Genomic DNA, 115,343 nt, shown 5'->3' on the forward strand with positions numbered 1-115,343 from the left:
TTTCGGATTACCGGGTGTATGTCGACATATCAGAGTTGTGACCGCCCCCTGTGTCAGTCAGCTTCGTTCCTGCCTGAAGCAGGCCACCCGGATTCGGGTTCGGCACCATTCAATTGCCGAACCCGAATCCAAGCCTGCTTCTGCAATCAGCCCATGGCCCACGGGCCATGGTAGCCGCTGCCATCCTTGTCGGTACGCTCGAAACCGTGAGCGCCGAAGAAGTCACGCTGCCCCTGCAACATGTTGGCAGTGGACCGGCCGGTGCGCATGATGTCGAAATAGGACAGCGCCGCGGACAATGCTGGAACGGGCAGTCCGTGCAACGCCGCCTGGGCCACGACCTGCCGCAGCATGGCTTCCGTTTCCTTCAGCTTTCCGGAGAAGAAGGGGGCCAGCATCAGATTGCGCTCGGCATCATCGGCAAGCGCCGACGACATGTCGTTCAGCATCGCGGAACGGATGATGCAGCCATTTCGCCAGATCCTGGCGATTTCCGGCAATGGCATCGCCCAGCCATACTGCTTGGCAGCTTCCAGGATCAGCCCGAAGCCTTGCGCGTAGCAGATGATCTTGCCGGCAACGAGCGCAGCTTCCAGAGCATCGATCGTGACCGCTTCCCGGTCCATCTCGCTCGGAGCCGCACCGAATTCTGCTTCACCCTTTTTCCGCTCGTCCAGCCGGGCTGACATGTTACGTACGGCAACCGCAGCTTCGATGGCGCTGGCCGGCGTTCCAAGCATCAGTGCCTCGATGGCCGTCCAGCGACCGGTACCCTTCTGACCTGCCCGGTCCAGAATGATGTCCAGCATCGGATTGCCGGTTTCAGGATCTTTTGCTTTGGCCACCTTGCCGGAAATCTCAATGAGATAGGACTGCAGGATGCCGCCGTTCCATTTTTCGAAAACGTCACCGATCTCTTCCGCCGACATGCCGAACCCGTCACGCATCACGCCATAGACTTCGGCAATCATCTGCATGTCGGCATATTCGATGCCGTTGTGAACGGTTTTGACCAGATGCCCGGCGCCAGCTTCCCCGAGATAGGCCGCGCAGGGCTCGCCTTCGTATTTGGCGGAAATGGCTTCCAGGATATGTCCGACCTGATCCCAGGCGTCCTTGGCGCCACCGCCCATGATGGAGGGACCGAACCGGGCGCCCTCTTCGCCACCGGACACGCCAATGCCCATGAAACGTGGCCCTTTATCGGCTGCCTCTCCGGCGCGCCTGTTGGTGTCGTGGTAATTGGCGTTGCCTGCGTCGATGATCAGATCATCCTTGTCCAGCAATGGACGGAGCGCCTCAATCTGCGCATCGACGGCATCGCCTGCGGGCACCATCAGGATAACGGCACGCGGGGATTTTATCGATGCAACGAAGTCTTCAAGTGTCTTCGTAGGCACGAGCTTTCCGGCGAGCTCTCCCGCCTTGTTCATGAACTGATCGGTCTTTTCAGTAGTCCTGTTATAGACCGCAATCTGAAAGCCGTGCTCGGCAATGTTGAGCGCAAGATTGCCGCCCATCGTGCCAAGGCCGATCAGGCCGACTTCCGCGATAGCGCCTTGAGAGTTCATGAACGGTGCCTTCCTCAAATCGATTTAGTACTAGGTGGCGCGGTGATACCCGACCCTTCCTCTTCCTTCAATCCTTGCATACCTGCGAATGCAATTTTTAACGCGCATGACCGGCATCAGCTCATCTGTTGCGCGCTTCAAGAGCGAGGTAGAAAGCCATCGAAGCGACTACTTCAGCATTTTCACAAACGTCTCGACCAGCAAACGCACACGCCTCGGCACAAATCGCGAAGAAGGCAGCACAAGAAAGAGAGGCAGGTCGGGCAGTCGAAGCTGCGTACTCATCTCGCAAAGAACGTTGTCTTCAATTTCGGTCTCGCAGATTGATCGTGGCAACACGGCAGCGAGATCACGTTTCAGAACCATCGCTTTTGCCAACTGCTTGTTGGTTGTTCTGAAATCCGCCGGTTTAACGTCCAGTCCGAAGGTTTCGGCAAGGATGTGCGAAGCATCCAGAATGCGGCCGCGTCGTGCCAGATCCTCAACACTTGCACGTGCCGCAACTTCCGGCCGTGCAACGATGGTTTGCGGGTTCGATCCAATTTTCCGGACAATGACATTCTCCTCCGAAACACGATTTCCGCGAAGAGCCAGATCAAAACGCTCAGCAATCAGGTCCACAGGGCGATCACTGATATGAACGTCAAACTCGACGTCCGGAAATCGCTCCTGGTAGGACGCCAACGCATTTGCGAACCGGTCGGTCGGCAGGTCCACCGGCACCGTTAATCGAATGAGGCCTGAAGGGGCTTGCGCAGCCTTCAGCTCTTCTCCGGCTTCTTCAAGCACGGACAAGGCCGGCTGCACCTTTGCAAGATAAGCCTCGCCTTCCGAAGTCAAACTCACCTGACGGGTCGTTCGCTGAAACAAGGCAACACCAAGATCACTTTCCAGCGCTTTCACTCTGGCGGTCACAGTCGATCTCGGCAGATCAAGCTGTCTTGCTGCCGCTGCAAAACTGCTCCGCAAAGCGACCTCCACGAACGTTTCGAGATGCTGAAGTCCGGCCATTGACTGAAATTCTCGCTCAAACTGAATGATTTTATCCAGCTAGCACAAACAAAGCTCGACATCTACTTGCAGTTCGGTAGCCACCTATCGCGAGGAAAAATCATGAAACGCCGCAATTTTCTGAAGTCCGCCGCAGTTTCAACTCTGGCAGCTCCAGCTATTCTGAGAAACACAACCACCGCAGCTGCAGGCTTTGAAGCGGAAGAAAGGGAACTGGAGATTACTTGGCTTGGCGGCGCCACCCTAATGCTGTCCTGCGGTGATCTCACCCTGCTAACGGATCCCTGCTTTGGCGAAGGAGAGCAGGCTTTCAAGATGGGCGATCCGAACGAGATGTTCGACCTCGGCAAAGGCCCCAACATCAAGTTTCACCGACGCTTGACGCCTTTCCCGGGGCTGCAGCTGAACAACGTGGACCACGTGATCCTCAGCCACCTTCATGAGGACCATTTCGATCAGGAAGCACAGAGGGTGATCGAAAAAGGCATGTCACTGCTTGCACCTGAACATGAACTTGGCGTGCTATCTTCAAAGGGCTTCACCAATCTGACCGGCTTGAAATGGGGACAGGAACACGTACTCACCAAGGGAAAGGTCAAGGTCACCATTCGCACCGTCAGGGCTGATCATTCCGAGGACCCTCAGATTTCAAAGATCCTGGGAGAAGGGAACGGATATTGGTTCACGTTTGAGCAGGGTGACTGGAAGAAGTCCCTCTATTGGACAGGTGACACGTTTCCCACTGATGCCGTCCTGCAGTCGCTCGGCTCCCTTGGAAGCCCGGATATCTTCATTCCGCACCTTGGCGGTGTCGGCTTAACTGGCCCGCTCGGACAGATCAGCATGGGCGCAGGCCATGTTGTGCAATTCGCGAAAGCTTTGAACCCGGGAAAAATCCTCCCCCTTCATCACTCTACCTACGAACTCTACCTCGAACCCATCTACCACCTGGCTGAAAGCCTGCAAGGCGAGAGCCATCGCCTGGATCTTGTTTCGGAAGGTACCACTTTGAGATACATCTAGAAAATCCGTTAGCCGGTTCACCGAACCGATCGGGCTCCGGCTAACAAATTGTAAAACTTGAATTTTTCACCTGAAAAGCAAAACAAATCTGTCACAGAAGCCTGCTACGCGATTGGCACCCGCAACCTTTCTTGCGGTTCTGCGCAAAGGATCTGTCACATGAAAAAGTTTCTGCTTGCAGCCGGCCTGTTGGTCGCGGCATCCGCCAGCTCATACGCTGAAGATATTACTGGAAAGCTTGTTCTCTACACCTCGCAGCCAAACAAGGACGCACAGGCAACTGTTGATGCTTTCACCGCCAGGCATCCTGGCGTAGAGGTTGAGTGGGTGCGCGATGGCACAACCAAGATGATGGCAAAGCTGCGCGCCGAACTCGAAGCAGGTGCGCCAAAGCCGGACGTCCTGCTGATTGCCGACATGGTCACCATGGAAGGCCTGAAGAAGGAAGGCCGTCTGATGGCGCATGAAGGCGCGGATGTTGCGGCCTATGATCCGGCAATCATGGACAAGGACAAGACCTACTTCTCCACCAAGCTGATCACCACCGGCATCGTCTACAACACAAATGCCCCGATGAAACCCACTTCCTACAAGGATCTCCTGAAGGAAGAGGCCAAGGACAAACTTGCCATGCCGTCTCCGCTCACCTCCGGTGCGGCGACCATCCACATGGCGGCGCTGACGTCAAATCCCGACCTCGGCTGGGCGCTTTATGAAGGTCTCGCAGATCAGGGCGCCAACCCGAAAGGCGGCAACGGCGGCACCTACAAGGCGATTGCGGGTGGTGAAAAACTCTATGGTTTCGTGGTCGACTTCCTGCCGATCCGCGAAAAGCTGAAAGGCGCACCGGTCGAGTTCGTCTTCCCTGAAGAAGGCGTTTCCGCCGTCACCGAGCCCGTTGCAATCCTTTCAACTGCGCAAAACCCCGACGCCGCAAAAGCCTTTGTCGACTTCCTGATTTCCGAAGACGGTCAGAAACTGGCCTCCTCGCAGGGATATCTGCCGGCTCATCCGGCCGTTGCAGCCCCTGAAGGCTTTCCGGCGCGCGACCAGATCAAGCTGATGGATTTCGATCCGGCTCTGGCCCTGGAACAGGATCAGGCAAACAAGCTGAAATTCTCCGAGATCTTTGGCGGTTAAAGCCGTCAAAGAAAATGACGCAGCGCGGGTCAATGCCGCGCTGCTCTTGTTGAGTTCGGATTTGTCATTCCGGACAGCGTGACGCACAGCGGCAGCGCGTGATCCGGAATCCAGATGTCAGCGCGAGCCACGCGAGCACCCCTGTCTATGGAGTTAGCCGCGCATTAAGCGCGACTTATATCTGGTTTCCGCATCAGCGTTCGGTCGCGCCTTACTTGTCCCGAATGACGGAAAAATGGAAAACATCGCTGATGCGGACAGTGCTCTCACCCGATAAAGCAACTCTTCTGCTGCTCGTTCTCGGAGCAACACTGATCTGCGGCTTGCCACTTCTTCTGCTTTTTCAGACCGGTCTTTCAGGCGAGCAAGGCTTTGACCTCGGTCCTCTGCTGGAAGCACTGCAAAGCCGCTCTGTTCGCCGTGCGCTGTGGCATTCCATCGAAAGCAGTTTTCTATCCGCACTGACCGCCACCTTGCTCGGCACCTTGCTGGCGCTTCTCATCGGCCTGACCGACATCAGGGCAAAGGGCTTGCTGGTTTTCCTGATCCTGCTGCCGATGATGATCCCGCCCCACGTGACGGCAATCGCCTGGATCCAGGCGCTCGGACCGGCGAGCCCGGTCCTGCGCTGGCTTGGCATTGCCCCTGAACTCGGCTCCACTCATCCGCTCTACTCACGCGAGGGACTGGTGCTTCTTTTGACGCTCCAACACAGTCCGCTGGTGTTCCTCCTTGTGCGCGCGTCGCTCCGTTCCTTTCCGCGAGAACTCTCCGATGCTGCCCGGATTTCCGGTGCCGGTGCTTTCACGATGCTCTACCGGATAACTCTGCCGCTTCTCGGCCCGGCCCTCCTTGCCGGCTTCGCACTTGCCTTTGTCGCATCGCTTGGCAATTTCGGCATCAATGCACTGATCGGAATTCCTGCCCGCTACACCACGCTCCCCGTTCTGGTCTGGCGGCGCCTCGCCAGCTTTGGACCTGACGTTTTGCCCAATGTTGCCGTGATTTCGGTCATCCTTGCACTCGTCGCCCTTGCGGCCATTCTCGCCCAGAGTTTTCTGCAGCGCAGAATGCGCAATTCCCTGATCGGATTGCCTCAGGATCCGCTTGCAATTTCCCTTGGCCGAAAGCGGCCTTTGATTGAAGCTCTATTGTGGAGTTTTGTTGCCTGCGTTCTTCTGCTGCCCGCGGCCTCATTGCTGGCAACCTCGCTGGTCAGGACCTACGGCTTGCCGCTGTCCTTCAGCACGCTGACGTCCGAGAATTTCAACGAAGTTCTCTGGCGCCAGTCCGTGACGTTACGGGCCTTTGCAAATTCGACATTGATTGCCGGACTCGCAGCCACAGTCATCGCTCTGGCCAGTCTGCCGCTCGGCTACTTTCTGGCACACAGACGCAAAAGGCAGAGACACGTGGCAGGGGTTGCGCTTGCCCAGTCCGAGATCGCCTTTGCCGTGCCCGGCCTGGTCATGTCGATTGCCTTCATCCTGGCTTTCATAAAACCCCTGCCGGTTTTGGGGGTCTCGCTTTACGGCACGCTCTGGATCATCTTGATCGCCTACGTATCCGTCTTTCTTGCAGTGGGGCTCAAACCGGTCACCGCGGCTTTCCTGCAGATGGACGGCTCACTGGAAGATGCCGCCAGAGTATCCGGAGCCGGATTTTTCCGCCGCTTGAGCAAGGTGTTCGCGCCGCTCGCAGCACCATCCGCAGCATCGGGCGCCATTCTCGTCTTCCTGACCGCTTACAATGAGGTCACCGTTTCCGCACTGCTCTGGTCAACGGGAAATGAAACCATCGGCACGACCATCTTCAATTATGAGGACGGTGGATACACGACACTCGCGGCTGCCATGTCAGCCGTTGTCGTCCTGGCGACGATCGCAATCATGCTTGCCATGAATGCATTGGCCAGCCGTGTTCCCGCCGGAACCATTCCCTGGAAGGACTAGGTCTTCAGGAAATTAACTCGGCAACAGCCAGCCCTGCCGGATGTTCAGGTAAAGCCGTTCTCCGACTTTTGTCTTTTGATGCAACGTCAGCATCAGCGGGTCGACCACACCATTGACGGCAACAAAGACATCCCAGGCCCCTCCGCGATAAACCGTTCGTGTGACCTCGGCCGGAAATCCTGCGTCTTCAGGCACCGGAACAAGATGCTCAGGGCGTACCAGCAACGACCCCGAACCGGGGCAGGCCCCAGCACTGCAATCAACTTCGATCTTCTTTTCGGCAAACACAACAATGGCACGACTGCCTGTCACCTGTTCAACTTCAACAGAGAGCATGCTGCCACGGCCGATGAAACCCGCGACACGTTTTGAGTTTGGCCGCCTGTACAGTGTATCAGGGTCATCCGATTGCAGGATACTGCCATCCCACATGACGGCAATCTTGTCCGCTAGCGCCATGGCTTCTCGCTGGTCATGAGTGATGAATAATGTGGTTGCACCGCTTGTCCTGTGAAAGGCTGACAGTTCCTCTTCCATGGCACTGCGCAGGTGTGGATCGAGATTTGCGAGCGGTTCGTCCATAAGCACCGTATTGGCGCCTTGCGCCAGACACCGCGCAAGAGCAACGCGCTGACGTTGACCTCCGGATAGCTCGGCCGGTTTGCGCTGCCCGAACGGTGTCAACGCGACGGTTTCCAGGCAGTCGGCCACTCTGGCGGTGACAGTTGCCTTCCTTGCACCGGCTGTTTCCAGCGGAAAGGCGACATTCCCCGCTACGCTCATATGCGGCCACAGAGCATAGGATTGAAAGACGACGCCCACCCGGCGCTGCTCCGGCGGCACATGCAGCTTCTTGCCCGCGACGGGCTGGCCACCCAGCACAATCTCACCGCTGCCGATCGGTTCCAGTCCGGCAATCGACTTCAACAAGGTCGACTTGCCACATCCGGACGGGCCAAGGACCGCAAAAAACATCCCTTCCTCAACCGACAGGGACACATTGTTCAAGGCTTTATGGGAACCGAATGATTTGGAAACGGATGCAAGTTCAATGGACATGCCTCCGGTTACCGCTCTCCTGTGACAGAACAATTACAGCCGGTGTGAACCGGCTTGTTACCTGGCACGCAGTCGCAGAAGCAGATCGACCTCTTCCTCCAGAGCCCTGCCATAGGCACGGGCCGCCGGGGCGTTGGAATGCATCAGCGTCTCATGCCGCAACAGGCAATAGGCAGCCAGCCGCCAGTGATAGGCACTGCGTTCTTCCATGAATCTCGCGACCGTATCCCTGTCGGGATAATGTTCCAGAAACATCTCTTCGGCATGAGCGACAAGCGGATGCAATCCGTAAAGGATCGCCAGTCCGGGTGAGACGAAACAGGCGATGTCCTCCACCGGATCGCCGAGACCGGCATATTGCCAGTCGATCAGCCGTGCTCCGTCGCCAGTCGACTGGATGGTACCGAGGCAGAAACTGCGATGGACAAGCGAACGTTCAACGTCCCTTTTCTTGACCGCGGTATCTTCCGGTCGCAGCCTTTTCAGATTTGCCGCCTTCCTGCTTTCCGGGATCGCAGCAAGCATTTCATCCCCACGCGCCAGCACTTCGCGAAATCCGGCGGGCACGACCTGATGTCCGGGTACAGGTTCCTTCAGCGCTGCAAAGCGTCCGATCAGGTCTGCGGCCTCCCCTACTTCGATCTCGTTCGTCTTGGGAGGGGCATAGCCGTAAACCAGCAGTGGCGTTCCGGTCGGAGATTTGCCGAAGGCTTCCAGTTCAGGCGCAAGGTCGTGCCGGGCCAGCACGTTCAAGGCATCAGCCTCCTGTTCCGGCAATGTCGGATAGAGGGGATTGTCTTCGTTGCCGGGGAAGAATTCCTTGACGACATAGGTTCTACCGGGAACGTCCAGACGCCAAAAACGGCTGGTGTAGTTCACCGGCAAAGGCCTCAAGCGCGCGGCAGACCAGTCATTGACCGGTAGCAAACGCTCCAGAAACGCCAGGAGTTCTGTATCCGACAGCTGTTCGCTCACACGAATTCCTCTTTGAATTTTCTACTGGTTTGATCGCTGCCAGATTGGCATTCGTCAAGCCCGACTTTCGAGTTCCAGAGACCGCCGGGCCCTTGGCGGGCATCATGTCGGAGTTGTAGCACTCGCCGTCGTTCTGAGACCGCCCGGAAAATTCCCACTCTCAGCTACAGTCGAAGATAACGTGCAGAGATCCCTTCTGCCGCATAGGGCGCGCCTCAAGCACGGCTTCAGCCCGCAAACCACGAACATGGCGGACCAAATGACGGGCGACATCGAAACAGGTTCCTTGAGCGAAACGGCACCGGCGCGGCGTGGACGGCGACGCAGAGGCGGCGGCGAAAAAGCGGCGCCTGAGCTGTTTCCGCAAAAACCGTTCAAACAACCCCGTCATATTTTCAAGCCTCTGGAAGCCGTGTCTGCCGATGAACTGGAAGCCATCCATGACGCCTCCATGCGTGTTCTGGAAGAAATCGGCATCGACTTCCTGCATGAAGAGGCCAAGGAACTGCTCAAGGCGGCCGGTGCGGATATAAAGCCGGGAGAAGACCGGGTTCGCATGGATCGCGCAATGGTCGAAGACCTCATTGCGAAAGCACCGGACGAGTTCACCATCCGTGCCCGCAACCGCGCGCATGATCTTCAGATCGGCGGCGACGCGATTGCATTTTCCTGTGTTGCCAGCGCGCCCAACGCCGTTGACCGCGACGGCGGCAGGCGACCGGGCAATCAGGAGGACTATCGGAATTTTCTGAAGCTCTCGCAGTTCTTCAACATCATTCACTGCATCATGGGCTACCCGGTCGAGCCGGTGGACATTCACGCCTCCATCCGGCATCTCGACTGCATCGCGGACATGGTGCGCCTCACCGACAAGGTGTTTCACATCTACTCCCTCGGCCGGGAACGCAATCTCGACGGATTGGAAATCGCCCGGATTGCCAACGGGTTGAGCCCGGAAGAGTTCGTCGAAACGCCTTGCGTCGCAACAGTGATCAACACGTCCTCTCCCCTTCGCCTGGACACGCCGATGTTGCAGGGCCTCATAGAAATGGCAAAGGCCGGACAGGTATCCGTCGTCACCCCCTTTACGCTGGCCGGTGCGATGGCACCGGTAACCATCGCCGGGGCCCTGACCTTGCAGAACGCTGAGGCCCTTGCCGGGCTCGCCTTTGCCCAGATCGTACGCCCCGGCGTCCCGGTCGTCTATGGCGGCTTTACCTCCAACGTCGACATGAAATCCGGAGCGCCCGCCTTCGGCACGCCGGAATACATGAAGGCGGCAATCGTCGGCGGCCAGCTGGCCCGCCGATATGGCCTGCCTTACCGCTCGTCCGGTGTCTGCGCAGCCAATACTGTCGACTATCAGGCAGCACTTGAAACCACTTTGTCGGAATGGGGAGCGATCACCGGCGGCGGCCACATCATCAAACATGCCGCCGGTTGGCTGGAAGGTGGTCTCAGTGCCGGTTTTGAGAAGTTCATCACCGATATCGACCTGTTGCAAAAGATTGCCGAATACCTGACGCCGCTTGACGTTTCCGAAGAAGCCCTGGCGCTTGAGGCCATCAAGGATGTCGGTCCGGCCGGGCACTTCTTCGGCACCGAGCACACCCAGGCCCGATACAAGGACGCGTTCTACGCACCGATCGTCTCGGACTGGCGCAACTATGAAACCTGGGCGGAGGCTGGTAGCCCCATCGCCTATGACAAGGCCAACATGCTCTACAAGAAGGCGCTGGAAGCTTACGAGGCGCCTGCCCTGGACCCGGTGATCGACGACGAACTCACGGCCTTTGTTGAAAGGCGGAAGGCAGAGGGTGGGGCCCCGACCGACTTCTAATCCATCTTTTCTCAGAAACTTCTCAATTCGCCCGCCAGATGCATGCGGGATTTTCCGGAGCGATTTTCATGAAAACCCACACTCAGGTTGTTGTCATCGGCGGTGGCGTTGTCGGCTGCAGCGTTCTTTATCACCTGACGAAACTTGGCTGGAAAAACGTGACGCTGGTTGAACGTGACGAGTTGACGTCGGGGTCCTCGTGGCACGCAGCCGGTGGTTTTCACACACTGAACGGCGACCCGAACGTGGCGCAGCTACAAAGCTACACCGTCGATCTTTACAAGGAACTGGAAGAGATATCCGGCCAGTCCTGCAGCCTGCACCTGACCGGAGGTGTCATGCTTGCGGATACGCCCGAGCGCATGGATTTCCTGCGTCTGGCCCAGGCAAAGGGCCGGTACCTGGGAATGGACCTTGAACTGATCTCGGTCGCCGAGGCCAAGACAATGTTCCCGATGCTGGATGAAAGGCACTTCATCGGCGCATTGTGGGATCCGATCGAGGGACATCTGGATCCCTCGGGAACGACCCATGCCTATGCCAAGGCCGCCCGTGTCAACGGCGCGACCGTCTACCGCCACACCAAGGTGGAGGAACTGGTCCAGACGCCGGACGGGACATGGAACGTGATCACCAACAAGGGCACGATCCACGCCGAACATGTGGTCAATGCCGGAGGCCTGTGGGCGCGCGAATGCGGTCGCATGGTCGGCATAGAACTGCCCGTTCTTGCCATGGAGCACATGTATCTCCTGACCGACGAAATGCCGGAAGTCGTTGCGCACAACGAGGCAACCGGCAAGGAGCTGATCGGAGTTCTCGATTTCGGCGGAGAAATCTACACCCGGCAGGAAGGCAAGGGCATGTTGCTGGGCACCTACGAACAGAACAGCCGCCCCTGGAGTCCGCGCGAGACACCCTGGGATTTCGGCCATGAACTTCTGGCGCCCGACCTGGATCGCATCGCCCCGGAGCTGGAAGTCGGCTTCGAGCATTTTCCGGCCCTTCAGAATGCGGGCATCAAACAGATCATCAATGGCCCGTTCACCTTTGCCCCTGACGGCAATCCGCTGGTCGGGCCGGTGCGTGGGCTTCGGAATTACTGGGTTGCCTGTGGGGTCATGGCCGGTTTCAGCCAGGGCGGCGGCGTCGGCCTGACCCTTGCAAACTGGATGATCAACGGCGATCCGGGCTATGACATCTGGGGCATGGATGTCGCCCGATACGGCGACTGGGCAACGCTCTCCTATACCAATGCCAAGGTGCAGGAAAACTACCGCCGCCGCTTCCGTATCCGCTTCCCCAATGAAGAACTGCCCGCGGGCCGCCCGCACCAGACCACACCGCTTTATGACAGAATGCTCGCCCAAGGCGCGGTCATGGGAGACAGCTGGGGTCTGGAAACGCCGCTCTGGTTTGCCCCTGAAGGCACCGAGGCAAAGGACATCTTTTCCTTCCACCGCTCCAACGATTTCGAACCGGTTGGAGCAGAATGCCGCGCAGTCCGCGAAAGCGTCGGCATCACCGAAATCGCCAACTTCGCCAAATACGAGGTTTCCGGCCCCGGTGCGGAAAGCTTTCTGTCCCACCTGATGACCAACACCATGCCGAAAACCGGCCGGATCGTCCTGACCCCGATGCTGAATGAAAACGGCAAGCTGATCGGCGACTTCACGATCGCCCGGGTCTCGGAGGACAAGTTCTACATGTTCGGTTCTTCCCAGGCCGAGGTCTATCACATGCGCTGGTTTGAAAAGCACTTGCCGACGGACGGTTCGGTAACACTCAGAGCCATCAATCTCGGCTGGGTCGGGCTGTCCATTGCCGGCCCGAACGCGCGCAAGGTGCTTGAGAAAGTCACCGGCGACGATGTTTCCAACGAGGGTTTCCGTTTCATGGATTTCCGCGAAATGGATGTTGCCAACGCACCCTGCAAGGTCAATCGCATCACTTACACCGGTGACCTCGGCTACGAAATCTGGATGACGCCGGAATACGAACGGCAGGTCTATGAGGCGCTGATGCAGGCCGGAGCCGAGTTCAATATCCGGAATTTCGGCATGCGCGCTTTGCTCGCCATGCGTCTTGAGAAAAACTTCGGCACCTGGTTCCGCGAGTTCCGCCCGATCTACGGACCATTCGAGGCGGACCTCGGTCGCTTCGTGAAGCTCGGCAAGGACGATTTCATCGGCAAGGAAGCTGCCCAGAAGGAATTTGACGAGGGCCCGAAACGGTTGCGGGTCAGCTTTGTTGTCGACGCTTCTGATGCGGATGTCATGGGTGATGAACCGATCTGGCACGACGGCAGGGTGATCGGCTGGATAACGTCCGGCGGCTACGGACACCATGTCAGAAAGTCGCTTGCGCAAGGCTACGTCCCTTCGGAGTTGGCAACGGACATCAGCGCAGGCGCGTTCGAGATCGAAATCCTTGGTGAGCGCTGCAAGGCCACCATCATCGAGGAGCCATTGTTCGATCCAAAGGCAGATCGCATGCGCATGTAAGTCCACGAAGAAACTTTGTGAAGCCAACGAAGGAGGAGCGGAGGCTTTATGAACTCGGAACATTTCGGCCGGCACCGGCGCAAGATCATGCCGGCGGTTCTGCCCGCCCATCCGGGCAATCAGGCGGACTACGAAGCCTTGAGCGCCTACGCCACGGAAAAGGCAACCGCACTCAATCGCCATGTACTGGGCTACGGAGATCTGGCCGAGGGCGAATGGGTTGCACTTGGGCTTGATGCTCCGGACCTCGACGCCATAAGAAAGTATCGGCTCCGGCGGATCCGGCAGCAACTTGAGAAAAACGATCTTAGCGCTGCAATCCTCTGCGATCCGCTGAACGTTCGCTATGCGACAGATGCAACCAACATGCAGGTCTGGAGCACCCACAATGCCGTTCGCTACACTTTCGTCGCGCTGGATGGCCCGGTTATCGCCTTCGACTTTCACAATTGCGAACACCTGTCGGCGCACAATCTCCTGGTCGACGAAATGCGCCATGGGGTGCCCTGGTTCTACTTCGAAGCCGGCCCCCGTTCTGCAGAGCTGGCACAAAAATGGGCCAATGAACTTGCCGGTCTCGTCAGTAGATATGGCGGCGGGAACAATCGCATTGCGCTCGACAAGGCCCGCCGGGAAGGTGTCGCGGCACTTGAAGGCCACGGCCTGGAAATCCATGACGGCGAAGAGGTCATGGAACTTGCCCGCGCGATAAAATGTTCTGACGAGATCAAGGCGATGCGTAGGTCGATTGCAGCCTGCGAAGCAGCCATGCGCGAGATGGAGACGGCCCTCACGCCCGGAATGACCGAATGGGATCTCTGGTCTCTGCTGCACAAGGGCAACATCAGACGCGGAGGCGAATGGATCGAGACCCATCTTCTCGCCTCGGGGCCGCGGACCAATCCCTGGTTCCAGGAGGCCTCCGCGCGGGTGATCGAAGCAGGCGATCTCGTCGCCTTCGACACGGACCTCGTCGGGCCTTACGGCATGTGCTGCGATATCTCGAGAACTTGGTTATGCGGCGATGACCAGCCGACCAACGAACAAAGATCGCTCTACCGGATGGCCGTCGAGCAGATCGAAGCGAACATCGCGACTCTGGCTCCGGGCCGGACCTTCCGGGAGCTGTCTCACGACTCGGTGAGCCTGTCGCAGGACTACCTCGCCAACCGTTATTCCGTGCTCTTTCACGGTGTCGGCCTGTGTGACGAATACCCGGCGGTCCCCTACCCGGAAGACTGGGAAGGCGGCGGCTATGACGGTGTCCTGGAACCCGGCATGGTTGTGTGCGTGGAAAGTTATGTCGGCCGCCATGGCGGCCACGAAGGTGTCAAACTGGAAGAACAACTGCTGATCACCGAAACCGGATACGATCGACTCAGCAGCTATCCGTTCGACGACAGACTGATGGACCGCCGTGACTGACGGCCCCGACCGTGGACAGTCGTTATTTTACGCGGACAACCTTGGCACCGAGCTGGCGCGCATAGTCGTAAGGTGACAGCATCGGTGCCACGGCCACAAAATTGGTTTCGCGAACATCAGTGAACTTCAGATCGAGCGGTGTTTTTCCGCCCGGATTGACAATGACCTTGCGGGTCGGCGGTACGGCACGGAAAACAAGAACACCTGCTTCCTTGGTAACAATCGCACCATAAGGCTCATTGTGCAGGATACGAACGGTGCTGCTTTCAGCCTGAGCGGTTGTGCCAAGAATTGCGAAGAGACCGGCTGCGGCCAGAAGCGTTTTAAAAACCATTTTCATGACGCATCTCACTGTTAATTATTTATTTACCGAGAATCGTAACCTTTCATTAACTTATGCGCCAGTGTTTCTGCTGCGTTAACCAAGAAAAAACAACGTCTCGAACGAAAATTCGAGGCGATTGTCTTATATTGATACACTTTTAATCTTAGGCCACGGCATTCGTATGGATCTCAACACCGTTTTCAACGAAATCCGCGTTGGCCATCGGCAGGTCCGGACAACACCACTGGGGCATCAACCTGTCCTGGAAGTTTGTGGATCGGTTTCTATTTTAGAATAGGCCTGCGCCAGCCATTGCGGATAAAAAACAATCCACCTCACATAAGTACTTTCTGATAACGGTGTGCGGATGAAAAGAGACTTGGATTGGGATCACCTGCGAACCTTTCTGACGGCCATGCGCACAGGAAGTTTCCGCAAGGCGGCCGAAAAGCTCGGCGTCAATCACGGCACGGTCCACCGTGCCATTTCAGCGCTTGAGGCAGATCTCGGAACGCGCCTTTTCGACAGAACCACCAGCGGCCTGCAGCTGACCCAATCAGGAGAAGCCCTGATCGTCCCTGCCGAAGAAATGGAGGCGCAGGCCAACACCATCAGCCGGAAGATTTCCGGACTGGACCTGGTACCGTCCGGAACAATTCGCCTGAGCCTGCCCCCGGTCATGTCTCATGAGCTTCTTTCCCACATGCTTTGCGAGTTCTCGAAAAGCTATCCGGAGATCTCGGTTCGCACGATTTCAACCAATCGCGTCTCAAACCTGCAAAAGCTCGAGGCTGACATTTCGCTGCGGATTGCCCTGAATGTCGATGAGGACCTGCTTGGGCGCAAGCTGATCAGGTTCGTTCAGGCGATCTATGCCTCGCCGGACTATCTGGCGCTTCATCCCAACATTCTGGACAATGGCGGCGACGGCACGCAGTGGATCGCCTGGAACGACACGCATGACTGGGTGGCGTCCAGCCCGTTCCCCAAAGCCAAGGTCCGGCATGTGCTGCCGGAAGTCTCCATGCAGATCGAGGCCGCGGCGCAGGGTCTCGGATTGATCAAGGTTCCCGCCTTTGCCGGGGATGCCGATCCGCGCATCATCCGCGTTCCGGGCATCCCCTTGCAGAACGGTTACAATATCTGGCTGCTCTATCACGGCGATCTTCGCCGCGTCGCCAGGGTGCGCGCATTTGTTGATTTTGCCTTCGAGTATTTTGCCCGCAACAAGCAGCGTTTCATCCAATAGGTTCAGACACCGCCGGAAGAGAACGAATGCGCTAACTCCTTTAGCAGTACTCTCTCAAGTAGGCTGAGCGAGGCTCAGTTCCTTGAAGCACTCTTCCACATGTTCCGCAAAAGCATGGCTCGCCTTACCGGCCTTGGGCCGCTCGGTCATGATGATGTGATAGTCGCCGATTTCCGGCAGACCGTGCCGCTCGTCCAGAACCTGAAGAGGGGGCTCGACGACGCTGGCCGGAAACGGTGCGATTGCAAGATCCGCCAGCAGCGCGGCTTCCTGTCCGGCACTATGGAAGCTTGTGTAGGAGATCCGGTAAGGCTTTTGCGCGTCATCCAGCGCCACCCGGGCCGCTCTTCGCCACGGGCAGCCTGGCGTCGAAACAGCCAGCGGCAAGGGATCGCGCTCATAAGCAATGCCGCCTTCGAGCCCGACCCAGACAAGCGGCTCCGTAAAGACGACCTCGCCGCCTGTTGCCAGACCGGTTCCGGGCCGTGCGGTAAAAAGCGCCAGGTCCAATGCACCCTTCTTGACCATTTCATCCAGCTTGGGGCTGCCGTCCAGGTGCACGTCAACGTTCACCCCCGGATGGGAACGGGCAAATCTGGAAAGGATGTTCGGCAAGAGCCGGGTCCCGAAGTCCGACGGCGCCCCGAACCGAACCTCTCCCTCGACCTCCGGCGACACGAAAAGCGAAACCGCTTCTTCGTTCAACATCAGGATCCGGCGCGCATATCCAAGCAGACCTTCGCCTTCCGGCGTCAGACGAACAGTGCGGCCTTCACGCGCGAAAACTGCGACACCCAGCAAGGTTTCAAGCTTCTTGATCTGCATCGAAACGGCCGAAGGTGTGCGCCCTACAAGATCGGAAGCCTTTGTAAAGCTTGACGTTTCCGCGATAACAACAAATGTGCGGTAAAGTTCCATGTCGATGAGCGGAGTTCCCGCACTCGGTAATTTTTCCATACGAGCGACCTTCGAGCCATTCAGTTCAATTTTTTTGAACGAATAGATGAATACTATTCGATTGATTGAAACGCAAATTATGCCCATATAGCGATCAAGCGGCCCGTTATTTCAATGCAGTGGACCGCATTTCCAACAATCGAACGTATCAGGATTGGGAACGCCATGACCTATCTTGCACAAGCCCTGCGCACTAACCTTATGGGTGTTGTTTCCGGCCATTCCGCTGCTGAACTGGCCAAGATGAATTTTGCTCTGCGCATGCGCGAAGCAGCGAAAGAGCCGAGAACCGTTCGCTAAGCAGAATCGGTTTTCATCGCGGACTATGCCAGCGCTGGATATCCCAGCGCTTCGGCTTCCTGCTCCATTTGCAGAATGCCGTCATAGTCGTCGAGCGAGAGTTTTGAAAAGCCGCGAATGCCCAGGCGCTCGCGGCTTTTTGCCGTTTCGGGCGAAGACAGAACCATCTTGACCGTCTCGGCGATCAGATCCGCTTCCGTCTGTGAAAACTGCATGGAGGTGATGAACGGCAGCCCGGAAGCCGGCGCGGTTTGCGCAATCGGCCTGAGCTGCTCGGTCAACTCCGGGATTTCCTGACAGGCGAGCCCCCAACACACCGCATCTATGCTTGCAACATCGGCCTTGCCCTCGGCGACCGTCCACATCGAAGCCAGATGGCCACCGCTTCTTGTCACTTCCGCGAAGAACTCCTGTTCTTCGGCAATATGGGCGACGGCGTGACGGAAGGTATTCATGCCCGATTGGCTGTCCGGTCCGTTGAAGGCAGCACGTTTGCCTTTCAGGTCCGGAAGGCGCTCGAACGGGCTGTCCCTGTGCACAATCAGATGGCTGCAATATCGCGGCCCTTCACAGCCGTCAGCCGAATAGTGGGGAGCTCCCAACAGCCTGACCTTGCCCTTGAGCGCATGTGTCAGTGGATAGCCACAGGTTTGCGTCAGTAGAACGCCTCGCTGCCGCCAGATATCCGCCTCGCTGATCTCCTCAGGCCAGGGAACGAGGTCATCCGGTTCAAGACCAAGCGCATCTGTCAGCGCCTCATGGAGCGCTCGTTCCAGGTTTTCTGTTTCCTGACGCACTTCAGGCCAGTCATACATGGCAAGGCGAACGGGATGATACCGGCGTCGACTCAAGAGACTCTCTCACCTGAAGTCAGTTTCTTGGAAAGGGTCCTGTGCCTGAGCGGATGGGCAACAGGCTCCTTCACCTTGAAAAGATAATGTTTCGCCAGTTCAACATAACTCGCAAACACATAACCCTCGTTTCGCCTCTGCCAGTCCGCCCGGGCATTCCGGTAGATCTTTGGCAATTGATACCAGGGCGCACGCGGATGCGCGTGGTGAACGACATGCAGATTGTTGTTCAGGAACAACAGGGAAAAGATCGGACAGAATTCCACGATGACGGAGCGCGCCTCAGCATTCTCATGAGCTCTGTGTTCTGCATAGGTCCGCAGCATCAAAAGGCTCATTCCCGGATAAGCAATGGCGAGAGCATAAAGCCAAACCGGCATACCGCCAACGAGAACGACAAAAAGAACAATCGGAACCAGTCCGGCCAGATGATGAAGCCAGGCCCGCAGGACCACCTTGTCACCTGCGCGCAGCATACGGATCTCAGAACCGTAGAAACCGATCAGGGACACCGCCGGCCCGATCGTCAGGCGCCCGAGCAAAGTGTTGTTGAGTTTCAGGATAGTTTTGATGACGGACGGCAGACGGTCCCACTCGCGCCAGGCGAGATAGAAGCTCTCGGGGTCGTCATACGGGTCGGTCAGCCGGTCATTGTTGTGGTGACGCAAATGCAGGGATTTGAACCGGCGATAGGGAATGAAGAGCCCCAGGGAACAGTAGACAAGGGCTTCGTTCACAGCTGGATTGCGGGTCGGATGTCCATGCAGAACTTCATGCTGCAGGGAAGATTGCAGCGTCACGATTATCGCCGCAAGCGGACAGACCATCCACGCTTCCAGTTCCGAATAACTGCCGACCAGCAGCATCCACGAAAATCCCGTAAAGGCTATCAGGGCCACCGTCGGCCATTCCCCAAACTTCATGCCCCGCACACTTTGCTCCAACCACTTGCGTTATGGCGATTTTGAAAGTCGTCCCAATGCAGGACCGCATATTCTTCTGGCTTGAAAGCGCATTTGTGCGGGCCCTTACCTTGATCAGTTTGAGCGCGCATCGTCTTGATTACAACTAGAGACTATGGGACAAATTCTACATAGTTTTACAAAATCATCATATTGGTGATAAAAAATAACTATGTAAGTTATTTTCACCAATTCATCAGTTAAATTCACACTGTTCGCGTATTTCAGACCTTAAATTGACGCATATTCTTCTGGACAAATCAGGAGCAGTCGCCTGTCCTGACAGAGGAACAAAGGAACCAGGAAATGCCCCCAGCGCACTCCAAGGACACCGAGGTCATACGCTTTGACGCCATCATAATCGGCGCGGGAATCATTGGCTGCGCAATAGCCTGCGAACTTGCCCGCAAAGGCTACAAGACATTGAATGTCGATACGTTGCCGGCCGCCGGTTACGGGTCTACGTCCAGCTCGGCCGCGGTGATCCGGACTTACTATTCGACGCTGGATGGAACGGCGATGGCCCTGGAGGGCTATCATGACTGGAAGAGCTGGCCGGCGGATCTTGATGCGGACGGTCAGGAGGAACTCGCGCGTTTCATCGATACCGGCACAGTTCTCATGAAGACCGCCGGAGACAAGACGCTCGGACATGTTCTCAAACATTCCGACACGCTCGGAATTGCCTACGAGCACTGGACCCCGGCGCAAATTGAGGAAAACCTGCCCGGCTGCAATCTGGAGTGCTTCGCCCCTGCCAAGACGATGGACGACGAGACTTTCGGCATGCCGACGGGCGGCAAGATCGAAGGCGGCGTCTATTTTCCTGCAAGCGGCTACGTTGACGACCCGCAATTGGCTGCAAGGAACCTCAAGGATGCTGCGGCACGTCACGGTGCAGCGTTCCGTTTCAACACCAGGGTTGTCGGCATCAAGGTGACCGGGAACAGGGTCACGGGCATAGTCTGCGAAAATGGCCAGACATTCGAGGCCGGTATCGTCATCAACGCTTCAGGTCCTCATTCGGGCAAGGTGAACCGACTGCTTGAAGGCGAAGTAGGTGTCCGCATCGGCCTCAGACCTCTCCGCCAGGAAGTGGTGCAGATCAAACCGCCTGAGAGTCTTGGCTATTCTCGGGAAGGTCTCATTGTCGCCGATGGTGACGTTGCCTGTTATGTCAAGCCAGGCAGCGGTGGGCAGTTGATGATCGGCAGTCTCAATCCGCCCTGCGATCCGCACATTGAAGAGGACCCGGACGACTTCCGACGCGATCTCACCGATCGTGCCCTGACCTACGCATACCGCTATTCTCAGCGCCTGCCGGAGCTTGGCGTCTCTCAACACCCTCTCGGCATCGCAGACCTTTACGATGCCACCGACGACTGGCTGCCGATCTATGACCGAAGCGATGTCAATGGCTTCTATCTGGCCATCGGAACCAGCGGCAATCAGTTCAAGAACGCCATGGTCGCCGGACGCCTGATGAGCGAGTTGATCGAATATTGCGAAAGCGGCAACGATCATGACAGCCACCCATTCCAGTTCGCCCTGCGGCATGTTGAACACACCATCAATACCGCGACGTTTTCCCGAAAGAGGGACCTGACCAAAGAAAGTTCGTTTTCGGTTTTGGGATAGCCCCGTTCAACGCAACCTTGTTCCGGATCAACAGGAATTCGGTCTTGGCGGGAGACAGCAAATCAGGGTAATCATCCGGGTCCCTGACTATGAGGAGCGATCCGGTGGCCTGGTCCCCGCAACAAGATGAAGCCTTGAAGGAGGCGGCTGCCTGGCTGAAGCGGGGTGACCGTCAGGTTTTCCGTCTCTTCGGATTTGCCGGCACCGGAAAGACAACGCTTGCCCGCCATCTTGCTGAAGGCATCGACGGCGACGTCTGTTTCGGCGCCTTCACCGGCAAAGCAGCCCATGTTCTGCGGCAGAAGGGCTGTGAGGACGCCGGTACGATCCACTCGCTCATCTATCGCCCGCGCTCTTCCAAGGAGGAAGAGGACCTGGATGACGACGACGAGGATGCCGGTCCGCAATTCGCGATCAAGCGGGACAGCGCAGCAGCAACGGCAAGCCTGATCGTCATCGACGAATGCTCGATGGTGGACGAAGAACTCGGCAAGGATCTGCTTTCCTTCGGCACGCCTGTTCTGGTGCTGGGTGACCCGGCACAGCTTCCCCCCGTCAAGGGCGGCGGCTACTTCACCGAGGCGGAGCCGGACGTGATGCTGACGGAAGTTCACCGGCAGGCACAGGACAATCCGATCGTGCGCATGTCCATGACCATTCGCGACGGCGGCACGCTCGACTACGGTGAATTCGGTGAGAGCAAAGTCATTCATCGCCGCGAGATAGACAAGCAGCAGATCCTGGCGACGGATCAGGTACTCGTCGGCACCAACAAGACCCGGCGCCTTTATAATGGCCGCATCCGCGAACTAAAGGATTTCACCACGCCCATGCCGGCGGTTGGAGACAAACTCGTCTGTCTGCGCAACGACAAGACCAAGGGTCTTCTGAATGGCGGGCTCTGGAACGTGAAGCGGCTGCGGCAACCGCGTGGCAATACATTGCGCTTTGACGTGGTCTCGGAAGACGAAATCAGCAAGACGACGGTGAAGGTCAAGGTGCTGCCCGCCATGTTCGAAGATGGCGCCGAAAGCATCCCCTATGCGATCCGGCGCAAGGCGGATGAATTCGACTATGGCTACGCGCTTACTGTTCACAAGGCGCAAGGATCCCAATGGGACGATGTCATTCTATTTGACGAAAGCTGGGCGTTTCGTGAACACAAGAGCCGTTGGCTTTACACGGCTGTCACAAGGGCAGCCGAACGCATCACTGTCGTAAGGTAGAAGTATCCGGTTCATCGGTCATAATGCGGGAGGGACCGCAGACCGGCAATGCGCTTAGGCCTGTTTCGATGAAGATCTTCAAGTCGGCATCCGACGCTCCGCTGCGACCAAGCATTGCAATGGCCGAGAACTGACCGTCCAGAAAAGTTGCTGCACGGTCGACATCTGCATCCGAGGGCATTTCCCCGGCTGCGACCGCCTTGATGAACCGTTCCCTGATCGCCGTATAACGGGACTCGCGCAATCCGTTGACCAGCTCTTGATGGCGCTCGGAACCATAGGTGCAATCGACAAGAGCGTTTACGAGAAAGCACCCCGAAGGCGTGCTGCGATCAAGGGTCAGATCCGCAATCGCGCCCAGAAAGTCGCGAAAATCATCGATGAAGTGCCGGCGGGCTTGCTGGAGCCGGCCGAACACGGGACCGCCATAAGTCTCGAAATAATGCAGCAGCGCTTTTTCAAACAGCGCTTCCTTGTCGCCAAAGGCTGCGTAAAGGCCAGGCTTGGCCATTCCTGAGGCTTCCGAAAGATCGTTCATGGACGTTCCGGAATAACCGTTCTGCCAAAACGCGATCATGACCGAGTGAAGCGCGTCTTTGGTACTGATTTTCCTTGGCCGTCCCCGTGCCATCGGTCTGTGCTCCTTTTAACAAACCGGATATCAAGATCATGCATGAGCGGTCATCAAGGACGCGACTACTTCAATGCGTCCGCACCGCTCTATGTCGAGAGCATTCAATCACGATAATTTGGTCAAAGAATAGCTGCAATTGCCGTACGTAGAATACGCATTTTATTGCACTTCGTTCAAGACACAGTAAAAAAACAACCAAAAGATGTAAATCATTCCCATTCTTCGCGCAGGCGATTCTCCGCTGGGACAGAAAGGATTGTTAAGATTTCGGTTTTCCGGCTTCCTTCTTCTTCCCTTCCGGCCAATTGGCAGTGGACGGTGCGGCTCTGTCTCTTTTCCGCCCGATTAAGGCGGAATATCTTCTGCGGCTCAAAAGTTTCCAATCTCGAAAGTCACCGCGTCAATGGTCAGCCTCACACACTCCGATCCGACACCGACAGGCTCAAAGACTGTCCTTTCAGCAGAAACGGCACTTCGCATCGCCCATCGCATCGCAGATGAAATCGGCTGCAAGGCGGGTCAGGTCAATTCGACCGTGCAGCTCCTCGACGAAGGCTCGACTGTGCCTTTCATTGCTCGCTATCGAAAGGAAGCAACGGGCGGACTGGACGACAGCCAGCTGCGCAAGCTTGAAGAGCGGCTGATTTACCTGCGCGAACTGGAAGACCGCCGCGTCGCGATCACCAAATCGATCGACGAACAGGGCAAGCTTACGGATGACCTGACCAGAAGCATTCAGGCAGCGGAAACGAAGTCGCAACTTGAAGACATTTATCTGCCATACAAGAAAAAGCGTCGCACCAAGGCCCAGATCGCGCGAGAAGCCGGACTGGAACCGCTCGCCGATCTTTTGCTCGATGACCCTTCGAAGACACCGGAAACTGAGGCAACCGGCTTTATCGATGAGGAAAAGGGCATTGCGGATGCCAAGGCAGCCCTGGACGGTGCCCGGCAAATCCTGATGGAGCGGTTTGCCGAAAACGCGGAACTGGTGGGCCGCCTTCGCCGTTACCTGGAAGAACGGGGTGTCGTCCAGTCCAAGCTGATCGACGGCATGGCGGACAAGGGCGCGAAATTCGCCGACTATTTCGACTATTCCGAGCAATGGTCAAAAATCCCCAGCCACCGGGCTCTTGCTCTTTTCCGTGGCCGGAACGAGGGCATCCTGTCCGTTGATCTGACGGTTGACGCCGATGATGTGTCTCCCGTCCTTCCCGCTGTGAAAATGGTCGCGGACACCTATGGCATTGCCGATGCCGGCCGTCCGGCGGACAAGTGGCTGATGGATGTCGCACGCTTTGCCTGGAAGGTGAAACTTGCACTCCATCTTGAACTCGATCTGATGGGTGTCTTGCGCGACAAGGCCGAGGAAGAAGCCATTCAGGTTTTTGCAAAGAACCTGAAGGATCTTCTGCTGGCCGCACCGGCAGGTGCGAAGGCAACGCTTGGACTAGATCCCGGCATCCGCACCGGTGTGAAAGTCGCTGTTGTGGACGATACCGGCAAGCTCATCGACACGGCGACGATCTATCCGTTCCAGCCGCGTAATGATGTTTCCGGGTCACGGGCGACCCTGCTTGCCCTGATCGCAAAGCACAAGGTCGGCCTGATTGCCATCGGCAATGGCACGGCAAGCCGCGAAACCGATAAGCTTGCTGGCGACGTCCTTTCCGACATTCCCACCGGGCAACGGCCGGTAAAGGTCATTGTCAACGAGGCGGGTGCGTCCGTCTATTCCGCCTCCGAACTGGCAGCGAAGGAAATGCCGGACATCGATGTCTCCCTGCGCGGTGCGGCCTCCATTGCGCGGCGTCTGCAGGACCCGCTGGCCGAGCTGGTCAAGATCGAGCCGAAATCCATCGGCGTTGGGCAGTATCAGCATGATGTCAACCAGACCAAACTGGCCCGTGCGCTTGATGCTGTTGTCGAAGACGCGGTGAACGCGGTCGGCGTTGATCTCAACACCGCTTCCCCGGCCCTGCTCTCACGCATTTCCGGCCTTTCCGACAGCCTTGCCAAGGCCGTTGTCGAACACCGGGATTCGATTGGACGCTTCGAAAAAAGAACTCAGCTGAAGGATGTTCCGCGCCTTGGCGCCAAGGCATTCGAGCTGTGCGCCGGCTTCCTGCGGATCAATGACGGCAAGGAACCGCTCGATGCTTCTTCCGTCCACCCTGAGGCCTACCCGCTGGCCAAGCGGATCGTGAAAGCCTGCGGCCGCGATGTGCGCCAGATCATGGGCGACAACTCTCTTCTCAAGGGTCTGGATCCGGCCGAATACACGGACGAGAAATTCGGCCTGCCGACGGTGAAGGATATCTTCTCCGAGCTTGAGAAACCCGGCCGCGACCCGCGCCCGGAGTTCAAGACCGCAGCTCTTCAGGAAGGGGTTGAAGAGATTTCGGACCTGAAGCCCGGCATGAAGCTGGAAGGTACGGTCACCAACGTCACCAATTTCGGCGCATTCGTGGATGTCGGCGTGCACCAGGACGGCCTTGTTCACGTGTCCCAGCTTGCTGACCGGTTTGTCGATGACCCGCACCAGGTCGTCAAGGCCGGTGACATCGTCAAGGTCACCATTCTGGAAGTGGACGTACCACGAAAGCGTATTTCCATGACCATGAAGTCCCAGGCCGACTATCAGGGCCAGCGTGAGCGTTCGGACAGGGACCGCGGCGGACCTCAGGGACGAGGCCCTGGCGGCAGAGGTCCCGGTGGACGCGGCCCAGGTGGCAATGCGCCGCGCGGTGGAAAGGGTGGACCGAAATCCTCAGGCGGGGACGGCGGCAACAACGCCATGGCAGCAGCGTTGGCGGCGGCGATGAACAAGAAACGAAAGTGATCTTTCGTCAGGCGAAGACTTCCGCTTCAGCAAGCGGAAGTTCGCCTTGTTCTCGCAGGTCCTTGATGTAGGCATTGCAGATTATTACTGAGAGCAGCGCATCGCAGAGCGCACCGATCAGATTGGAAATCAATAGCAACAACCCACCAACTACATTCACTTCGCCAGCGGCGTTTATCGGCATCATCTCGAGTTCAGTGAATTCAAATACGAGGAAGATTGCCGTCGACACGAGTACGGCCGGCACCAACAGGAAGAGCATTCGAGTCAGCAAGTACCCGGCTTGGCGGCCTGCCCTGTGAATCGAAGAGATAATTTGGGGTTGAATTTCAAGCAACTGTGCAGGCAAGGCAGAGCCGAACAGAAACAACGGCAATATAAAACTTACAAATAATCCCGTCAGGACCGAAACAAAAAGCGTGCTCTGGTACGCAAAATCTTCTGGAAACATTTCAACTGAAAGAACAATTCCCCAGCCCATCAAGAATGAGGGGAGAAATAGAAGTAGAATGTATCTCAGCACAAACTGGCGCTGAGATTTTCCGAAGAACCCTGTCTCTGGCTCCAGACCTAGTAAATTGATGCACAGATGATAAACAAAAACAGCTCCCACAAGTGCACTTGGGATATCCCAGAACCACTCGCTTTCGTAACGCTCAGACAAAACATCAATACCGCATGTGACACCCAGGTATGTGAGTACGAGAGATCGGCATGCTTGCAAGGCACCAAACGCCTGCGAAATAACGTTGGTTTTCTGGTCCACTCCAAACACCTGTTTTCTGCAATTGTTGCCGGCATTCACTCAAAACAATCAATAACAATGCAGAGAAAACACAATCTTAAGTTAAGCGTAATCTCGAATCCTGGCCGCTTGCCCGGTTCAACCGGAATCCCGTTCCCGGGACCGGTATTGCGCAACGTTGAACCGTGTCCCGCACCGCTTTGAGCAAAACCGCTGTCGTCCGGCTTTGGTCTTGTCATGGAATACCTCTTCGCAGGGAGCGGACTGACAGACCCGCACTCGCTCGGGTGCTCCCTGCATCAGAGCAAAGAATCCGAGGGCACTCCACGAAACCAGACGCTTGACGGCCGACTGTTTTTGCCCGGGAAATGCCGAAAGCTTTCCTTCGCCATCTTGTCCCAGTTTCCAGTCTGACTCGAGCGCCGTCTCAAGACCTTGCCAGGTTGACTGATCATTCTCCAATCCTGCCGCAAAATCCAAGAACGCCTTACGCAGGATATCCCGGTGCGGGCGGAGTTCCCTGCCAATGCGCACCGCATCTTCCTTCTCTTCAAGCAACGGCTGAAGAAACTCCGTCGCAGTGTCTGCATCTGCGAGACTGTCGACCGGTTCGCGCATGGGGTCATGCGTGTTGGCGAGATCGATCGCAAACGACATCGCCTCTTCCAGCGAAATTAATGTAAGCGGTATTTTCATTTTAAATGATTACTCATTATGTTAGTAAGCGTTATTATACAGAAAGAGGCTTACACATGAAACCGTCTGACATCTCCCTTTGGCGCATGTCCACTGCGATGGCTGCTTCCGGCCTCGGCATCACACTAATGAAAATCGCCTTGCCCACCCTGACAGGGACGATCGGCTATTCGGCCACCGTTATTGGTCTGGTAACAGGCGCAATCACAATTGCCTGGCCGCTATTTGGCCTTGTTGCAGGCTGGAGCCTCGACCGCTTTGGCCGCATTGCCGGTTACCGAGCGGGCACGCTTGCAGCAGGGTTGGCCGCATTCACTTTTCTCATTTTCACCGAAACGGTCGAGCAGCAGATTGCACTGCTGTGTATTCTGGGCCTGCTGGTCGGACTTGGGGAGGTTCTGACTGAAACCTCCGGCCAGACCATCGTGCCGGATCTGGTTGATAAACACAGCCTGCACCTCGGCAACTCCATGCTCCAGGGCGCCAAGATGGTGGCGGCGACGTTGCTCGCGCCTTTCCTGATCGCCCAGCTTCTGGCACCTTCCCCATCGGGAGTTTTTCTACTGGCTGCCGCCGCAATCACTGTCAGTTTCTTCGCCTTGCCGAAACCCGCCCGCAACACGCAAAGCGCACAAAGGGGTGTTCAGGGTTTCTTTGACGGCGCACGGTTCTTGCTTCGATCTCCTGTACATCGACGGATCACGATGTTGCTGATGGCGATGTCAGTGTCCTGGGGAGCCTGGATGACCCTGATCATTCCCTATGCCCTGTCCGAAGCACATTTGAACATCGGGGTACCGGGCATCGGTTACGTCATGACCGCGATGGGGTGCGGTTCCCTGATCGGCGCGATTTTCTATCAGCCACTCAGGACCCGGTTGGGCGATTTCAAGGTACGCGCACTCGACCCGATCGCAACACTCATCTTCATTATCGTTCCGGCTGTTGGTTTCGGTCTCGAAGCGGTTCTGCTTTCCGCACTGGTGGCGGGCGTCGGCGGCGTGACATGGTCCATTTCGATTGCTGCCTTTCAGCAGGAAACCGTTCCGCCAGCCTTGCTTGGACGGACGGTTGCCGCATATCGCTGGATAGGATGGACAGGTTTTTTTGCAGGCTCAAGCGTAAGTGGCCTTTGTGCCGACATCTCAGGACTGCAAACAGCATTCTTTCTCTTCGCAGCCCCGGCAGTACTCGCTCTGGTCACATATCTCTTTACCGGCTTCACAACGCTGCCTGTTCAAGATCCCGGTGCTCCCTCTGAAATCGCCGACTGAGAAGTGCACGTCGAAAAGCAGGCAGAGCCTGTCACGTTCGTCCGCTCCGGAGCAGCAGACGCAATTGTGACCCTGCTCACCTCCACCAAGGTAAGACCAGCCAATGGCCAAGAAGGCCATTTAGTTGTAGCGTTTAGGAGATTGGTTCAAGCGCGACAGTCTTAGGTATGAAGGAACAGGAACCGAACGAGAACTGGCCCAACCAGGACATCGAGTCCGGAACCCTTGGCGCGCTTGCTCACCTCTACAGAGCCGAAGTCTTCCGCAGCACACATTGGCGGACGCGTCTCGACAACACCACAAACTGGGCCGTCGTGACCACCGGCATCGCACTTTCCGCGACTTTTTCCAACAAGGACGCCTCACCGCTTCCGATGGTTCTGGTGGGCCTGTTGGTGACGGTGTTTCTGATCCTCGAGGCACGTCGATACCGTTACTACAACCTGTTCCGCGCTCGAGCGCGCCTGATGGAATCGGATTTCTACGCTCCGATCCTCTACGGCCGAAAGGTTCCCTGGGGAGGTTCCTGGAGCAAGATGCTGGCAGACGACTACGAGCTGCCCCATTACCACATCAGTCTGGTCCGTGCGGCCGGCCGAAGGTTGCGCAGCAACTATTCCTGGATCCTGGCGATCCAGGCTGTCTCCTATTACGGCAAACTGGCAATCCATCCTGAACCGCTGACCACGCTTTCGGAAGCCTTCGACCGGGCTTCCATCGGTGTCATTCCGGGAAGTTGGGTCATGTTGGCGGGGGTCTTTTTCCATGCCAGCTGGGTAATATTCGCCATCGTCACCCTGAGGCTCGATCAGATCTACCGCGCGAAGCGGAAGTCGCCGATGGAGCAAATTTGATCCATCCGTAACCGCGCTCAGAAACGGTCAGCCGCAAACGGGCTCACATCGATTGCCGACGGCTTCTTCTCAATCATGTCCGCGATCAGTTCACCGGTAACAGCAGATTCCGTCAGACCGTGATGCGCATGACCAAAGGCGTAAAAGACACGGCCATGGCGTGATGCCGGTGAAATGACCGGCAGACTGTCGGGGATGGACGGACGATAGCCCATCCAGCGCTCGCCGCCCTCTGTTTGAAGGTCCGGATAGAAAAGGCGCGCCTTGGCCACCATCGCATCGACCCGCTTCCAGTTTGGCGGCAGATGAAGACCGCCGAATTCCACCGCGCCCCCGACACGCAAACCGGTCGAAAGGGGACTGATGACAAACCCGTGCCCCGGCAGCATGATCATGCGCCTAACCCGCACACCGGGCTCGGAAACGGTGATGTTATAGCCACGCTCCGTGTCGAGCGGGATGGCATCTCCGAGCTGTGCGGCCAAGGTCTTCGACCACGCCCCACAGGCGATCACAAGGTGCTGGGCATCAATCTTCCGGCCATCCTTGAGAAGAATACCGCAGCCTGCATCCTGTGGCGCGAGCCCAGCGATATCCCCCACTGCGAATTCGACACCCTGCCCTTTCAGCCAATCCGCGATGGAAAGGCACAGGATTTTCGGATCGTCCACCTGCATCCAACCCGGAACAAGGGCGCCACCGACGACCCTTGCGGACAGGTCCGGTTCCAGGTCACGAATAGCGCCGGCATCGAGTTCTTCAATTGAAATGCCGAATTCACGCTGCTCGTCCCAACCTTCTCTCGCACTTTTCAAGGAGGCCTCGGCATCAAAAATTTCCAGGCATCCGTCCCGCCGCACCTGGTTATGCGTTCCGGAGGCACGCCATAGCCGTTCCCAGGCAGGCAGGGCGGCACCATTCAAATCGGCAAGTGCCTTCGTGCTGCTTTCAACGCGTTTCGGGTTGGAAGCTACCAGAAATCGGATCATCCAGGGCAGGATCTTCAAGGCATAGGCCGGACGCACGGTCAGGGGACCGAGCGGATCAGCGAACCACTTCAGCGCCTGTTTCCAAAGTCCGGGAGACGCAAGCGGGGCAACATCCGTCCAGGCAATGGCTCCTGCATTACCCTGACTCGTTCCGGCCGCCGGACCTTCCCGGTCCAGAACCGTCACCTCAAACCCGCGCTGTACGAGATTTGCGGCAACAGCCAGACCGATGATGCCTGCCCCTGCCACGTAAACATGCCCTTTTCTCATGAAAGCGTTCAAGCAAGCTTTTGTTGATTTGGCAATAGCGGGAAGCCCTTACGAAGTTCACATCACCCCGGGAGCAATCGATATTCTCTGGCACCTTCCCTCAAATCAACAACTGATATATTTACAATACATCTGAAAGCGAAAGGAATTCGGAACCCATGACGGGAGACCTCAGTCAATCCGCCCAGGCTTATCGGCAACTGGAAGAAGGCATTGTGACCCTGAAACTGAAACCGGGGGAAGCGGTAACTGAAGTGGCCCTCGCACAGCGCCTGGGATTGGGAAGAACTCCTATCCGGGAAGCTCTCCAACGGCTCAGCTGGGAAGGCCTTCTGACGATCCGGCCCCGTCTCGGCGTCATCATTGCGGAGATGAACCCGTCCGATTTCATCAAGGTTCTGGATGCAAGGCACGCCCTTGAACGCCTGGTCGTCGGCTCCGCCGCGCGTCTTGCCAGTCAGGAAGAGCGCAAGACCCTCGAGGGCTGCGCCGAAGACATGCGTGAAGCCGCATCTGTTCCCGATGTTGAAGAATACCTGCGTCTCGACAAGGCTTTCGACGAGGTTGTTGCCCAGGCCGCGTGCAATCCGTTTGCGGCAAAGGCGCTGGCACCGCTCCAGACCCAGTGCCGCCGGTTCTGGTACCGGCATTTCGGACAGGCCGATCTGAACCCTGCGGCCTGGAGCCACCTGGAGGTTATGCAGGCCATCGCCAACGGCGACGAGCATGGCGCCATGGAACAGGTTGAAAACCTGATGTTTTATCTGCGGCGGCAGGCAACGGCCCTCTTGAGCCTGCCCAGATAGATTCCACCGCAGCTGGCTCAAGCTGCCCTAGTTCTGCCCGGCCAGTTCTGTTTCGCGATCCTGCACGTCTTCCGACTTTAGGAGCCAGGAAAGGAGCGCCAGCGCCAGCGCTGCGCCAATCAGTTCAGCGACAATGAACCCTGGAAGGTCCACGGGACGAATGCCCGCAAACGTATCGGTGAAACTGCGGGCGATTGCGACGGCGGGATTGGCAAAGGAAGTTGAGGCCGTAAACCAGTAGGCTGCGGTAATGTACAACCCGACGAGCCAGGGAACAGCGGCTTCACGGAACCTGATTCCGGCCAGAATTGTAGCAAGAAGTCCGAAAGTCGCCACGACTTCCGCGACCCATTGCGCCGAGCCGGTACGTACGGTGGTCGAAGCCTGCCAGACAGGCAGGTCAAACATCACATGGGCGATCAGCGAACCTCCGATACCGCCGGCAATCTGCGCCGCGACGTAACAGACGCCGATTGCCAGGGACAGTTCACGGCGCAGCCAGAACACGAAAGTGACCGCAGGATTGAAATGCGCTCCCGAGATGGGACCGAGAATGGTGATCAGAACCACAAGGATCGCACCGGTCGGGATGGTATTTCCAAGCAGCGAGACCGCAACATCGTCGGACAGGTTGTCAGCCATGATTCCGGAGCCGACAACGGTGCCGACGAGCATGGCCGTACCAAGCGCTTCGGCTACCAGCCGCCGCGACATACTGAATTCAGACATTTCCTGTTTCCTGGACATCGGATGCAGTCCCGATGGCTGCAAGCCTGGTTTTGCCGTCATCGGCAGTAAAGACTTCGTCGCCAAGCGCCAGCATGGCATTGATGCGGCACTCCAGGCGATCATAGGCCAGATCGAAGGCACTGCCGCGTGCCGCGTCGTCCCCTTCGACAGACGCCGGATCGGGAATGCCCCAATGCACGACAAGCGGATGACCCGGCCAGATCGGACAGGCCTCTCCTGCCGCGCTGTCGCACACAGTGACGATGAGATCCATTTCCGGTGTATCCGGACCTGAGAATTCCTCCCAGCTCTTGGACCTGAAACCATCCGTCGGCAGGCCGCGTCTTTCAAGACAGGAAAGAGCATCCGGATTCACGGTTCCTCTGGGGGTCGAACCTGCAGAAAAGGTTGTGAACCGGCCCTCGCCGAGATAACGCAACAGCGCCTCACCCAGAACCGATCGGGCCGAGTTGGCCGTACAAACGAACAAAACATTGCGCATAAAAGATTGCCCTGTTGGAGAGTTGAGCGTCAGCACGCCTCATTGTCAGAACACGCCCCGGTTCTGGCGATGTTCATGATCGGCGCGCAAAGTTCGGGATTACCGCCGCAGCAGTCCTGCAGCAGGTAGGTCACCAGAAACTGCATCGTACCCAGATCCGCCCGGTAGTGAATTGACCGCCCGTCCCGCTCGGAATTCACGAGCCCGGACCGCGACAAGGCAGCCAGATGGGTCGACAAGGTGTTCGGGCGTACCTTGAGCGCATCCGATATCGCCCCGGCAGTCATGCCTTCCTTTCCCGCTTTCACCAGCAGGCGAAAAACGTCGAGGCGTGTTTCCTGGCCCAGGGCGGCCAATGCGTGGAGTGCATCTTCTTTTTCCATATTTCGAGAATACTCGAATTATGGAAAAATACAATTCCAAAAGCGCACCAAAAGCGACTAAACGCCCCGGAAAGCAAACATTGCGTGGGCCATCACAGCCGCCGTGAGGAAAGCCGTCAGGGCGAACACTGCCTGATATCCCCCCAACGCGTAAGCCGCACTGGAAGCTGCCAGGCCAACGGTCCCGCCGATGATCTGCGAGGTCATGGCGATCCCTCCACCCTGGCCATGCTTGCATTCCGGCAACGCCTCGGCAATGGCAGCTCTTGTGGGCGTGAAAAGAAAGGGAAAAGAGAGACCGGCAATCACAAGACCGGGCGCAAAGAGAAGCGCATTTTTCATCGGCTCCGTCACAAGCAACCAGATAGAGGACACAAGCAGAAGCGTCAGCCCGCAGGTAACAAGCCGCCTTTTTGGTGTCCTGTCTGCGATCCGGCCGCAAAACGCAGAGGCCGGAGGCGTCAGGACGGGTGCCAGCATGACCAGCACGCCTGCCCACAGCGGCGTGAGCTTCAGCTCCGTTTGCGCATAAAGAGCGACGAAAACAAAGAGAGGCATCTTGGCGTATTGCGTCATGAAAAGCGTGAGGTTGCTGGCCGTAAAGACAGGACTGGAAAACAACCTGACTTCAATCAACGGAACGTCGAGCCTCGACTCCACCCGGAAAAACAGTCCCAGCAATGCAACACCGGCAATCAGACATGTCCAGATCACCGGACTGTTCCACCCCCAGCTATCAGCTTCCATCAGCGCAAAAATGGCAAAGCACATTCCCGAGGCGATCAGAACAAGGCCCAGCCAGTCAATTCGTTCCCCCCGCGGCCGATCGACATCACGCCAGGTGATCGTGACGATGACACCTACCGCAACAGCAACAAAGGGATTGATCCAGAAAATCCAACGCCATGAAAGCAGGTCGGTGAAAAGACCGCCCACCAGGGGACCGAGCGCCAGAAAAATCGTCCCGACCGCGCTGCTTGTGGCCAAAGCACCTCCCCGGACGTCCTTTGGAAAAGTCATGGTGATCATCGCCAGGAAAATTGGAAAGATGATCGCCGCCCCAACGCCTTGAAGAGCCCTGGCAACGATCAGGATTTCACCAGTCGGAGCAAAACCACAGGCAATCGAGCACAGTGCAAACAACGTCAAACCGATGAGGAAAACCCGCAGCATGCCGAACAGGTCCGCCAATTTGCCCCCGACCGCCACCAGACAGGCAAAGGAAAGCAGGTAGGCGTTCACCACCCAGTGTCCGGCACTGTCTGAAAGACCAAAAGTTTCCTGAATGGTGGGGAGCGCGATGCCGACAACCGTTTCATCCAGCAAGACCAGCCCGAGGACACAGCTTACGGCGCCCAGCAACCACCACCGGCGGCTCGTTTCATTGGCGAAAAGCATGTCCCTCCCCGGCATATCGTCAGTTGGATGCTGTCCAAGAGCAAGGTTCTCTTGCAGTCCGCGCACTGTTTTCCTGATCTCTGGTCACGAGGTCTGCCTCGCCTGCTCGCCGTGAAAGATAAGCAAGGCAAAACCCAACAACAGCGCGAAAAGCGCAGCTGCCAGACCAAACACCAACTGAAAACCACCCAAAGGCAACGCAGCGCTCGAGAGCGAAAGTCCGATCGTGCCGCCGATCATCTGAAAGGTCATGGCAATCCCGCCTCCCTGGCCGTGTTTGTGCTCCGGCAAGGCGTCCATGATCGCGGCTCTGCTGGGAACCATCAGAAATGGAAAGGCGATTCCGGACAACGGCAACCCGATTGCAAACAGCACCAGACTGTTTTCTGGCGCGACAAGGCAAAGCCAGGCGAGGCACATACCCGTGCCCGAAATGCCGAACAGGGCAAGATTTCTGTAGGGATATTTTCTGGTCAACCGACCGCAGGTCAAAGCAGCAAAAGGTTGCAGGATGGGAGCCAGCATAACCATTGCCCCGGCTTCCAGGGGGCTGAGGCCAAGCTGCCCTTGCGCGTAGAGCGCAACAAAGACAAACAGCATGACCTTCGCGTATTGCGCCATGAAGATGGTCAGATTGCTGCACGTGAAAACCCGACTGGAAAACAACTGCACTTCGATCAACGGAGATTGAAGGCCTGTTTCGATCCGGCAGAACAACACGAGCAAAACGCATCCGGAAATCAGAAATGCCCAGATACCGGGATTATCCCATCCCCAGTTATCGGCTTCCATAAGCCCGAAGACGACCGCGAACATACCCGAGGCGATCAGAACCAGTCCGATCCAGTCGATGCGTCGTCCGGGAGGTCTGGCAACATCGCGAAATGTCAGGCTGACGATCAATCCGATTCCAACGGTAACGATAGGATTGATCCAGAAGATCCAGCGCCACGAAACCAGGTCGGTGAGCAAGCCTCCCACCAGCGGCCCAAGCGCCAGAAACGTCGTCCCGACGGATCCACCGACAGCAATTGCGAAACCCCGCTCCTCTTTCGCGAATGTCATTCCGACCATGGCGACATAGAGCGGAAAGATGATCGCCGCGCCAACTCCCTGTGTCGCGCGTGCTGCGATCAGGAACCCGCCGGAAGGTGAAAATCCGCAAGCGATCGAACTGAAGCCGAAGATGACAAGCCCGGTGAGAAACACGCGCAAGGTGCCATAGATATCGGCCAGTTTGCCTCCGATCGCAACGAAGCAGGCAAAGGTGAGAAGATAGGCGTTCACCACCCAATGCGCTTCCGTGGCGGTCAGGCCGAAATCCTTTTGAATCGTCGGCAGGGCAATCCCGACAACGGTTTCGTCAAGGAGAATGACCCCCAAGACACAGGCAACGCCCCCAAGAAGCCACCATCTGCGGTTTGATTCAGATATCAAAAACAAAAAAATGCTCCTGACCAACAGTCGGGAGTTTATCTGATCATATCTCAATCTGAAACCGGAAGTGGGCAACGCCGCGCATGACAGCTTTTACTTTTGCGCCCCAACAATGTGACTACCGGTAAACCAGAAAAATGTTGGCGGCCCAAAACTCCAAGTGAACGCACCAAAATTAATGTGCTGTTAACTTCACGCATACAATCTATGCGGGAATTTTCTCATACTTCGACCCATGTGACGGCTGGAAACGAAACATGTCTATCAATACTCTGTTTTCCCATGGCGCGTCCTCGTCATTCGGCCTCTCGAGAAAAGCGACACCCTCTGGAACGAAGCCAAAGGAACAGGAAAACACTGCTGTTAGTGACAAGCTTGAGAAGGCTGTTGCCCGGAAAGAAAGCGTCGACAGGCTGATTGACGAATTCCGGCAAGCCCTCGCCCTCCAGGTCAGCAGGGAAACCCAAAGTGGTAAAACCGCTGTTGACGGTCTCGTTGACACAATCATCAAGGCCAACTCAAACAACGTCATTAAAACCGGTGAGGGCAATGATGTCGTGTCGGTCAACGCCCAAAACACGATCGACGCAGGCGATGGCGACAACAGTGTCCGTGCCAACGCCCACAATATGATCACAACCGGTAACGGCGACGATGTCATCTTCGTCAACGCGGGAAATTCCATCTTTGCAGGAGACGGGAACAACGTCATTCGCGCAAACGCCGATAACACCATCACCACCGGCGGTGGCGATGACCTGATCAGCATCAATGCAGGGAATACAATTTATGCGGGAGAGGGAAATAACATCATTCGCTCAAACGCGGATAATACCATCACCGCCGGCACCGGCGACGATGTGATCAGCGCCAATGCGGACAATGTCATCTCATCAGGCGCCGGTGATGATCACATTGAGGCAAATGCCGGAAACTCAATCGATGCCGGTAGTGGCAACGACACCATTCGGGTTAACTCGAACAACGTTGTTCACTCCGACAGTGGCGACGACATCATTCATGTCAACTCCGGCAACACGATTGTCGCCGGTTCCGGAGATGACACCATCCGCGGCAACACGAACAACGTAATCGATGCAGGCGCCGGCAATGATGTGATCCACGTTGGCAGCGACTCAGTCCTGAACTTTGAAAAGGGTGACGGAGCCGACACCGTCAGCACCATTGGCGATCTTGTAATCAGGATCGGTCCCGGTTTCACGGCCGACGACATGAATATTTCTTACGAGGACAGCGGAACTGTATTGTCTTTTGCAGATACAGAAGACTCCATTACCGTAAGAGGGCCACCCACCTCATCCATCCAGGTGACTTTCAGTGATGGCAGCAGCGTGAACTTCAATGGACATGGCAGCATGCTCGATCTCGCTGGGATCCAGCAGTATCAGTCCCCGACTTCGGCCGATGGCACGGCCGAAGCAGGTTCTCTCTCCTCACAGGGAATCGTGGTTTGAGCGGAACGATCGGGAATGATGCAACGCGCGGTTAGGCTGCCTTGGCGGCCAACCGCTTCCTGATGCTCTCGACATCCGCACGCGGTGTCGCCGCGAACAGGGTCTTGGTGTAGTCGTGCTGCGGGTTGTTGAACACTTCGTCCCGCGTTCCGTATTCCACAACCTCGCCGAAATACATCACCATGACCTTGTCTGCGATGTAACGCACCACCGAAAGGTCATGCGAAATGAAGACATAGGTCAGGCCCATCTCGTCCTGAAGGTCAGCCAGCAGATTGAGGATCTGTGCCTGAACCGACAAATCGAGCGCGGAAACCGGCTCATCAAGCACCAGAAGTTTCGGCTTCATCATGATCGCGCGGGCGATGGCGATGCGTTGGCGCTGACCGCCTGAGAACATGTGCGGATACCGGCCGTAATGCTCCGGCTGCAGGCCGACCTTCTGCAACATCTGCAGGGCCAGATCCTTGCGCTCGGCTGCCGGCATGTCGGTGTTCAATAGCAGAGGCTCTTCCAGAACGTGGCCGATTTTCTGGCGCGGGTTCAACGATCCGTAAGGGTTCTGGAAAACGATCTGAACCTTCTGCCGCATTTCCTTGGAGATACCCGTTTTGGAAATGTCGATCGGCAGGCCGTCGATTTCGATGGAACCGGACGTTTGCGCATCGATCATGGTCAGCATACGGGCAAGTGTTGACTTGCCGCAGCCACTTTCACCAACCACGGCAAGCGTGGACCCACGCGCGACATCCAGGCTGACGCCTTTCACCGCAGTCAGCTGCGAAGCCTTTTTGAACAGGCCACCCTTGATGTCATAGGTTCTATAGACGTCGCGGACCTTGAGAATAACATCTTCGGACATCTTAGAAGCCTCCCGCTTCTGCAAAGTCGCTCACTGTCGGCAACCTGTCTCCGGTCGCGTTTTCCGGCAGGGCCGAGAGCAGAGCTTTCGTATACGGGTTCTGAGGGTTTTCGAAGAGGGAAAGCACATCGGCCTCCTCCATCTTGCGCCCCTTGTACTGCACGATCACGCGGTCCGCGGTCTCTGCCACAACACCCATGTCATGAGTAATCATGATCAGTCCCATGCCACTGTCCTGCTGCAGCTTCACGATCAGATCGAGGATCTGTTTCTGAATAGTCACGTCGAGTGCCGTCGTCGGCTCATCTGCGATCAGCAGCTTGGGAGAGCAGGCAATTGCCATGGCGATCATCACGCGCTGGCACTGGCCGCCGGACATCTGATGCGGAAACGCATTCAGCCGGCTTGCCGGATCGGGAATACCGACGGCAGTCATAATCTCGATGACACGATCCTTGATCTGCTTGCCCTTGAGATCCGTGTGTGCCTTCAGCGTCTCGCTCAATTGAAAGCCGACGGTGAAACACGGGTTCAGGCTGGCGATCGGCTCCTGGAAGATCATGGAGATGTCCCGGCCGATCACCTTGCGCTTTTCCTTTGCCGACAGGGTGCGAAGATCAAGACCCTCGAACTCCATCTTGTCGGCAGTGATCGTCGCACTGTCGGGAAGCAGCCCCATGGTCGCCAGCATGGCAACCGACTTTCCGGATCCGGACTCCCCGACGATGGCAAGAACCTCGCCGGCATCCACCGTGTAGTCAACGCCATCAAGTGCCTTGAACGGGCCTTTGGCGGTGTCGAACTCGACCTTCAGGTTTCTGATTTCAAGAAGAGACATTGGGTTAGCTCCTCTTCAGTTTTGGGTCGAGCGCATCGCGCAGGCCGTCACCGACCAGGTTGATGGCAAGAACGGTGATCAGGATCGCGAGGCCCGGGAACGTCACGACCCACCAGGCACGCAGGATGAACTCGCGCGCTTCTGCCAGCATCGTGCCCCATTCAGGTGTCGGCGGCTGCGCGCCCATGCCAAGAAAGCCGAGTGCGGCAGCATCCAGGATGGCGTTGGAGAACGACAGGGTTGCCTGAACGATCAGCGGCGCCAGGCAGTTCGGCAGGATCGTCTTGAACATCAGCCGCATGTGGCTCGCACCGGCGACCTTCGCAGCCACCACGTAGTCTCTTGAACGTTCGGCCAGAACCGCAGCGCGGGTCAGACGAACGAAGTGAGGCTGCAGGACGATGGCAATCGCGATCATCGCATTGATCAGTCCAGGCCCCAGGATGGCAACAAGCACAAGAGCAAGCAGCAGCGACGGGAACGCCAGAATGATGTCCATGATACGCATGATGAACGTATCGACCGCACCGCGCATGTATCCTGCGACAACACCGATGATGATGCCACCGGTAAGTGCAATGGTGACAACCATGACGCCAACCAGCAACGACAGCCGTGCACCGAAAATCAGGCGAGAGAGTATGTCGCGGCCAACTGCGTCGGTCCCGAGAATGAATGTGGCCTTGCCGCCTTCTTCCCAGAAGGGCGGAACAAGAAAGCTGTCCCGGTACTGGAAGTCGGGATTATGCGGTGCAAGAAGAGGTGCGAACACCGCGGTGAGAACCAGAAGCGCGAAGATCACCAGACCGATGACCGCACCCTTGTTCTGCGAGAAGTAGTACCAGAACTCGGTCAGCTGCGCCTTGGTGGCGTTGCGGCTTTCCGCTTCCAGTTTCGAGGTATCGGCCTTTGTGACCGGGGACGTGTTTGTCATTTTCTAACCCTCGGCTCAGTGGTGGCGGATACGCGGATTGATCAGGCCGTAAAGCACGTCCACGATCAGATTGACCAGCATGATAATACCTGCGATCAACAACAGACCACCCTGCACGACCAGGTAGTCCCGTCGGGAAATACTGTCGACCAGCCACTTGCCGATTCCGGGCCAGGAGAAGATCGTTTCCGTCAGGATCGCACCTGCCAGCAGCACTCCGACCTGAAGGCCGATTGTGGTTACAACCGGGATCAGTGCGTTGCGCAGGGCATGCAGGCCGATCACCGCACGAGGCGGCAGACCCTTTGCCCGGGCGGTGCGCACGTAATCCTCGCCCAGAACTTCCAACATGGCCGAACGGGTCTGACGGGCAATCACCGCAAGCGGAATGGTCGCCAGCACGATCGACGGCAGGATCAGGTGCCGGACCGCGGACAGGAAGGCGCCCTTTTCCCCCGACAACAGACTGTCGATCAGCATGAAACCCGTCACTTGCGGGAAGAAGAACATCAGCGAAATTCGCCCGGAAACGGGTGTCCACCCAAGAATGCCCGAAAAGAAGATGATCAGCAGCAGGCCCCACCAGAAGATAGGCATGGAGTAACCCACCAGGGCGGTTCCCATGATTGCCTGATCCGCGATCGAACCGCGTTTGACCGCGGCAAAGATACCTGCAGGAATTCCAACACATACCGCAATGATGATGGCACACAACGCCAGTTCGGCAGTTGCCGGAAACAGTGTCATGAACTCGTCGAGCACAGGCTTCTTGGAGACGAAGGAAATACCAAGGTCACCCTGGAAAATGCCAAAGATGTAGTCGAGATACTGTTGCCAATAGGGTTTGTCGAAGCCGAGCTGGCTCAGGACCTCGGCCCGGCGCTCAGGCGTGATACCGCGCTCGCCGGCCAGAAGTTCGGCCGGGTCCCCGGGCAACAGTCGAATGAATGCAAAGGAGACCAGGGTGACGCCGATAAACGTCGGTATCAACAGACCGAGACGGCCTAGAAGAAAACGGAGCATGTCAGGTTCCAGATACGAAGAACCAGCGGATCCAGTCACGTGAGATGAAAGCATCCGCCGGTCAGAATGTTTGAAGGCGCCGGCATTACTGCCAGCGCCTCCCTAAATCAAGCGGGTTTATTCCGCAATGTCCACGCCGTCGAACCAATGGCCGCCAAGCGGATCCATCACATAACCGGTGACCTTGGAGGACATCGGCATGAAGACGACGGAGTGAGCGATGGTGGCCCAAGGAGCTTCTTCCTTGAAGACGACCTGTGCCTCTTCGTAGAGCTTCGTGCGCTCTGCCTTGTCGGTTACGGTCTTCGCTTTTTGAATGACAGCTTCGAACTCGTCGTTACACCACTGGGCACGGTTGGAACCACCGACACCATCACAGCCGAGCAGAACGGCCAGGAAGTTGTCCGGGTCGCCGTTGTCACCGGTCCAGCCGAGCAGAACAGCACCGTCACGGTTCTCGTCCTTGGAACGGGACAGGTATTCACCCCATTCGTAGGAAACGATCTCGACATTGACGCCGACATTGGCGAAGTCAGCCTGAATGACTTCCGCCATACGGCGGGCATTCGGGTTGTACGGACGCTGAACCGGCATCGCCCAAATCTTCATGTCGAGGTTTTCAACACCAGCAGCGGCCAGCATTTCCTTGGCCAGTTCCGGGTTGTAATCGTCGTCTTCGATCGCCTCGTTATAGGACCACATGGTCGGCGGGATCGGGTTCTTCGCAGCCTGACCGGAGCCCTGGAAAACGGCGTCGAGAATAGCCTGCTTGTTGATCGCGTGGTTCAGCGCCTTGCGGACTTCCTTCTTGTCGAACGGAGCCACTTTGGTGTTGTAGGCGAGATAACCGACGTTCAGACCCTGCTGTTCCATCAGCGTCAGGTTGCTGTCGTCGCGAATGTCGGCGATATCAGCCGGTGCCGGATAAGGCATGACGTGACATTCACCAGCTTTCAACTTCTGCAAGCGAACGGCTGCATCGGGTGTGATCGCGAAGATCAGGTTGTCGATCGCCTGCTTGCCGCCCCAGTAATCCGGATGCGCCGCATAGCGGATCACGGCATCTTTCTGGTAACCGACAAAGGAGAACGGGCCAGTGCCGACCGGCTGCTGGTTCATCTGTTCCTTGGTGCCGGCAGCTTCCAGCTGAGCAGCATATTCAGCCGAAACGATGGAGGCGAAGTCCATGGCCAGGTTAGCGACCATCGGAGCTTCCGGACGGTTCAGAACGAACTTGACCGTATGATCGTCAACCTTGACGATCTCCTTGATGAGGTCCGGCATGGACATGCCGTTGAAGTATTCCCACGCGGTACCCGCAGTGTACTCGTGCCAAGGATTGTCTTTTTTCAGCTGACGCTCGAAGGAAAAGATCACATCGTCGGCATTGAAGTCACGCGTCGGTGTGAAGAAGCTGGTCGTGTGGAACTTGACGCCTTTACGCAGGTTAAAGGTGTATTCCAGACCGTCTTCGGAGACTTCCCAGCTCTCTGCGAGACCTGGAATAACTTCCGTCGTGCCGCGCTTGAACTCGACAAGCCGGTTGTAGAGCGGCTTGGAGGACGCGTCGAAAGTGGTGCCCGCGGTGTAAAGAGCCGTGTCGAAGCCTTCAGGCGAACCTTCAGAGCAATAAACAAGAGTTTTTGCAGACGCGCCGGTAGCTGCAATCACAGCAAGGCTGGCGCCAAGAAGGGTTGCCTTCAAGGTTTTTTGGAAATTCATCAAACTGTTCTCCCCTTGATGAAGTGCAAGGGCCTTGCATCGTTGAACCGTGCAATGGAGTTAAGCCCGAGCCAGCGCAAACTAAGGCGTTTTTTTGGCAGAAAATCAACTACCAACATATTTCTAATTTAGGCCCGGTTTTGAAATATTTTTGCTAGGTAAGCCTTGCTGCCGTATCTTTTTTATGCGCAGAATTTAACTGATTAGAAACAAATACCGCAACGGCACCAAATTTGAGCCAATCCATAAGGCCTTGAAATAAAAAGACTCCCGCTAATGCGGGAGCCTCGAATTTGTTCAATCCTGCGTAGTACGTGTTCGCTTGACCGCACCCTGCCAACCGGCAAGCAGTCGGGACCGTTCAGCCTCTTCCAGCTGAGGTTCGAACCGTTTTTCCAATTTCCACTGCGCCGCGAAGGTTTCCTGACCCGGCCATATTCCCGCTTTGGAGCCGGCCAGCCACGCTGCGCCCAACGCCGTGGTTTCTGCGACCGTCGGCCGGTCGACCGAAGCCCCGAGAATGTCGGCCAGAAACTGCATGGTCCAGTCAGATGCCGTCATGCCTCCATCAACCCGCAGTACCGGCTGCTCGGCCCCGGACCAGTCGGCTCGCATTGCCTCGACAAGATCACTCGTCTGATAACCGACGCTTTGCAGAACCGCCCGGGCAATTTCCCTCGGCCCGGTACTCCGCGTAAGACCGAACATGGCTCCGCGCGCATCGGCGTCCCAATAGGGAGCCCCAAGCCCGACGAATGCAGGAACAATATAAACGTCCTGATTCGGATCGGCCTGCTCTGCAAGAGGCTGGGTTTCGCCCGCATTTTCAATGAGACCAAGACCGTCGCGAAGCCATTGCACGGCAGCGCCCGCTACAAAAATCGAGCCTTCCAGAGCGTAGGTCGTCTTGCCGTTCAAACGATAGGCAATAGTCGTCAGCATACGGTTGTTGGAGCGAACCGGTGTATCCCCGGTGTTCATCAGGGCGAAGCAGCCGGTCCCGTAGGTCGACTTGACCATGCCGGGATTGAAACAGGCCTGGCCGACGGTGGCGGCCTGCTGATCCCCGGCGACACCGAGGATCGGCAGGGAGCGTCCGAACAGCTCGGGCTTTGTCATGCCGAAATCGTCCGCACTGTCCTTGACCTCAGGGAGAAGGCTCATCGGAATGTTGAGCAGCGCACAAAGCTCTTCATCCCAGACATTGTCATGAATGTTGTAGATCAGTGTCCGCGCCGCATTCGTGGCATCGGTGGCGTGAACTTCGCCTTCCGTCAGCTGCCAGATAAGCCAGGTGTCCACGGTGCCGAATGCCAGCTCACCACGCTCGGCACGCTCGCGTACACCTTCGACATTGTTCAGGATCCAGGCGATCTTCGTGCCGGAAAAATACGGATCGAGGAGAAGACCCGTCTTGAAGGTAAACTTCTCTTCCAGACGCCTTGCGCGCAATTCCGCACAAAAGTCGGAAGTGCGGCGGTCCTGCCAGACAATCGCGTTGTAAACCGGCTCTCCTGTGGAGCGGTCCCAGATAAGCGTCGTCTCACGCTGGTTGGTAATACCGATCGCGGCAACATCCGCACCACCGTCAGGAGCCTTTTCCATGGCATCCCGGCAAACCCGGAGGGTGCTCGTCCAGATATCCGCCGGCGAATGCTCTACCCAGCCCGATTTCGGAAAGTGTTGCGGAAACTCCTGCTGGCCCACGCTGATTGGATTGAAATCATCGCCGAAAACAATCGCGCGGCTTGACGTTGTGCCCTGGTCTATCGCCAACACACATCCGGCCATGGCGCACCTCCCGTTGGTTATTGCATTCTTAAAAGAAACTGCCGGCAAATCCGGCAGTTGAAGTCGTTAGGAAAACTATGCAGCAGCGCCTGCCTGCTCCGCAAGATAGTTGGACATGTAAGCATTGAGGTCAGCTGCCTGCTCTGCGCTGAGCCTCAGGCCAAGTTTTGTCCGGCGCCACAGAAGATCCTCGGATGTTTGCGCCCACTCGCGGTTGATCAGCCATTTCACCTCGGTTTCGTAGAGATTGTAACCAAAGCAGCGTCCAAGATCTTCCAGGGACTTCGCCTCACCGAGGAACAATCTCGCATCGGTTCCGTAAAGCCGGGTCAACCGGGTTGCGAAGCGCTTGTCCAGGAATGGAAAATCCTTCTGCAGCCCTGCAACCTGCGCATCGAATTCATCGACCTTGAAGTCGCCACCGGGTAACGGCGCGTAGGCTGTCCAGACACCGCGCTTGAAAGGAAGATAAGGCTCGAGCTTTTCAAGCACATGCTCGGACAGCTTGCGATATGTCGTGATCTTGCCGCCGAATACCGAAAGAGCAGCCGGATTGTTTTCGCCGCCATCCAGTTCCAGCACATAGTCACGCGTTGCTGCCTTGGCGTCTTTCGCGCCATCATCGTAAAGCGGGCGAACCCCTGAATAGGTATGAACCACATCCTCGGGTGTGATTGCCTTTTCAAGATACTCGCTGGCGGCCTTGCACAGATACGCGACTTCGTCCTGCGATATACGGACATCGCCCAGATCGTCCTGATAATCGACGTCCGTCGTTCCGATCAGCGTGAAGTCATTCTCGTAGGGGATCGCAAAAACAATCCGGCCATCACCGTTCTGGAAGATGAAGCACCGGTCGTGATCGAACTGGCGCGGAACGATGATGTGGCTGCCTTTCACGAGCCGTATCCTGGAGCTGTGGTCCGCTCCGGCGATGCTGTGCAGCATTTCAGCGACCCACGGCCCGCCGGCATTGACCAGAACGCTTGCGGTCACGGTTCTCTCGTCTCCGCTGGCAACGTCCTGCAACACGACCGACCACATGCCGTTTTCGCGTTTCGCACCGATGAATTTCGTGCGCGTCAGAATTTCGGCACCACGATCGGCAGCATCGCGCGCATTCAGCACCACAAGACGCGCATCGTCCACCCAACAGTCCGAATATTCGAAACCCTTCTTGAAAAGATGCTTGAGCCCTTGCGAAAACGGGGCCTGGTCAAGCCGCACTGTCTTTGTCGGCGGCAGCAGTTTGCGGCCACCAAGATGATCGTAGAGAAAGAGCCCCAACCGCAACAGCCAGGCGGGTCGCAACTCCTTGTGATGCGGCAGAATGAAACGCAACGGCCAGGCGATGTGCGGAGCTGCCCGCCACAGAACTTCGCGCTCTTTCAGCGCTTTGCGAACCAGGTTGAACTCGTAATACTCAAGATATCGCAGACCACCGTGGATCAGTTTTGTGGATGCGGAGGAAGTCGCCCCGGCGAGATCACCCATCTCGACCAGCAGGACAGAGGCACCTCGACCAACGGCATCACGGGCAATGCCCGTCCCGTTGATTCCCCCTCCGATAACCAAAAGATCGTAGTCAGCCGCCATTAAATTGTCTCCGGCTCGAATGCGCCTGCAAATGAAAGTCTGAAATGAAAATAAAACGAAAGATTTCGAAATTCAATCAACAATTCACAAATGCGACATTCTTTGCCAACCAATCGCGCCAACGCACGTCGAGACAACCCTCCAATTTGGAAAGCGGGACTCTTTGCTTTGCCTGAGATTCCTGGGAGATCCGAAGGAAACTTGCGGATGCATGCAGACTTGGCGCTTGCCTACTCGCCCCAACCTGTAGCCGGTTACTCAGAAGACGAATACTGCCGCTAAACGAACTTTCGTTTTGTGCGCCCACAATCCAGTCGCAAACGGTGCCCTCGCGGTTCATGGAGGTCATCGTATCGGTGTTGGCAGAAGCGGCGGGATTCGAACCCGCGGGACCCCGGAAGGGCCCGACGACTTAGCAAGCCGCTGCCTTAAACCACTCGGCCACGCTTCTTTGCTCTGGTTCTCCGCCGAGGATTTGAACCTCGAGTTCCCGATCCAAAGCCGGACGACCTGCCCGTTAGACGAGCGGAGAACAAACTTTCATTTTCAGCATCCAACCAATCTCGAACCTGCGGAGTTTTCCAGACTTCCGGAGGTCATCGCATCGAAATTGGCAGAAGCGGCGGGATTCGAACCCGCGGGACCCCAGAAGGGCCCGACGACTTAGCAAGCCGCTGCCTTAAACCACTCGGCCACGCTTCTTAGTTTTCAAGATGCCTCCGAAACGAAAAAACCCGCCTCGGAGGCGGGTTACCTGGAATCGCGTTAGGCTAATTCAGCCTAGATCGTCTCCATTTTCAGCCCGCACAAAGCCACGTCCCGGCTGGACGCCAGGATTTGAGTACTTTGCAAACTGAAAACGACAGCAATCATCGTCGACTCCGAAAACAGCCTGCGGGCGGAGTCCCATCAGGCCACAACCTCGAATAGCTCAACTATGTCCGCTGCGTCAACCTGCTGGCGCAAATTTCTTCATACGCAGGTTGAAATGCGAAGAAATCCGCACCTCAACCGGAATCGCAAAAAGTGTCGGTCAGGGCTCTTCATGCTCTGCCGGAGCATCATCTGTCGGTTTGCTCGACGCCGTTTTCTTCCCGACGTCGTTCTCTGGACCTTCCTTCGCCTCAACAAACGGTGGCGTCGCTGCGTGATAGGTCACCTGCGGGAACGGAATTTCGATATTCCGCTCGTCGAACACCTGTTTGATAAACTCGTTATACGCACGTCCGACAGACCATTGATCCCCCGGCGTTGTCTTGATGCGCGCCCGAATATCAATGGAACTCGCGGCAAAATTGGTCACGCCGTGCATTTCCAGGTCACCAAAGATCTTGGAGCCGAAATCCGTTTCCTTGAGCCGCCGGAAGGCCTCTTCCATAGCGTCCTTGGCGTAGCTGATATCGGTGTCGTAAGCGACGCCGATCAGAGCGACATGGTACGAGAAACCGCGCATGAAGTTGGAGACCATATCGACCGAAGAGAACGGAATGATGTGCGTCGTTCCGTCCAGGTCGCGCATACGCACGGACCGGATCGTGATCCCCTCCACAGTACCTGTAATGCCCGCCACGGTGACGACATCGCCTTCATTGATGGCATTCTCGATCTGAATGAACGCCCCGGTAATGATGTCCTTGACCAGGGTCTGCGCACCAAAGGAGATGGCCAGGCCGACAACACCGGCACCGGCGATCAGCGGTCCGATGTTCACACCAATCTCCGACAGGGCCAGAAGGACCGCCATCACCAGGATCACGACGGTGAACGCATTGCGGAAAAGCTGGAACAGCGTCCTTTCACGGGCACTGACAATATAGCCAGCCCTGGACTGAAGTCGCAGGTCCACCCAGGACATGACCGCCAACCAGATTACAAAGGCGATCAGCACGACGAAGAAGGCCGCGCCGTAACGGCTGACCAGCTGTGATCCCGCTTCACTGAAGAGCCAGTCCAATACACCCAGCACACCCCAGATATCCAGAAGCAGCAGGATCGTGCCGAGGAAAACCACAAAGCGGATGATTTTCAACAGTCTCGGCACAAAGGCGTTCAGTCGATACTGAAGTGCAGGAAGCTTTTCCTGCAGATTGGGCGGCAACCGGATACCGCCCTTGATCGCCCTTGTCATGACGAGAGAGATCACCATTCCGGCCATGATGGTCACGATGGATAGACCTGTGGCCCGAAGAATGATGGTGGTCGCATCAAACGGGCGTGTTACCCAGACGATAAACACCGCGATGATGTAGCCGTAAGCCCCCAGATGCCAGAGCTTTCCAAGGTTGGACAAAGCCCTTTGCGCCAGAAAACTGTGCATCGTCTGCGCATAAGCCATTGCGCCTTCACGCACCCTCACCCGGTTTCGCTTGATCAGCACCATGAGGTAAATCATGCCGCCCAGAACAATCAGGAACCTCAGAGCGTTACCCAGAACGAACGATACGGCGATGTTGGCAACCGGGACAACAAGGAACACTCCGTAGTTGATCCAGTACATGTAAAGACGCAGGCGCGAGTACCAGTAGTCCGAGCTGGCGTCATCAAAGGGGAGCAATCGCAATTCCGGTCGCCGGGGTGCGAAAACGAACCTCAGCGAGACATTGGCGATGCCGGTTATGAAAAAGGCATTGAGAGCCAGGCTTTCCTGTAGTGTCACACCGGTCTCAAGACCGCCAAAACCCGCAAGGGCAACGATGTAACCGGTGCCCAGGCCGATCGCGACCGTGAGAGCATCGATCAGGGACGTGAAAATCAGAATGAAGCTGCGGGTCAGCCCGCCGCCGTAGCGAGCCCGGACAGACAGTTTCGGATACAGCAGATGGGCGATGTACTGACTGGCCCAGAACGCCAGATATGCACTCGCCAGAACGAGCCCCACCTGAAGCAGAACTTCGTGAACCCTGTCCCATTTTATCGGAATGTCTCCGCGCAGAACCAGAAGCAACCCCTTGAGGGAATGACCGGATCGGTCGACAATGACACCGACATCGTCCGCGAGCGCACGCGTGTATTCACCAATGCGAATGACAAAACTCTGCTTTTCGTTGGCCTGACTATTGGCAGCTTCGGTGTCTGATGCCGGCTCACCGGATTTTTCCGCAGCAGCGCCTGAAGCACTCCCGCCTTCCGACGCGCTTTTTTTCAGGAGTTCGATCAGCGCAGCCCGGCTGTTCGGGTCGTTCAGAACCTTGATCAGCGCCTCGCTCGCCTGCTGAACTTCTGCAGCCCCCTTCTCGGAAGCCGAACCCTGCCCGGCCCCCTTGTCCTGCGCGAACGCCGCTGCTACGCCCCAAAGCAACAGTCCCAGCGAAAACAAGAGGTTTCGGAGCAAAGACTTCATTTCAAACTCATTTCTTCAAACGCAGAGCGGGGCAGTGAATACGGTGCCCCGACTATATGAACGATCTTCGCGAGAAAGAAAGTCTCGAGGACGTCAGTCGACAACTTTCGCGCCTCCCCAAGAAAAACAAGATTGAGAAAAATTGAATATTTACCTTGCGTCACTTATGTAAAATACAGATTACAGATAAATACGAATGGTACAGTTATTTCCGAAGAAATACTTCCACCTTGCGCGAATAGGTAACGTAAAAATAACAATATAACTTCAGACTGGACCAACGAGGAGGAAGGATGTCGACATCCTTGATCGAGTTGGCCCTTGAAGGCACCGACGATGCGCGCAAACGATTGTTTGCGCTCGTGAGCGATCTTGTCCTCGCAAATCTCGATCAGCGGTCAGAGCGCGAGCTGGAGCTGTTCTCCGAAGTCATTCTGGAACTCTACGGGTTGAGTCGATTAAACGATCGTACGAAGCTGGCAGCGTCGATCTCTTCATCCCCAAAAGCACCTTTGAATCTGGCACGCAAAATGGCAGAGGATGAAATCGATGTCTCAACGTTCCTTCTGACAAAGTGCCGGGTATTCACCAAAGAGGACGTCCTCCACTTTGCCACCAGCCTGAGCGATGCCCATTTGCAGGCCCTGGCTCGCCGTCCGGATCTTACAACTGAAGCCTCCGACCGGATTGCGGAGCGCGGCGGAAAGGCGGTCTACAGAATCTTGGCAGGAAATCACGAAATTCGCCTCTCCGGCAACACGGTCTCCAGACTCGTGACAATTGCACAAGAAGACGAAACGCTGCTGAAAGACCTCAGCTACAGGTCGGACCTTTCCGCATCCGCATGCCGCGCGATGCTTCCCCTGGTCGACGAAGAAACAAGGAAACGTCTTCAAGAGACGATTGATGCCGCCCTTTCAAAAGAGCAGCTGGAACAATTCGCAAGACTGAAAACCATCAGGCGCGAGTTCGGGCAAACTCTTGAGAGCACGGATATGAGCCTGCTTTGGCGAGAAGCAGAACGGTCCGGAGTGAGCGTTGACGAACTGGCCATTTTGCTATTGCAGGACGGCCGCTTCAATCATGCAACGGAACTGATTGGCGCCAGGGGAAGGATCGCGCAGAAAACGTTCAAGGATGCAGTCTTCAAGGGAAAACCCGATCTGGTGGTTCGAACAGCCGCCAAGGCGGGATTACAGGCGCCAACCTTTGCTTTGTTTGCCAAGTCGCGCTGTGAACATTTGAAAATCCCGTCCGCTCAAGGCTCGGAATGGACCGCCGCTTACGTCAAATTCCTTGAAAAGAACAGGATTGGAAAACAGTCGCGTTGCGGAGACTTTCAGGCAAACCGGAAAGAAAAGCGGTAAATCCTGCAGATACATTGCGCTCTGGTTGATCGGCTGGAGATTCTTCGGTGCGATGCGTCGAGTCTTAGGCTCTGGAACAAAGGCTGGCGGCCACGGCGGTCGAAAGCGTGGCAGCCGCATAGAACCAGAGCCCCGGCAGGATCGTTGCTGCAGCCAATCCACTCGTCTTGGCAGCAAAAAGAACCAGGGCGACCAGCATCACATCGAGCATTGACCACTTGCTGACCATGGACAGAAGCGCCAGGGATCGCGTTTTTCCGCCGGTGAGCACCGCAACGTGAATCAGCAGGATCTTCACAGCAGGAAAGCCGATCGAGAACAGGGCCACAATGGCGGCCAGCGCCGCATCACCCTCGATCCACAACCCGGTGATCATTTCGATCAGGGTCGGGCGGTCTTCCAGAAAATAGAGTCTTTCAAAGCGCATCAGGGGTTGCGTCAGACCAAGCGCAAACGAGAACGTCGAAACCGGAAGAAGAAAAGCCAGAATGAATCGCATGAAGAATTCTACGCCCCGGACAAAACAGTCGAAATTTTACGAACGACTACGCAGATAGGCCTTGCTCGACAGGAACGCAATGGAACCTCGGCGATCCTATTTACCCTTGCTCATGGCACGAAACCCGATTGTCCAGCCGACAATCGGGTTTAGGACAGTATGACCGTCCAGGGATTCCTTTGTCCGGGGTGTTTGGCCGGCATGGGAGCCGATCAGCGCACCCTTGCCCGTGCAGCGACCTCATCCAGTTGGTCCTGCTCGGCAATTTCCTGGGCCGTGCGTTCGCGTTGCTGGTCGCGTTCTTCCAACTGCTCGAATTTCTTCAGCTCTTCAATCGCTTCGCTGAGCTCGTCCTGGGCTCGCTGCAACTGATCGTCGAGTTCATGCGCGGAATTACGCAGATTGTCCCGCCGGTCAGCAGCTGCCTTGGCAAATGTCGGATAGGCAAAATGTGTAACATCCGTGATGCCGACCCGTTCCTGTTCAGAGCGGATCTGGTCATCCAATTCGTCGGCCATGCGGTTGAACTCGGCAATCATGCTCTCAATCTGAGCAAGCTGTCGCCGCTTTTCATCAACCTGAAACCGCTTCAAACGGATCAAACTGTCTCGGGTTTTCATTACTCAATACTCCCCTAACATGGGCAGTCTACCCCAGAGTCATTTCCAAAAGGTTGGCGAGTTGCTGATATCCGTCAGAAATATTCGTCGCCTCATCCTTTCCCTGATTCAGGAAGTCATCAATCAGTGCAAACCTGTGGATGGCTTCATCCACCGTCGGGTCCGAGCCCTTCCTGTACGCCCCCAGACGGATCAACTCCTCCATGTCAGTGTATGTGGACAGCAACTGCTTTGCCTTCCTCAAAACAGGCAATTGTTCCGGCGGAACACAGCGCGGCATTGTTCGAGACACGGATTTCAACACATTGATCGCCGGATAGCGGCCGCGCTCGGCAATCGCGCGCTCCATCACGACGTGGCCATCCAGGATACCGCGCACGGCATCCGCGACCGGCTCGTTGTGATTGTCCCCTTCGACAAGCACCGTAAACAGTCCGGTGATTGAGCCGGAACTACTCTTTCCAGGCCCGGCCCGCTCCAGAAGCCGTGGCAGCTCGGTGAATACGGTGGGTGTATATCCCTTCGAAGTCGGAGGCTCGCCAATGGACAGCCCGATTTCCCGCTGCGCCATGGCAAATCGCGTGATGGAATCCATCATGCATAGAACATTGCTGCCTTCGTCGCGAAAATGCTCCGCCACCGTCATGGTCAGATAAGCTGCCTGCCGCCGCATCAGCACGCTTTCATCGGACGTGGCAACCACGACCACGGATCGCGCGAGCCCTTCCTCGCCGAGATCGTCCTCGATGAACTCCTGCACTTCGCGGCCACGTTCGCCGATCAGGCCGATCACCGCGACATCGCATGCCGTGTTTCTGGCAAGCATCGACATCAGAACCGATTTGCCGACACCCGAACCGGCGAAAATCCCCATCCGCTGACCTTCGCAGCAGGTCACGAATGTATTCAGCGCCCGTACCCCCAGATCAATCGGCGGACCGACTCGTTTACGTTCTGACGCAGGAGGCGGCGAACTTCGCAATTTGCGAGGCACTCCGCCACTGGCAAGGTCTCCTTTACCATCTATTGGCTCGCCAAGGGCGTTCACCACCCTGCCAAGCCAGGCATTTCCTGGCCGCACGACGCTTTCGCGGGAGCTGATAACGGCCTTGCAGCCCATGCGAACGCCTTCCAGCCCGGAAAAGGGCATGCACAAGGCGTGCCCGTCACGGAATCCGACAACTTCTGCAGGGACTTTCGGGTTTTCCTCACCGTTATCAATAAGAAGGCGCGAACCGACACTCATTTCGTGAATCGGTCCTGCTATCTCCACAAGAAGGCCCTGAACCGCAGTAACCCGGCCATAAATTTCGGTAGGCATCAGCGAATCAATTCCGGCGAATAGCGCCTTCACGGAAGATTCCTTTCATTGTTAACGGATTTGGTAACCGATCGTTTACGACTCTGGTTAATCTTAACCTTTGGAAGGCTGACAAGCGAGAGCCATTTCGAAGTCAAACCGGCTTTGTTGAAAGGAATCTGAACCGAATCGGTTAGCGCCGTTTCTTAAAGTTCAACATTAAGATTTGTGAATCCGCGTTTATTTTTGGGATTCAATAAGTTGACTGTTGTTCACAGTTTCCTTTCTCCGGAACTTGCTGCTACGAATCATATTTTGTTAACCATTAATCGATAGCTTTGAGTCGGGGTTAACAACAGTCCTTCGTAGCGCACACCGACAGAGCCGTTGCGACTTGCCCAGGAAAGGCAGAATAAGGGGATTGGCATGCGTGTATTGTTGATTGAGGATGACAGCGCGACAGCGCAGAGCATCGAACTGATGCTGAAGTCCGAGAACTTCAACGTCTACACGACAGATCTTGGCGAGGAAGGAATCGACCTCGGCAAGCTGTACGATTATGACATTATCATGTTGGATTTGAACCTGCCGGACATGTCCGGTTATGAGGTTCTCCGGACACTTCGCGTTTCTAAGGTCAAGACGCCTATTCTGATTCTTTCCGGTAACGCGGGTATTGAAGACAAGGTTCGCGGTCTCGGCTTCGGTGCCGACGACTACATGACCAAGCCGTTCCATAAGGACGAGCTGGTTGCGCGTATCCACGCGATCGTTCGCCGCTCCAAGGGACATGCCCAGTCGGTGATCGTCACTGGCGACCTTAAGGTCAATCTGGATACCAAGACCGTCGAAGTCGGCGGCCAGCGTGTCCACCTGACCGGCAAGGAATATCAGATGCTCGAGCTGCTTTCGCTGCGCAAGGGCACAACGCTCACCAAGGAAATGTTCCTGAACCATCTTTACGGTGGCATGGATGAGCCTGAACTGAAGATTATTGACGTCTTCATCTGTAAGCTGCGCAAGAAGCTGGCAGCAGCGACCTCCGGCAAAAACTACATCGAAACGGTGTGGGGCCGCGGATACGTTCTGCGTGAGCCGGACGTGGAAGCCGCTGCCTGAGGCGATTGACCAGAATTCAAAGGAAAAGCCCCGGTTTTCACCGGGGCTTTTCATTTTTGGCCAATACGAAATTCCATCGCCACAAAGACGTGGGTCCAACTATTCCGGTTGCCAAAGCTCGATCGGATTGCCTTCCGGGTCGTGAATGCGGGCAAAACGGCCGATCCCGTCCATCGTTTCCTCGCGTGTTACCTCGACACCCAGATCTTTGAAATAGGCAACCAGAGCCTCAAGGTCCGCCACGCGAAAATTGAGCATGAACTGACGATCCTCAGGGAAGTAATCCGTGGTCTCCGAGAACGGTGCGAAGACCGTAACACCACCTTCCGAGACCCATGGCGCCGCCTCCATATCCTTCGGAGCCTTGTTGATCCCGAGATGTGTCTCGTACCACTGGCCAAGTGCTTCAGGGTCTTTCGCCCGAAAAAAGACGCCACCAATTCCGACTGCTCTTTGCATTCTCCCCTCCTGCGCTCGTTCATAACCCAGCAAATGAATACTGACACCACCAATCCGGAATTGTCATCAGGAGTCGGCTAGAATCGTCTGTCGTTTCCAGTGCTGCGGTTGTCCGCATCCGGCAAAGCACGCATCAAGCGTTTTTCGCTTGTTCTTTGATTAAAGTATCCGCAGGTTGCCTGCGTCGGATCCGATAGCGTTGAAAATCTTCAAAAGGAAAGCACCATGAACACCTCATTGACGGTGATTGGCTCCGTGCGCCCAAGCCCACGTGGTTTTGAATTGAGCATTGGCGAACCCTATTGCACTGGTCTGCTCGGACTTTGCGGCTTCAGCCACGCCATTGTTCTGTGGCTGGCAGACAGGCTGGACCAGAACGGTCCCGACATCTCCATGATCTTGCCCGCACCCTATTCCGCCTCCGATCAGGATACCGGCGTCTTTGCCACCCGCTCTCCGGCGAGGCCCAATCCGATAGGTGTCTCGATTGTGGAGATAATCGAATTGAACGAAGCGGCGGGGACCCTTGTCGTTCCCTTTATCGACGCTCTTCCCGGCACGCCGTTGCTGGACATTAAGCCCTACTTTCCGGCGAGCGACCGGGTAAAGAATGCCAAGACCCCCGATCACTTCCACCACTGGCCACAATGGTATGAGGATGCCGGCGCCTTCAACTGGACTGCGGAATTCAGATAAGAGAAAGGGCCGGCAATGCCGGCCCTTTCATATTCGTTCAGAAGCAGTCCTAGAGGTGCATCTGATACGACGCCGGGACGTACCGGAAGCCATCTCCTTCGATCGCCACATATCCGACCGACGGGAACGGCATGTGATAGCCAACAAATGGGACCTTATCGGCCGCCAGCATTCCGAAGACATCCTTGCGTGTCTTGGCCGCGGCTGCCTTGTCCATGTCGAACCGCACTTCCCAATCGGGGCGCGCAAGCGACCAGACGAAATGGTTCGCGGTATCAGCAGCCAGCACCAGCTGCTGCCCGTTGTTTTCCAGCATGTAAATGGTATGTCCCGGGGTATGTCCGTGCGCGGCCATTGCGGTCACACCAGAGGCAACCGAATCGCCATCCCCCAGGAACGTCATCTTGTCCGCCAGAGGCTTCACGTTCTTGGCCATCAGCTTGGTAACACCATTGGCCTCGGGATCCATTGCAGCCCAGAAATCATACTCCTTCTGGCCGGTTACATATCTAGCATTTGCAAATGCCGGAGCACCACCTTCCATCAGGCCACCGATATGGTCCGGATGCATATGGGTGATAACAACTATGTCGACCTGCTCGGGCGTATAGCCGGCGCTTTCAAGTGCTGCTCGCATGTTCCCACGTGCGGGCCGTCCGCCCTCTCCGACCCCGGTGTCAAAGAGAATGAGCTCCTGTCCGGTATTGACCAGAGTTGGCGTGAAATAGGCCTTGAAGGTGTCATGCGGAATGAAGTTCTCCGCAGAATGGGCGGTAAATGTATCGGCGTCGACATTCATGCCGAACGTCTTCTGCGGTTCTCCGACGGTAACAGCACCGTCGAGCAATGTGTTGACCTCGAAGTCACCTACCGCGTAGCGCGCGACGGGCGCAGAATGAGCCCTCTGTTTCTCAGCGGCGGCATGCACGTAGGAAGAAGAAGTCAGGCTTGCCCCGGCAATAGCTCCGCCTGCACCGAGCAGAGCGGCCCGGCGCGTCAGTTCCACCTTGATAGTCATTTGTTACCTCCAGCAGCATTCCATGGATCATTGCTCTGAGCGTTCCTCCCCCCAAGTGATTTGGCCAAACGATCGGACAGATGCGAAAGAACACGTTGAAGGAGGCTCGATTCACCCCCTTAAACTGGCGCAATTGAATGAGAAGAAAAGCCATGCCTTCGTCAGCCGAAAAGTATTTCTCGATTTCTCCAATGTCCGCAGCCCCTTAGTTTTTATGTTAAATTTCAGTAAGTTACCTCAGAGGCAATTCATGCTTCTTGAATGACGCTGCACTTGCGCCATACTTTCGGTAACTCACAATTGAAAATTCCGGCATGACCCGCAGCTATTTCATCCAGGTTTCTTTCCTCGCGATTGCCGCAGCCTTGCTGCTTGCCTCGTCCCAGGTTCAGCGTCCCGAAGGCTGGTCCGTGGCCGGGCAATACGCCTATTGGCTGGTTCGAATTCTGATCGAGGCCGGTCTGTTTGTGGCCTTTGCCGAATTGCTTGCCAGATTGCCGGCTTTGGCCCAACGCAAATGGCTTGCCGTGGCTCTGGCGGCCTGCGTAAGCCTTGTGCCCTTTGCACTTTCGGTAACCGCACTCGATCTCATCCTGGGTCTTCCAGAGCTTGAGGGGGCGGTTGCTCTTGGCGGAACGGCGTCAGAAGCATTGCAGGTGTCGGAACAGGAACGCACCAGAATTTCTTCGTTCCTGCTTGAGCTGGTCTACCTGTCGGACAACCATCTGGCGCTTTGCATTCTTTTAAGTGCTCCGAAGTTGTTTTCGCCTCCAGTGCCGGCAAACTCACGGCGCCATGAAGAACTTTCGGATCATGGGGCGAATTTTTCCTTCGGCGAACCAGTGCACATTGACCAGGGATCGGCCGATCCCGTCGAGAATGTCGAAACTCCCACCAACGGCTATTTGCGGCATCTGGACAAGCCATTTGAGGAAGAACTGTTGCGCGTCGAAGCCCAGGAGCACTACGTCAGACTGATCGGCCGGACCGAGAGCCAGATGGTTCTCTACCGTTTCATTGACATTGTGGCAGAACTCTCAGAAGATCTCGGCATGCAGATCCATCGCAGTCACTGGGTTGCCTATTCGGCAATTGAGCGATCGCTACGCGAAGGAGGCCGGCTCTGGCTGGTTCTCACGGAAGGGACCAGGGTTCCGGTCAGCCGGAAATATGCCGGAAAGGTTCTCGAGCACATGGCACAGCGCCAGCTACGAAAAAAGGCGGTCTGCTGACCGCCTTCCATTCACTTCACACCGGATGGGTTTAGCGCTGAAAGCCGCCGCCGCCCGCCACTGCAAGTCTTGGTCTCGCCGTTGTGCCGGTTGCGCCCTGAACCGCCTGCTTTTTCTGGAACAGACCCCGTTTGCCGGGAACCGGCTTGAACGCATCCGTCAGTCCGACAACCGTTTCAGCAGCGCCAAGGACGAGATAGCCGTCATCGGGGATTGACTTTGCCAATCTACCGAGGATCTCCGACTTGGTCGCCTGATCGAAGTAGATCAACACGTTCCGGCAGAAAATGATGTCGAACTCACCGAGATGCGAGAAGCTCTCCAGCAGATTGAGCTTCCGCCACTCGACCATCGCACGCATTGCAGCATTGATCTGCCACATATCGCCCTTCTGCTCGAAATACTTCAGCAGCATCTGGATCGGCAGACCGCGCTGAACTTCGAACTGGCTGTAGAGACCGGTCTTGGCCTTTTCCAGAACCTCCTGGGAAAGATCGGTTCCCAGGATCCGCGTCCGCCAGGCCGGCATCTTCGCCGCTTCTTCCTTCAGACAGATGCCAAGAGAATATGGTTCCTGTCCCGTTGAGGCAGCCGCACACCAGATCTTGAGCTGCTTGCGCGTTGCCCTGCTCTCCAGGAGAGCCGGAAGCATCGTGTCACGGAAATGATCAAACGGCGTCTTGTCGCGGAAGAAGAACGACTCGTTCGTCGTCATCGCCTCGATGACTTCCGTTTCAAGGGCCCGATTGCCACCGCGTTGCAGCGTCTGGATGACCGCACTCAGGGTTTCCAGCTTGGAGCTGCGCGCAATCGGCAGCAGGCGGCTTTCAACCAGGTACTGCTTGTCGTTGGACAGAACCAGACCGGACCGTGTTTTCAGGAAGTTTTTCAGAAACTCGAACTCGCTCGGGGTCATCGTGTGTTCCCCTTCAATACGCGTGCGATTTTCGGTCCGATATCCTTCAATGGCAGAATGTCGCTGCAAACACCCGTCTGGGCAGCCGCACCGGGCATCCCCCAGACCACGCTGGTTGCTTCATCCTGTGTAATCACACTGCCCCCACCTGCAGAAATGGTTTTGACACCATCCGCGCCATCATGGCCCATGCCGGTCAGGATCACTGCCAGGCTGGCGGATCCATATGCCTTGGCAACACTGTCGAACAGCGGATCGACTGCAGGTTTGCAGAAATTCACCGGAGGACCATCGGTCAGGCGGATCTTCACCGCACCGGCTTCCTTTTCCAGCACCATGTGTTTTCCACCAGGAGCCACGTAGATGTTGCCAGGCTTCAGCAGTTCGCCGTCCTCGCCTTCCTTCGAAGGGCGAAGAGCTGCCTTGCCAAGGTGTTCGGCCAGAATGGAGGTGAAAGTCGGAGGCATATGCTGCGTGATGACGACGGGAACGTCATTCATGGACGTGCCGACTTCCTTCATCACTTCCTGCAAAGCCTGCGGACCACCGGTTGACGACCCGATCGCCAGGATGCGCGGTCTCGCCGACGAATATGGACGGGTCTTGAATTTCGGAGCTGCCGCGGCCGCGGTCGGCTGAGCAGCTCCACGAAAGCTTGCTCTTGTATCTGTTGCCGGGCGAGTGGAGACCGGTTTCAGGGGTTGAGCAGTTCGACCGGCATTGGTTTCCGCACGCATGGTACGTGCCGGCCCCCGCATGCGAACCGCACGCGCACCAAGAGCTTTCACCTTCTCGATCAACTCGCGGCGGAAATCGATCGAAGTCGTGACTTCCGAAGTAGACTCGGGCTTCGGCACATAGTCCGCTGCACCAAGCGAAAGAGCTTTCAGACTGATTTCCGCATTCCGCCGTGTCAGCGTCGACGCCATGATGACGACAAGGTCACGCTTCTTCGCAAGCATCAGCGGCAAGGCAGTCATGCCGTCCATCTCGGGCATTTCGATATCAAGCACGACGACGTCGGGATTGCTTTTTTCTATGTCTTCGACGGCAAGTTTGCCGTTGCGCTGGGAACTGACGACCTTCAGGTTCTTGTCTTCCCCCAGCCAGCGGGTCAGCAACCCGCGAATAACCACTGCATCGTCAACGACCATTACTTTGATCGGGTCGCTACCCGGGCTAGCGCCCGCAGAAATACTTCTTTGCGCAAATGCCATTTAGACTGCCCAACTCGAAACTAGATAAGACCGACTTCCTGAAACTTGGCTTCGACAATTTCCCGGTCGAAAGGCTTCATGATGTACTCGTTGGCACCGGCCCGGATCGCCCGGGCAATATGCGCGACGTCATTTTCAGTGGTGCAGAAGACGACGACAGGACTTTCCCCGCCTTCTTCCGCCCGCAAGCTGGTGAGAAACTCCAGCCCATCCATGACCGGCATGTTCCAATCCAGAAGGATCGCGTCGGGCATGGTTTTTCTGCACTCATCAAGCGCCTGCTGGCCATCCTCGGCTTCGGTAATCTCGAAATTCATATCCTCGAGAATGCGACGGGCCACCTTACGGATGACACTTGAGTCATCTACTACAAGGCACTGTTTCATCAGGCGTAACTCCACTCATCGGCCATTTCGGCCTTGTTATGCTGCTGCCATGGGTTCGGTGAACATTGCGCCAAGCAGGCGGTCGACATCGAGAATGACCATCAACTGACCGTCCAAGCGATGAACACCTCCGGAAATTTCCGCCCAGCGGCGATCCAGATTGGACGGGTTGGATTCCGCGGAAGCTGCCGGCAAAGTCAGCACTTCTCCAACCGTATCGATCACCAGACCGTAGCTTTCCTGCTTGTATTCGATGCCGACCGCCATCATCTGCTCGTCTTCCAGCGGCGGAAGATGAAGGCGGCGACGCATGTTGATTGCCGTGACGATCCGGCCACGCAGGTTCAGGACACCCTGAACCTCCGGCGCGGACATTGGTACGCGAGTGACACTTTCCGGCACGAACACGTCATGTACCTGCGAGATCGGAAGGCCGAAGAGCTGGCCCCCGATGACGACCGTCACATACTGGATCATGTCATTGCCAGCGGCTTGATCCGGGTTAAGTTTGTGTTCCAGCACACTCATGCTGCTACTCCCATCTCGCCGGAGAAGACATCCTTCAGAGCGGCAATCAAGCCAGGACGGTCGAATTTCGCTACGTAGTCGTCAAAGCCGGCCTGACGGCCACGCTCGATCGAGGCAGGCGTCACAAGCGACGACAGAGCCAGCATCGGAATGTTGCGGAACCGCGGATCCCGGCGAAGCGATTCACAGAACTCGAAGCCGTTGATCTCCGGCATTTCGATGTCGCTGACGATCGCATGGAACTTGTCGCCATTTTCCAGAAGCTCAAATGCCTGTTGCGGACCGGTACATGTGGTCACGTCATAGCCAGCAGCCTTCAGAACCGGCGTCAGCATGTTGCGGAAGAAGGAGCTGTCGTCGACGAAGAGAACCTTCTTCGTCAGCGCTTCGATATCCATCTCCTTGCGCATGAACCAGTCTTCAAAGGCCTGAGGCAGATAGTAACCCAGATCGATGATTTCCGTCGCGCGTTCCTTCACGACCGCGGAGCCAAGGACACCCGGACGTTCCGAACCGACCTCGATGTTCATCTGGTCCTCGACAATGTCGACGATTTCGTCGACCACGAGGCCCATGGAGCGACCGGAGTCGGAGAAGACCAGCATTGGCTGCGTGCCTTCCGTCTTGTGGCAGTCACCATCGTTGACGTAGACCAGCGGCATGAGCGCACCGCGGTACTGCACCAGATCGCGGCCGTTGGAACGCTCGATCTTGGAAACTTCGAACTCTTCCAGACGTGTAACCAGCGACAGCGGGACTGCCTTTGGTTCCGGCGCTCCGGCACGGAAGAGCAGAAGAGAAATCGCTGTTTGTCCAGTCATTGCCCGCCGCTGCAGATCTTCCTGGTCGTCTTCCTGGGATTCGGCAACTGCGCTGGAAGCGTGGCTTGCCATCGCGCCTGCAATTCCGTTCGGGTCGATGATCATGATCACCGAACCGTCACCCAGAATGGTGTTGCCGGAGAACATGTCCAGATTGCGCAGCATGGTCGACATCGGCTTGACCACGATTTCTTCCGTGTGGAAGACACCGTCGACAACAACGCCGAATGTCTGGCTGCCGACCTGCATGACGACGATGAAGCCGTTGTCAGCATCGATGGCTTCGTCGGCATTTTCACCTTCATAGATGCCAAGCAGCTGAGACAGGTGAACCAGCGGCAGCAACTTGTTGCGCAAGCGCAGGACAGGTGTGTCCTTGATCCGCTCTATACGGTGTTCGGAATTGGTCTGAACACGAACCAGCTCGACAACCGACAACTGAGGAATAGCAAAACGGTCGCCGCCTGCTTCGACGATCAGCGTAGAGACAATCGCAAGGGTCAGCGGGATCTTGATGATGAAGCTGGAACCTTTGCCCGGCGTCGAGCGCAGGTCAACCGTGCCACCGATCAGCTCGATGTTGTTGCGCACCACGTCCATGCCGACACCACGTCCGGAAACGCTGGTAACTTCGGCCGCGGTGGAGAACCCTGCGTGGAAGATGAACTTGTGGATCTGGGAATCCGTCATCTTGTCGACTTCGGCTTCCGTGGCCAGGCCACGTTCCAGCATCTTCGCTTTCACCTTATCGACATCGATGCCCTTACCGTCGTCACGGACTTCGATGATGATATGGCCGCCTTCATGGTAAGCAGCCAGGGTGATGATACCCTTTTCCGGCTTACCTGCGGCGCGACGATCTTCCGGACGCTCAAGCCCATGGTCGGCGGAGTTGCGGACCATATGGGTGAGCGGATCCTTGATCATCTCAAGAACCTGGCGGTCCAGCTCGGTGTCTGCGCCGATCATTTCCAGATCGATCGGCTTTTCCAGTTCCTGGCTGAGATCGCGGACAATACGCGGCAGCTTCTGCCAGGCGTTGCCGATCGGCTGCATCCGCGTCGCCATGACGCCTTCCTGCAACTCGGCGGTGACGTTGGACAGTCTTTGCAGCGGAACCTTGAATTCGCTGTCCTCGTGACGGCGAACAATTTCCAGGAGCTGGTTACGCGTCAGCACCAGCTCGGACACCATCGTCATCAGGTGTTCCAGCGTATCGACTGCGACGCGAATGCTCTGGTTGGACACACCGCCCCCGGCGGCTTTCTTCTCGCCACCTTCAGCGCCGGATTTCTTCGCTTCGGGTTTCTTGGCTTCCGGCTTCGTCTCGACCTTGGCGGCAGCTGGTGCAGGAGCAGGCTCTTCGACCTCCTCTACAGCATCTTCTGCTTCAACAGCTTCCGGTTCAGCGATCTCAACTTCGATCTCTGTTTCACGGAAAGCGCGCTCCAGCTCGTCCAGGGAAACTTCTCCCGGGCGCAGCGGGCGCTCCAGAGCCTGATCCGGCAGTTCGTCGGCAGCGGGCTCGACCTCGGCCACTTCGGCCTCAGCTTCCGCTTCTTCCTCGGCAACACCTTCGCCAGCCATTGCGGCATCCGCTTTGGCGGACATGTTTTCAAGCTTGCCGATCAGTTCGCTGTCGTCGCCCTGCGGCTCTTCGCCTTCGGCAGCTTCCAGCTCGCCCAGGATATCCTTGATCTGGTCGATCGAAATCAGGATGAGAGAGACGGCTTCTTGCGTAACCGGTGCGCCATCACGGAATTTGCCCATAAGGGTTTCTGCCGCATGCGCAATTCCTTCAAGCCGGGGTAGGCCCAAAAAGCCGCAAGTGCCCTTAATGGTATGCACAAGGCGAAAAATATTATCCAGAATAGTAGCGTTGTTCGGTTCTTGCTCGAATTTAACGAGTTCAACGTCAACAACATCGAGACTCTCGTTCGTCTCGGTAATGAATTCCCTGAGGAGGTCGTCCATGGCCTGCTCTCACCCGACTTGTTACTGGTTCCGCATCCTGAAAAGGATGTCTGGACCGAGAAGTCCATGAGAGTAGGTTGACGGCAAAGAGTTAAGATACGCTGAAACGGACGGAGACTTTTATTCGTCTCTTTTAGACCTTTGGAAGGGCCGTAATTTTTACCGACTCTTCTTGTTTATCTATTGTTAATACCATGCCGGATTCACGCGCGAGCAGCAAAGTATAGATCGGCTGCACGGAGTGTGCATCGATGCGCTCGGGCTCTTCTCCGCCAAGGGTTTCCTTCATTCCCAGCGGAATGCGTGGATTGAGGCCACTGGCGGTCAGGGTGAAAGACGGAGACTGCGGCTCACCTTCCATCTCGACCTTGATCTCGCCCCCGCGCGGAACGCACTGGTTGGCAATCAGGATCAGGTTGAGGAGAAGTTTGACATTATTCTTTGGCATGAGATGCCGGGAAAGTTGCCAGTTTAAATCGGATTTTTCGTTTTCCATAAACCCTGTGGCAACAACCTGGGCATCGCCGAGATCGATTTCGGCCCCCGCCGAACCGGCCGCCCCGAAGGCCAGTCGTGCAAATTGCAGTTTCGCCGATGCCTGCCGGGCGCTCTTGCGGATGAGGTCCATGGCAAACTCGCGCATGTCCTCGGAACCCTCTTCATCCAGAACTTCCAGACCGTTGGTTATTGCACCGACCGGACTGATGATGTCGTGGCAGACACGGCTGGCAACCAGTGCGGCAAGGTCCAGGGAGGAAAGCTCGTTGAGTGCGGACATGGCAGTATGAAGCTCTTCTTGATGGGTTCGGCGAGACTATGATTCGCTAAAAACTGCCCAAGGGTTACACATCCCGAAAGCCGCTGCCAAGGTAAGGTCCTGCCGCAATTCGGGTCATCCAAATGAAAGTTTGCCGGTTTGATTGCCGATGCGTCCCGCCGGATGGCCTAGAGGTCGGGTACACAACCAACTCTGGATGAATTTTCCTCGGCATCCTTCATCAGCTGCGAGCCGTTGACGACAAACAGGAATCTATTGACGACCGAATGAAAGAAAACGAGCCGCCCGTCGACCATCGCATAAATAAAGGGGCTGCCCGCTGTCGCAAATCCTTCGGACAGGGCAAACCCGCCGCATCCTGCAAATCTGGGTGCATAGGAATTCGGATCACGCTTGAAAGCGGCAAGATTTCCTTCGTTGACGAAAATCCATTCCGCACCGCCCCATCGGTATTCGTGATTTCGATCTCCCTTTCGCGGATAGCCGTCCACGAAAAAGCTGACCGGATCATGTCCACCAATTGCATATCCGGTGATCGGGTCGGGAACGAATATCTGGGGACGCGCGATACCTTTTCCCGCAAAAATCACCAGAACGGCGATCAATACTATGGAAAGACACATCAAGGTCTTTTTTTCAGGCCAGCTTTCCATCGATTCGGCTTATGTATGATTCTGAAGTTTATGCGAATCAGCACGTTTCGGCTGCAGTCTAGCATTGTGGTCCGGTCGTTCTGAAGACAAATGCCGCATCAAGCGTGTGATGAGGAGATTTATTGAATGGCACAAAATTCCTGGCGTGTGGCGTCCCTGCTTTCAGTTGCGTTTCTATGCTTGTGTTTGATTGCCACGACTAATCCTTCTCTGGCGCAAACATCCGGAAACGAACCTATTCCACCCGGCGACACTTATAATGAAGACGAGATCGTGAAGGCCGGTCACCAGTTTTTCGGTTCTGTCTCCGGAGGATTGGCATCGGTCGTCGAACGCGCCTTCTCACGTTACGGCGAACCCAACGGATATATCCTGGGTGAAGAAGGCTCCGGCGCTTTTGTTGCAGGAGCCCGTTACGGCGAAGGTCACCTTTATACGCGCAATGCCGGAAACCATAAGCTTTTCTGGCAAGGCCCGTCGGTCGGCTGGGATTTCGGTGCCGATGGCGCAAGGGTCATGATGCTTGTCTACAACCTGCCTACCGTAAATTCGATCTACGACCGGTTTGCCGGCGTAAACGGATCGGCTTACCTGGTCGGCGGCGTCGGCATGACAGTGCTTTTGAAAAACGAGGTGGTTCTTGTTCCAGTTCGCGCCGGTGTCGGGGCGCGCCTCGGATTGAACATGGGTTATTTGAAATTTACGGAAAACGCGACCTGGAACCCGTTCTGATTTCACGAAAACCGGCTCTCAACGGAACGTTCGGTGAATTCCGCAAGCTGTAGTAGGCTATGTGAAGCGCTCTTGGCGGCAAGCCTCGGGTCGTCTAATGATGAAGCTAGCGGCACTTTTGAAGGTGACTGGAGCCTGATGTGATTGAAGCGGCGATGTATATTGCACTGGGGTTTTGCACGGCCGGTCTGATCGGTCTTGCCATCCTGCCTGCATTTTATCGCCGTGCGTCCAGGTTGACTGAAGAGGCACTACGTGCCGTCAATCCGTCCAGCTATGCTGAAGTCAGAGCCGCCCAGGATCAGGTACGCGCCCGGCATGCCGTCGAACTGAGACGCGTTGAACGCCAACTCGACAAGGAACGCGAAAAAGCTGCCACCCATCAGCTGGAAGGGTCCAGGCTGAAGGCCGCAATCGATGACCTGAAGAAATCCCACCAGAACCAGCTGTCGGAGATGGAAACGAAGGTCTCTTCGCTCGTAGGGGACCAGCACGCGGTCGACCTGCTCTCGAACGAAGTGAAGGCGCTCAAGCAAAAACTCGCAGATGCAGAAAAGGCGCTTGCAGAAAGCTGGACCAGACCGACCGAAGTTTTGTCCGGATCTGACACCAAAAAAGATGACGACACGGACTGGCTGCCTGCGACGGACACCATGACTTTGGCGACCATCACCGGACTGGAAGCTGAAGTTGCGACCCTGAAGGCGAAACTGTCCAAGTACGAACCGACAGTGGCGACAGAGATTGAAGCAACCAGGGACGAAGCCGCAAGGACGAACCTGGCCAAGCTGGAAGCACAACTGGTCGACACTGAATCCAAGTATGTAACTGCGCAAGCAGAGGTTACCCGGCTGACACTCATGCTGGATGCCGTCAATGGTGCGAGCTCTGAAAAGGACAAGGACCTGAATGCCCGGGTTCAGGCACTTACCAGCGAAAACCATCAGCGCCTGGAGGAACTGAAAAACAAGGACGATGCCCTTGAGCGCATGTCCAGCCAGGTGCAGAAGCTTCAAAAAGATCTCGAAGACGCCCCGGCCATTGCGGAACTTCGACGGGATTTTCGTGCACTTGCCGCTAGGCTCTCCGGAGAACAACCGATCACGTTCGCCAACGGCAGGGAAAGCGCAACCGCTCCAGTCACGCCGGATAAACCTGCAAAAGCAAGGAAAAAGCGGCCGCCCGATAGCCTGAGCGCAAAAGCCAATGGTCATCTTTTGCCGGAGATGAAGAACAGTTCTTCAAACGGTGTGCGCCCGGATGCAGACAAGGGCCAGACCAGGCCGTCGGAAATTGCAACGGCAGCAGAAGCGCTTGTCAGCCGTGTCGTCGCCTCCAATCGGAAAAAGAGTTCCGAGAAGTCTGACAAGGTTGCAAAATCCGTCAGCGAAGAACAGGTAATAGCCTCACAATCGGAAGAAACCGCGCCGACAACGAAGCCTTCGAAACAAAATAAGAAAGATGTGGCTTGATCTGGAACCGCGGGCGCGGTCTTTTAGGTGAAAGACAAACGCCTGACGGAATTACGATAAATGCTGATCGAACGCCACAACGCCATCCTGGAAATCGCCCGTCAGATGGGACGGGTCAGCGTTGACGACCTGGCCAGGCGTTTCGAAGTCAGCCCGCAAACAATCCGCAAGGACCTGAACGAACTGTGTGAGCGCCGTCTGCTGGCCAGAACCCACGGTGGCGCCCTTTTGTCCTCCGGCATTGAGAACGTGGGCTATGAGGCCCGCAGGATCATATCCAGCAAGGAAAAAGCCGACATCGGTGAGAGCGTCGCCGCGCTCATTCCCGACAACGCTTCCATCTTCATCAACATCGGCACGACAACAGAAGCCGTTGCACAGGCTCTTCTGCAGCATCGCGGCCTGATGGTGATCACCAACAACATCAATGTCGCCAGTCTGATGCGCGGCTATTCCCAGATCGAAGTGGTGATCGCCGGCGGTGTCCTCAGACACGCGGACGGAGGCATTGTCGGCGAAGCAGCCGTCGACTTCATGCGTCAGTTCAAGGTCGATTTCGCGATCATCGGTGCATCGGCGATAGACCCGGATGGCTCCCTGCTCGACTACGATTATCGGGAAGTGAAGGTCACCAAGACCATCATGGACAACGCCCGTCACGTCATTCTGGCGGCCGACAGCACAAAGTTCGAACGGACCGCCCCCGTTCGGGTCGGCCATCTGTCGCAGGTCAGCACCTTCGTCACAGATCACTGTCCAAACCCGAATTTCGCCAACGTCGCGGCTGAAGCGGAAGTAAAGCTGATCGAAACGGGATTTCAGGGCGACAGCCCGCAGGACTAGGCCACCCGTCACGCTTCCGGAATTGAACTATGCTTGTTTTTCAAGCTTGAGCGCAGTTGCCTCGGCGCGGCTCAACTGTTCGCCCTGTTTGCGCTTCAACAGCACTTCACGGGCTCTCGCATACTGATCGTCCTGCCAGAATATCAGGCAGCCATTGCACCCCTTGCCGCAACAGCCTTCCGTTCCAACCCGGTTTGTCTTGAAGCGCCGGTCGGTCGCCCCCTCGCCGATCTGCTCCACCAGCGCATCGCGCCTGCGTTCATAGGCGGTCGGATTGTCCTTTCCAGAGACCTCAAGACTTTGAGTGAGCTTGTCGAAGCGAACGCGCGCCCATTGCTCCTCGGTCAGTGCTCGCTCCTTGCGCAGAACTGTGAAGGCGGGGAAACGCGCCTTGAGATCATCCAGGTCCTCATGGTCAAACAATGCAAAGGGCAATCGGATCACGGTCCGGTTGCTGCCATGCACGACATTGACCCGCTTGCCATCCTTGGCACGCTCAAAGTCATAGACCCGCAGGAGCACGGTTTCCCGGGCGATCGGAGAGACAAATTCCAGCACTTCCCCTGCTTCAAGCTTGTTTTTCACCTCGACCAGGAAAGCATCCTCAGTCACTTCAGTCACAACTCCGGCGTATTCCCACTGGGCCAGCGAAGCCGTGTGCTCATAATCATGAGCGTAATTCGTCAGCCGACCCTCGTGGAAGGCCAGCGTGTAACCACGGTTTCCGACCGCCTCCAGCTCCCGCATGTAAGGTTTCGGATCCCAGTTTTCCGGATCAGCGTAATAGTCGTCGATCGCCATGCGGTAGGCACGTGCGACAATGGCAGCGTAATACTCGGACTTGCCCCGCCCTTCGACCTTGAGGCTGTCGACACCGATTTTCAGGAACTCGTCAAGCTTCGGCATGATGCAGAGGTCGCGTGAGTTCAAAATGTAGGAACCGCGATCATCCTCTTCGATCGGCATCAGCTCACCTGGCCGGCAACCTTCCTCCAGAAGGAATTCGAACAGATCCGCATTTTCTTCCGTAATACGGATTTCTTCACGCGTTCCATCCTTGAGCCGCAGTTTCAGGCCGTAGTTCCAACGACAGGAATTTGCACAATTCCCCTGGTTTGCGCCCCGTTCCGCCATGAAATTGGAAAGCAAGCAGCGCCCTGAATAGGTCATGCACATGGCACCATGCACGAAGGCTTCGAGCTTGATATCGGGACATTTCTCGCGGATCTCCACGAGCTCCGGATAAGACACCTCGCGCGCCAGAACCACCAGTTCCGCCCCCTGGCTTTGCCAGAATTTCACCGAGAGCCAGGAACAGATGTTGGCCTGTGTTGAAATATGCAGAGGCAATTCGGGCGCACGGTCGCGTACATACTGAAAGACACCCGGATCGGAAATGATCAACCCGTCCGGCCGCACCTTGCGCACCGTGTCGATGTATTCGTCGAGTTTTGGGATGTCCTTGTTGTGCGAGAAAAGGTTCAGTGTCAGATAGGCGCGCCGACCATGGGCGTGGCAAAACTCAACGCCTTCGATCACATCTTCCAGACTGAACTCGGACTTGGTTCTCAGCGACATATCCGGCGTACCGAGATAGACGGCATCGGCTCCGTAGAGAATGGCCATCTTGAGCTTTCGCAGATTGCCCGCAGGCATCAACAATTCTGAGCGTCTCTGGGTCACTGGGATATGTACCTGGATTGAAGAAGACCGTGATCTACCGGAATTTGATCCGCTTGTGAACAAGCAGGAACCCTTACTTGAGGGCGCGCAGGCCGAATGCTTTCAGTGCTATTCTCAAATACGCTCGCATTGTGCCGGGATCGCAAATGCAAGGCATCAGGACAAACCGATCTGCCCCCGATGGGGAGAATAATCCGCTCACGATGTCAGGAGAAAAAGTGTCAATCATCCTGAGGATGAATTGGCACGCCCAACGGGACTCGAACCCGTGTTTCCGCCGTGAAAGGGCGGCGTCCTAGACCGCTAGACGATGGGCGCGCGGTGCTTCGAGGCATCTGCCTTAAGCCGAGGACCGTGCGTATAAGGCTGCTCAGCCGAAGACGCAACCCCCTTTCTTCATTTTTTTGACACAAGCCTGTTCATAACCGCTCGAACCCACAGACAATCCCTCACGAGACGAAGAAAATCTGTTTCTCGTGTCCGTCGAAATTTTCTTATCTCGCGACGAAGTCCGTGCGGCCCAATTGAGCCCCAGACTTGGGATCGACTCGCAGAAGCGCTGTTTTGCTGCCTTCGCGGACCAGAACCAGCAAAATTCCATCCGCCAACGTTGCCTGAAGAACTTCCGCTTCCGGACCCACAACCACGGTCGACGCGAACTCCGCTTCGGACGGATCGGCTTCATAAGTGTTGATCTTGTATAGAATTGCTGCAAAGACAGCGATAAACCCGGCAAACATGATCAGGGACGAACCGAGCAGCAGGCGTTTCAATTTCGCCTGAACGCGTTGAGCCGCCGGATCGAGCGGTGCTTCTTCCTGGCTCTCATCCCGATAATCAGGTTGTGACATGACAGACAATTCCTATGAAGATCCGTTCACGCAGGACGCGGATTTCAGTTTGACAGTTGACGAAGCCGATGCCGGAAAACGGCTGGATGCAGTTCTGGCCGCCCATATGGACGCGCTCAGCCGCAACAGGATCCAGTCTCTGATCAAAGCCGGAGACGTCACCGTCGGCGGCGAGAAAATAGTGGAGCCTAAATACCGGGTCAATGAAGGTGATGCGCTTACGCTGATTTTACCGGAACCGGAAGATCCCGAACCCAAGGGAGAAGACATCCCAATATCGGTCGTTTTTGAAGACGAACACCTGATCGTCATCGATAAACCCGCCGGACTCGTGGTTCATCCTGGCGCCGGCAACTGGACCGGAACCTTGGTCAACGCCCTGATCCATCACTGCGGCGACAGCCTGTCTGGTATTGGCGGCGTCAAACGCCCGGGCATCGTCCATCGGATTGACAAGGACACGTCCGGCCTGCTGGTCGTTGCCAAGACCGACCAGGCCCACCAGGGTCTGGCTGCCCAATTCGCAGATCATGGCAAGACCGGGCCGCTTGAGCGGGCCTATTCTGCGCTTGTATGGGGAGCTCCCTCCAGTTTGAAGGGAACCATCGATGCCAATCTTGCACGCTCGCAGGCCAACCGGCAGAAAATAGCGGTGGTAAAGACCAGCGGCCGCCACGCCATCACGCATTGGCAGGTGAAAGAACGTTTTGGTTCAGCCGATGAACCGGCTCTGGCCTCTTTGATGGAATGCCGTCTGGAGACAGGCCGCACACACCAGATCCGCGTTCACATGGCCCATATTGGTCATCCGCTGATCGGTGATAACGACTACGGCTCCGGTTTCAAGACCAAAATCAATCGCTTGGAAGAACCACTCAAAAGTACCGTACAAGACTTCGACAGACAGGCTCTTCACGCCGGTTTGTTGGCGTTTGAACACCCTGCAAGCGGAGATACTCTGCGCTTCGAAAGCCCATATCCTGCTGATTTTGCAAAACTTTTATCTGCATTACAAAAATTTTAGGAAGCAATTCTTCATTCTGGTCATGTAATCGGCAATTTCCAACCTATATTAAAAACTCTTGTGTGCCTTAATGGACACGACTCTGCGTCCGTCTTTCCTTTGACATGGCTTGCTTGCGTAATTGTTCGGAGCAGCGGGAGGAAAAGGTCGCAATTAATTGGAAAGGGGGTGCATGCAATGGCCCAAAACGTACCGACACTCACAGCCGGGGAAGGTGGTCTGAGCCGCTACCTGGATGAGATTCGTAAATTTCCAATGCTGCAGCCGCAAGAAGAATACATGCTCGCGAAGCGTTACAAGGAGCATGAAGACCCTGAAGCGGCAGAACGTCTCGTAAATTCTCACCTTCGCCTCGTCGCAAAGATTGCGATGGGATACCGTGGCTACGGTCTCCCGATCGGTGAAGTTGTTTCTGAAGGCAATGTCGGCCTGATGCAGGCGGTCAAGCGCTTTGAGCCGGACAAGGGTTTCAGGCTCGCGACTTACGCCATGTGGTGGATCAAGGCAGCCATTCAGGAGTACATCCTGCGTTCATGGTCTCTGGTCAAAATGGGGACCACCGCCAACCAGAAACGCCTGTTCTTTAACCTGCGCCGTCTCAAAGGCAAGATCCAGGCCCTTGATGAAGGTGATCTGAAGCCGGATCAGGTAAAGGAAATCGCTACCCGCCTCGGAGTGTCCGAAGAGGAAGTGGTATCCATGAACCGTCGCCTGGGCGGCGACGCCAGCCTTAACGCGCCTGTGCGCGCCGAGGCTGATGCAGGCGAATGGCAGGACTGGCTCGTTGATGAAACCGACAGCCAGGAAACGATGCTCGCCAACCAGGAAGAGCTCGATATGCGCCGCAAGCTGCTGAGCGACGCGATGGATGTTCTGAACGAGCGTGAGCGTCGTATCTTCGAAGCCCGCCGTCTGGCAGAAGACCCGATGACGCTGGAAGATCTGTCCGGCGAATTCGGTGTCAGCCGTGAGCGTGTCCGTCAGATCGAAGTTCGCGCCTTTGAAAAGGTGCAGAAGGCTGTTCGCAACAGTGCACGCTCGATGGAACAGCAGCCGGTCGCCTGACACGCCTGAAAACAAGTTTGATAGAACGCCGGAGCCCAAACTCCGGCGTTTTTCTTTTCAAGACCCGAGTTCCCTTGCGATGCCTTCAAGCGCAATCTAGGCTGATCCTGTTTACTCAAGATCGATAGTCATGCGCCTGTTTCTGAAAACGCTCTTTTCCAAACGCGTACTCGTTGCCGCTTCTGCCTGTATTGTTCTGGCATTCATGACAGGATTGCGCTCCGCGGATCCGGGCTTCCTGAAGGCGATGCGTGAGCTGACCTTCGACTATTACCAGCGCATGAAACCCCGGGAGTATGAGCCCGCGCCTGTGCGCATCATCGACATCGATGAAGCCTCCATTGCAGAAATCGGCCAGTGGCCGTGGCCGCGGACCAAGCTGGCGAACATGGTGGAGACGCTGACCGATCTCGGTGCCGCGGCGATCGTGTTCGACGTTGTGTTTTCCGAGCCCGACAGAACTTCTCCCGCTCAATTGCGCGAGAGCCTCGGACCGGATGTGCCGGACGACCTGATATCATCGCTGAAATCCCTCCCCGACCATGATGCGCAGTTTGCAAGCACGATCAGTCAGTCACCAGTGGTTCTCGGGTTCGCGGTAACCGCAACACATACGGGTGACATGCCCCGCCAGGTCGCCGGGATATCCTACGCCGGAGACAATCCCGTTGGCTTCTTGAAGCCTTTCCCCGCAGTTGTCGCAAACCTTGAAATCTTGCAGGAAAGCGCAAGCGGCCTTGGGTCCATTTCCATTTCAGAGGACGATCAGGAAGGCGTCGTCCGCAGGGCACCTCTTCTCGTCACTGACGGACAAGCACTTTTTCCAAGTCTGACGACCGAGGCCCTCCGAGTTGCGCAAGCGGCCAAGGGCCTGATTGTCCGCTCAACCGGGGCCAGCAGCGAGACCAGCGCCGGCAACGCAGCGGTGACCGCGGTCAGGATTGGCGCATACACGGTTCCAACCACCGCATCCGGCGAACTTTGGCTTTATTACACGAAAGACCACCCAGAACGGTACATACCGGCAAACACGCTGCTTTCTGACGGGAATCTTGCCGAACTTGCCCCCTACATCGAAGGACAGATCGTTCTTGTTGGCGCGTCAGCCGCCGGATTGCGGGATATTCGAGCAACATCGCTTGGCGAGCTGGTGCCGGGCGTCTCCATTCATGCGCAGGCGCTCGAACAGATCCTGTTCGATCAATTCCTGTTCCGGCCCGACTGGGCGAATGGCCTGGAGATCATCGCAACTTTTGCCGTGGGCGCCATTGTTATCCTGGCATTACCGGCAATCGGCAGTCTTGGCACTGCAATTCTGGCGACCGCCATCGTATCCGGTCTTGTCGGAGGTTCCCTTTATCTCTTCTGGGAAGAGGGCCTGTTGATCGATCCGGTCTACCCGGCCGTCACCTCCTTTCTCGTCTTCGCGGCCTCCTCTTCCCTGCTCTTTTTCCTGACGGAAAGGGAAAAGAAATTTGTCCGACAGGCGTTTGGCCAGTACCTGTCGCCGGATCTGGTGACGCAACTTGAACAATCGCCCGACCAGCTGACGCTTGGCGGAGAAATTCGCCCGATGACAATCCTGTTCATGGACATCCGCGGTTTCACTCCCATTTCCGAGCAACTTACACCGGAAGAGCTTGTCAGTTTCCTGAACACTCTGCTGTCGCCTCTCTCAGATTCGATCCAGGTCGAAGGGGGAACGATCGACAAATACATCGGTGACAGCATCATGGCGTTCTGGAATGCCCCGCTCTCCGTTCCCGATCATGCTGCCAGAGCCTGCCGGGCAGGTCTGACAATGCTGAAGGTAGTCGACAAGCTGAATGACAAGGATGCATTCGGCTTCAGGGCCAGAAACCTCAAAACGCAGTTGGTGAGGATCGGCATCGGCCTGAACAGCGGCGAAGTCTGCGTCGGCAACATGGGTTCCGCGCGCCGCTTCAATTATTCGGTCATCGGCGACGCGGTGAACATCGCCTCACGTATCGAATCCAGCTGCAAGGCAATCGGCGCGGAACTTCTTGTCTCAGAGGAAACCCGCAACGAAGCGCCGGATTTTGCATTCCTGGAGGCGGGAGAAATTCCGCTCAAGGGCAAGAGCGAACCGGTAAAGCTCTATGCGTTGCTCGGTGACAGGGCATTGAAAAACTCGAAGGAATTCAAGGAGCTGGCAACGACGCACGAGCGCTTGATGGCAGCATTGAAAGAAGGCCGGCTAGAGGATGCCGAAAAAGCACTCGAGACCGCGCAGATCCTGGCACCGTCCCTGATGGATTTCTACGGGCGCTTCGAGGATATCCTGTTCGATATGAAAGCAGCGCAAAACGAAAACAGCGCCGCACAATGACGGCGCCGCTTTCTTGGTTGCGATCGACGTATCAGCGAATTTCAACTGCGTAGGTTTCGACCGGAACAACCTTGCTGATCAGCCCGGCTTCCGCCATGAACTCTGCAAACCGCTGGTAGCGGCCCGTGTCGAGCGCTGAGGGCCGTTTGGCAAAGCGCGGCAGCGTATCAGCCCAGGCACGCTTGTTGAGCTCGTCATTCAGGTTCGGATAAGCCTCGATAAACGCATTCCAGGCCTCGTCCGGATGGTTGGTCAAGAAGATCGTCGCCGCCTCGATGGCAGCCATGAATTTCACGAACCGAGGATCATCAATCTTGTCCTTGTTCACGACATAGATAAGCTCATCGAAAATCGGCACGCCGTTTTCTTCCGGGTAGAAGGCCTTGCCTTCCTTGCCTTCAATTTCAATCTGGGTCAGTTCGAAGTTGCGATAGGCACCGATCACCGCATCCACCTGTCCGGACATGAGCGATGGCGACAGCGCAAAGTTGACGTTGATCAGCTCGACGTCATCCATAGTCAGGTCAACCGAATGCAGCATCTGCCCAAGCATCGCATCTTCAAAGCCGGAGACCGAAAACCCGACCGTCTTGCCTTTCAGATCTTTCAACTCCTTGATCGGCCCATCTTTCAGCACGATGAGCGAGTTGAGCGGCGTTTCGACCAGAGTACCGATACGGGAGACAGGCAGCCCCTCTTCGATGTGGGCGTGAAGCGTCGGCTGGTAGGAAATCGCGATATCACCCTGACCGGCAGCCACTAGTTTCGGCGGCATAGCCGGATCGGCGGGTTCAATCAGTTCAACTTCGAGCCCCTCGGCCTCGAAGAAACCCATGGTCTGGGCGGTAATGACAGGAGCATGATCAGGGTTGGTGAACCAGTCCAGCAGAACTGTCAGTTTTTCCGCAGCCTGAACCGGAGCACTGGCCAGGAGGCCCGCGGCGACAGTCAGGGACAGGAGTGTCTTTTTCATTCAATCCTCCAGGGTTCGGCAGTCAGTCTTCGACCTGCCAGGGAACAAGAATTCGGGTGAAGTATTCGACGGCGTAGCGCATCGCGAGCACCATCAGGGCCAGCAGAATGACAGCCGCGAAAAGCAGGTCAGCGTTCCCACGGGCATTGGCTTGAAGCATGATGAAGGCAAGGCCGCCCTTTGCTCCCGCCCATTCACCGACCACCGCGCCAATGGGCGCGAAAACGGCAGCGACGCGAATGCCGGAAGCAAATGCGGGCAAAGCGGCGGGAAGTCGGAACAGCAGCAGCTCACGGTGGCGCGGTACCCGGTAAAGACGGGCAAGGTCCACAAGACCGGTATCCAGCCGCCGTAAGCCGTCATATACGGTCGAGGTTACGGTAAAAAAGATCACCAGGATCGCCATTACGATCTTGGAGGACAAACCGAACCCCATCCAAAGCACCAGAATAGGCGCAATGGCGAAGACCGGCAGGGCCTGGGTCACGAGAATGGTTGGCATCACCACACGCCCAGCAAGCGGAAACAGCCAGATGGAGATCGCCAGCAATGCGCCGCTCAAGACGCCAAGAGAGAAGCCCAGCACCGTCTCCAAGGCGGTAATGCCGGCGTGGTACAGCAGGAAGTCCGCATATTGCGGAAATGCCCGCAATACCACGAGCGGACCGGGAAGCATGAAGGTCGGTGGCTGGAAAACGGCAACCAGCAGCGCCCAGACACCAAGCACTGAAATCGCGCCAAGCAAAAACCTGCCGATGGTGGATACAAACGCCTTCACGACATCGCTCCGTTCGGAGCCGGAGCTTCGGCGGTATTCAGATCGGCAGGCAGGTTCTGCACATACAGGAACCGCTGCCGCAGCAGGCAAAAAAGCATAGGATCTCCCGTCTTCGGACACGCCGAAAATGACAATGGAGATCCGGGAATTGGCTAAGGATTCCGTCCCTTCGCCGGCATGACCCGGATCAGGTTCTAAGGGTTCGGCTCAACGCCATCTCAGTTCCGGTAACCGGAACACCCCTCGGACCGAGGCGGAACATGCCTTGCCTGAACGAAAAAGGCAAGCTGTAGTTTTGCTTGATAATCGTGCAGAAGCGAAGACTGACGCTTAGCCGGCCTGCCAGGCGGAAATCGCCTTTTCGACCGCGTCAGCGCCTGCGGTTCCCTTTTCAAGAGTCAGGATACCGCGCTTGCCGTTTTCATAAAGCATCGGAATATCGATCCAGCCGCGTTCACGCAGCAGCGCAAGATTTCGTTCCTGTTCGTTCGGCAAACTTGAAAGCGCGATCCAGAAGAAACCGGGAGAAACCTTCACCGAAGCGCCGATCAGGGCATCTCCACGGGCTTCTTCCGTGGGCTTCATCACCAGACCGGGAACATTCACGACATCGCCTGCGGCAAAGCTCTCCGGAAACTCATACCTGATTTCAACAAGGTGGCTTGCCGGCAAGGATGTATCGTCGTTGGGCTTGATCCGGATATCGACTTTCACATCCCTTTCAGGGATCTCGATAGACGCATTCAGGACAGCCTGCGACTTGCCGTCGAGATTGGTTTCTTCCTCGATGTTCCAGACAACGGCTCCTTGAGCAGCTGTGCCGGCACCACCAGCTTCTTCTCCTTCTTCATAGAGAATGGAGCGCTGGACACCGCTATCGGCCTCTGCCGCCGGAGCGCCTGGCGACGTTTCTTCCGGCGCAATCGCAGCGAGGTTTCCTTCAGGTACAGCTGAAGGCGCCTCAACTCCCGCACCAGGTGTCGCCGTAACAGGTCCATTGTCGGCACCCGAAACAATCGCAGGCTGAGATGGCTCGGACTGAGACGGTTCGGGCTGCAAAGCCTGCGGATTGATTGTCGTCGTCGTTACTGTTCGCGCATCCGGCGCGATGAGGTCGTCATCATCCAGCAGCCGGTCGGTGTTTTTCGCTGTATCGTCAGCGGCCTCAGCCGTTTCAGCCGGAGTTTCATCCGTAGCCGGAGTGGTGGATGCTATTGCCGTTTCTTCCGGTTCCGATTGCGTTTCCGGCTGAACAACGGCTTGTTGATCGTCTGAAGACAGGAAGAAATAGGCACCGCCGCCAACAACCAGAAGCGCAATCACGGCAGCGATCGCGATCGGCAACGTCCTGTTTGAAGAAGACTTTTCCCGCAGCGCATCAGACGCGCTCGGCCTTTGTCGTTTGGTTCGTGCGGGCTTTTCAACCGGCACCTCACTTGCCTTTGGTGCTGCGGTTTCGGCTTCAGCTTCGGGCTTGGCGGGCGTGTCAGTTACCGGAGCGGGTTCGAAGATCCCATCGTCATCAGGCGCCTGTGGCTCGAAGACGGGCTCTTGCCGTGCCGGCCCATCATCTGCCGGCGTGCTTTCCACCACAGGTTCAGCTGCATCCTTGGCGTTCTGGACAGCCATATTCGCCGCGGTTCCTAGCGTCTCGGCTTCCGAAAGCGTTTCCTTGAGCGGTGAAGGTACGTTTTCTTCTTCCGCAACACCTTCTTGCGTGGCCGGAGCAGGCTCCTGAACCTGGACAGGTTCTTCCTGTGGTTCTTCCGGCTGTTCCTCGGGCTCAGTGTCAGTGACTTGAGGCTCGGGAGCTTGCGGCGCCGGTGGTTCCACCGTAGGCGCAGCGGGGCTTAGTCCAAGGCTTTCACGGGCAGCCTCTGCCTCGACCTTCCGGATTGCCTCTTCCAGACGCAGCTGTTCCGCTGTGATTTCCGAAGGTGACAGCGGCGGCTCATAGGCTTTGAGCTGATTGACAATGGCGTTTCGTGCCCGGCTGTACACGCTTCTGCGGGCAGCACCGTTGCTTTCGGGCAAGGACGCGATCGTTTTCTTCAGAATAGAATAGTAATCAGCCATCTTCCTGCCTACCGGCCAACTGCTGGGATCTCATTTGCTGGCCCAAGATTTCAAAACGTTCTCAAGCTTATAGCAAGTTTTTTCAGGCCAATGCCAATTCTTCAAAAATGCCTGGCCGACACCGACCCTAACAGTAGTGTTTTCCTAACATGGATTCTTCAATCAACACGCAAATGTGTGATTCCGAATCCCGGTGGGCGCATTGTGATTCGCAACGCGCCCAGCTGTTTCACAATTTGAGACCTTTAAGCGGCAGATCTCAATCCTGGAAAGGATTCTGCACAAGAATTGTGTCGTCCCGCTCCGGGCTGGTCGACAACAATGCAACCGGTGCACCGATCAGTTCTTCGACGTGACGCACATACTTGATCGCCTGTGCCGGGAGGTCAGCCCATGTCCGCGCCCCTTCGGTGGACTCCTTCCAGCCTGGCAGAGATTCATAAATCGGAACAACCCGTTCCTGCGCCCCCTGAGAGGCCGGCAGGTAGTCGATACGTTCACCGTCCAGCTCGTATCCGATGCAGATCTTGATTTCATCAAGACCGTCCAGAACATCAAGCTTCGTCAGGGCGATGCCGTTGATGCCGGACGTGCAGACAGTCTGGCGAACAAGAACAGCGTCGAACCAGCCGCAGCGGCGGCGGCGGCCTGTCACGGTTCCGAATTCATGACCGCGCGTTCCCAGGAATTCACCGACCTCGTTTTCCTGTTCGGTCGGGAACGGTCCTTCTCCAACGCGGGTGGTGTAGGCCTTGGTGATGCCGAGCACATAGTCGACGGAACCCGGGCCAAGGCCACAGCCTGTTGCGGCCTGACCTGCAACCGTATTGGAAGACGTCACGAACGGATAGGTACCGTGGTCGATATCCAGAAGAGCGCCCTGGGCACCTTCGAACAGGATCCGCTTGCCCTGACGGCGCATATCGTCCAGCAGATACCAGACCTTGTCCATATAAGGCAGAACCTTGTCGGCAACACTCGCGAGCTCGTCATAGATCGCCTGTGCCGAAATTTCTTCCTGACCCAGACCACGGCGCAGCGCGTTGTGATGCGTCAGCAGACGGTCGATCTTTGCCGGCAGGGTGGTCAGGTTCTTCAGATCCATAAGCCGGATGGCGCGCCGGCCGACCTTGTCTTCGTAAGCCGGACCGATCCCGCGCTTGGTGGTTCCTATGCGCGTACCCGTATTGGAATTTTCGCGCAATGCATCGAGTTCGCGGTGCAAGGACAGAATGAGCGTGGCGTTTTCCGCAACGCGCAGCGTTTCCGGTGTAACGACAACGCCCTGATTTCCGAGACGCTCGACCTCTTCGGCCAGAGCATGCGGATCCAGCACGACGCCGTTGCCGATAACAGACAACTTGCCCTCACGCGCAACGCCTGACGGCAGGAGAGAAAGCTTATAGCTGATGCCGTCAATTACCAGCGTATGTCCAGCGTTGTGTCCGCCCTGGAACCTTACGATGACATCGGCTTGTTCCGACAACCAGTCGACAATCTTGCCTTTGCCTTCGTCACCCCACTGCGAACCGACAACTACCACATTCGCCATCTAGTCTTTGCTCTCCTGAAAGCAGCTTTCCCGCACCCTATGGCCTGGCCCCGGGTGCTAACACGACAAGCCCCGGCAACCTGACCGGGGCAAACGGCGCGGACTATAGACAGGTTTCCCTGTGCTTGCGAGTCTCCGCGGGGAATTAATGGCCCCTTAACGCACTTTTTTAAGGAGCTTTATACTTCTGTATTGGGCGTTATTTGGGCGACGGCCCCTCATCGCCCGTCTTTTCTCCGCGCGCGAGCCTGTAAATCATCGGAGACGTGCGCAACAGCCAGACAAAACGGCGGCGCTGATCGGCCGGAACGGCCTCACGGCGCGACATGCGAACGATGATGAACAGGACCAGAGCCAGATGAAGCGTTGCGGTGTAGACGAAAAATGCCGCGGGCCCGAAGATCCCCATCAACAGGGACGCGATGAATGGGCCGATCATTGCGCCGCTCCCGAATGCCAGCATCAAGCCGGCGGCAACATCGACAAACTGTCCGGGTTCGGCATGATCGTTGGCATGCGCAGCCGAGAGTGAATAAAGCGGCAGGGCAAAACCGCCGAACAGGAAGACACCGAGAAACAATTCAGACTGGGTCATCGACCGGGCAATGAAGAGACAGGCCAGCCCGGCACCAACGGTAAAACCGATCAGAACAAGGCGGCGGTCCAGCCTGTCGGAAATCCATCCCGCCGGATACTGAAAAATCGCACCTGCAAGCACCCAGATCGCGATGAAGGCCGCCACCGTTTCCAATCCGAGCCCGATGGATTCGGCATAGATTGGACCAACCATGCGGAATGCGCCATTGGTAAGCCCGATGGTGAAAATTCCGACCATGGCCACCGGTGAAACCCGCCAGAGCATCATCGGATTGATGACCTTCGCCTGGGGTATTGAAGGGTTCCCTTCGCGGGCCAGGGAGATCGGCACGACTGCAAAGCAGAACAGGACGGCAAGCACCATCAGAATATCCGACCCGGATGCTCCGAAAGCCGGCAACATGAACTGACCGCCCATGACGGCCGCCAGGTCCACGATCCTGTAGACGGACAGAATGCGTCCGCGCGACGTATTTGATGCAATAGAGTTCAGCCAGCTTTCCAGCACCATGACCGTGCCGCAGGATCCGACACCGCTCACAAATCTGGCAACCATCCAAGGCCAGCCCGCCGGCGTGAACGCAATCGCCATGATTGCGATCGCACTGATGGAAGCCAGTGCGGCAAATACCCGGATATGACCAGCCCTCGCGATCAGAAACGGCGTCAAAACGACACCGGCGATCAGACCGGCAAAGTAGAGCGATCCGAGCAGACCAATGCTTGCATCCGGCAGTCCTTCCGCTCTTGCGCGAACCGCAATCATGGTCATGGCAAGACCATTTGCCCCAAGCAGGCAGGCGGCCGTGATCAGCAATGGAGAAAGACGCGCGGTCAGGGACCTGCTTTGTACGGATTGACCAGTTTCAGACATGGAGGCTTTCTTTCCGGACAGCCGGATACGACTTTAAATCCCTTACCCTTAATTGCCGCTTCGAACCAGCAGTTTCCTGAAACCCACGCCCTGATCGGTTTTCGGGTGTCTCCGGTATTTCTGGCGTGCTAGTCGATCCCTACTACCGTAACGAAGAGAGTTGGATCGATGCCGCTGAGAAACTGGATCATGCTGATTGTGCTCGGCACAATCTGGGGAGGAGCCTTTCTCTTCGCCAAGGTGGCGGTGGCTGAAATTCCACCCTTTGTGCTGGTTTTCCTGCGCGTTTCCAGCGCCTGCGCGGTTCTCCTTCTGGTCCTTCATCATCAACGCCTTCTGAGCAACCTCACATTGAAGTTGGCCGGTCCTTTTCTCGTTATGGGGTTCCTCAACAACGCCGTGCCGTTTTCGCTGCTGTTCCTTGGACAGACTGTGATCGGAGCGGGACTGGCTTCCATTCTCAACGCAACGACACCTATCTTCACAGTCATCGTCGCCGGTCTTCTGACCCGGCAGGAAGCGCTACACGCGAACCGGATCGCTGGTGTTCTTCTCGGTGTCGCCGGGGTCGCCATTATGCTGTCCAGCAGTCTTTCGGGCGTCGCAAGCGATCCTGTCTGGGCACAGCTCAGTTGTCTCGGAGCAGCCATTTCCTATGCCTGTGCGGCCACATATGCCCGCAGGTTCAGGTTTCTTCCGCCCCAGGTAGCGGCAACAGGTCAACTCCTGGGGTCAAGCCTTCTCATGCTGCCTATCGCACTTCTGTCGATGGGCAACTGGTCGATTTCCGATCCGAGCCTGACTGCCTGGGCGAATGTCCTCTCGCTTGGCATTCTTGCGACGGCCATCGCTTATCTCATCTATTTTCAGTTGCTTGCGGAAGCAGGAGCGACCAATGCGTCGCTGGTCACCCTGATCGTTCCGGCCAGCGCGCTGTTTTTCGGCTGGCTCCTGCTGGGCGAAAACCTCAGCACGCTGCAGCTCGCCGGGTTCGCTGCTCTTCTGGTCGGCCTAGTGGTTCTGGACGGCCGCATCTTGCAGCGAAAGGGACCACGGCCAGCCTGATGAGCACACAAGAGCGAGAAAGGCGCCCTGTCGGGCGCCTTGGCTTCTTTAGAAGGTCAGGGATTTCACCTGTTTGACATGAGACACCGCCTCGAGCCGTGTCATGACATCGGTCGGGACAACACCGTCAACTTCCACGAGACAGATCGCGTCGTCTCCAGGTGCAATCCGCCCCAGATTGAACGTCGCAATATTGACGCCGCTATTTCCCAGCTCCATGCCCAGATGTCCGATAAAGCCCGGTTTGTCTTCATTGGTAATGTAAAGCATGTGGGACCCGAGCTCGGCTTCCATATTGATGCCCTTCACCTGAATGATCCTCGGCTTGCCGTCTGCGAAGACGGTTCCGGCAACGGATCTTTCCTGGCGCTCGGTCATGACGGTCAGGCGGATATAGGTCTCATACGCTCCCTGTTTCTCACGGCGTATTTCCTCGACCTTCATGCCTCTGTCGCGTGCAAGGATCGGGGCCGACACCATGTTGACCGTCTGCAGAAGCGGGGTCAGCAATCCTGTGAGAGCTGCGGCCGTCAATGCCTGAACATTCATCTCGGCAACCGCGCCGGCATATTCCAGCCGGACACCTTCAATGCCCGTTTCCGTCAGCTGACCGGCAAAGGACCCAAGCTGTTCGGCCAACCGAACAAAAGGGGCCAGTTTGGGTGCTTCTTCCGCCGTGATCGACGGCATGTTGAGCGCGTTGCGAACCGCACCGTCAAGCAGGTAGTCACACATCTGTTCGGCGACCTGCAGCGCCACATTCTCCTGGGCTTCCGATGTCGAAGCCCCCAGATGCGGGGTCGAAACGAAGTTCGGCGCTCCGAAGAGAATGTTATCCTTTGCCGGTTCTTCCACGAACACATCAAAGGCAGCACCCGCAAGTTTGCCCTCATCCAATGCTGCGCGGACAGCTGCCTCATCCGCCAAGCCACCACGGGCGCAATTGATCAGATAGGCACCTTTGCGCATCTTCGCGATGGCGTCGGCATTGATGATGTTGCGGGTCTTGTCCGTCAACGGCGTATGCAGCGTGATGAAGTCGGACCGGGAAAACAGGTCATCCAATTCGACCTTTTCAACACCGAGTGCAACTGCCCGTTCCGGCGTCAGGAACGGATCATAGGCAATGACTTTCATTTTGAGGCCGATTGCGCGATCCGCGACAATGGAACCGATATTGCCGCAACCAACGAGACCCAGAGTCTTGCCCGTCAGTTCGCGCCCCATGAAGCGAGATTTTTCCCATTTTCCGGCTTGGGTGGAAGCATCCGCCGCCGGGATCTGGCGCGCAATGGACATCATCATCGAAATCGCGTGTTCCGCGGTGGTGATCGCGTTGCCGAACGGCGTGTTCATCACAATGATGCCGCGTGCGGTTGCGCTGGGAATATCGACATTGTCGACACCGATCCCCGCCCGTCCGATCACCTTCAGGCGATCGGCGGCCGCGACAACCTTTTCGGTAACCTTGGTGGCCGACCGGATCGCAAGTCCGTCATACTGGCCGATGATTTCCAGAAGTTTCTGCTTGTCCTTGCCAACCTCCGGCAGGAAATCGACATCAATGCCGCGATCCTTGAAAATCTGCACTGCTGCCGGAGACAATTTGTCGGATATCAATACCTTGGGAGCCATCTTGAGCTTCTCCTTGAATACAAAACGGTCCGGGCAGCGCACCGCCCGGGAAGATCGTCATGAGAGAAGAAATTGCTCAGGCAGCCTGAGGCAGTTTCGCTTTTTCGGTGCTGAACGCCCAATCCAACCAGCCCGTCAGGGCCTGAAGATCGCTGACTTCAACCGTGGCACCGGCCCATATGCGCAGGCCGGAAGGCGCATCACGATAGGCACCGATATCATAGGCAACGCCTTCTGCATCCAACGTGCTCGCAAGAGCCTTGGCAAACGCGGCCTGTTTGTCGGCATCCAGTGCCAGAATGTCCGGATCGGTGACTTTCAGACAAACGGACGTGTTTGAGCGGGTTGCCGGGTCAACTGCCAGAAAATCAGCCCAACCAGATACCTCGACCCAATCGGCCAGCACCTTGAGATTGGCATCCGCCCGGTCGCGCAGGCCGGACAAACCGCCTAGGCGATCTGCCCATTTCAACGCATCGATGTAGTCTTCAACGCAGAGCATGGAAGGCGTATTGATGGTCTCGCCCCGGAAAATGCCTTCAATCAGCTTGCCGTCCTTGGTCAGCCGAAAGATCTTTGGCAGAGGCCAGGCCGGCGTATAGTTTTCCAGCCGCTCCACTGCCCTCGGGCTCAGGATCAGCACGCCATGCGCGGCTTCTCCGCCCAACACCTTCTGCCAGGAGAACGTCACGACATCGAGTTTGTCGAAATCAAGTTCCTGTGCGAAGGCGGCAGACGTTGCGTCGCAGATCGTCAGACCTTCGCGATCTGCAGGAATCCATTCGCCGTTCGGCACCCGAACACCCGACGTTGTTCCATTCCAGGTAAAGACAACATCGTTGGAAAAATCGACTTGCGCAAGATCGGGCAACTCGCCATAGGGAGCTGTCAACGTGCGTGCATTGTCCAGTTTGAGCTGCTTGACAACATCGGTCACCCATCCGGCACCGAAACTTTCCCAGGCAAGCATATCGACACCACGGGCCCCAAGCAGGGACCAGAGAGCCATCTCGACGGCGCCGGTGTCGGAAGCCGGAACAATACCGATCCGGTAATTTACGGGAACCTGGAGAACCTTGCGGGTCAGGTTGATCGCTTCGGCAAGCTTCGCCTTGCCGGGTTTGGCCCGATGTGACCGGCCGAGCGGCGCATCAGCGAGACTTTCAAGCGACCAGCCGGGGCGCTTGGAGCAGGGACCGGATGAAAAATTGGGATTGGCCGGACGCACGTCCGGCTTGGCGGTGAGTACTGTCATATCTGTCTACCCTCGCAGATAGTTGCCCCTCGTTGGGGAGGGGTGGCCCACCTATGGGGATAAGGCGTTCATGACGGTTGGTCAATTCAAATCGCAGAAAAACAAAAAGGCCGGTCTTTCGACCGGCCTTTAGAGTGATCTGTCTGAGCAGATCAGAAATTGCTGCTGATCGGGCCTTGCGGCTCGTAGTAGACCGGGGCTGCCGGTGCACGTGTCGTATTGAATGTGTAACGCGCCCCCAAGCGGAACTCGTGGGCGACGAGATCGTCCCACTCGATCCGCGTACCACCTGTTCCGGCATCGTACAGCTTTACGGTCTTGGCTGTTCCAAGGTCCTTGTAGCGATACCCGGCGTCGATCGCCCAGTTGTCGGTCACAGCGTAGGAGGCGCCGGCCATCAGGGCCCATGCGAAGTTCCACTCACTGTGCTCACCGTCGTAATCCTTGCGGCCTGTACCGCCGGGATTAATTGAATAGGTGCTGTCGGTACGGACGTACGAAGCACCGATACCGGCACCGACATAAGGTGTGATGCGGTTCCAGGTACCCAGATCGACATAGCCGTTCAGCATGACTGTCCAGACATCAATATCGGTTGCTTCGGTGGAGAAGCCGCCTGAACAGGAGCCGCAGACCGCGTAGCCTTTGGCCTGTGCGGAAGTCTCATAGTCGATCGTCACATCTGTGCGGAAATAATCGTTGAATTTGTAACCGACACCGACACCGATCATCCAGGCATCGTCGAGAGATTCACGCTGAAAGCGCAGGTCCCCGATCACGGGATCGTTGAAGCTGCCGCTTGGGTCCTGATAAATCTTGTATCCGATATCACCACGCAAGTACCAACCGCCAACGGCGGGAACCTCGGGAATGTGTTCAATGACCGGAGTCGGCAAATCCGCAGCATAGCCCGCAGTGGAAAGCACAACAGCAAAGCCGGTCAAAGACAAACGCTTAAAGAAATTGTCCATGTCCTCGTCCTCTTCCAGTGAGCGCCCGCTTCAACCAATGGTCGGACACATCAAACTTGGGAGGATATTGACGGGAATTCATTAAAGGTGACTTAACCGTATTCTTTAACCGCGTTTTTTTACCTTAAGGAAGGCTTAACAAGCCGAAGTGTTTACGAAGTATTAAAAAAGCCGCCTCGATGAGGCGGCTTCTGAAGCACTGGGAAGAAAGTATCAGGCAGCTGCGGACGCAACCACACCGGCAATGTCGTTGACCACCTGCTTGACCAGCTCCGCGTCGTCACCTTCCGCCATTACGCGGATCAATGGCTCGGTACCGGATGCCCGAATGACCAACCGGCCCGACGTACCCAGCCGGTCCTCACCATCCTGGATAGCCGATTTGACCAGATCCTGTTCGAGCGGTTGACCTCCGCTATAGCGGACATTTTTCAAGATCTGCGGCACCGGATCGAAACGGCGGCAAACCTCCGAAACCGGTTTGTCCTGGTCCTTGACGCAGGCCATAACCTGCAATGCTGCAATCAACCCGTCACCGGTCGTGGCGAAGTCCGACAGGACAATATGGCCGGATTGCTCTCCACCGATGTTGTAGCCATTGGCCCGCATATGCTCCACGACGTAACGGTCGCCGACTTTGGTCCGGGCAAGGTTCAGACCAAGACTGTCGAGATACCTCTCAAGACCAAGATTGGACATGACCGTAGCCACGATTCCTTCACCGGCAAGACGGTTGCTTGCCTGCCAGGACTGGGCAACCACGGCCATCAGCTGATCGCCATCGACAACCGCTCCGTTTTCGTCAACGATGATCACACGGTCCGCGTCGCCGTCGAGCGCAATACCGATATCTGCCCGGACTTCATGGACCTTGCGCGAGAGCGCTTCGGGGGATGTCGATCCACAGTCCTTGTTGATATTGAACCCGTCAGGCGTGACTCCCATGGAAATCACGTCGGCGCCCAGCTCCCACAGGGCCTCAGGCGCCACCTTGTACGCTGCGCCATTTGCGCAATCGATCACAACCCGCAAGCCTTCCAGGCTCATTTGTCTGGGCAATGTGCGTTTTGCAAATTCGATATAGCGTTGCTGCGCACCATCGATACGCTTTGCGCGACCGAGATCGCGTGTCCCGGCCAAACGGGAAGTCAGATCGCTTTCTGCCAGGCTTTCGATGGTCTGTTCGATTTCGTCACTCAGCTTGAAGCCGTCAGGCCCGAAGAACTTGATGCCGTTGTCCTGAAATGGATTGTGAGACGCGGAAATCATCACACCGAGGTCGGCACGCAAGGATCGCGTCAGCATGGCAACCGACGGTGTCGGCATCGGGCCTAGAAGAAACACGTCCATTCCGACCGAGGTGAAACCGGCCACCAGGGCATATTCCAGCATATATCCTGACAGGCGCGTGTCCTTGCCGATCACGACGCGGTGGCGGTGCCCACCGTTCTTGAATGCCAGTCCGGCGGCCATCCCTACCTTCAGAGCCATTTCAGCTGTCATGGGATAGGTGTTTGCCTGACCGCGAATGCCATCGGTCCCGAAAAACTTACGCATGTCTTGATGCCTGTCTGAATTTGGTCTTGCGCATTCATAACGCAATTGGGCCCGGCCGAATTTCAAAATATGTGATCAATTGTTACTATTCACTAACAATCGGGCCGATCTCAAAAGAAAAGGTGCCCGGCTTGGCCGGACACCATATCTCACACAAGAAATCCGAGATTTTTATGACTGCGGCTGCGGCTCCATGCCGTCGCTTGCTTCGTCTCCACCACGCTTCGCACCGGCTGTCGGCACCGCGGAGGAGCGGCCAACCGGTTGATCGTCATCAGTGTCACGAACCGGGGGCTTGCCCTTCAGGAGGTCTTTGATCTCGTCGCCAGAAAGCGTTTCGTATTCCAGGAGACCCTTGGCGATCGTATGCAGTTCATCTTCATGATCGCTGAGAATCTTGTTGGCCGTCTCATACCCCTGATTGACGAAGGATTTGATTTCCGCATCGACAATCTTCTGGGTCTCATCCGATACGTTCTGGTTCTTTGCCACGGAATGGCCAAGGAAGACCTCTTCCTGGTTTTCTCCATAGAGCAAGGGACCAAGCTTGTCCGACATGCCGAACTGTGTCGCCATGGCACGCGCCAGTTTGGTCGCCATCTGGATGTCACCGGAAGCACCGGAAGTTACCTTCTCGTAGCCGAAGATCATTTCTTCTGCGACTCGGCCACCCATGGCAACGGCGAGATCGGCCTTACACTTCGCACGGGTCAGGGAAACCTGGTCCTTTTCCGGCAGACGCATCACCATACCGAGCGCACGTCCGCGCGGAATGATGGTCGCCTTGTGGATCGGGTCGGAGGCTTCCTGATGAAGTGCGACCAGAGCGTGACCTGCCTCGTGGTACGCGGTGAGCTTCTTCTCTTCCTCGGTCATGACCAGCGTCCGGCGTTCGGCACCCATCATGACCTTGTCTTTCGCGTCTTCAAACTCGGCCATCGTGACCAGACGCTTGGACCGGCGGGCAGCCAGAAGAGCCGCCTCGTTGACGAGGTTCATCAGATCGGCACCCGAGAAGCCCGGGGTCCCACGCGCCAGTGTCTTGACATCGACATCCGGAGCCAGCGGCACCTTGCGCATATGTACCTTGAGGATCTTCTCGCGGCCGGTGATGTCCGGGTTCGGAACAACGATCTGACGGTCGAAACGGCCTGGACGCAGCAGGGCCGGATCAAGCACGTCCGGACGGTTGGTCGCGGCGATGATGATGATACCTTCATTCGGCTCGAAACCATCCATCTCGACCAGAAGCTGGTTCAGGGTCTGCTCGCGTTCGTCGTTACCGCCGCCAAGACCGGCACCACGATGGCGACCGACAGCGTCGATTTCGTCGATGAAGATGATGCACGGTGCGTTCTTCTTGGCCTGCTCGAACATGTCACGGACACGAGAAGCACCCACACCGACGAACATTTCCACAAAGTCAGAACCGGAAATGGTGAAGAACGGCACGTTTGCTTCGCCGGCAACGGCACGCGCCGTCAGCGTCTTACCGGTTCCCGGAGGACCAACGAGCAGCACACCGCGCGGAATGCGGCCACCGAGACGCTGGAACTTCTGCGGATCACGCAGAAACTCGACAATCTCCTGAAGATCTTCCTTGGCTTCATCAATACCGGCGACGTCTTCAAAGGTGACACGGCCATGCGCTTCCGTCAGAAGCTTTGCTTTCGACTTGCCGAAGCCCATCGCCTTGCCGCCGGATCCCTGCATCTGGCGCATCACGAAGATCCAGATACCCAGGATGATCAGCATCGGCAGCCAGGAGAACAGCGCTCCAAGCAAAGGAGAGCTTTCAGCTGGAGGATTGGCCTTGATCAGTACGCCCTTGCCACGGAGTTCATCGACATATTGCGCTCCATCCGGCGCATAGGTCTGGAAGGCTCCACCGCTGTTATAAATACCAGTGATCTTCTGTTCCTGGATGGTGACCGACCTGACTTCGCCATTGTCGACCTGCTTCATGAAGTCCGAATAGGCAATGTCGTTGGTTGCACCATGCTGAGCAGGACTCTGAAACAGCTGGAACAATGCGATCAACAGCAGCGCGATGATCACCCAAAGAGCAAAGTTGCGAAAATGTGCGTTCATTTTGTTCCCTTAACCGCCCAACGCGACTTACTGCACGCGGTTACATTTCTTTAGAGCGAAGATAGGTCGCCCAAAGCCCGCTGCCAAGGCGGTGCGCCATAGTTGCGCATATGCACTGACTTTTTTCTTAAGGCCGGACCACTATCAGAAGATTGGTGCGAGGAAAACTCTAGATTTTCCGCTCCGCGTCCCCTTCGTCTAAATAGTTACTCATTAATTTAGCCCGGAAAGGCATCCGCGCCAAATTCAGGACTTCACCCTTGTCAATTTCACCAATTGGCATGTTCACCGAACAGGAATGAGGGTAAATTTCCCCTCCTTCACTCCATACAACCGGCGAACAATCGAACGCTTCTCTCGGCCAATCTTGCGGCCATTCTATGTCCTTCATCTGAATTGGTGAGTGACACAATGGGCCGAGACGGATTGCGGGCTCAAGCTCCGGCGTGCCCGCTCCGGTCTTGACCGAATACCTGAAGCGGTGATCCCAGATGCCTTCGCCGATCGGCGCATAGAGAGTTTCAGGTGGCGTTCTGCCCGCTTCCCGCCAGCACCATATGGTTTCCTCGTCTGCCTTTACCAAAGCGCCGGCGAGCGTCTGGCGGTGTTCCTTCACAAGCATCAGCGCCTGGTCCAGAACCTGCAGTTTCTGCAGTCTAACACGTGGCTTCACCCCAGTCGCACGCCCCAAAGCCAACGTGAGAAAACGCAATCGCAATTCTTCCGGCAGATCCCGGTATGCCTGCCGGCTCAGTTTCAAGGGGCCTGCCGGATGCTCGGCAAGATGTTTTTCCGCAAACTCCCGGGTGGTTTGATCCAACGCCTCCCGGGTTCTTCGAAGGTGCGCCGACGTCTGGGAAATCCGCTCCGCGGACAACCCTTCTTCTGCCAGCAATGCCAGAATTTTGCGCAATCGGCTCCGCTTGTACTTCAAATCCTGGTTCGATGGATCCGAACACCAGGCCAGACCACGCTCCCGCAGACTAGCTTCCAGTTTCTTCCTTGGCACCTGAAGCAGAGGGCGCAACAGCCGAAGTCCCTCGGGGCCATCAGGCTCATCTCCCGCCATTGCGCTTAATCCGTGAAGGCCGCTTCCGCGAGAGAGCCTGTCCAAGAAGGTCTCGGCCTGATCATCCAGATGGTGCCCCAGCACCAGGGCGTCGCTACCCGATCGCCGCATATGTTGCGAAATCAATCGATACCGCGCCAGGCGTGCGGCTTCCTGAATATTGCGGGACGGCTTTTCCCCTTCCCAGCAAAGCACTGTCGCTGGAAGGGCGGCATCTACCGCGGTTCTGACAACAAATAGCGCTTCCGCTTCGCTTTCCGGTCTGAGGCCATGGTCGACCACAACGACCTCCGCCTCACCGGTCCAACCAGTCCGGTGCCGCCATTCGTTGAAAAGTGTCATCAGGCAAAGGGAGTCGCCGCCACCGGATACGGCAAGCGTCAGCTTTGAAAAAGGTTTTAGGACTGAAAAGAGTTTGTCGACGTCATCAGCCGGGAGCCCGGCGGGCTCGACCGGCTTGTCAGGTACATTGCGCACGGCGGCGTTCATCCCGTGCCTGAGACAACACGGCCGGAGCAGCGTTCGGAAACTTGCTCAAAAGCTCTGAGAATGTCGCGCAGGCAGCATCCTTCTCTCCAAGTCCGCGCAACGAAACACCAAGCTTCAACAGGCTGTCCGGTCCTTTGGAATTACCCGGATGATCCGTGTAAGTCTTCAGGAACGCATCTGCAGCTTCCCGGAAGTTTTGTTGCGCCAGCAGGCTTTCTCCCAGCCAGTACTGCGCATTGGCCGAAAGGGCATCGTCCGGATAGCTTTCCAGAAACATCCGAAACCCGCGCTCTGCTCCCGCGTAGTCGCCGTTCACCGCAAGAGAATAGGCCTGGTCATAATCCGTCCGCGGATCTCCGCTGCCGATGACGGAAGCGATCTGGTCATCGTTCGTTGAAAGGCCCGGACCGGGACCGGCATCCTGACCGGTACCAGGTACGTTTTCCAGACCATTGGCCAGCGCGGACAGATCGATCGGTCCGTCGCCACCCTGATAGCCGCCGGTCTGATCCCAGTCGCCATCACCGGACCCTTCGGCCGGCAGAGTTGCGAACCCGCCACCCGGAGCCACCAGGGTTCCGGTCTGGGGCGTTCCGTCAGGAGAAAGTCCCGGTGCCGTGCTGCCGGGGGCAGCATTTGGTGCAATCTCCGAACGTTTGCCCGGCGTTCCACCTTCCAACTGCTGGAAGCGGTATTCGTTGTCTTCCTGCATGCGGCGCATTTGATCCTGCAATTCCCGCATCTGGTAGGACAATTGCTCGATCTGGCCGGTCAGCACCCGGATCCGCTCTTCCAGCTGGCCGATCCGCACGCTTGAATCGTCTTTCTTACGTCCGAAAAGCTGTGCCTCGGACGGTGTGGCAACCGCGATGAAAACCATCGCAACGAAGAGACTTGCCAGTCCCTTGAAATTTCGCATTCGCTCCTCCGGTTCAGGGGCAGTTGTGCTTTGAACATAGATGCATATTCGCGCCGATGCTCCTCTGGCCCTCATGCATGAAGTCTTAGCATGCCCGGCTCTGCACTCAAGTGCACAGAGCGCTTCGACTTCGGCCAAAGTTTGACGATTTCGGCCTCTTGTCGGGAGAATTCGCCCATTTTGTCAATGAACAAAAGAAAAGGCCGGACAACAAGCCCGGCCTTTGCAGTCGAATTGTGATCCGATCAATTGGTCGCGTTGTTCAGCACCGTAACTGCACGGCGGTTTTGAGACCAGCAGCTGTTGTCGTTGCAAACCGCGACCGGACGTTCCTTGCCGTAGGAAATCGTCTTGATCCGCGAAGTGCTCACGCCTTGTGCGACCAGATAATCTCGTGCAGCCTGAGCCCGCCGGGCACCAAGTGCGATGTTGTACTGGCGCGTACCGCGCTCGTCCGCATGACCTTCAACAGTGATCGTGTATTGCGAGAACTTGTTGAGCCATTTCGCCTGGTTGCCCAAGGTTGACTGTCCTTGCGCTGTCAGCGTGGACTGATCTTCTTCAAAGAACACCCGATCGCCAACGTTGACCACGAAATCCTGCCCGGTTCCGGGTTTCACATTGCTGGAAAGCCCATCCGTCTTGGTCTGAGCACATGCTGCGGCAAACAGAACCGCGAAACAGACCGCAATCCAGCGTGCGCTTCTTGCAGCAATTTCTTGTTTGAACATTCCTGTCTCCTAATCCCCAGCCCGCCAATCTGACATCCGGTCAACTCGATCTTCGATTTGTCCGGTTTAGGTAAATGCTTTGTAGCCAAACCTGGTTAAGAGCATCTTTGCAAACCTGGTTAGCAAATGCTTAACACCAACGGGCAGCGAGCCGATTGAAAGTTAATTTATGAGCGGTGACCAGGACGGATCCGACGCGAAGGCCGGGGTGTCCACCCGCTGTTCGTTGTAACCGGTCAGGTCCACCGTCCAGACCTGCGGGCCGCCGTTTGCCCCCGGCGTATCGCGGAAAAACACCAGAACCCGGCCATTTGGCGACCAGGCAGGCCCTTCGTTGTGGTAGCCCTCGGTCAGAATACGTTCCCCTTTGCCGTCCGGACGCATGACACCGATCATGAAACGGCCCTGATGCTGTTTCGTGAAGGCGATCAAATCGCCGCGAGGTGACCAGACCGGTGTCGAATAACGGCCCGGGCCGAAGGAAATGCGCTGCGCATTACCGCCATCGGCATTCATCACGTAAAGCTGCTGAGAGCCGCCGCGATCCGATTCAAAGACGATCTGGCGTCCGTCGGGCGAGAAGGACGGGCTGGTATCGATGGCCGCCGTGTTGGTCAGACGCGTCGTCCGGCGGGACCGCAAGTCCATCTTGAAGATGTTTGCATTGCCGCCTTGCTGAAGGCTCATGACAACGCTTTGACCATCAGGTGAGAAACGCGGTGCAAACGTCATGCCCGGAAAATTGCCGACAATCTCGCGTTGTCCGGTCTCGATGTTCAGCAGGTAGACACTCGGATCCGCTCCACCATAGGACATGTAGGTGATTTCCTGACGGCTCGGCGAGAAGCGCGGCGTCAGCACCAGATCATCGCCTCGGGTGAGATACCGCACGTTGGCCCCATCCTGATCCATGATTGCCAGTCGCTTCACACGCTTGTCCTTGGGACCGGTTTCATCGACAAAGACGATCCGCGTGTCGAAATACCCTTTTTCACCGGTAAGACGCTCATAAATCGCATCGGCGATGATATGAGCCAGGCGTCGCCAGTTTTCCGGCGTGGTGTAGAATTGCTGGCCGAGCATCTGTTCGGCGGCAAAGACGTCCCACAGACGGAATTCTGCACGCAGCCGTCCATCCGGCTGCTTGATGACAGTGCCGGTAACCAGAGCCTGCGCGGTGATCTGACGCCAGTCGCCAAAGCGCGGCGTGGAATTCACGCTCATGTTTTTCTGGATGAAACTTGCCGGATCAAGCGGATTGAACAGGCCGGACCTTTTCAGATCGGCAGAAATCACCGCGGTCATGTCGGCAGCAAGTTTGCTGTCACCGCCTTCGGAAGAAAAAGCGGGCAGAGCAATCGGCAGTGGTTCGATGTTGCCCTGAGTGATATCGATTTCGACAAGCGCGGATGCAGGCTTCGACGCAGCCACCACTGCGATAGCCAAAACAACAGCAAGCCCCCAGGCTTTTCGGCCCCTAAGAACTGTAAGTGCCTTCAGTATTCCACGCATGAGCAAAATGCTCCCTCATCGACAGTATGTTTCCGGTCTGACCGGACTATCCCCCGAGCATTTGTCTCGGGTCGAAATTAATGATCACTTCCTGCCAGGCCTCGTATTTGGCAACAGGCAGATTATACGGCTGACAGCGCATGATCGCACGGACCGCACTGCTTGATGCCGCCCGGAAAGCCGGGTTTCCGTTGGAGTTCAGAACTTCAGGACTTCCGGCTACCTGACCATCCTGGGCAAGGCTGAACCGCACCCGAACCTTGAGTTCTTCCGCACCGACCGCACCGACTGGTGGGCTCCAGCACTGCTCGACCTGACCACGAAGGGCATCAAGCTCGGATTGGCTCATGCGCACATTCTGTGCACCCTGCCGTGACCCGAGCGATGCAGGTTCCTGTGAGGCATTGCCAGTCTGTTTCGCAGGTTCGACCTTGTTCAGCAGCGCGGCAATTTCGGTAGAGTCGAAATTGTCCTGCGGTGGCTCCGGCGCACGGCGCGGCGGTGTCGGTTTTGTCCGCGGCGCGACACTGGTCACAATCGGCTGCGGGGCCGGGGCAGCCTGTTGCTGCGGTTCCGGCTCGGGAGCGGGTTCAGGATCCGGTGCCGGTTCGGGTTCCGGCGCAGGCGCTGGCTCGGGCTGCGGTGCAGGTGCTGGTTCAGGTTCAGCGACTTCCTGCGGCTCCGGTTCAGGCTCTGGAGCTGGTGCCGGAGTTGGCGATGGCGTTGGCGGTGTCGGCTGCTGAACCTGGCTTTCACCCGGTTTGTCCGCAGGTTGCGGAGGCTCTTCGGTCGGTGTATCGGCCGGCTGCAATGCTGCGATCTCGCGAATTTCGGCTGTTTTCTCACCAATTCTCAGCTGCGTGAATTCCTCCACCGGCACAAGATCGACAGGCAAGGATTCGACCTGCGGAACGGAAAAACTCTCCGCGCCCGGCAAGGCGATCATGCCCCAGACCAGAATTGCCGTATGACCAGCTAATGACGCGATGAGACCTGCGCGCATGTCGCGTTACGAATCCCGTTCTTCCAGTGTGACAAGTCCGAGGCGTTTGAACCCGGCGGCGTTAATCCGGCCCATCAGCTGCATCATGGTACCGTAGTCGGCATCCTGATCGCCGCGCACATAGATGCGTTCGTCATACCCGTTGGCGGCAATGGCCTCGAGTTTCGGAACAACCTCGTCAATGGCAATGGGCGTATCCTGAATGAAAATTTCTCCGGCGGAGCTGACCGAGATCGTGATCGGCTCCGTGTCTCCCTCAAGCGCCTTGGCGCGTGTTTCGGGAAGGTCGATCGGCACTCCCACGGTGAGAAGCGGAGCCGCGACCATGAATATGATCAGCAGAACCAGCATGACATCGACGAAAGGCGTCACGTTGATTTCGCTCATTGGGGCGTGCCGCCGCCGGCGCCGTCCGCGCCGTCCACCACCAGCATCACCGGAACCGACCTGCATGGCCATGGCTCAGCCCCTCTCGTCGATCTGACGCGACAGAATGGCGGAAAACTCGTCCGCAAACCCTTCCATGCGCGAGACCGCCTTGCCGACATCGGAATTGAACTTGTTGTAGGCAATAACGGCCGGAATGGCGGCAAGCAGGCCCAGTGCCGTCGCAAACAGCGCCTCGGCAATCCCGGGCGCTACAACGGCCAGGTTCGTGCTTTCGGAAGCGGCAATCGCCTGAAAGGCGGTCATGATGCCCCAGACAGTACCGAAGAGACCGATGAACGGCGCCGAGGACCCGACTGTTGCCAGGATCAGCAACCGGCTTTCCAGCCGCTCGGCTTCCCGCTGGATGGTGACATCCATCACCCGGTCGATGCGCTGCTGCAGGCTGCCAATGGCAGGTTTGGCCCCTTCGTGGCTGCGTTTCCATTCACGCATTGCCGCGACGAACAGGGCGGCCATGGAATGATTCACCCGGTTGTGAAGCGTTCCATAAAGCTCTTCGAGGGATTGCCCCGACCAGAAAACGGTTTCAAACCGGCTCATCTGCCGTCTGGTGCGGCCGATCAGCAGGAATTTGTCGACGATGATGGCCCAGCACCACACGGATGCTCCGAGCAGGCCGATCATCACGATCTTGACGATGATGTGCGCTTGCCAGAACAACGCGAAAAACGAGATATCACCTTCCGGCGCCGCCAATGTCGATTGGACTAGTGTTTCCATATATTCAAAGACCCCTAGGCCGTCTGACGTTCATTTGCTCTGAAGTTCCGGCAGCCTCTGATGAACCGGAATCAACACGTCAGCTCTAATAGCCAGCCGCCTCTCTGACGGTTGAATTTGTCAAAACTGGGACTTTGCTGAACAAAGCAAGTCCCTCTCTAAAGGAATCAATTAAGGTTACTGCAAGCTTAACGCAGCAGTTTGTTTTTCAGTATTTTGATGAGAACTATGCGCCTACTGGGCCGGGTTTCTCCCAACCCCTTCAATCGCCAGACGATTCACCCGGAGCGTGATGCTGGAGTTTTTCCGCCAGGATCTGCGGCAAACGGGTCGGCCGGCCTTCGGAGGTTATGATCGCAACGGTGACCGCGGCCGAAACCAGCAGCTCTTCACCCCGATAAATCAGCTGATCGAGCTTGATCCGGGCGCCCTTGTATTCCGAGAGACTGGTGTGGACCTCCAGAATATCGTCGATCCGCGCCGGTTTTTGAAAATCAAGGGTCATGCTGCGAACCGCAAATGCAAGCGAGCCGCCATGCGCACCTTCTGCCATTTCGGCATGATGTATGCCGATCAACCGAAGAAAATCGGATCGTGCACGTTCGAAAAACCGCACATAGGCACCGTGATAAACAATGCCGGTAAAATCCGTGTCTTCGTAATAGACCCTAACGGGCAGCGCGTGTCCGCCCTCTTCCAGGCGTCCCGCCAAATCCGGCCAATCCGTCACGGCGCAATCCTCTCTCGCTCTAATGAAAAGGGCCTTCCGGTCTTCAAACCGGAAGGCCCTGCCCGCTTACCTAGGATCTCGATCAGGCAGCTGCAACCTCTGAGAGGAACTTCTCGACGGAACCACGTAGCTGTTCCGCCTGTTGCTTCATCTCCAGTGTCGCCGTCAGCATGTCGCCGACAGCCGCGGTATTTTCCTCAACACCCTCATTCAGTGAGGCAACGGTGGAAGCAACGCTTCGCGTTCCGTCTGCTGCCTCCGCGACATTGCGCGAAATCTCGCCTGTCGCCGATCCCTGCTGCTGAACAGCATCGGAAATGGTGATCGTGTAGGAGTTGACCTCCTCAACCGATTCCGAGACCCGGGCAATCTCTTCGACCGCATCCGTTGTCGAAGCCTGGATGGCGGCAATCTGCGCGGAGATTTCTTCCGTCGCCTTGGCAGTCTGCCCTGCCAGCGACTTCACCTCGGACGCGACAACTGCGAAGCCCTTGCCCGCATCGCCTGCACGCGCAGCCTCGATGGTAGCGTTCAAGGCAAGCAGATTGGTCTGCTCGGCAATTTCGGAAATCAAGGAGACAACATCGCCAATCTTGTTGGCGGCTTCCGCCAGCCCGGAAATCTTCGAGTTGGAGCTTTGTGCCGCAGCGGTTGTCTGTTCCACGATGGTGGCAGTCGTCTCGACCTGGCGGGAGATTTCCGAGATCGAGGCATTCAGCTCCTCCGTCGCAGAGGCCACGGCCTGCACATTCGAAGATGCGTTTTGCGACGTGCTGACCGCCGTCTGCCCTTGCTCGGAGGCCGATGCAGACCGGTCGTTCAGCGCAGAGGAGACGTCCTCAACCCTCGCGATGTTCGTCTCGACAAGTTCCAGCGCAGCTTGGGATTCCGCCCGGAACGAGGCAATCAGCGAATCTATCAGCTTTTCACGCTTCTCACGGGCGATGTGTCCCACCTTGCGTTCTGCGGCAAGGCGTTCACGTTCGACGGAATTATCCTTGAATACCTCAATGCAGCGCGCAAGCCGTCCGATCTCGTCCTGCCGTTCCGTCGCTTCCACGGCAACTTCCAATTCGCCGTCGGCAATCTTACCCGCGGCGACAGCCAGGTACTCCATCGGCGCAAACATGCGCCGGGTGACCCACCAGATCAGGCCGACAATCGGAACAAGACACAGGAAGCCGGAAATAACAGCACCATAGGTGATACGATCTGCGGCAGCGGAAAGCTCGGTCTGCCTGACAGCTTCCACGACGCCATACGGCGTGTTCTCGAACGTGTCCGTCGCTTCGGCAAAACGGAAATCGTTGCCATCAAGCTTAATCAACCGGTCACCGGTCGAAACATCGGCAAGCGAAAGCACCGTACTTGCCTGGCCGGCATCGTTCAACTGAACCAGCTGCCCTGAAGCATCGACCAGGAAACTCAGCTCGCTCTCGCCCAGACCCGAAGGTTCGTTCAGGAGTGCCGCAAGCTGCTGCATGTCGGCGGAAAACGCCACGGCGCCGAAAAAGCGATCCAGGTAGAAGACCGGAGCTGCCAGAACCAGAGAAACCGTTCCATCCTCTGCAGCAACAAACCCGGAAGAATAAATCTGACCGGCTGCGAGAGTTTCACTCTTGGCAGCTGCAAACAGATTGCCCATCGCCATCTGAACCGGGTTGCCGTTGATTTCCGCATCATCGACATGGAAGGCAAACTCGGGGCCCTTGCGATAGGTGTAAGTGATGAAACCGTCCGGGTTTGCCAACGCCGCGTCAGAGAACAACCCCTGCTCGATAACGTCCTGGTAGATCGGGTGAACAACCTTGTGATTGTTGACGTAGTAGTTGGATTCGGCCGGTTCGTTCAGCAGATGACGTTCCTGCGGCGGGTGCGGGTTTTCCGTCACGAAAATCCTGCGAAGAGTTTCTTTCTGCCCTTCCTTCAGGTTTTTCCAACCGACAAGCGTCTTCATCAGACTGTCTTTCGCCTCTTCTAGAGACACGAAAAACTTCGCGCTGTAGATCACCTGGCCCAAAGCCAGTTCAAGCACCTTTTGCTTGGCCTTGGTCGCGCTCTGGAGGCTGTTGTCGGCTTGCCCGTTTGCAACGTCTCTTGAGAGAGTCGATGTAACCGTAACAATAGCCACGCACATGGTGAGTGCGCCAGCCAAGAACATAAGAGCTAGTTTTGATGAAAGCCGCTTACGCATAGTGTCCCCCGCATAGTTAAAGAGACAATACGAGCGGATTCGCCAATAAAAGCTTAACCACTACATCAGCTTCATCGATAAAAATTACGATGCCGCGTCAATAGATTATCCGGCTTTTCTATTCAGGGTCCGCGAAGAGCCCCATTTGAGGTCCATCAGGTCGAGCCGGAGCCGCGAGACCGAGGTGAGTGAAGGCCATGGGCGTCAAGATACGGCCGCGCGGTGTTCTTTGCAGGAAACCGTTCTGAATGAGGTAGGGCTCGACAATTTCTTCGATTGCGTCCCGGGGCTCGGAAAGTGCGGCGGCGATCGTCTCGATTCCTACCGGTCCACCACCGAAGTTCACCGCGATCTGGTTGAGATAACGCCGGTCGAGGCTGTCGAGCCCCGCTCCATCGACTTCGAGCTGGAGCAGCGCCTTGTCCGCCAGCATCCGGTCGACTCGTTCCGCACCTTCGAATACCGCAAAGTCGCGAACCCGCCTCAGCAACCGGCCGGCGATCCGGGGCGTCCCCCGCGAGCGCTTTGCGATCTCGTGCGCTCCGTCTTCCGCCATTCCGATACCAAGAATAGAAGCGCCGCGTTTGACGATGTGTTCCAGCTCTTGAACCGTATAGAATTGCAACCGCACCGGAATGCCGAAACGATCCCTGAGCGGGGTCGTCAGAAGGCCAAGCCGGGTGGTTGCCGCGACAAGCGTGAACTTCGCCAGATCGATCTTGACCGACCGGGCTGCAGGTCCCTCACCGATGATCAGGTCGAGCTGATAGTCTTCCATCGCCGGATAGAGCACTTCTTCCACCGCCGGATTGAGACGGTGAATTTCATCGATGAACAGGACGTCGCGTTCTTCCAGATTGGTCAACAACGCGGCAAGGTCACCCGCCTTCGCGATCACCGGTCCTGAAGTAGCCCGGAAATTGACCCCCAGTTCACGCGCCATGATCTGCGCAAGCGTTGTCTTGCCCAACCCCGGAGGCCCGACAAAGAGAACATGGTCCAGAGCTTCGCCGCGTGCTTTGGCCGCACCGATGAAGACCTTCAGATTGGCGCGGGCCTGTGCCTGACCAACGAAATCGTCCAGCGCTTGCGGACGCATGGTGCTGTCGATCTCATCGCCCCGGATTTCCGGCGTAACAATGCGTGTGTCATCCGACATGGCTTACGACTACCAACAAAAGCACCAGAAGAGCTATCGAATAGGCGACTCTGAGTGCATAGAATTTTCTGAACTGGCTGCGGACAAACGGATCATCCGTGTCGATCCGGCGCCCCTTGATTGCAAAAGGACGATCCCCGACCGACTGCGAGAACTTGTGGTCGAGATACATGATCCCGCCAATGCCCAATACCACAAAGACAATCGCAATGACCGCGTAAGTAAAGGCAATCATCCTGCCAGTTCCTTCAGGCCCAACCGGATCAGAACTTCAGTCGAAGCATCTTCTCCTGCGGACTGCATGGCCTTTGCCACCGCGGCACTGGCCTGTGCCTGGGCATAACCCAGATTTGTCAGGGCGGAAACCGCTTCGGCAACCGGTCGCGCAGCAATATTGTCTGCCACATCCTGAGAGACCGAGATCGTGGCCTGATCGACACTGGCGTGGCTCGGGGCCTTGTCCTTCAGTTCCGAAAGAATGCGTTCCGCAACGCGTTTCCCGACACCAGGGGCACGGGAAATCGTCGCCTTGTCGCCAAGTGCGATCGCGTTGGCAACTTCACTCGCCTTCAGAATGCCGAGAATTCCCAGCGCCACCTTGGCTCCGACTCCTTGAACGGTCATCAGAATCCGGAACCATTCCCTTTCCGCTTCCAGGCCGAAGCCGTAGAGACGGATCATGTCTTCCCGAACGATGGTTTCTATGAACAGAACCGCTGCTTCCCCTGCCCTTGGCAGGCCCTGCAAAATGCGCGATGGGCAATAAACCTGATAACCGACACCGTGCACGTCCAGGATCAGATGGTCTTCGCCGTAGCTGTCGACGGTGCCCTTGAGTTTTCCGATCATACTGCCCCCACTGCGGCAAGACGTGCTGCGGTACTGGCCCTGTGCTGGGCATGACAAATGGCAATCGCCAGAGCATCTGCCGCATCGTCTGAATTGAAGGTTGCCCTTGGCATCAGCACCTTCACCATTGCCCGGATCTGTTCCTTTTCCGCATGACCTGTCCCGACGACGGTTTTCTTCACCAGATTCGGCGCATATTCAGCGACAGGAAGTCCCGAAAGCGAGGGCACGAGCAAAGCGATGCCACGCGCCTGACCAAGTTTGAGGGTCGCGCCCGCATCCTTGTTGACGAAAGTATGTTCGACCGCAGCTTCGGCCGGGTCGTGCCAGCGTACCACCTCATGCAGCCCGTCGTGAAGTTGAACCAGCCGTTCAGCCAGGCTCTTTTTGTTGTCGGAGGTGACCGTTCCCGAAGCTATGAAGGACAGCCTGTTTCCGGCCGCCTCAATCATGCCCCAGCCGGTGCGCCGCAGCCCCGGGTCGATGCCCAGCAATCGAATCGCATGTGTCATGGAACAAATCGGTAACAAAACTTCCCCGTTGACGCCAGCCAAAGCGCAGCTTACCAACGGAAAGCCTGTCTAAAACCTCATGAGAGCCGGCCGCAGCAGAGGCTGTTTTTCGCCGTACCCCTGTGCGCAGTCCTCCCCTTTCCAGCGGAAGCTCGATTGAAGTCCTGCGCCTTTCGTTTTCGCACCCGCAAATCTGCGAGTTTTCATGTTCGAGATTTTCAATTCCTTTCCGCCTCAACTTCTCATGTTCCTCGCCGCAGTTCTGTTCATCGCCGGTTGCGTGCGCGGATTTGCCGGTTTTGGCGCGGGAATGATCTTCATGCCCGTGGCAACCAGCGTCCTCGTGCCATCCACGGCCGCAGCCGCGTTTCTGTTCATCGACGGCATTGTCGCACTGCCCCTGGTCATTCGTGCGCTTAGAATGTGCGACTGGGCCACGGTTCTCCCTGCTGTGATCGGCGCGGTGGTTTTCGTGCATTTTGGCGCCTGGCTTTTGGCGAACGCCGACGTTCTGATCCTTCGTTGGTCCATTTTTGCGATTGTTGCCGGTCTGCTGTTGCTGCTGATTTCAGGCTGGCGTTACCACAGAAAACCGGGCACTGCGATTTCACTTGGTGTCGGTGGTGTTGCCGGAGTGCTCGGCGGAATTTCGCAAGTCTCCGGACCGCCTGTCGTCGCATTTTGGCTGTCGAGCGCGAAAGAACCGGCCATTGTCCGGGCCAATCTGATCATTTTTTTCGCCCTGGCGAGTTTCGGCACCTTTGCCGCCTATATCCTGAACGGCTTTTTCACCCTGGAGGTTTTCCATCTCCTGCTCATGGCGATCCCGGTCTATGCCATCGCCATATTCGCCGGTTCCAGAGGATTCAAGAATGCCAATCCGGACCTCTATAGGAAAATTGCCTATGTCCTGATTGCCCTGGCGGCCCTCACCAGCATGCCTGCTCTTGATTCTCTCTTCCGGGGATAGGGATCAACCTGAGACTTTTTCCTGCCATTTGGCGCATTTTTCACCCATCAGCCTGTCAAGCTCGGCCTGGAATTCTTCCTTGCTGGACGATGCATGCGCCAGAACACTCAGCGCGACAATCGCTGCGTCAACAGCCTCTTCACGGACATCGGCAAGCGAGTGATTCTTGTATTCGCTGCCCGGGGCCTTGGTGACGGATAGAACCGCCTGTGCGAGCTCTCCAGCTTCTTCAGACAGCTTGAGAGCCCGTTCCGAAAGGGATTTCGGGTCGGCTTGTGTCAGTTCGAAAATGCCGAACATGAAATGTCTCCTGAATAGCCAAACATCATTGATAAGCTCTGCCTGTGAGAAGAGCCGCCAGCAGGTAGTCCGGGACGCAGTTCATTTCCCGTGATGACGGAACCCAACCCCATCTGAAAAAACAAAACCCCGGCTTGGCCGGGGTTTGACAATCAGTTTTTCGAAGGTCTATCAGGACGCCAGCGCCGCCATGGTCTCTTCATCAACGTCGAAATTCGAGTAGACGTTCTGGACGTCGTCATCGTCTTCCAGCATGTCGATGAGCTTCATCAGCGTCTGAGCCTTGTCGGCATCAACCGGCGTCAGATTCTGCGGCTTCCAGATGATCTTGGTGGAATCCGCTTCGCCCAGCGCACCTTCAAGAGCCTTGGCAACGTCGTTCAGGTCTTCAAATGCCGTGTAGATCGTATGACCCGCTTCATCGGACTGAACGTCTTCCGCTCCGGCTTCGATCGCAGCTTCAAGAACGGCGTCGGCCTCACCGGCTTCCGGCTTGTAGACGATCTCGCCGACCCGGTCGAACATGAAGGAAACCGAACCAGTCTCCCCAAGCGAACCACCGCACTTGGTGAAGTACGAGCGTATGTTGGAAGCAGATCGGTTACGGTTGTCGGTCAAGGCCTCGACAACAACGGCAACACCTGCCGGGCCATATCCCTCGTAGCGGATCTCTTCATAATTGTCGCCCTCGCCGGACTGCGACTTGTTGATCGCACGCTGGATATTGTCCTTCGGCATGGACTGTGCCTTGGCGTTCTGAACGGCCAGACGCAGGCGGGGGTTCGAATCCGGATCCGGATCGCCCATCTTCGCGGCAACAGTGATTTCCTTGGACAGCTTGGAGAACATCTTTGAGCGGGCCGCATCCTGACGTCCCTTGCGGTGCATGATGTTCTTGAATTTTGAATGGCCTGCCATGGCTCTTCTCGGTTCTCTGCAGATGATTTTGATGAAAAACTGCGCCGCTTATAGGCAAGTTGGCGCGGAAAATCCAGTTCGGAGAAAATCCCGCGCGGTTCCTCGGGTCACTCAGGACCAAAAAGGCGGCAGCACCGGTTCAAGACGACCGCCGATACGCAACGGGGCAACTCTCTCCGCCAACCCCGTGCGGTCATCGGTTTCGACGGCAACGCCGCAGATTGTTGGCTCTCCGGTTGCCGGGGTGAACCGCGATCCCGGAATCTTGCGCTGAAACCGGTTGACCGGCTCTTCCTTGTCCATTCCCAACACACTGTCATAGGAACCGCACATGCCGGCATCCGAAAGGTAAGCGGTACCATGCTCCAGAATCTGGTGGTCGGCGGTCGGTACATGGGTGTGCGTCCCGACGACCAGACTCACCCGGCCGTCGAGAAAATGCCCCATCGCCTGTTTCTCGCTGGTGGCTTCGGCATGGATGTCCACGATGATGGCGTCAGCGACCTGACCGAGCGGGCATTCGTTCACAACCCTGTCCATGACGGCGAAGGGATCATCCAGGGCATCCATATAGACACGGCCCATGACATTGGCGACCATCACCTGGGCGCCATTGCGGGCCGTATAAAGATGAGCACCCCTGCCGGGCGTGCCTGCGGGGTAATTCACCGGGCGCAGCAACCGGTCCTGCCGTTCGATATAGACAAGCGTATCGCGTTGGTCCCAGACATGGTTGCCGGTGGTGACCACATCTGCGCCCGCATCGAGAACATCCTGGAGAATGGCTTCTGTAATGCCAAAGCCGGATGCGGAATTTTCGCCGTTGACGACTACGAAATCGAGCTGGTTGGTCTCAACGATTTCCGGCAGTTGCTGAATAACCGCCGTCCGGCCCACCCGGCCGACAAGATCCCCCAGAAACAATATACGCATAAACCCTCGCTAGACCGTCAACCGGCGACCCGGTTAGCCAAATGCCCGGTATCCGACTTCGGTCAGAATCCCGTTCAAAGGCTTGTCATGCGCCTCTGTGGGCACGCGGTCAACCTCCTGAACGCCAAACGCGACACCGATACACAGCAGCGGACCCTGTTTTTCAAGAGCTGTAATCGCCGTATCATAATAACCTTTGCCGTATCCGAGCCGGTTTCCCGACTTGTCGAACCCGGCCAGCGGCATCAGAAGAACATCCGGTCGAAGGACTTCCACATGCGGAGCCGGTTCCATTGTCCCGAAGCCGGCAGAGACCAGTTCTGTCCCGCGTTCCAGTTTCCTGAACTGCAGATGCGGCTCCGCGATGGCGGGAAGACACAGCGGGTGCCCCTTTTGCCGAAGATGGTCCATCAGCGGCCGTGGATCGATTTCATCGCGGATCGGCCAGAACCCGGCGACAATCGCACCATCCGGAATCGGCAGAGTGTGAGCATGATCGACGAGCGCCAGGCTCTTTTCGATACGCTCGATCTCATCCATCGCCTTGCGGCGGCCAAGCGCCTGTTTGCGATAAACGTCTTTTTCAGCAGCAAGTGGGGAAAGAGCAGTCATGGGGCCTCTTCTTTGAATATATCCGGCCCGATCTGCCGGGACCTGCGCCCCTTACATTCAGAGCACCAAATCAACAAGGCAAATCTGTGCAGCCGTCCGACCGTTGGAATTGCGATCCCGGGAAACCTACAAAGTAGGTGGGCGCCGTATGCAACGGACCACGGCCCAAAGCAGGGACAGCTCCCTAGGGAATGCGTAAGGCCCCGGGGATAAATTTCCTGACGTGTCGGGCAGCCGCAAGTACCGCATATAGACTCGCGCTCTCGCAATTACCAGAGCGTCAAAAATTTCATCACAAACGAAATCTGAAAAATTGTTCCAGGCAGCACGCCGGAATCAGGATGGCTCGGATGTTCGCAAGCTCTTGCTCAGACCATCGGCGAGACTTTCGATCCGTGCGGCCGCAGTATGAATCGCCCTGGAAAGCTCTTCCTCGTTCTGGCTCATATTGTCGAGGGCAGCGACTTGTTGCTGCTTCGCTTCCACCAGTTCCTGCTCCAGCCGGGCTATCTTTTTTTCAAGTTCCGAAAGCTGATCGGTTGCCATGATCCCGGCCATGACGGTCAGTCTCTGATCGCCGATTTCGCCGAAAGCACCTCTGAGCTCGGAGATCCAGCCATCGAAACGGGCAGCGAGCCCCATCAACCGGTCCTCTTCCCCGTCGTCACAGGCCATGCGGAACGACTTGCCATTAATCGTGACTGTAATCTGCGCCATCAGTACTTAACCTCCGTGCGCATCCAGCACGCTTCGAATTGTTTCCATGGCTGAAACCAGACGCCGGGACACATCTTTGTTGGCCTCTTCCAGACGTGACGCGCGTGCTATGCTTTCGTCAAGCGATGCCGCAAGCTGGGAGCGGTCCTCGCCGAGCCTTTGCAAATCTTCCTGCAGGGAATTCAAGGATCTGTCAGCGTCCATGCGCCGCTGAACTGCGGTTTCAAGATTGCCCACAGCAGCATCTAGGCGTTTTACCGCATCGGCAAGGCTGGTCTTTTCCATGCAGTCGATTTCCGCCATTAATCACGTTATCCCAATAGCTTGCGGCGCCCGCCTATCATTCCGTTCCGTCAGAGCTGGAGATTTAGCGCTTTCACCCCTGCAGCCACCAAGCATTTGAAATGCATTCAGATCATGACACTCAAACGTGTGATTTGCGGCGAAAAAGCAAATCTTTTTTAGGGTGTCGAGCTTAGGCACCGCATCTTCCCTCAGTCAATGCCACCCTTGGCAGAATCCTCAACTCTATAACCCGCCGGGCCGGATTTTTATTCCTGAAATACCCTTGCGCAGCTTTATTGACTCGGTGCTCGTTCCTGATATTTGTCTGGCGCCTGATCGAGATTGACGAAAGTCAGTTTTTGAGCGACGTACCTCAGAAAATACCTTTACCAGATGAACCGCTCTGGTCTAAAGGGGCTCCAAAGCAAGCAACGGGAAAACGATGACCGATCTTGAAAAACACCAGCGCATGGCAAATGCAATCCGCTTTCTTGCCATCGATGCCGTGGAAAAGGCAAAATCCGGTCACCCCGGACTGCCCATGGGCGCAGCCGACATTGCCACTGTCCTTTTTACCGAATTCCTGAAATTTGACCCGACCGCTCCGAACTGGTCCGATCGTGACCGCTTCGTGCTGTCCGCCGGCCATGGCTCAATGCTGCTCTACAGCCTGCTCTACCTGCTGGGCTATGAAGATTTCTCGCTGGAAGAACTGAAAAACTTCCGCCAGCTCGGCTCGCGCACGGCAGGCCATCCGGAATACGGCCACGGCGCAGGGATCGAAACCACCACCGGTCCGCTTGGACAGGGCCTCGGCAACGCAGTCGGCATGGCCATTGCAGAGCGCCTTCAGGCAGACCGTTTCGGCAAGGATCTTGTCGATCATTTCACATACGTTCTTGCAGGTGACGGCTGCCTCATGGAAGGCATCAGCCAGGAAGCCCTGACCCTGGCCGGTCACCTGAAGCTCAACAAGCTGATCGTCATCTGGGATGACAACGGCATCTCCATCGACGGCAAGGTCGAGATCACCGACAGCACGAACCAGCAGGCCCGCTTTGCTGCCTCCGGCTGGAACACCATTGATGTCGACGGTCATGATCCGGAAGCCATTGCGGCTGCGATCCGTCAGGCACAGGCCAGCGACAAACCGACCCTGATCGCCGCCAAGACCACCATCGGATTCGGCGCACCGACCAAGGCAGGCACCGCGAAAGTTCACGGCGCTCCGCTTGGTGCGGAAGAAATCACCGGCACCCGCGAGACGTTGAACTGGCCGCATGAGCCGTTTGAAGTTCCGAGCGACATTCTGGATGCCTGGCGCATCGCCGGTCTGCGGTCCGCGCAAGCACACAAGGACTGGCAGAAGCGCTTTGGCGAAACCGACGCCGAGACTCGCGCCGAATTCGAACGCCGCAACCGGGGCGATCTGCCGGCCGGATTCACTCAAGCTGTTCTTGACTACAAGAAACAGCTCGCAGAAGACCAGCCAACCATGGCGACCCGCAAGGCTTCCGAGGCCTGCCTGGGCGTCATCAACGAAATTATCCCGGAAACAATTGGCGGCTCTGCCGACCTGACCGGCTCCAACAACACCAAGACCGCGCAGACGCTGCCGGTCACCCCGGACGATTTCTCCGGCCGCTATATTCATTACGGCATTCGCGAGCACGGCATGGCAGCGGCCATGAACGGCATGGCGTTGCATGGCGGTCTCATCCCCTATTCCGGCGGCTTCCTGATCTTCTCCGATTACTGCCGCCCGTCGATCCGTCTGGCAGCTCTCATGGGCCAGCGTGTCATCCACGTGATGACGCACGATTCCATCGGCCTTGGCGAAGACGGACCGACCCACCAGCCGGTTGAACACTTTGCCGCGCTGCGTGCAATTCCCCAGCTGACCTTCTTCCGTCCGGCTGACATCACCGAGACGCTGGAATGCTGGCAGCTCTCGCTGGAAAACAAGGATGGTCCGTCCATCCTCGCCCTTACCCGTCAGAACTTGCCGGCTCAACGCAAGTCCTATGAGGAAGAAAACCGCTGCGCGAAGGGCGCATACGTGCTGATCGAAAGTGAAGACGATGCTGCCGTAACGATTTTCGCTTCAGGTTCCGAAGTTGAAATCGCGGTTGACGCTCACAAGGAGCTGACCGACGCAGGCATTGCCGCACGCGTCGTCTCAGTTCCGTCCTTCGAGCTGTTTGAACAACAGTCGGACGACTACCAGGCTGCCGTGATCGGCAACGCCAAGGTAAAAATTGCTGTCGAAGCCGGCATCCGCATGGGTTGGGACCGCTTCATCGGCAATGACGGCCTGTTCGTGGGCATGACCGGATTTGGCGCAAGCGCTCCTTACAAGGAGTTGTACGAGCATTTCGGCATCACCAAGGACGCAGTTGTCACAGCGGTAAAAGAAAAGCTTGGCGCTTAACTGAGATCAATTCCCGGCACCGAGACTTCCCCCTATGGTGCCGGGCCTTCGAGCACGAATGTGCTCTTCCTGTGACCACTCTATGTGGTTTTTAAACCGATTTAAGCCCGGCGAGACACGCCGGAGATTGCAGGAGTTGATTATGGTAACCAAGGTAGCAATCAACGGCTTCGGCCGCATCGGCCGCAATGTATTGCGTGCCATCGTCGAATCCGGCCGCACCGATATTGAAGTCGTTGCAATCAACGATCTCGGCCCGGTTGAAACCAACGCACACCTGCTGCGCTACGATTCCGTTCATGGCCGGTTCCCGGCAGAAGTCACGGTTGAAGGCGAAACCATCTCCGTTGGTGGCGGCAAACCGATCAAGGTAACTGCAATCCGTGACCCGAAGGACTTGCCTTGGGGCGAGCTTGGCGTTGACGTTGCTCTGGAGTGCACCGGCATCTTCACGGCAAAGGAAAAAGCTTCCGCTCATCTGGAAGCCGGCGCAAAGCGCGTTCTGGTTTCCGCACCGGCTTCCGGCGCTGACAAGACCATCGTCTATGGTGTCAACCACGATGCGCTGACTGCGGACGACCTGGTCGTCTCCAACGCATCTTGCACCACCAACTGCCTGTCCCCGGTTGCCTACGTCCTGAACGACACGGTCGGCATCGAAAAAGGTTTCATGACCACGATCCACTCCTACACGGGTGACCAGCCGACCCTGGACACCATGCACAAGGATCTCTACCGCGCGCGCGCTGCAGCCATGTCCATGATCCCGACCTCCACCGGTGCGGCAAAGGCCGTCGGCCTGGTTCTGCCGGATCTGAACGGCAAGCTGGACGGTGTTGCCATCCGTGTCCCGACCCCGAACGTCTCCGTTGTCGACCTCAACTTCATCGCCAAGCGCGAAACCTCCGTCGAGGAAATCAATGCCGCGATCAAGGAAGCGGCCGACGGCAAACTGAAGGGCATCCTGGGCTACACGGAAGAAAAGCTGGTCTCCATGGACTTCAACCATGACAGCCATTCGTCGGTCTTCCACATGGATCAGACCAAGGTCATGGACGGCACCTTCGTCCGCATCCTGACCTGGTACGACAACGAGTGGGGCTTCTCCAACCGCATGGCCGACACGGCCGTGGCCATGGCGAAACTCATCTAAGCAATGAGTTGGGTGTCACAACATCCACATTGACCTTTCAGGCGGATGCGGGCTTTCTGCATCCGCCTTTTCTATGTTCGATCATTCGGGGGTGTACTTGCTCGAACTTCTCACCGTCATTTCTTTGACCATCGTCGTTGCCATCGTGCCCGGACCCGATTTCGCCGTTGTTCTGCGCAACGCCCTGATCGGCGGGCGCCTTGCAGGCATCATGACTGCGCTCGGCATCGGCCTTGCGCTTGGCGTTCACGTGACCTACGCCCTTGCGGGCATTGGCCTGGTCGTGTCCCAGTCGATCCTGCTCTTCAATGCGCTCAAGCTGATCGGCGCGGCCTATCTGGTCTTTCTCGGCATTTCCATGTACCGGACCGCCTCGAAAGACATGCCTGCCGATGATGCGCGCACAGGCATGCCGCCGCTCAAGGCATTGCGCTGGGGCTTTTTCACAAATGTGACAAATCCGAAGGCCACCATGTTCGCCTTGAGTGTGTTCCTACAGGTCACCTCACCCGAGACACCTCTTTGGACGCAGATCGGCTATGGTGTCATCATGGCAAGCGGCGTGTTTCTGTGGTTTGTCCTGGTGACGCTGTTCTTCACGCTTCCGGCCGTCCGGCTTCAATTCATGCGCGCCAAACTCTGGATGGAGCGCTCCTTCGGCGTCCTGCTGACCTTGTTCGGCATCGGCATCGCCGTCACAACCAACTCGACCCGCCCCTGACAACAGGTGTTCAAATGGCTTTCAAAACTCTCGACGACCTGACCGACATTGCCGGCAAGCGCGTTCTGGTTCGCGTTGACCTGAACGTTCCGATGGATGGTGACAAGGTAACCGACACAACCCGTATCGAACGGGTCCTGCCGACCATCCTCGAGCTGTCCGAAAAGGGCGCAAAGGTGGTGCTGCTCGCCCATTTCGGGCGCCCGAAAGGTGAGCGCGTGGCCTCGATGTCACTTGCACCAGTCGCTCCTGCGGTTGCCGCTCTACTTGGCCGCAACGTCTCCTTTGCCGACGATAGCATCGGTGAAGCAGCAGCTGACGCTATCGGGGCGATGGCCGACGGCGATGTTCTTCTTCTGGAGAACACCCGCTACCACAAGGGCGAGGAAAAGAACGATCCGGAATTTGCCAAGGCCCTGGCCGTCAACGGCGACATCTATGTCAACGATGCCTTCTCCGCGGCACACCGGGCCCACGGCTCCACGGAAGGCATTGCCAAGCTGTTGCCAGCCTATGCCGGCCGCACCATGCAGGCAGAGCTGGAAGCCCTCGGCTCCGCGCTCGGTGAGCCGGTGCGTCCGGTTCTGGCCGTTGTCGGCGGCGCGAAGGTATCTTCCAAGATCGATCTTCTGGAGAACCTTGTTTCCAAGGTCGACATGCTGGTGATCGGCGGAGGCATGGCAAATACGTTTCTGGCCGCCAAGGGCACGGACGTCGGCAAGTCGCTCTGCGAGCACGACCTGGCAGATACCGCCAAGCGGATCATGACCGCTGCGGAAAAAGCCAATTGTGAAATCGTCCTTCCCGACGATGCCGTTGTTGCCAGGGAATTCAAGGCAGGTGCGGACAACGAGACTGTCGCACTCGATGCCATCCCGTCCGACGGCATGATCCTGGACGTAGGCGCTGCTTCAATTGAAACCGTCAAGGGCAAGATCGATGCAGCCAGGACACTGGTCTGGAATGGCCCGCTCGGAGCTTTCGAGATCGCCCCGTTCGACAAGGCAACGGTAGCCGCTGCAAAACACGCAGCTGAAAACACAAAGGCAGGCAAACTGAATTCCGTTGCCGGTGGTGGCGACACGGTCGCGGCCTTGAACCACGCGGGCGCGGCCGACAGTTTCTCCTATGTTTCGACCGCTGGCGGTGCTTTTCTGGAATGGCTGGAAGGCAAGGAACTGCCAGGCGTCAAGGCGCTGGAATCCTGATGCTTTCCTGAACGTTTGGGAGGAAACGGAATGCAGCGCAGTTTCACCAACATCCTGACCGAGGAGGTCGCCGCAACGGCGACCTTCTACGAGCAGCTCCTTGGATTGAAACCTCAATTTTCCTCGGATTGGTTCGTCAATCTCGCTGATCCCGATAATCCCGGCCTGGAGCTGGGCATCCTCCAACAAACCCATGACATCGTCCCGGCCGAAGCCCAACAGGCGCCGGCCGGGGTGATGCTCACTTTCGTGGTTGAAGATTGCGACGCAATCCATAAACGCGCGCTCGCTGCAAATGCGGACATCATCGAAGCTCCTCGAAAAATGCCCTATGGACAAAAGCGAATGATCTTGCAGGATCCAGCAGGAACCTTCGTCGACATAAGTTCGCCGGTTCAGGAATAGCGGTCGGAGCGGAAATTTAATTTGCGCTTCAAATTAATTGCGTTGGCAGAGATTCTGGCAATGCTTTGTATTTAAATTGATTTAAGCGCACCCGTCCCCCTTTCCATGCCGGAAAATCTTGATAGAACCACCGGGGATTGACGCACCGCAATACCGGTGACGTGATTATCGCGCTAGCCTGCAGCAGACCTGCACGGAACCGGACTCTTGGGAGACTATTGATGGCACGTATTACCCTTCGCCAGCTGCTTGATCATGCTGCCGAGAACGATTACGGCGTTCCGGCATTCAACATCAACAACATGGAACAGGCTCTGGCGATCATGGCCGCAGCCGACCAGACCGATTCCCCGGTCATCATCCAGGCTTCCCGCGGTGCGCGTGCCTATGCTCACGACGTCATGCTGAAGCACATGATGGACGCGGTCGTCGAGATCTACCCGCACATTCCGGTCTGCGTGCATCTGGACCATGGCAATGCGCCGCAGACCTGCATGACTGCCATTCAGGCCGGTTTCACATCTGTCATGATGGATGGCTCTCTTGAAGCGGACGGCAAGACCCCGGCCAATTGGGACTACAATGTCGGCGTGACCAAGACGGTAACCGACATGTCTCATCTCGGCGGCATCTCCGTTGAAGGCGAGCTGGGTGTTCTCGGCTCTCTGGAAACCGGTATGGGCGACAAGGAAGATGGCCACGGCGCTGAAGGCAAGCTCAGCCAGGAGCAGCTGCTGACCGACCCGGAAGAAGCTGTCAAATTCGTTCAGGAAACCAAGGTTGACGCGCTGGCAATCGCCATGGGCACCAGTCACGGCGCCTACAAGTTCACTCGCAAGCCGGACGGCGAAATCCTGGCGATGCATGTGATAGAGGAAATCCACCGTCGCCTGCCGAACACCCATCTGGTCATGCACGGTTCCTCCTCCGTGCCGCAGGACCTGCAGGACATCATCAACCAGTATGGCGGCGAGATGCCACAGACCTGGGGTGTGCCTGTCGAGGAGATTCAGCGCGGCATCAAGAACGGCGTCCGCAAGATCAACATCGACACTGACAACCGCATGGCCATGACCGGCCAGATCCGCAAGGTTCTGAGCGAAAATCCGGGCGAGTTCGACCCGCGCAAATACCTGAAGCCTGCCCGCGAAGCGATGCAGAAACTCTGCGTTGAGCGCCTGGAAGCCTTCAACACGGCTGGCCAGGCCTCCAAGATCAAGAAGGTTATCACGCTGGCGGAAATGGCAGCCCGCTATCAGGACGGCAGCCTGGATCCGAAAATCAGCTGATTCCTGCTTCTTGCAAGCGGATAGTTTCATTCACTTTATTGAAAGAGGGGCCTTGCGTCCCTCTTTCGCCGTCTTTAGGTCATGGACTGAGAATCAAACTGATCCAGGACTGCTGACCGTGAACCGCCCTCGCCTCTTCCTTGTGACACCGCCCGAGTTTGACGCCGTTGATCTGGCCGAGAAACTCAAAAAGGCCTTTGCCGGCGGAGATATTGCCTGTGTGCTGATTTATATGCCTGGTGCCGGCACCAAGGAGCTGCAGGCCGCATCGGACGTTCTGGTTCCCGTCATTCAGGAAGGCGGCGCTGCTGCTATCGTCTACCGGGATACGCAAGCTGCCGGACGAAGCGGCGCCGATGGCGTTCACGTCGACACGTCTCTTGATGACGTGAAACTTGCGGTGGAAAGTTTTCAGCCGGACCGCATCGTGGGAACCGGGGGCACAAAACTGAAACACGATGCCATGGAATGGGCTGAAACAGGCGTAGACTATATCTTCTTCGGGAAGCTGGATCTGGAAGAGAAGGAAAACGCTCATTCCAAGACTTTAACCGCCGCCGCATGGTGGGCGGAGCTCTTCGGAACCCCCTGCGTTGCCCTGGCAGGCAACACGATAGATACCCTGGGTGAAGCTGCAGCAACCGGCGCTGATTTTGTGGCGCTGAAAGATGCGGTCTGGAAGCCGGCGGCAGACATTTCCTCGATCATTTCAGAGGCAAACAGAATTCTGGATGCTTATCCATTTCCCGAAGTTGAATAATATTATTGAGACCGGAGCAGGATTGATGCGCAAGGACAAGACCAGCCCACGCGGAAAAAACTGGGCCGCAACTCTTCTTGCTGCAGCAACTCTTGCCGCGACATTTGAAGGAGTGGCATTTGCGCAGGA

The 115,343-nt window shown here is 56.8% G+C and carries 104 protein-coding genes, 4 tRNA genes, 1 other RNA gene and 1 riboswitch (2 of these 110 only partly in view); of the genes, 36 read left to right on the plus strand and 73 right to left on the minus strand.

Annotated elements, in window-relative coordinates:
- On the plus strand, positions 1–41 hold the 3' portion of the coding sequence (locus tag ABLQ08_RS11195; RefSeq protein WP_352941868.1) for a nuclear transport factor 2 family protein. It extends 337 nt beyond the left edge of the window; the window shows 41 of its 378 coding nt (coding positions 338–378); its start codon lies beyond the left edge, outside the window; the stop codon is at positions 39–41.
- Positions 42–146: 105 nt separating this feature from the next.
- Here ABLQ08_RS11195 and gndA read toward each other — a convergent pair whose 3' ends face one another.
- Together gndA and ABLQ08_RS11205 are read right to left on the minus strand one after the other, a co-directional pair.
- A complete protein-coding gene (gene gndA, locus ABLQ08_RS11200; RefSeq protein WP_352941871.1) occupies positions 147–1,571 on the minus strand; it encodes an NADP-dependent phosphogluconate dehydrogenase in 1,425 nt (474 codons plus the stop codon).
- A 168-nt stretch (positions 1,572–1,739) separates the two neighbouring features.
- Positions 1,740–2,582 carry a LysR family transcriptional regulator gene (locus tag ABLQ08_RS11205; protein WP_352941874.1) on the minus strand — a complete coding sequence of 281 codons (843 nt, stop codon included), beginning with the start codon at positions 2,580–2,582 and terminating at the stop codon, positions 1,740–1,742.
- Positions 2,583–2,684: 102 nt separating this feature from the next.
- Here ABLQ08_RS11205 and ABLQ08_RS11210 point away from each other — a divergent pair, with 102 nt between their 5' ends.
- From ABLQ08_RS11210 to ABLQ08_RS11220, 3 genes are all read left to right on the plus strand, one after another.
- Positions 2,685–3,605, plus strand: a complete 921-nt coding sequence (locus ABLQ08_RS11210) for an MBL fold metallo-hydrolase (RefSeq protein WP_352941876.1) — start codon at positions 2,685–2,687, stop codon at positions 3,603–3,605.
- Positions 3,606–3,764: 159 nt separating this feature from the next.
- The gene (locus ABLQ08_RS11215) at positions 3,765–4,745 is read left to right on the plus strand and encodes an ABC transporter substrate-binding protein (RefSeq protein WP_352941879.1); all 981 of its coding nucleotides are present in this window, start codon (positions 3,765–3,767) and stop codon (positions 4,743–4,745) included.
- A gap of 251 nt (positions 4,746–4,996) precedes the next feature.
- Positions 4,997–6,697, plus strand: coding sequence for an ABC transporter permease (locus tag ABLQ08_RS11220; RefSeq protein ID WP_352941880.1), 1,701 nt, complete (start codon positions 4,997–4,999; stop codon positions 6,695–6,697).
- A gap of 12 nt (positions 6,698–6,709) precedes the next feature.
- On the opposite strand, the gene ABLQ08_RS11225 is transcribed toward ABLQ08_RS11220, so the two are convergent.
- The gene (locus tag ABLQ08_RS11225; RefSeq protein ID WP_352941881.1) at positions 6,710–7,756 is read right to left on the minus strand and encodes an ABC transporter ATP-binding protein; all 1,047 of its coding nucleotides are present in this window, start codon (positions 7,754–7,756) and stop codon (positions 6,710–6,712) included.
- A 57-nt stretch (positions 7,757–7,813) separates the two neighbouring features.
- Complete coding sequence (locus ABLQ08_RS11230) at positions 7,814–8,731, minus strand: aminoglycoside phosphotransferase family protein (protein WP_352941884.1); 918 nt, start codon at positions 8,729–8,731, stop codon at positions 7,814–7,816.
- 259 nt (positions 8,732–8,990) lie between these two features.
- Here ABLQ08_RS11230 and ABLQ08_RS11235 point away from each other — a divergent pair, with 259 nt between their 5' ends.
- The 3 genes from ABLQ08_RS11235 (at position 8,991) to ABLQ08_RS11245 (ending at position 14,500) form a co-directional block, all read left to right on the plus strand.
- Complete coding sequence (locus tag ABLQ08_RS11235; protein WP_352942603.1) at positions 8,991–10,571, plus strand: trimethylamine methyltransferase family protein; 1,581 nt, start codon at positions 8,991–8,993, stop codon at positions 10,569–10,571.
- Between the two features lie 68 nt (positions 10,572–10,639).
- Positions 10,640–13,075, plus strand: coding sequence for a GcvT family protein (locus ABLQ08_RS11240; protein ID WP_352941887.1), 2,436 nt, complete (start codon positions 10,640–10,642; stop codon positions 13,073–13,075).
- Between the two features lie 48 nt (positions 13,076–13,123).
- Positions 13,124–14,500 (plus strand): M24 family metallopeptidase, encoded by a 1,377-nt coding sequence (locus ABLQ08_RS11245; RefSeq protein WP_352941889.1) that lies wholly within the window; start codon positions 13,124–13,126, stop codon positions 14,498–14,500.
- Positions 14,501–14,522: 22 nt separating this feature from the next.
- Here the strand turns inward: ABLQ08_RS11245 and ABLQ08_RS11250 are convergent, their stop codons facing one another.
- Positions 14,523–14,840, minus strand: coding sequence for a hypothetical protein (locus ABLQ08_RS11250; protein WP_352941891.1), 318 nt, complete (start codon positions 14,838–14,840; stop codon positions 14,523–14,525).
- A gap of 352 nt (positions 14,841–15,192) precedes the next feature.
- Here ABLQ08_RS11250 and ABLQ08_RS11255 point away from each other — a divergent pair, with 352 nt between their 5' ends.
- The gene (locus ABLQ08_RS11255) at positions 15,193–16,074 is read left to right on the plus strand and encodes a LysR family transcriptional regulator (RefSeq protein ID WP_352941894.1); all 882 of its coding nucleotides are present in this window, start codon (positions 15,193–15,195) and stop codon (positions 16,072–16,074) included.
- Between the two features lie 54 nt (positions 16,075–16,128).
- Here ABLQ08_RS11255 and ABLQ08_RS11260 read toward each other — a convergent pair whose 3' ends face one another.
- Positions 16,129–17,031: a LysR substrate-binding domain-containing protein gene (locus tag ABLQ08_RS11260; protein WP_352941896.1), complete on the minus strand. Its 903-nt coding sequence runs from the start codon at positions 17,029–17,031 to the stop codon at positions 16,129–16,131.
- A gap of 165 nt (positions 17,032–17,196) precedes the next feature.
- On the opposite strand from ABLQ08_RS11260, the gene ABLQ08_RS11265 reads away from it, so the two are divergent.
- Positions 17,197–17,331, plus strand: coding sequence for a hypothetical protein (locus tag ABLQ08_RS11265; protein WP_352941898.1), 135 nt, complete (start codon positions 17,197–17,199; stop codon positions 17,329–17,331).
- 23 nt (positions 17,332–17,354) lie between these two features.
- Here ABLQ08_RS11265 and ABLQ08_RS11270 read toward each other — a convergent pair whose 3' ends face one another.
- Both ABLQ08_RS11270 and ABLQ08_RS11275 read right to left on the minus strand, forming a co-directional pair.
- Positions 17,355–18,182, minus strand: a complete 828-nt coding sequence (locus tag ABLQ08_RS11270; protein ID WP_352941900.1) for a phosphate/phosphite/phosphonate ABC transporter substrate-binding protein — start codon at positions 18,180–18,182, stop codon at positions 17,355–17,357.
- Positions 18,179–19,105 (minus strand): fatty acid desaturase, encoded by a 927-nt coding sequence (locus ABLQ08_RS11275; protein WP_352941903.1) that lies wholly within the window; start codon positions 19,103–19,105, stop codon positions 18,179–18,181. Before ABLQ08_RS11275 ends, ABLQ08_RS11270 begins: the two co-directional genes overlap by 4 nt.
- A 345-nt stretch (positions 19,106–19,450) precedes the next feature.
- Between ABLQ08_RS11275 and ABLQ08_RS11280 the strand changes: the two genes are divergently transcribed.
- Positions 19,451–20,782 carry an NAD(P)/FAD-dependent oxidoreductase gene (locus ABLQ08_RS11280; protein ID WP_352941906.1) on the plus strand — a complete coding sequence of 444 codons (1,332 nt, stop codon included), beginning with the start codon at positions 19,451–19,453 and terminating at the stop codon, positions 20,780–20,782.
- 104 nt (positions 20,783–20,886) lie between these two features.
- Positions 20,887–22,008 carry an ATP-dependent DNA helicase gene (locus tag ABLQ08_RS11285; RefSeq protein ID WP_352941909.1) on the plus strand — a complete coding sequence of 374 codons (1,122 nt, stop codon included), beginning with the start codon at positions 20,887–20,889 and terminating at the stop codon, positions 22,006–22,008.
- On the opposite strand, the gene ABLQ08_RS11290 is transcribed toward ABLQ08_RS11285, so the two are convergent.
- Positions 21,992–22,639, minus strand: coding sequence for a TetR/AcrR family transcriptional regulator (locus ABLQ08_RS11290; RefSeq protein ID WP_352941911.1), 648 nt, complete (start codon positions 22,637–22,639; stop codon positions 21,992–21,994). The two genes, ABLQ08_RS11285 and ABLQ08_RS11290, sit on opposite strands and share 17 nt — an antisense overlap.
- 406 nt (positions 22,640–23,045) lie before the next feature.
- Here ABLQ08_RS11290 and ABLQ08_RS11295 point away from each other — a divergent pair, with 406 nt between their 5' ends.
- Positions 23,046–25,484: a Tex family protein gene (locus ABLQ08_RS11295; protein ID WP_352941914.1), complete on the plus strand. Its 2,439-nt coding sequence runs from the start codon at positions 23,046–23,048 to the stop codon at positions 25,482–25,484.
- Between the two features lie 7 nt (positions 25,485–25,491).
- On the opposite strand, the gene ABLQ08_RS11300 is transcribed toward ABLQ08_RS11295, so the two are convergent.
- Positions 25,492–26,250, minus strand: coding sequence for a hypothetical protein (locus tag ABLQ08_RS11300; RefSeq protein ID WP_352941917.1), 759 nt, complete (start codon positions 26,248–26,250; stop codon positions 25,492–25,494).
- Positions 26,251–26,367: 117 nt separating this feature from the next.
- The gene (locus ABLQ08_RS11305; RefSeq protein WP_352941919.1) at positions 26,368–26,925 is read right to left on the minus strand and encodes a CGNR zinc finger domain-containing protein; all 558 of its coding nucleotides are present in this window, start codon (positions 26,923–26,925) and stop codon (positions 26,368–26,370) included.
- 56 nt (positions 26,926–26,981) lie between these two features.
- Between ABLQ08_RS11305 and ABLQ08_RS11310 the strand changes: the two genes are divergently transcribed.
- Entirely contained in the window at positions 26,982–28,199 is a 1,218-nt protein-coding gene (locus ABLQ08_RS11310; RefSeq protein WP_352941922.1) for an MFS transporter, read from the plus strand.
- Positions 28,200–28,366: 167 nt separating this feature from the next.
- A complete protein-coding gene (locus tag ABLQ08_RS11315) occupies positions 28,367–29,053 on the plus strand; it encodes a DUF2270 domain-containing protein (protein WP_352941925.1) in 687 nt (228 codons plus the stop codon).
- Positions 29,054–29,070: 17 nt separating this feature from the next.
- Here ABLQ08_RS11315 and ABLQ08_RS11320 read toward each other — a convergent pair whose 3' ends face one another.
- A complete protein-coding gene (locus ABLQ08_RS11320; protein ID WP_352941927.1) occupies positions 29,071–30,312 on the minus strand; it encodes an NAD(P)/FAD-dependent oxidoreductase in 1,242 nt (413 codons plus the stop codon).
- 158 nt (positions 30,313–30,470) lie between these two features.
- On the opposite strand from ABLQ08_RS11320, the gene ABLQ08_RS11325 reads away from it, so the two are divergent.
- A complete protein-coding gene (locus tag ABLQ08_RS11325) occupies positions 30,471–31,118 on the plus strand; it encodes a GntR family transcriptional regulator (RefSeq protein WP_352941930.1) in 648 nt (215 codons plus the stop codon).
- 27 nt (positions 31,119–31,145) lie between these two features.
- On the opposite strand, the gene ABLQ08_RS11330 is transcribed toward ABLQ08_RS11325, so the two are convergent.
- The 5 genes from ABLQ08_RS11330 to ABLQ08_RS11350 form a co-directional block, all read right to left on the minus strand.
- The gene (locus tag ABLQ08_RS11330) at positions 31,146–31,847 is read right to left on the minus strand and encodes an MIP/aquaporin family protein (protein ID WP_352941933.1); all 702 of its coding nucleotides are present in this window, start codon (positions 31,845–31,847) and stop codon (positions 31,146–31,148) included.
- Complete coding sequence (locus ABLQ08_RS11335) at positions 31,840–32,349, minus strand: arsenate reductase ArsC (RefSeq protein WP_352941936.1); 510 nt, start codon at positions 32,347–32,349, stop codon at positions 31,840–31,842. The genes ABLQ08_RS11330 and ABLQ08_RS11335 overlap by 8 nt, the downstream gene beginning before the upstream one ends.
- A 29-nt stretch (positions 32,350–32,378) precedes the next feature.
- Positions 32,379–32,732: an ArsR/SmtB family transcription factor gene (locus ABLQ08_RS11340; protein ID WP_352941938.1), complete on the minus strand. Its 354-nt coding sequence runs from the start codon at positions 32,730–32,732 to the stop codon at positions 32,379–32,381.
- Between the two features lie 57 nt (positions 32,733–32,789).
- Positions 32,790–34,130, minus strand: a complete 1,341-nt coding sequence (locus ABLQ08_RS11345) for an MFS transporter (protein ID WP_352941941.1) — start codon at positions 34,128–34,130, stop codon at positions 32,790–32,792.
- 84 nt (positions 34,131–34,214) lie between these two features.
- Positions 34,215–35,573, minus strand: a complete 1,359-nt coding sequence (locus tag ABLQ08_RS11350; protein ID WP_352941943.1) for an MFS transporter — start codon at positions 35,571–35,573, stop codon at positions 34,215–34,217.
- Positions 35,574–35,824: 251 nt separating this feature from the next.
- Between ABLQ08_RS11350 and ABLQ08_RS11355 the strand changes: the two genes are divergently transcribed.
- Positions 35,825–37,042, plus strand: a complete 1,218-nt coding sequence (locus tag ABLQ08_RS11355) for a calcium-binding protein (RefSeq protein ID WP_352941944.1) — start codon at positions 35,825–35,827, stop codon at positions 37,040–37,042.
- A 31-nt stretch (positions 37,043–37,073) separates the two neighbouring features.
- On the opposite strand, the gene ABLQ08_RS11360 is transcribed toward ABLQ08_RS11355, so the two are convergent.
- From ABLQ08_RS11360 to ABLQ08_RS11410, 11 genes are all read right to left on the minus strand, one after another.
- Positions 37,074–37,904 (minus strand): dipeptide ABC transporter ATP-binding protein, encoded by an 831-nt coding sequence (locus ABLQ08_RS11360; RefSeq protein WP_352941947.1) that lies wholly within the window; start codon positions 37,902–37,904, stop codon positions 37,074–37,076.
- A 1-nt stretch (position 37,905) separates the two neighbouring features.
- Complete coding sequence (locus ABLQ08_RS11365) at positions 37,906–38,742, minus strand: ABC transporter ATP-binding protein (protein ID WP_352941950.1); 837 nt, start codon at positions 38,740–38,742, stop codon at positions 37,906–37,908.
- A 4-nt stretch (positions 38,743–38,746) separates the two neighbouring features.
- Positions 38,747–39,676 (minus strand): ABC transporter permease subunit, encoded by a 930-nt coding sequence (locus ABLQ08_RS11370; RefSeq protein WP_352941953.1) that lies wholly within the window; start codon positions 39,674–39,676, stop codon positions 38,747–38,749.
- Positions 39,677–39,691: 15 nt separating this feature from the next.
- Positions 39,692–40,699 (minus strand): ABC transporter permease subunit, encoded by a 1,008-nt coding sequence (locus ABLQ08_RS11375; RefSeq protein ID WP_352941955.1) that lies wholly within the window; start codon positions 40,697–40,699, stop codon positions 39,692–39,694.
- A 117-nt stretch (positions 40,700–40,816) separates the two neighbouring features.
- Complete coding sequence (locus ABLQ08_RS11380) at positions 40,817–42,421, minus strand: ABC transporter substrate-binding protein (protein WP_352941958.1); 1,605 nt, start codon at positions 42,419–42,421, stop codon at positions 40,817–40,819.
- Between the two features lie 297 nt (positions 42,422–42,718).
- Positions 42,719–44,212 (minus strand): glycerol kinase GlpK, encoded by a 1,494-nt coding sequence (gene glpK / locus ABLQ08_RS11385; RefSeq protein ID WP_352941960.1) that lies wholly within the window; start codon positions 44,210–44,212, stop codon positions 42,719–42,721.
- A 75-nt stretch (positions 44,213–44,287) separates the two neighbouring features.
- Entirely contained in the window at positions 44,288–45,808 is a 1,521-nt protein-coding gene (gene glpD / locus ABLQ08_RS11390) for a glycerol-3-phosphate dehydrogenase (protein ID WP_352941963.1), read from the minus strand.
- Between the two features lie 360 nt (positions 45,809–46,168).
- Positions 46,169–46,259, minus strand: a tRNA-Ser gene (locus ABLQ08_RS11395).
- Between the two features lie 6 nt (positions 46,260–46,265).
- Positions 46,266–46,340, minus strand: a tRNA-Gln gene (locus tag ABLQ08_RS11400).
- A 79-nt stretch (positions 46,341–46,419) separates the two neighbouring features.
- A tRNA-Ser gene (locus ABLQ08_RS11405) sits at positions 46,420–46,510 on the minus strand.
- 331 nt (positions 46,511–46,841) lie between these two features.
- On the minus strand, positions 46,842–49,148 hold the full coding sequence (locus ABLQ08_RS11410) for a mechanosensitive ion channel domain-containing protein (protein WP_352941966.1): 2,307 nt from the start codon (positions 49,146–49,148) through the stop codon (positions 46,842–46,844).
- Positions 49,149–49,441: 293 nt separating this feature from the next.
- On the opposite strand from ABLQ08_RS11410, the gene ABLQ08_RS11415 reads away from it, so the two are divergent.
- The gene (locus ABLQ08_RS11415) at positions 49,442–50,515 is read left to right on the plus strand and encodes a DUF2336 domain-containing protein (protein ID WP_352941968.1); all 1,074 of its coding nucleotides are present in this window, start codon (positions 49,442–49,444) and stop codon (positions 50,513–50,515) included.
- A gap of 64 nt (positions 50,516–50,579) precedes the next feature.
- On the opposite strand, the gene ABLQ08_RS11420 is transcribed toward ABLQ08_RS11415, so the two are convergent.
- From ABLQ08_RS11420 to fliI, 3 genes are all read right to left on the minus strand, one after another.
- Positions 50,580–51,014 carry a paraquat-inducible protein A gene (locus ABLQ08_RS11420; protein WP_352941971.1) on the minus strand — a complete coding sequence of 145 codons (435 nt, stop codon included), beginning with the start codon at positions 51,012–51,014 and terminating at the stop codon, positions 50,580–50,582.
- A 212-nt stretch (positions 51,015–51,226) separates the two neighbouring features.
- A complete protein-coding gene (gene fliJ / locus ABLQ08_RS11425) occupies positions 51,227–51,634 on the minus strand; it encodes a flagellar export protein FliJ (protein ID WP_352941973.1) in 408 nt (135 codons plus the stop codon).
- Between the two features lie 28 nt (positions 51,635–51,662).
- Entirely contained in the window at positions 51,663–52,988 is a 1,326-nt protein-coding gene (fliI, locus tag ABLQ08_RS11430; protein ID WP_417714908.1) for a flagellar protein export ATPase FliI, read from the minus strand.
- A gap of 372 nt (positions 52,989–53,360) precedes the next feature.
- Here fliI and ctrA point away from each other — a divergent pair, with 372 nt between their 5' ends.
- Positions 53,361–54,053: a response regulator transcription factor CtrA gene (ctrA, locus tag ABLQ08_RS11435; RefSeq protein ID WP_031270498.1), complete on the plus strand. Its 693-nt coding sequence runs from the start codon at positions 53,361–53,363 to the stop codon at positions 54,051–54,053.
- Positions 54,054–54,152: 99 nt separating this feature from the next.
- On the opposite strand, the gene ABLQ08_RS11440 is transcribed toward ctrA, so the two are convergent.
- Positions 54,153–54,512, minus strand: coding sequence for a VOC family protein (locus ABLQ08_RS11440; protein WP_352941980.1), 360 nt, complete (start codon positions 54,510–54,512; stop codon positions 54,153–54,155).
- A 225-nt stretch (positions 54,513–54,737) separates the two neighbouring features.
- Here ABLQ08_RS11440 and ABLQ08_RS11445 point away from each other — a divergent pair, with 225 nt between their 5' ends.
- Complete coding sequence (locus tag ABLQ08_RS11445) at positions 54,738–55,208, plus strand: TrmO family methyltransferase domain-containing protein (protein WP_352941983.1); 471 nt, start codon at positions 54,738–54,740, stop codon at positions 55,206–55,208.
- Positions 55,209–55,257: 49 nt separating this feature from the next.
- On the opposite strand, the gene ABLQ08_RS11450 is transcribed toward ABLQ08_RS11445, so the two are convergent.
- Positions 55,258–56,226 (minus strand): MBL fold metallo-hydrolase, encoded by a 969-nt coding sequence (locus tag ABLQ08_RS11450; RefSeq protein ID WP_352941985.1) that lies wholly within the window; start codon positions 56,224–56,226, stop codon positions 55,258–55,260.
- 314 nt (positions 56,227–56,540) lie between these two features.
- On the opposite strand from ABLQ08_RS11450, the gene ABLQ08_RS11455 reads away from it, so the two are divergent.
- A complete protein-coding gene (locus tag ABLQ08_RS11455; protein ID WP_352941986.1) occupies positions 56,541–57,458 on the plus strand; it encodes a LytTR family DNA-binding domain-containing protein in 918 nt (305 codons plus the stop codon).
- 31 nt (positions 57,459–57,489) lie between these two features.
- Here the strand turns inward: ABLQ08_RS11455 and ABLQ08_RS11460 are convergent, their stop codons facing one another.
- From ABLQ08_RS11460 to ABLQ08_RS11490, 7 genes are all read right to left on the minus strand, one after another.
- Positions 57,490–58,374 (minus strand): CheR family methyltransferase, encoded by an 885-nt coding sequence (locus ABLQ08_RS11460; protein ID WP_352941989.1) that lies wholly within the window; start codon positions 58,372–58,374, stop codon positions 57,490–57,492.
- Entirely contained in the window at positions 58,371–59,591 is a 1,221-nt protein-coding gene (locus tag ABLQ08_RS11465; RefSeq protein WP_352941991.1) for a protein-glutamate methylesterase/protein-glutamine glutaminase, read from the minus strand. Before ABLQ08_RS11465 ends, ABLQ08_RS11460 begins: the two co-directional genes overlap by 4 nt.
- Before the next feature lie 20 nt (positions 59,592–59,611).
- The gene (locus ABLQ08_RS11470; protein WP_352941994.1) at positions 59,612–59,977 is read right to left on the minus strand and encodes a response regulator; all 366 of its coding nucleotides are present in this window, start codon (positions 59,975–59,977) and stop codon (positions 59,612–59,614) included.
- Between the two features lie 36 nt (positions 59,978–60,013).
- Positions 60,014–60,505 (minus strand): chemotaxis protein CheW, encoded by a 492-nt coding sequence (locus ABLQ08_RS11475; RefSeq protein ID WP_352941996.1) that lies wholly within the window; start codon positions 60,503–60,505, stop codon positions 60,014–60,016.
- On the minus strand, positions 60,502–63,300 hold the full coding sequence (locus ABLQ08_RS11480; protein WP_352941999.1) for a hybrid sensor histidine kinase/response regulator: 2,799 nt from the start codon (positions 63,298–63,300) through the stop codon (positions 60,502–60,504). The genes ABLQ08_RS11475 and ABLQ08_RS11480 overlap by 4 nt, the downstream gene beginning before the upstream one ends.
- Positions 63,301–63,433: 133 nt before the next feature.
- Positions 63,434–64,078, minus strand: a complete 645-nt coding sequence (chpT, locus tag ABLQ08_RS11485; protein WP_352942001.1) for a histidine phosphotransferase ChpT — start codon at positions 64,076–64,078, stop codon at positions 63,434–63,436.
- Between the two features lie 167 nt (positions 64,079–64,245).
- On the minus strand, positions 64,246–64,701 hold the full coding sequence (locus tag ABLQ08_RS11490; protein ID WP_352942004.1) for a YHS domain-containing (seleno)protein: 456 nt from the start codon (positions 64,699–64,701) through the stop codon (positions 64,246–64,248).
- A gap of 156 nt (positions 64,702–64,857) precedes the next feature.
- Between ABLQ08_RS11490 and ABLQ08_RS11495 the strand changes: the two genes are divergently transcribed.
- From ABLQ08_RS11495 to ABLQ08_RS11505, 3 genes are all read left to right on the plus strand, one after another.
- Positions 64,858–65,463 (plus strand): DUF1134 domain-containing protein, encoded by a 606-nt coding sequence (locus ABLQ08_RS11495; protein WP_352942006.1) that lies wholly within the window; start codon positions 64,858–64,860, stop codon positions 65,461–65,463.
- A 140-nt stretch (positions 65,464–65,603) separates the two neighbouring features.
- Positions 65,604–66,935 carry a hypothetical protein gene (locus ABLQ08_RS11500; protein WP_352942008.1) on the plus strand — a complete coding sequence of 444 codons (1,332 nt, stop codon included), beginning with the start codon at positions 65,604–65,606 and terminating at the stop codon, positions 66,933–66,935.
- A gap of 60 nt (positions 66,936–66,995) precedes the next feature.
- Positions 66,996–67,778, plus strand: coding sequence for a DeoR/GlpR family DNA-binding transcription regulator (locus ABLQ08_RS11505; protein ID WP_352942011.1), 783 nt, complete (start codon positions 66,996–66,998; stop codon positions 67,776–67,778).
- A 27-nt stretch (positions 67,779–67,805) separates the two neighbouring features.
- Here ABLQ08_RS11505 and ABLQ08_RS11510 read toward each other — a convergent pair whose 3' ends face one another.
- From ABLQ08_RS11510 to ABLQ08_RS11520, 3 genes are all read right to left on the minus strand, one after another.
- Entirely contained in the window at positions 67,806–69,404 is a 1,599-nt protein-coding gene (locus tag ABLQ08_RS11510) for a U32 family peptidase (protein WP_352942013.1), read from the minus strand.
- 299 nt (positions 69,405–69,703) lie between these two features.
- Positions 69,704–69,779: transfer RNA gene (locus tag ABLQ08_RS11515), tRNA-Glu, on the minus strand.
- Positions 69,780–69,955: 176 nt separating this feature from the next.
- The gene (locus ABLQ08_RS11520) at positions 69,956–70,312 is read right to left on the minus strand and encodes a hypothetical protein (RefSeq protein WP_352942015.1); all 357 of its coding nucleotides are present in this window, start codon (positions 70,310–70,312) and stop codon (positions 69,956–69,958) included.
- Here ABLQ08_RS11520 and ABLQ08_RS11525 point away from each other — a divergent pair.
- From ABLQ08_RS11525 to ABLQ08_RS11535, 3 genes are all read left to right on the plus strand, one after another.
- Positions 70,311–71,336: an RluA family pseudouridine synthase gene (locus ABLQ08_RS11525; RefSeq protein WP_352942017.1), complete on the plus strand. Its 1,026-nt coding sequence runs from the start codon at positions 70,311–70,313 to the stop codon at positions 71,334–71,336. The genes ABLQ08_RS11520 and ABLQ08_RS11525 overlap by 2 nt on opposite strands.
- Positions 71,337–71,513: 177 nt before the next feature.
- On the plus strand, positions 71,514–72,401 hold the full coding sequence (gene rpoH / locus ABLQ08_RS11530) for an RNA polymerase sigma factor RpoH (protein ID WP_352942019.1): 888 nt from the start codon (positions 71,514–71,516) through the stop codon (positions 72,399–72,401).
- Between the two features lie 130 nt (positions 72,402–72,531).
- Positions 72,532–74,751, plus strand: a complete 2,220-nt coding sequence (locus ABLQ08_RS11535) for a CHASE2 domain-containing protein (protein WP_352942021.1) — start codon at positions 72,532–72,534, stop codon at positions 74,749–74,751.
- Between the two features lie 31 nt (positions 74,752–74,782).
- Here ABLQ08_RS11535 and ABLQ08_RS11540 read toward each other — a convergent pair whose 3' ends face one another.
- The 5 genes from ABLQ08_RS11540 to ABLQ08_RS11560 form a co-directional block, all read right to left on the minus strand.
- Positions 74,783–75,724, minus strand: coding sequence for an ABC transporter substrate-binding protein (locus ABLQ08_RS11540; RefSeq protein ID WP_352942024.1), 942 nt, complete (start codon positions 75,722–75,724; stop codon positions 74,783–74,785).
- Positions 75,725–75,746: 22 nt separating this feature from the next.
- Positions 75,747–76,502 (minus strand): ABC transporter permease, encoded by a 756-nt coding sequence (locus tag ABLQ08_RS11545; protein ID WP_352942026.1) that lies wholly within the window; start codon positions 76,500–76,502, stop codon positions 75,747–75,749.
- Between the two features lie 147 nt (positions 76,503–76,649).
- Positions 76,650–76,756, minus strand: a riboswitch (TPP riboswitch).
- 76 nt (positions 76,757–76,832) lie between these two features.
- Complete coding sequence (locus tag ABLQ08_RS11550) at positions 76,833–78,578, minus strand: hypothetical protein (RefSeq protein ID WP_352942028.1); 1,746 nt, start codon at positions 78,576–78,578, stop codon at positions 76,833–76,835.
- Positions 78,579–78,837: 259 nt separating this feature from the next.
- Positions 78,838–80,130: an adenylosuccinate synthase gene (locus tag ABLQ08_RS11555; RefSeq protein ID WP_352942031.1), complete on the minus strand. Its 1,293-nt coding sequence runs from the start codon at positions 80,128–80,130 to the stop codon at positions 78,838–78,840.
- Between the two features lie 199 nt (positions 80,131–80,329).
- Positions 80,330–81,601 (minus strand): MFS transporter, encoded by a 1,272-nt coding sequence (locus ABLQ08_RS11560; RefSeq protein ID WP_352942032.1) that lies wholly within the window; start codon positions 81,599–81,601, stop codon positions 80,330–80,332.
- Positions 81,602–81,769: 168 nt separating this feature from the next.
- Here ABLQ08_RS11560 and ABLQ08_RS11565 point away from each other — a divergent pair, with 168 nt between their 5' ends.
- A complete protein-coding gene (locus ABLQ08_RS11565; protein WP_352942035.1) occupies positions 81,770–82,666 on the plus strand; it encodes a DMT family transporter in 897 nt (298 codons plus the stop codon).
- A gap of 48 nt (positions 82,667–82,714) precedes the next feature.
- Here the strand turns inward: ABLQ08_RS11565 and serA are convergent, their stop codons facing one another.
- From serA to ruvC, 18 genes are all read right to left on the minus strand, one after another.
- Positions 82,715–84,301: a phosphoglycerate dehydrogenase gene (gene serA / locus ABLQ08_RS11570; protein WP_352942037.1), complete on the minus strand. Its 1,587-nt coding sequence runs from the start codon at positions 84,299–84,301 to the stop codon at positions 82,715–82,717.
- A gap of 76 nt (positions 84,302–84,377) precedes the next feature.
- Positions 84,378–85,556, minus strand: a complete 1,179-nt coding sequence (locus ABLQ08_RS11575; protein ID WP_352942039.1) for a phosphoserine transaminase — start codon at positions 85,554–85,556, stop codon at positions 84,378–84,380.
- A 152-nt stretch (positions 85,557–85,708) separates the two neighbouring features.
- Complete coding sequence (locus ABLQ08_RS11580; RefSeq protein WP_352942041.1) at positions 85,709–86,527, minus strand: outer membrane protein; 819 nt, start codon at positions 86,525–86,527, stop codon at positions 85,709–85,711.
- Between the two features lie 213 nt (positions 86,528–86,740).
- Complete coding sequence (glmM, locus tag ABLQ08_RS11585) at positions 86,741–88,084, minus strand: phosphoglucosamine mutase (RefSeq protein WP_352942044.1); 1,344 nt, start codon at positions 88,082–88,084, stop codon at positions 86,741–86,743.
- A gap of 171 nt (positions 88,085–88,255) precedes the next feature.
- Positions 88,256–90,175, minus strand: coding sequence for an ATP-dependent zinc metalloprotease FtsH (ftsH, locus tag ABLQ08_RS11590; RefSeq protein WP_352942046.1), 1,920 nt, complete (start codon positions 90,173–90,175; stop codon positions 88,256–88,258).
- Between the two features lie 169 nt (positions 90,176–90,344).
- Entirely contained in the window at positions 90,345–91,721 is a 1,377-nt protein-coding gene (gene tilS / locus ABLQ08_RS11595) for a tRNA lysidine(34) synthetase TilS (protein WP_352942049.1), read from the minus strand.
- Positions 91,705–92,652, minus strand: coding sequence for a tol-pal system protein YbgF (ybgF, locus tag ABLQ08_RS11600; protein ID WP_352942051.1), 948 nt, complete (start codon positions 92,650–92,652; stop codon positions 91,705–91,707). The genes tilS and ybgF overlap by 17 nt, the downstream gene beginning before the upstream one ends.
- A gap of 245 nt (positions 92,653–92,897) precedes the next feature.
- Positions 92,898–93,383: a peptidoglycan-associated lipoprotein Pal gene (gene pal, locus ABLQ08_RS11605; RefSeq protein WP_352942053.1), complete on the minus strand. Its 486-nt coding sequence runs from the start codon at positions 93,381–93,383 to the stop codon at positions 92,898–92,900.
- Between the two features lie 162 nt (positions 93,384–93,545).
- Positions 93,546–94,895, minus strand: coding sequence for a Tol-Pal system beta propeller repeat protein TolB (gene tolB, locus ABLQ08_RS11610; RefSeq protein ID WP_352942055.1), 1,350 nt, complete (start codon positions 94,893–94,895; stop codon positions 93,546–93,548).
- Between the two features lie 46 nt (positions 94,896–94,941).
- Positions 94,942–95,898: a cell envelope integrity protein TolA gene (locus tag ABLQ08_RS11615; RefSeq protein WP_352942057.1), complete on the minus strand. Its 957-nt coding sequence runs from the start codon at positions 95,896–95,898 to the stop codon at positions 94,942–94,944.
- Positions 95,899–95,904: 6 nt separating this feature from the next.
- The gene (gene tolR, locus ABLQ08_RS11620; protein ID WP_417714816.1) at positions 95,905–96,357 is read right to left on the minus strand and encodes a protein TolR; all 453 of its coding nucleotides are present in this window, start codon (positions 96,355–96,357) and stop codon (positions 95,905–95,907) included.
- Positions 96,358–96,360: 3 nt separating this feature from the next.
- Entirely contained in the window at positions 96,361–97,068 is a 708-nt protein-coding gene (tolQ, locus tag ABLQ08_RS11625) for a protein TolQ (RefSeq protein WP_352942060.1), read from the minus strand.
- A gap of 262 nt (positions 97,069–97,330) precedes the next feature.
- On the minus strand, positions 97,331–97,798 hold the full coding sequence (gene ybgC / locus ABLQ08_RS11630) for a tol-pal system-associated acyl-CoA thioesterase (protein ID WP_352942062.1): 468 nt from the start codon (positions 97,796–97,798) through the stop codon (positions 97,331–97,333).
- 82 nt (positions 97,799–97,880) lie between these two features.
- The gene (locus ABLQ08_RS11635; protein WP_352942065.1) at positions 97,881–99,935 is read right to left on the minus strand and encodes a methyl-accepting chemotaxis protein; all 2,055 of its coding nucleotides are present in this window, start codon (positions 99,933–99,935) and stop codon (positions 97,881–97,883) included.
- A 175-nt stretch (positions 99,936–100,110) separates the two neighbouring features.
- Positions 100,111–101,151: a Holliday junction branch migration DNA helicase RuvB gene (ruvB, locus tag ABLQ08_RS11640; RefSeq protein ID WP_352942066.1), complete on the minus strand. Its 1,041-nt coding sequence runs from the start codon at positions 101,149–101,151 to the stop codon at positions 100,111–100,113.
- Positions 101,141–101,386, minus strand: a complete 246-nt coding sequence (locus ABLQ08_RS11645; RefSeq protein WP_352942067.1) for an endonuclease — start codon at positions 101,384–101,386, stop codon at positions 101,141–101,143. Before ABLQ08_RS11645 ends, ruvB begins: the two co-directional genes overlap by 11 nt.
- Positions 101,383–102,000, minus strand: coding sequence for a Holliday junction branch migration protein RuvA (ruvA, locus tag ABLQ08_RS11650; protein ID WP_352942070.1), 618 nt, complete (start codon positions 101,998–102,000; stop codon positions 101,383–101,385). Before ruvA ends, ABLQ08_RS11645 begins: the two co-directional genes overlap by 4 nt.
- Entirely contained in the window at positions 101,997–102,512 is a 516-nt protein-coding gene (gene ruvC / locus ABLQ08_RS11655) for a crossover junction endodeoxyribonuclease RuvC (protein WP_352942072.1), read from the minus strand. The genes ruvA and ruvC overlap by 4 nt, the downstream gene beginning before the upstream one ends.
- A gap of 205 nt (positions 102,513–102,717) precedes the next feature.
- Here ruvC and ABLQ08_RS11660 point away from each other — a divergent pair, with 205 nt between their 5' ends.
- Positions 102,718–103,482 carry a sulfite exporter TauE/SafE family protein gene (locus ABLQ08_RS11660; protein WP_352942074.1) on the plus strand — a complete coding sequence of 255 codons (765 nt, stop codon included), beginning with the start codon at positions 102,718–102,720 and terminating at the stop codon, positions 103,480–103,482.
- 3 nt (positions 103,483–103,485) lie between these two features.
- Here ABLQ08_RS11660 and ABLQ08_RS11665 read toward each other — a convergent pair whose 3' ends face one another.
- From ABLQ08_RS11665 to ABLQ08_RS11695, 7 genes are all read right to left on the minus strand, one after another.
- A complete protein-coding gene (locus tag ABLQ08_RS11665) occupies positions 103,486–103,782 on the minus strand; it encodes a MazG-like family protein (protein ID WP_352942076.1) in 297 nt (98 codons plus the stop codon).
- Between the two features lie 171 nt (positions 103,783–103,953).
- The gene (locus tag ABLQ08_RS11670; RefSeq protein ID WP_352942077.1) at positions 103,954–104,700 is read right to left on the minus strand and encodes a YebC/PmpR family DNA-binding transcriptional regulator; all 747 of its coding nucleotides are present in this window, start codon (positions 104,698–104,700) and stop codon (positions 103,954–103,956) included.
- A gap of 111 nt (positions 104,701–104,811) precedes the next feature.
- Positions 104,812–105,633, minus strand: a complete 822-nt coding sequence (locus ABLQ08_RS11675) for a TIGR00282 family metallophosphoesterase (RefSeq protein WP_352942078.1) — start codon at positions 105,631–105,633, stop codon at positions 104,812–104,814.
- A gap of 33 nt (positions 105,634–105,666) precedes the next feature.
- Complete coding sequence (locus tag ABLQ08_RS11680) at positions 105,667–106,245, minus strand: 5-formyltetrahydrofolate cyclo-ligase (protein ID WP_352942080.1); 579 nt, start codon at positions 106,243–106,245, stop codon at positions 105,667–105,669.
- Positions 106,246–106,330: 85 nt separating this feature from the next.
- A non-coding RNA gene (ssrS, locus tag ABLQ08_RS11685) (6S RNA) lies at positions 106,331–106,485 on the minus strand.
- Between the two features lie 96 nt (positions 106,486–106,581).
- A complete protein-coding gene (gene zapA, locus ABLQ08_RS11690) occupies positions 106,582–106,962 on the minus strand; it encodes a cell division protein ZapA (protein ID WP_352942083.1) in 381 nt (126 codons plus the stop codon).
- Between the two features lie 6 nt (positions 106,963–106,968).
- A complete protein-coding gene (locus ABLQ08_RS11695) occupies positions 106,969–107,247 on the minus strand; it encodes a DUF4164 domain-containing protein (protein ID WP_352942085.1) in 279 nt (92 codons plus the stop codon).
- Between the two features lie 442 nt (positions 107,248–107,689).
- Between ABLQ08_RS11695 and tkt the strand changes: the two genes are divergently transcribed.
- The 8 genes from tkt to ABLQ08_RS11735 form a co-directional block, all read left to right on the plus strand.
- On the plus strand, positions 107,690–109,678 hold the full coding sequence (tkt, locus tag ABLQ08_RS11700; protein ID WP_352942087.1) for a transketolase: 1,989 nt from the start codon (positions 107,690–107,692) through the stop codon (positions 109,676–109,678).
- A 142-nt stretch (positions 109,679–109,820) separates the two neighbouring features.
- Complete coding sequence (gap, locus tag ABLQ08_RS11705) at positions 109,821–110,831, plus strand: type I glyceraldehyde-3-phosphate dehydrogenase (protein ID WP_352942090.1); 1,011 nt, start codon at positions 109,821–109,823, stop codon at positions 110,829–110,831.
- A gap of 91 nt (positions 110,832–110,922) precedes the next feature.
- On the plus strand, positions 110,923–111,552 hold the full coding sequence (locus ABLQ08_RS11710) for a LysE family translocator (protein ID WP_352942609.1): 630 nt from the start codon (positions 110,923–110,925) through the stop codon (positions 111,550–111,552).
- Between the two features lie 14 nt (positions 111,553–111,566).
- Entirely contained in the window at positions 111,567–112,760 is a 1,194-nt protein-coding gene (locus tag ABLQ08_RS11715; protein ID WP_352942092.1) for a phosphoglycerate kinase, read from the plus strand.
- 30 nt (positions 112,761–112,790) lie between these two features.
- A complete protein-coding gene (locus ABLQ08_RS11720; protein WP_352942095.1) occupies positions 112,791–113,165 on the plus strand; it encodes a VOC family protein in 375 nt (124 codons plus the stop codon).
- 221 nt (positions 113,166–113,386) lie between these two features.
- Positions 113,387–114,454, plus strand: a complete 1,068-nt coding sequence (gene fba / locus ABLQ08_RS11725; protein ID WP_352942098.1) for a class II fructose-bisphosphate aldolase — start codon at positions 113,387–113,389, stop codon at positions 114,452–114,454.
- A gap of 118 nt (positions 114,455–114,572) precedes the next feature.
- A complete protein-coding gene (locus tag ABLQ08_RS11730; protein WP_352942101.1) occupies positions 114,573–115,214 on the plus strand; it encodes a thiamine phosphate synthase in 642 nt (213 codons plus the stop codon).
- 25 nt (positions 115,215–115,239) lie between these two features.
- Positions 115,240–115,343: the 5' portion of a tetratricopeptide repeat protein gene (locus ABLQ08_RS11735; protein ID WP_352942103.1), read on the plus strand. 1,018 nt of this gene lie beyond the right edge of the window; the window shows 104 of its 1,122 coding nt (coding positions 1–104); it begins with the start codon at positions 115,240–115,242; the stop codon falls past the right edge of the window.

The organism is Roseibium sp. SCP14 (assembly GCF_040329475.1).
Taxonomy (GTDB): Bacteria; Pseudomonadota; Alphaproteobacteria; order Rhizobiales; family Stappiaceae; genus Roseibium.

What these genes read in the sequence shown, in the direction of transcription:
- gndA (WP_352941871.1), bottom strand. Translation starts at nt 1,571, where the DNA reads ATGAACTCTCAAGGCGCTATCGCGGAAGTCGGCCTGATCGGCCTTGGC.
- ABLQ08_RS11205 (WP_352941874.1), bottom strand. Translation starts at nt 2,582, where the DNA reads ATGGCCGGACTTCAGCATCTCGAAACGTTCGTGGAGGTCGCTTTGCGG.
- ABLQ08_RS11210 (WP_352941876.1), top strand. Translation starts at nt 2,685, where the DNA reads ATGAAACGCCGCAATTTTCTGAAGTCCGCCGCAGTTTCAACTCTGGCA.
- ABLQ08_RS11215 (WP_352941879.1), top strand. Translation starts at nt 3,765, where the DNA reads ATGAAAAAGTTTCTGCTTGCAGCCGGCCTGTTGGTCGCGGCATCCGCC.
- ABLQ08_RS11220 (WP_352941880.1), top strand. Translation starts at nt 4,997, where the DNA reads ATGCGGACAGTGCTCTCACCCGATAAAGCAACTCTTCTGCTGCTCGTT.
- ABLQ08_RS11225 (WP_352941881.1), bottom strand. Translation starts at nt 7,756, where the DNA reads ATGTCCATTGAACTTGCATCCGTTTCCAAATCATTCGGTTCCCATAAA.
- ABLQ08_RS11235 (WP_352942603.1), top strand. Translation starts at nt 8,991, where the DNA reads ATGACGGGCGACATCGAAACAGGTTCCTTGAGCGAAACGGCACCGGCG.
- ABLQ08_RS11240 (WP_352941887.1), top strand. Translation starts at nt 10,640, where the DNA reads ATGAAAACCCACACTCAGGTTGTTGTCATCGGCGGTGGCGTTGTCGGC.
- ABLQ08_RS11245 (WP_352941889.1), top strand. Translation starts at nt 13,124, where the DNA reads ATGAACTCGGAACATTTCGGCCGGCACCGGCGCAAGATCATGCCGGCG.
- ABLQ08_RS11250 (WP_352941891.1), bottom strand. Translation starts at nt 14,840, where the DNA reads ATGAAAATGGTTTTTAAAACGCTTCTGGCCGCAGCCGGTCTCTTCGCA.
- ABLQ08_RS11255 (WP_352941894.1), top strand. Translation starts at nt 15,193, where the DNA reads ATGAAAAGAGACTTGGATTGGGATCACCTGCGAACCTTTCTGACGGCC.
- ABLQ08_RS11260 (WP_352941896.1), bottom strand. Translation starts at nt 17,031, where the DNA reads ATGGAAAAATTACCGAGTGCGGGAACTCCGCTCATCGACATGGAACTT.
- ABLQ08_RS11265 (WP_352941898.1), top strand. Translation starts at nt 17,197, where the DNA reads ATGACCTATCTTGCACAAGCCCTGCGCACTAACCTTATGGGTGTTGTT.
- ABLQ08_RS11275 (WP_352941903.1), bottom strand. Translation starts at nt 19,105, where the DNA reads ATGAAGTTTGGGGAATGGCCGACGGTGGCCCTGATAGCCTTTACGGGA.
- ABLQ08_RS11280 (WP_352941906.1), top strand. Translation starts at nt 19,451, where the DNA reads ATGCCCCCAGCGCACTCCAAGGACACCGAGGTCATACGCTTTGACGCC.
- ABLQ08_RS11290 (WP_352941911.1), bottom strand. Translation starts at nt 22,639, where the DNA reads ATGGCACGGGGACGGCCAAGGAAAATCAGTACCAAAGACGCGCTTCAC.
- ABLQ08_RS11295 (WP_352941914.1), top strand. Translation starts at nt 23,046, where the DNA reads ATGGTCAGCCTCACACACTCCGATCCGACACCGACAGGCTCAAAGACT.
- ABLQ08_RS11305 (WP_352941919.1), bottom strand. Translation starts at nt 26,925, where the DNA reads ATGAAAATACCGCTTACATTAATTTCGCTGGAAGAGGCGATGTCGTTT.
- ABLQ08_RS11310 (WP_352941922.1), top strand. Translation starts at nt 26,982, where the DNA reads ATGAAACCGTCTGACATCTCCCTTTGGCGCATGTCCACTGCGATGGCT.
- ABLQ08_RS11315 (WP_352941925.1), top strand. Translation starts at nt 28,367, where the DNA reads ATGAAGGAACAGGAACCGAACGAGAACTGGCCCAACCAGGACATCGAG.
- ABLQ08_RS11320 (WP_352941927.1), bottom strand. Translation starts at nt 30,312, where the DNA reads ATGAGAAAAGGGCATGTTTACGTGGCAGGGGCAGGCATCATCGGTCTG.
- ABLQ08_RS11325 (WP_352941930.1), top strand. Translation starts at nt 30,471, where the DNA reads ATGACGGGAGACCTCAGTCAATCCGCCCAGGCTTATCGGCAACTGGAA.
- ABLQ08_RS11330 (WP_352941933.1), bottom strand. Translation starts at nt 31,847, where the DNA reads ATGTCTGAATTCAGTATGTCGCGGCGGCTGGTAGCCGAAGCGCTTGGT.
- ABLQ08_RS11335 (WP_352941936.1), bottom strand. Translation starts at nt 32,349, where the DNA reads ATGCGCAATGTTTTGTTCGTTTGTACGGCCAACTCGGCCCGATCGGTT.
- ABLQ08_RS11340 (WP_352941938.1), bottom strand. Translation starts at nt 32,732, where the DNA reads ATGGAAAAAGAAGATGCACTCCACGCATTGGCCGCCCTGGGCCAGGAA.
- ABLQ08_RS11345 (WP_352941941.1), bottom strand. Translation starts at nt 34,130, where the DNA reads ATGCTTTTCGCCAATGAAACGAGCCGCCGGTGGTGGTTGCTGGGCGCC.
- ABLQ08_RS11355 (WP_352941944.1), top strand. Translation starts at nt 35,825, where the DNA reads ATGTCTATCAATACTCTGTTTTCCCATGGCGCGTCCTCGTCATTCGGC.
- ABLQ08_RS11360 (WP_352941947.1), bottom strand. Translation starts at nt 37,904, where the DNA reads ATGTCCGAAGATGTTATTCTCAAGGTCCGCGACGTCTATAGAACCTAT.
- ABLQ08_RS11365 (WP_352941950.1), bottom strand. Translation starts at nt 38,742, where the DNA reads ATGTCTCTTCTTGAAATCAGAAACCTGAAGGTCGAGTTCGACACCGCC.
- ABLQ08_RS11370 (WP_352941953.1), bottom strand. Translation starts at nt 39,676, where the DNA reads ATGACAAACACGTCCCCGGTCACAAAGGCCGATACCTCGAAACTGGAA.
- ABLQ08_RS11375 (WP_352941955.1), bottom strand. Translation starts at nt 40,699, where the DNA reads ATGCTCCGTTTTCTTCTAGGCCGTCTCGGTCTGTTGATACCGACGTTT.
- ABLQ08_RS11380 (WP_352941958.1), bottom strand. Translation starts at nt 42,421, where the DNA reads ATGAATTTCCAAAAAACCTTGAAGGCAACCCTTCTTGGCGCCAGCCTT.
- glpK (WP_352941960.1), bottom strand. Translation starts at nt 44,212, where the DNA reads ATGGCCGGATGTGTGTTGGCGATAGACCAGGGCACAACGTCAAGCCGC.
- glpD (WP_352941963.1), bottom strand. Translation starts at nt 45,808, where the DNA reads ATGGCGGCTGACTACGATCTTTTGGTTATCGGAGGGGGAATCAACGGG.
- ABLQ08_RS11410 (WP_352941966.1), bottom strand. Translation starts at nt 49,148, where the DNA reads ATGAAGTCTTTGCTCCGAAACCTCTTGTTTTCGCTGGGACTGTTGCTT.
- ABLQ08_RS11415 (WP_352941968.1), top strand. Translation starts at nt 49,442, where the DNA reads ATGTCGACATCCTTGATCGAGTTGGCCCTTGAAGGCACCGACGATGCG.
- ABLQ08_RS11420 (WP_352941971.1), bottom strand. Translation starts at nt 51,014, where the DNA reads ATGCGATTCATTCTGGCTTTTCTTCTTCCGGTTTCGACGTTCTCGTTT.
- fliJ (WP_352941973.1), bottom strand. Translation starts at nt 51,634, where the DNA reads ATGAAAACCCGAGACAGTTTGATCCGTTTGAAGCGGTTTCAGGTTGAT.
- ctrA (WP_031270498.1), top strand. Translation starts at nt 53,361, where the DNA reads ATGCGTGTATTGTTGATTGAGGATGACAGCGCGACAGCGCAGAGCATC.
- ABLQ08_RS11440 (WP_352941980.1), bottom strand. Translation starts at nt 54,512, where the DNA reads ATGCAAAGAGCAGTCGGAATTGGTGGCGTCTTTTTTCGGGCGAAAGAC.
- ABLQ08_RS11445 (WP_352941983.1), top strand. Translation starts at nt 54,738, where the DNA reads ATGAACACCTCATTGACGGTGATTGGCTCCGTGCGCCCAAGCCCACGT.
- ABLQ08_RS11450 (WP_352941985.1), bottom strand. Translation starts at nt 56,226, where the DNA reads ATGACTATCAAGGTGGAACTGACGCGCCGGGCCGCTCTGCTCGGTGCA.
- ABLQ08_RS11455 (WP_352941986.1), top strand. Translation starts at nt 56,541, where the DNA reads ATGACCCGCAGCTATTTCATCCAGGTTTCTTTCCTCGCGATTGCCGCA.
- ABLQ08_RS11460 (WP_352941989.1), bottom strand. Translation starts at nt 58,374, where the DNA reads ATGACCCCGAGCGAGTTCGAGTTTCTGAAAAACTTCCTGAAAACACGG.
- ABLQ08_RS11465 (WP_352941991.1), bottom strand. Translation starts at nt 59,591, where the DNA reads ATGGCATTTGCGCAAAGAAGTATTTCTGCGGGCGCTAGCCCGGGTAGC.
- ABLQ08_RS11470 (WP_352941994.1), bottom strand. Translation starts at nt 59,977, where the DNA reads ATGAAACAGTGCCTTGTAGTAGATGACTCAAGTGTCATCCGTAAGGTG.
- ABLQ08_RS11475 (WP_352941996.1), bottom strand. Translation starts at nt 60,505, where the DNA reads ATGAGTGTGCTGGAACACAAACTTAACCCGGATCAAGCCGCTGGCAAT.
- ABLQ08_RS11480 (WP_352941999.1), bottom strand. Translation starts at nt 63,300, where the DNA reads ATGGACGACCTCCTCAGGGAATTCATTACCGAGACGAACGAGAGTCTC.
- chpT (WP_352942001.1), bottom strand. Translation starts at nt 64,078, where the DNA reads ATGTCCGCACTCAACGAGCTTTCCTCCCTGGACCTTGCCGCACTGGTT.
- ABLQ08_RS11490 (WP_352942004.1), bottom strand. Translation starts at nt 64,701, where the DNA reads ATGTGTCTTTCCATAGTATTGATCGCCGTTCTGGTGATTTTTGCGGGA.
- ABLQ08_RS11495 (WP_352942006.1), top strand. Translation starts at nt 64,858, where the DNA reads ATGGCACAAAATTCCTGGCGTGTGGCGTCCCTGCTTTCAGTTGCGTTT.
- ABLQ08_RS11505 (WP_352942011.1), top strand. Translation starts at nt 66,996, where the DNA reads ATGCTGATCGAACGCCACAACGCCATCCTGGAAATCGCCCGTCAGATG.
- ABLQ08_RS11510 (WP_352942013.1), bottom strand. Translation starts at nt 69,404, where the DNA reads ATGGCCATTCTCTACGGAGCCGATGCCGTCTATCTCGGTACGCCGGAT.
- ABLQ08_RS11525 (WP_352942017.1), top strand. Translation starts at nt 70,311, where the DNA reads ATGACAGACAATTCCTATGAAGATCCGTTCACGCAGGACGCGGATTTC.
- ABLQ08_RS11520 (WP_352942015.1), bottom strand. Translation starts at nt 70,312, where the DNA reads ATGTCACAACCTGATTATCGGGATGAGAGCCAGGAAGAAGCACCGCTC.
- rpoH (WP_352942019.1), top strand. Translation starts at nt 71,514, where the DNA reads ATGGCCCAAAACGTACCGACACTCACAGCCGGGGAAGGTGGTCTGAGC.
- ABLQ08_RS11535 (WP_352942021.1), top strand. Translation starts at nt 72,532, where the DNA reads ATGCGCCTGTTTCTGAAAACGCTCTTTTCCAAACGCGTACTCGTTGCC.
- ABLQ08_RS11540 (WP_352942024.1), bottom strand. Translation starts at nt 75,724, where the DNA reads ATGAAAAAGACACTCCTGTCCCTGACTGTCGCCGCGGGCCTCCTGGCC.
- ABLQ08_RS11550 (WP_352942028.1), bottom strand. Translation starts at nt 78,578, where the DNA reads ATGGCTGATTACTATTCTATTCTGAAGAAAACGATCGCGTCCTTGCCC.
- ABLQ08_RS11555 (WP_352942031.1), bottom strand. Translation starts at nt 80,130, where the DNA reads ATGGCGAATGTGGTAGTTGTCGGTTCGCAGTGGGGTGACGAAGGCAAA.
- ABLQ08_RS11560 (WP_352942032.1), bottom strand. Translation starts at nt 81,601, where the DNA reads ATGTCTGAAACTGGTCAATCCGTACAAAGCAGGTCCCTGACCGCGCGT.
- ABLQ08_RS11565 (WP_352942035.1), top strand. Translation starts at nt 81,770, where the DNA reads ATGCCGCTGAGAAACTGGATCATGCTGATTGTGCTCGGCACAATCTGG.
- serA (WP_352942037.1), bottom strand. Translation starts at nt 84,301, where the DNA reads ATGGCTCCCAAGGTATTGATATCCGACAAATTGTCTCCGGCAGCAGTG.
- ABLQ08_RS11575 (WP_352942039.1), bottom strand. Translation starts at nt 85,556, where the DNA reads ATGACAGTACTCACCGCCAAGCCGGACGTGCGTCCGGCCAATCCCAAT.
- ABLQ08_RS11580 (WP_352942041.1), bottom strand. Translation starts at nt 86,527, where the DNA reads ATGGACAATTTCTTTAAGCGTTTGTCTTTGACCGGCTTTGCTGTTGTG.
- glmM (WP_352942044.1), bottom strand. Translation starts at nt 88,084, where the DNA reads ATGCGTAAGTTTTTCGGGACCGATGGCATTCGCGGTCAGGCAAACACC.
- ftsH (WP_352942046.1), bottom strand. Translation starts at nt 90,175, where the DNA reads ATGAACGCACATTTTCGCAACTTTGCTCTTTGGGTGATCATCGCGCTG.
- ybgF (WP_352942051.1), bottom strand. Translation starts at nt 92,652, where the DNA reads ATGCGAAATTTCAAGGGACTGGCAAGTCTCTTCGTTGCGATGGTTTTC.
- pal (WP_352942053.1), bottom strand. Translation starts at nt 93,383, where the DNA reads ATGTTCAAACAAGAAATTGCTGCAAGAAGCGCACGCTGGATTGCGGTC.
- tolB (WP_352942055.1), bottom strand. Translation starts at nt 94,895, where the DNA reads ATGCGTGGAATACTGAAGGCACTTACAGTTCTTAGGGGCCGAAAAGCC.
- ABLQ08_RS11615 (WP_352942057.1), bottom strand. Translation starts at nt 95,898, where the DNA reads ATGCGCGCAGGTCTCATCGCGTCATTAGCTGGTCATACGGCAATTCTG.
- tolR (WP_417714816.1), bottom strand. Translation starts at nt 96,357, where the DNA reads ATGGCCATGCAGGTCGGTTCCGGTGATGCTGGTGGTGGACGGCGCGGA.
- tolQ (WP_352942060.1), bottom strand. Translation starts at nt 97,068, where the DNA reads ATGGAAACACTAGTCCAATCGACATTGGCGGCGCCGGAAGGTGATATC.
- ABLQ08_RS11635 (WP_352942065.1), bottom strand. Translation starts at nt 99,935, where the DNA reads ATGTGCGTGGCTATTGTTACGGTTACATCGACTCTCTCAAGAGACGTT.
- ruvB (WP_352942066.1), bottom strand. Translation starts at nt 101,151, where the DNA reads ATGTCGGATGACACACGCATTGTTACGCCGGAAATCCGGGGCGATGAG.
- ABLQ08_RS11645 (WP_352942067.1), bottom strand. Translation starts at nt 101,386, where the DNA reads ATGATTGCCTTTACTTACGCGGTCATTGCGATTGTCTTTGTGGTATTG.
- ruvA (WP_352942070.1), bottom strand. Translation starts at nt 102,000, where the DNA reads ATGATCGGAAAACTCAAGGGCACCGTCGACAGCTACGGCGAAGACCAT.
- ruvC (WP_352942072.1), bottom strand. Translation starts at nt 102,512, where the DNA reads ATGACACATGCGATTCGATTGCTGGGCATCGACCCGGGGCTGCGGCGC.
- ABLQ08_RS11660 (WP_352942074.1), top strand. Translation starts at nt 102,718, where the DNA reads ATGTTCGAGATTTTCAATTCCTTTCCGCCTCAACTTCTCATGTTCCTC.
- ABLQ08_RS11665 (WP_352942076.1), bottom strand. Translation starts at nt 103,782, where the DNA reads ATGTTCGGCATTTTCGAACTGACACAAGCCGACCCGAAATCCCTTTCG.
- ABLQ08_RS11670 (WP_352942077.1), bottom strand. Translation starts at nt 104,700, where the DNA reads ATGGCAGGCCATTCAAAATTCAAGAACATCATGCACCGCAAGGGACGT.
- ABLQ08_RS11675 (WP_352942078.1), bottom strand. Translation starts at nt 105,633, where the DNA reads ATGCGTATATTGTTTCTGGGGGATCTTGTCGGCCGGGTGGGCCGGACG.
- ABLQ08_RS11680 (WP_352942080.1), bottom strand. Translation starts at nt 106,245, where the DNA reads ATGACTGCTCTTTCCCCACTTGCTGCTGAAAAAGACGTTTATCGCAAA.
- zapA (WP_352942083.1), bottom strand. Translation starts at nt 106,962, where the DNA reads ATGGCGCAGATTACAGTCACGATTAATGGCAAGTCGTTCCGCATGGCC.
- ABLQ08_RS11695 (WP_352942085.1), bottom strand. Translation starts at nt 107,247, where the DNA reads ATGGAAAAGACCAGCCTTGCCGATGCGGTAAAACGCCTAGATGCTGCT.
- tkt (WP_352942087.1), top strand. Translation starts at nt 107,690, where the DNA reads ATGACCGATCTTGAAAAACACCAGCGCATGGCAAATGCAATCCGCTTT.
- gap (WP_352942090.1), top strand. Translation starts at nt 109,821, where the DNA reads ATGGTAACCAAGGTAGCAATCAACGGCTTCGGCCGCATCGGCCGCAAT.
- ABLQ08_RS11715 (WP_352942092.1), top strand. Translation starts at nt 111,567, where the DNA reads ATGGCTTTCAAAACTCTCGACGACCTGACCGACATTGCCGGCAAGCGC.
- ABLQ08_RS11720 (WP_352942095.1), top strand. Translation starts at nt 112,791, where the DNA reads ATGCAGCGCAGTTTCACCAACATCCTGACCGAGGAGGTCGCCGCAACG.
- fba (WP_352942098.1), top strand. Translation starts at nt 113,387, where the DNA reads ATGGCACGTATTACCCTTCGCCAGCTGCTTGATCATGCTGCCGAGAAC.